Annotated in this window: 110 protein-coding genes and 1 pseudogene (2 of these 111 cut by a window edge); 60 read left to right on the top strand and 51 right to left on the bottom strand. The window is 67.8% G+C overall.

Going from position 1 to position 109,158, the window contains the following annotated elements; genetic code table 11:
* Positions 1-727, bottom strand: the beginning of a protein-coding gene (locus tag ACSQ9A_RS26675) for a WS/DGAT/MGAT family O-acyltransferase (protein WP_436305896.1). 854 nt of this gene lie to the left of the window's left edge; only the first 727 of its 1,581 coding nucleotides appear in the window; it begins with the start codon at positions 725-727; its stop codon lies off the left edge, out of view.
* Positions 728-741: 14 nt separating this feature from the next.
* Positions 742-1,755, bottom strand: coding sequence for a Bug family tripartite tricarboxylate transporter substrate binding protein (locus tag ACSQ9A_RS26670; protein ID WP_436305895.1), 1,014 nt, complete (start codon positions 1,753-1,755; stop codon positions 742-744).
* Positions 1,756-1,875: 120 nt separating this feature from the next.
* Between ACSQ9A_RS26670 and mnmA the strand changes: the two genes are divergently transcribed.
* Positions 1,876-2,985, top strand: coding sequence for a tRNA 2-thiouridine(34) synthase MnmA (gene mnmA, locus ACSQ9A_RS26665; RefSeq protein WP_436305894.1), 1,110 nt, complete (start codon positions 1,876-1,878; stop codon positions 2,983-2,985).
* On the opposite strand, the gene ACSQ9A_RS26660 is transcribed toward mnmA, so the two are convergent.
* The 3 genes and pseudogenes from ACSQ9A_RS26660 to ACSQ9A_RS26650 all read right to left on the bottom strand — a co-directional run bounded on the left by ACSQ9A_RS26660 (position 2,982) and on the right by ACSQ9A_RS26650 (position 4,669).
* Positions 2,982-3,470 carry an NUDIX hydrolase gene (locus tag ACSQ9A_RS26660; protein ID WP_436305893.1) on the bottom strand — a complete coding sequence of 163 codons (489 nt, stop codon included), beginning with the start codon at positions 3,468-3,470 and terminating at the stop codon, positions 2,982-2,984. The genes mnmA and ACSQ9A_RS26660 overlap by 4 nt on opposite strands.
* Positions 3,471-3,896, bottom strand: coding sequence for a DUF4019 domain-containing protein (locus tag ACSQ9A_RS26655; protein WP_436305892.1), 426 nt, complete (start codon positions 3,894-3,896; stop codon positions 3,471-3,473).
* 43 nt (positions 3,897-3,939) lie between these two features.
* Positions 3,940-4,669 (bottom strand): annotated as a pseudogene (locus tag ACSQ9A_RS26650) (response regulator transcription factor).
* 156 nt (positions 4,670-4,825) lie between these two features.
* Here ACSQ9A_RS26650 and ACSQ9A_RS26645 point away from each other — a divergent pair.
* The 5 genes from ACSQ9A_RS26645 (at position 4,826) to ACSQ9A_RS26625 (ending at position 10,264) form a co-directional block, all read left to right on the top strand.
* A complete protein-coding gene (locus ACSQ9A_RS26645) occupies positions 4,826-5,941 on the top strand; it encodes a Re/Si-specific NAD(P)(+) transhydrogenase subunit alpha (protein ID WP_436305891.1) in 1,116 nt (371 codons plus the stop codon).
* A gap of 19 nt (positions 5,942-5,960) precedes the next feature.
* Positions 5,961-6,290 (top strand): NAD(P) transhydrogenase subunit alpha, encoded by a 330-nt coding sequence (locus ACSQ9A_RS26640; protein ID WP_093109934.1) that lies wholly within the window; start codon positions 5,961-5,963, stop codon positions 6,288-6,290.
* Positions 6,287-7,711 (top strand): NAD(P)(+) transhydrogenase (Re/Si-specific) subunit beta, encoded by a 1,425-nt coding sequence (locus tag ACSQ9A_RS26635; RefSeq protein WP_436305890.1) that lies wholly within the window; start codon positions 6,287-6,289, stop codon positions 7,709-7,711. Before ACSQ9A_RS26640 ends, ACSQ9A_RS26635 begins: the two co-directional genes overlap by 4 nt.
* 91 nt (positions 7,712-7,802) lie before the next feature.
* On the top strand, positions 7,803-9,479 hold the full coding sequence (locus tag ACSQ9A_RS26630; RefSeq protein ID WP_436305889.1) for a long-chain-fatty-acid--CoA ligase: 1,677 nt from the start codon (positions 7,803-7,805) through the stop codon (positions 9,477-9,479).
* Positions 9,480-9,490: 11 nt separating this feature from the next.
* Entirely contained in the window at positions 9,491-10,264 is a 774-nt protein-coding gene (locus tag ACSQ9A_RS26625; protein WP_093109937.1) for a 5'-methylthioadenosine/adenosylhomocysteine nucleosidase, read from the top strand.
* Here the strand turns inward: ACSQ9A_RS26625 and corA are convergent.
* Positions 10,257-11,243 (bottom strand): magnesium/cobalt transporter CorA, encoded by a 987-nt coding sequence (corA, locus tag ACSQ9A_RS26620; protein WP_093109938.1) that lies wholly within the window; start codon positions 11,241-11,243, stop codon positions 10,257-10,259. The genes ACSQ9A_RS26625 and corA overlap by 8 nt on opposite strands.
* Before the next feature lie 210 nt (positions 11,244-11,453).
* On the opposite strand from corA, the gene ACSQ9A_RS26615 reads away from it, so the two are divergent.
* The 4 genes from ACSQ9A_RS26615 (at position 11,454) to hprK (ending at position 15,691) form a co-directional block, all read left to right on the top strand.
* Positions 11,454-13,565, top strand: coding sequence for an ATP-dependent helicase (locus ACSQ9A_RS26615; RefSeq protein ID WP_436305888.1), 2,112 nt, complete (start codon positions 11,454-11,456; stop codon positions 13,563-13,565).
* A 247-nt stretch (positions 13,566-13,812) separates the two neighbouring features.
* Positions 13,813-14,142 (top strand): ribosome hibernation-promoting factor, HPF/YfiA family, encoded by a 330-nt coding sequence (gene hpf / locus ACSQ9A_RS26610; RefSeq protein WP_093109940.1) that lies wholly within the window; start codon positions 13,813-13,815, stop codon positions 14,140-14,142.
* Positions 14,143-14,235: 93 nt separating this feature from the next.
* Positions 14,236-14,703 (top strand): PTS sugar transporter subunit IIA, encoded by a 468-nt coding sequence (locus ACSQ9A_RS26605; RefSeq protein WP_093109941.1) that lies wholly within the window; start codon positions 14,236-14,238, stop codon positions 14,701-14,703.
* 28 nt (positions 14,704-14,731) lie between these two features.
* Complete coding sequence (gene hprK / locus ACSQ9A_RS26600; protein ID WP_093109942.1) at positions 14,732-15,691, top strand: HPr(Ser) kinase/phosphatase; 960 nt, start codon at positions 14,732-14,734, stop codon at positions 15,689-15,691.
* 102 nt (positions 15,692-15,793) lie between these two features.
* On the opposite strand, the gene fur is transcribed toward hprK, so the two are convergent.
* On the bottom strand, positions 15,794-16,213 hold the full coding sequence (fur, locus tag ACSQ9A_RS26595; protein ID WP_093109943.1) for a ferric iron uptake transcriptional regulator: 420 nt from the start codon (positions 16,211-16,213) through the stop codon (positions 15,794-15,796).
* 95 nt (positions 16,214-16,308) lie between these two features.
* On the opposite strand from fur, the gene ACSQ9A_RS26590 reads away from it, so the two are divergent.
* The 12 genes from ACSQ9A_RS26590 to gshB all read left to right on the top strand — a co-directional run bounded on the left by ACSQ9A_RS26590 (position 16,309) and on the right by gshB (position 29,179).
* On the top strand, positions 16,309-16,863 hold the full coding sequence (locus ACSQ9A_RS26590; RefSeq protein WP_436305887.1) for an outer membrane protein assembly factor BamE: 555 nt from the start codon (positions 16,309-16,311) through the stop codon (positions 16,861-16,863).
* An 85-nt stretch (positions 16,864-16,948) separates the two neighbouring features.
* Positions 16,949-17,758, top strand: coding sequence for a 4-hydroxy-tetrahydrodipicolinate reductase (gene dapB, locus ACSQ9A_RS26585; RefSeq protein ID WP_093110037.1), 810 nt, complete (start codon positions 16,949-16,951; stop codon positions 17,756-17,758).
* Positions 17,755-18,453, top strand: coding sequence for a MotA/TolQ/ExbB proton channel family protein (locus tag ACSQ9A_RS26580; protein WP_093109945.1), 699 nt, complete (start codon positions 17,755-17,757; stop codon positions 18,451-18,453). The genes dapB and ACSQ9A_RS26580 overlap by 4 nt, the downstream gene beginning before the upstream one ends.
* A 16-nt stretch (positions 18,454-18,469) precedes the next feature.
* Positions 18,470-18,931: an ExbD/TolR family protein gene (locus ACSQ9A_RS26575; protein ID WP_093109946.1), complete on the top strand. Its 462-nt coding sequence runs from the start codon at positions 18,470-18,472 to the stop codon at positions 18,929-18,931.
* 65 nt (positions 18,932-18,996) lie between these two features.
* Positions 18,997-21,660 carry a leucine--tRNA ligase gene (gene leuS / locus ACSQ9A_RS26570; protein WP_436305886.1) on the top strand — a complete coding sequence of 888 codons (2,664 nt, stop codon included), beginning with the start codon at positions 18,997-18,999 and terminating at the stop codon, positions 21,658-21,660.
* A gap of 8 nt (positions 21,661-21,668) precedes the next feature.
* Complete coding sequence (locus ACSQ9A_RS26565) at positions 21,669-22,193, top strand: LPS assembly lipoprotein LptE (protein ID WP_436305885.1); 525 nt, start codon at positions 21,669-21,671, stop codon at positions 22,191-22,193.
* The gene (holA, locus tag ACSQ9A_RS26560) at positions 22,193-23,254 is read left to right on the top strand and encodes a DNA polymerase III subunit delta (RefSeq protein ID WP_436305884.1); all 1,062 of its coding nucleotides are present in this window, start codon (positions 22,193-22,195) and stop codon (positions 23,252-23,254) included. The genes ACSQ9A_RS26565 and holA overlap by 1 nt, the downstream gene beginning before the upstream one ends.
* A gap of 82 nt (positions 23,255-23,336) precedes the next feature.
* Positions 23,337-24,629 carry a glutamate-5-semialdehyde dehydrogenase gene (locus tag ACSQ9A_RS26555; protein WP_093109950.1) on the top strand — a complete coding sequence of 431 codons (1,293 nt, stop codon included), beginning with the start codon at positions 23,337-23,339 and terminating at the stop codon, positions 24,627-24,629.
* Positions 24,630-24,733: 104 nt separating this feature from the next.
* Positions 24,734-26,032: a glutamate--cysteine ligase gene (gshA, locus tag ACSQ9A_RS26550; protein ID WP_436305883.1), complete on the top strand. Its 1,299-nt coding sequence runs from the start codon at positions 24,734-24,736 to the stop codon at positions 26,030-26,032.
* Between the two features lie 156 nt (positions 26,033-26,188).
* Complete coding sequence (locus ACSQ9A_RS26545; RefSeq protein ID WP_436305882.1) at positions 26,189-28,057, top strand: potassium transporter Kup; 1,869 nt, start codon at positions 26,189-26,191, stop codon at positions 28,055-28,057.
* Between the two features lie 16 nt (positions 28,058-28,073).
* Positions 28,074-28,238: a hypothetical protein gene (locus tag ACSQ9A_RS26540; RefSeq protein WP_436305881.1), complete on the top strand. Its 165-nt coding sequence runs from the start codon at positions 28,074-28,076 to the stop codon at positions 28,236-28,238.
* The gene (gene gshB / locus ACSQ9A_RS26535; RefSeq protein ID WP_436305880.1) at positions 28,238-29,179 is read left to right on the top strand and encodes a glutathione synthase; all 942 of its coding nucleotides are present in this window, start codon (positions 28,238-28,240) and stop codon (positions 29,177-29,179) included. Before ACSQ9A_RS26540 ends, gshB begins: the two co-directional genes overlap by 1 nt.
* 54 nt (positions 29,180-29,233) lie before the next feature.
* Here gshB and ACSQ9A_RS26530 read toward each other — a convergent pair whose 3' ends face one another.
* Both ACSQ9A_RS26530 and ACSQ9A_RS26525 read right to left on the bottom strand, forming a co-directional pair.
* Positions 29,234-29,998: a class II glutamine amidotransferase gene (locus tag ACSQ9A_RS26530; protein WP_436305879.1), complete on the bottom strand. Its 765-nt coding sequence runs from the start codon at positions 29,996-29,998 to the stop codon at positions 29,234-29,236.
* A 3-nt stretch (positions 29,999-30,001) separates the two neighbouring features.
* Positions 30,002-31,453 carry an MFS transporter gene (locus ACSQ9A_RS26525; protein WP_436305878.1) on the bottom strand — a complete coding sequence of 484 codons (1,452 nt, stop codon included), beginning with the start codon at positions 31,451-31,453 and terminating at the stop codon, positions 30,002-30,004.
* A gap of 124 nt (positions 31,454-31,577) precedes the next feature.
* Between ACSQ9A_RS26525 and ACSQ9A_RS26520 the strand changes: the two genes are divergently transcribed.
* Complete coding sequence (locus tag ACSQ9A_RS26520; RefSeq protein ID WP_436305877.1) at positions 31,578-32,873, top strand: zinc-binding metallopeptidase family protein; 1,296 nt, start codon at positions 31,578-31,580, stop codon at positions 32,871-32,873.
* Here ACSQ9A_RS26520 and ACSQ9A_RS26515 read toward each other — a convergent pair.
* The 8 genes from ACSQ9A_RS26515 to ACSQ9A_RS26480 form a co-directional block, all read right to left on the bottom strand.
* Positions 32,809-33,072 carry a cysteine-rich CWC family protein gene (locus ACSQ9A_RS26515; RefSeq protein ID WP_093109957.1) on the bottom strand — a complete coding sequence of 88 codons (264 nt, stop codon included), beginning with the start codon at positions 33,070-33,072 and terminating at the stop codon, positions 32,809-32,811. The two genes, ACSQ9A_RS26520 and ACSQ9A_RS26515, sit on opposite strands and share 65 nt — an antisense overlap.
* Complete coding sequence (locus tag ACSQ9A_RS26510) at positions 33,069-34,325, bottom strand: 6-phosphofructokinase (RefSeq protein ID WP_093109958.1); 1,257 nt, start codon at positions 34,323-34,325, stop codon at positions 33,069-33,071. Before ACSQ9A_RS26510 ends, ACSQ9A_RS26515 begins: the two co-directional genes overlap by 4 nt.
* A gap of 11 nt (positions 34,326-34,336) precedes the next feature.
* Complete coding sequence (locus ACSQ9A_RS26505) at positions 34,337-34,726, bottom strand: helix-turn-helix domain-containing protein (protein ID WP_093109959.1); 390 nt, start codon at positions 34,724-34,726, stop codon at positions 34,337-34,339.
* A 3-nt stretch (positions 34,727-34,729) separates the two neighbouring features.
* Positions 34,730-35,032, bottom strand: a complete 303-nt coding sequence (locus tag ACSQ9A_RS26500) for a type II toxin-antitoxin system HigB family toxin (protein WP_436306370.1) — start codon at positions 35,030-35,032, stop codon at positions 34,730-34,732.
* A gap of 47 nt (positions 35,033-35,079) precedes the next feature.
* Positions 35,080-36,243, bottom strand: a complete 1,164-nt coding sequence (locus ACSQ9A_RS26495; RefSeq protein WP_093109961.1) for an acyl-CoA dehydrogenase family protein — start codon at positions 36,241-36,243, stop codon at positions 35,080-35,082.
* A complete protein-coding gene (locus ACSQ9A_RS26490; RefSeq protein ID WP_093109962.1) occupies positions 36,240-37,040 on the bottom strand; it encodes an enoyl-CoA hydratase-related protein in 801 nt (266 codons plus the stop codon). The genes ACSQ9A_RS26495 and ACSQ9A_RS26490 overlap by 4 nt, the downstream gene beginning before the upstream one ends.
* Complete coding sequence (locus ACSQ9A_RS26485) at positions 37,040-38,218, bottom strand: acetyl-CoA C-acetyltransferase (RefSeq protein ID WP_436305876.1); 1,179 nt, start codon at positions 38,216-38,218, stop codon at positions 37,040-37,042. Before ACSQ9A_RS26485 ends, ACSQ9A_RS26490 begins: the two co-directional genes overlap by 1 nt.
* Before the next feature lie 124 nt (positions 38,219-38,342).
* Positions 38,343-38,660 carry a DUF2917 domain-containing protein gene (locus ACSQ9A_RS26480; protein WP_436305875.1) on the bottom strand — a complete coding sequence of 106 codons (318 nt, stop codon included), beginning with the start codon at positions 38,658-38,660 and terminating at the stop codon, positions 38,343-38,345.
* A gap of 82 nt (positions 38,661-38,742) precedes the next feature.
* Between ACSQ9A_RS26480 and ACSQ9A_RS26475 the strand changes: the two genes are divergently transcribed.
* Positions 38,743-39,675 (top strand): LysR substrate-binding domain-containing protein, encoded by a 933-nt coding sequence (locus ACSQ9A_RS26475; protein WP_436305874.1) that lies wholly within the window; start codon positions 38,743-38,745, stop codon positions 39,673-39,675.
* Between the two features lie 3 nt (positions 39,676-39,678).
* Here the strand turns inward: ACSQ9A_RS26475 and ACSQ9A_RS26470 are convergent, their stop codons facing one another.
* Both ACSQ9A_RS26470 and ACSQ9A_RS26465 read right to left on the bottom strand, forming a co-directional pair.
* Complete coding sequence (locus ACSQ9A_RS26470; protein WP_436305873.1) at positions 39,679-40,284, bottom strand: L,D-transpeptidase; 606 nt, start codon at positions 40,282-40,284, stop codon at positions 39,679-39,681.
* 76 nt (positions 40,285-40,360) lie between these two features.
* On the bottom strand, positions 40,361-40,660 hold the full coding sequence (locus tag ACSQ9A_RS26465) for a proteophosphoglycan ppg4 (RefSeq protein ID WP_436305872.1): 300 nt from the start codon (positions 40,658-40,660) through the stop codon (positions 40,361-40,363).
* A 184-nt stretch (positions 40,661-40,844) separates the two neighbouring features.
* On the opposite strand from ACSQ9A_RS26465, the gene ACSQ9A_RS26460 reads away from it, so the two are divergent.
* The 3 genes from ACSQ9A_RS26460 to ACSQ9A_RS26450 all read left to right on the top strand — a co-directional run bounded on the left by ACSQ9A_RS26460 (position 40,845) and on the right by ACSQ9A_RS26450 (position 42,829).
* Entirely contained in the window at positions 40,845-41,549 is a 705-nt protein-coding gene (locus ACSQ9A_RS26460; protein ID WP_436305871.1) for a ProQ/FINO family protein, read from the top strand.
* 286 nt (positions 41,550-41,835) lie between these two features.
* On the top strand, positions 41,836-42,054 hold the full coding sequence (locus ACSQ9A_RS26455) for a hypothetical protein (protein ID WP_436305870.1): 219 nt from the start codon (positions 41,836-41,838) through the stop codon (positions 42,052-42,054).
* A 1-nt stretch (position 42,055) separates the two neighbouring features.
* Positions 42,056-42,829, top strand: a complete 774-nt coding sequence (locus tag ACSQ9A_RS26450) for a hypothetical protein (RefSeq protein ID WP_093109969.1) — start codon at positions 42,056-42,058, stop codon at positions 42,827-42,829.
* 10 nt (positions 42,830-42,839) lie between these two features.
* Here the strand turns inward: ACSQ9A_RS26450 and ACSQ9A_RS26445 are convergent, their stop codons facing one another.
* Complete coding sequence (locus ACSQ9A_RS26445) at positions 42,840-45,017, bottom strand: malate synthase G (RefSeq protein WP_436305869.1); 2,178 nt, start codon at positions 45,015-45,017, stop codon at positions 42,840-42,842.
* 204 nt (positions 45,018-45,221) lie between these two features.
* On the opposite strand from ACSQ9A_RS26445, the gene hisC reads away from it, so the two are divergent.
* Complete coding sequence (gene hisC / locus ACSQ9A_RS26440; protein ID WP_436305868.1) at positions 45,222-46,217, top strand: histidinol-phosphate transaminase; 996 nt, start codon at positions 45,222-45,224, stop codon at positions 46,215-46,217.
* A 24-nt stretch (positions 46,218-46,241) separates the two neighbouring features.
* On the opposite strand, the gene ACSQ9A_RS26435 is transcribed toward hisC, so the two are convergent.
* Positions 46,242-46,982, bottom strand: coding sequence for an IclR family transcriptional regulator (locus ACSQ9A_RS26435; protein ID WP_093109972.1), 741 nt, complete (start codon positions 46,980-46,982; stop codon positions 46,242-46,244).
* A gap of 104 nt (positions 46,983-47,086) precedes the next feature.
* Between ACSQ9A_RS26435 and ACSQ9A_RS26430 the strand changes: the two genes are divergently transcribed.
* Genes ACSQ9A_RS26430 through ACSQ9A_RS26415 form a run of 4 tightly spaced genes read left to right on the top strand, consistent with a single transcriptional unit; the run spans position 47,087 to position 51,112 of the window.
* Positions 47,087-48,019 carry a hydroxymethylglutaryl-CoA lyase gene (locus ACSQ9A_RS26430; RefSeq protein WP_436305867.1) on the top strand — a complete coding sequence of 311 codons (933 nt, stop codon included), beginning with the start codon at positions 47,087-47,089 and terminating at the stop codon, positions 48,017-48,019.
* On the top strand, positions 48,012-49,205 hold the full coding sequence (locus tag ACSQ9A_RS26425; RefSeq protein ID WP_436305866.1) for a CaiB/BaiF CoA transferase family protein: 1,194 nt from the start codon (positions 48,012-48,014) through the stop codon (positions 49,203-49,205). The genes ACSQ9A_RS26430 and ACSQ9A_RS26425 overlap by 8 nt, the downstream gene beginning before the upstream one ends.
* Before the next feature lie 4 nt (positions 49,206-49,209).
* Positions 49,210-50,181 (top strand): Bug family tripartite tricarboxylate transporter substrate binding protein, encoded by a 972-nt coding sequence (locus ACSQ9A_RS26420; RefSeq protein ID WP_436305865.1) that lies wholly within the window; start codon positions 49,210-49,212, stop codon positions 50,179-50,181.
* Positions 50,182-50,188: 7 nt separating this feature from the next.
* The gene (locus ACSQ9A_RS26415) at positions 50,189-51,112 is read left to right on the top strand and encodes an SMP-30/gluconolactonase/LRE family protein (protein ID WP_436305864.1); all 924 of its coding nucleotides are present in this window, start codon (positions 50,189-50,191) and stop codon (positions 51,110-51,112) included.
* A 19-nt stretch (positions 51,113-51,131) separates the two neighbouring features.
* Here ACSQ9A_RS26415 and ACSQ9A_RS26410 read toward each other — a convergent pair whose 3' ends face one another.
* From ACSQ9A_RS26410 to ACSQ9A_RS26395, 4 genes are read right to left on the bottom strand one after another with little or no spacing between them, the layout of a single operon-like run.
* Entirely contained in the window at positions 51,132-51,590 is a 459-nt protein-coding gene (locus ACSQ9A_RS26410; RefSeq protein ID WP_436305863.1) for a chromate resistance protein ChrB domain-containing protein, read from the bottom strand.
* Complete coding sequence (locus ACSQ9A_RS26405) at positions 51,587-52,210, bottom strand: rhodanese-like domain-containing protein (protein ID WP_436305862.1); 624 nt, start codon at positions 52,208-52,210, stop codon at positions 51,587-51,589. The genes ACSQ9A_RS26410 and ACSQ9A_RS26405 overlap by 4 nt, the downstream gene beginning before the upstream one ends.
* 10 nt (positions 52,211-52,220) lie before the next feature.
* Positions 52,221-53,594 (bottom strand): chromate efflux transporter, encoded by a 1,374-nt coding sequence (gene chrA / locus ACSQ9A_RS26400; RefSeq protein WP_436305861.1) that lies wholly within the window; start codon positions 53,592-53,594, stop codon positions 52,221-52,223.
* Positions 53,591-54,535 carry a chromate resistance protein ChrB domain-containing protein gene (locus ACSQ9A_RS26395; RefSeq protein ID WP_436305860.1) on the bottom strand — a complete coding sequence of 315 codons (945 nt, stop codon included), beginning with the start codon at positions 54,533-54,535 and terminating at the stop codon, positions 53,591-53,593. The genes chrA and ACSQ9A_RS26395 overlap by 4 nt, the downstream gene beginning before the upstream one ends.
* 95 nt (positions 54,536-54,630) lie before the next feature.
* On the opposite strand from ACSQ9A_RS26395, the gene ACSQ9A_RS26390 reads away from it, so the two are divergent.
* The 7 genes from ACSQ9A_RS26390 (at position 54,631) to ACSQ9A_RS26360 (ending at position 65,354) form a co-directional block, all read left to right on the top strand.
* On the top strand, positions 54,631-55,590 hold the full coding sequence (locus ACSQ9A_RS26390) for a LysR family transcriptional regulator (protein WP_436305859.1): 960 nt from the start codon (positions 54,631-54,633) through the stop codon (positions 55,588-55,590).
* A complete protein-coding gene (locus ACSQ9A_RS26385) occupies positions 55,587-56,045 on the top strand; it encodes a DUF2214 family protein (protein WP_436305858.1) in 459 nt (152 codons plus the stop codon). Before ACSQ9A_RS26390 ends, ACSQ9A_RS26385 begins: the two co-directional genes overlap by 4 nt.
* A gap of 5 nt (positions 56,046-56,050) precedes the next feature.
* Complete coding sequence (locus tag ACSQ9A_RS26380; protein ID WP_436305857.1) at positions 56,051-58,090, top strand: spermidine synthase; 2,040 nt, start codon at positions 56,051-56,053, stop codon at positions 58,088-58,090.
* 23 nt (positions 58,091-58,113) lie between these two features.
* The gene (locus ACSQ9A_RS26375; RefSeq protein WP_436305856.1) at positions 58,114-60,183 is read left to right on the top strand and encodes a spermidine synthase; all 2,070 of its coding nucleotides are present in this window, start codon (positions 58,114-58,116) and stop codon (positions 60,181-60,183) included.
* A 145-nt stretch (positions 60,184-60,328) separates the two neighbouring features.
* Positions 60,329-61,945: a ShlB/FhaC/HecB family hemolysin secretion/activation protein gene (locus tag ACSQ9A_RS26370; protein ID WP_436305855.1), complete on the top strand. Its 1,617-nt coding sequence runs from the start codon at positions 60,329-60,331 to the stop codon at positions 61,943-61,945.
* Between the two features lie 22 nt (positions 61,946-61,967).
* Positions 61,968-64,520, top strand: a complete 2,553-nt coding sequence (locus ACSQ9A_RS26365) for a two-partner secretion domain-containing protein (protein WP_436305854.1) — start codon at positions 61,968-61,970, stop codon at positions 64,518-64,520.
* 12 nt (positions 64,521-64,532) lie between these two features.
* Positions 64,533-65,354: a hypothetical protein gene (locus ACSQ9A_RS26360; RefSeq protein WP_436305853.1), complete on the top strand. Its 822-nt coding sequence runs from the start codon at positions 64,533-64,535 to the stop codon at positions 65,352-65,354.
* A gap of 67 nt (positions 65,355-65,421) precedes the next feature.
* On the opposite strand, the gene ACSQ9A_RS26355 is transcribed toward ACSQ9A_RS26360, so the two are convergent.
* A complete protein-coding gene (locus tag ACSQ9A_RS26355) occupies positions 65,422-65,718 on the bottom strand; it encodes a PsiF family protein (RefSeq protein ID WP_093109987.1) in 297 nt (98 codons plus the stop codon).
* A 128-nt stretch (positions 65,719-65,846) separates the two neighbouring features.
* Here ACSQ9A_RS26355 and argS point away from each other — a divergent pair, with 128 nt between their 5' ends.
* The 7 genes from argS to ACSQ9A_RS26320 all read left to right on the top strand — a co-directional run bounded on the left by argS (position 65,847) and on the right by ACSQ9A_RS26320 (position 73,769).
* On the top strand, positions 65,847-67,520 hold the full coding sequence (gene argS, locus ACSQ9A_RS26350) for an arginine--tRNA ligase (protein WP_436305852.1): 1,674 nt from the start codon (positions 65,847-65,849) through the stop codon (positions 67,518-67,520).
* A gap of 9 nt (positions 67,521-67,529) precedes the next feature.
* On the top strand, positions 67,530-68,246 hold the full coding sequence (locus ACSQ9A_RS26345) for an SPOR domain-containing protein (RefSeq protein WP_436292170.1): 717 nt from the start codon (positions 67,530-67,532) through the stop codon (positions 68,244-68,246).
* Between the two features lie 84 nt (positions 68,247-68,330).
* Entirely contained in the window at positions 68,331-68,975 is a 645-nt protein-coding gene (locus tag ACSQ9A_RS26340) for a thiol:disulfide interchange protein DsbA/DsbL (RefSeq protein ID WP_436305851.1), read from the top strand.
* Positions 68,976-69,101: 126 nt separating this feature from the next.
* On the top strand, positions 69,102-69,794 hold the full coding sequence (lptA, locus tag ACSQ9A_RS26335) for a lipopolysaccharide transport periplasmic protein LptA (protein ID WP_093109991.1): 693 nt from the start codon (positions 69,102-69,104) through the stop codon (positions 69,792-69,794).
* On the top strand, positions 69,791-70,567 hold the full coding sequence (gene lptB, locus ACSQ9A_RS26330) for an LPS export ABC transporter ATP-binding protein (protein WP_436305850.1): 777 nt from the start codon (positions 69,791-69,793) through the stop codon (positions 70,565-70,567). Before lptA ends, lptB begins: the two co-directional genes overlap by 4 nt.
* A 14-nt stretch (positions 70,568-70,581) precedes the next feature.
* Positions 70,582-72,162 carry an RNA polymerase factor sigma-54 gene (locus tag ACSQ9A_RS26325; RefSeq protein ID WP_436305849.1) on the top strand — a complete coding sequence of 527 codons (1,581 nt, stop codon included), beginning with the start codon at positions 70,582-70,584 and terminating at the stop codon, positions 72,160-72,162.
* A gap of 2 nt (positions 72,163-72,164) precedes the next feature.
* Entirely contained in the window at positions 72,165-73,769 is a 1,605-nt protein-coding gene (locus ACSQ9A_RS26320) for a phospholipase D family protein (protein ID WP_436305848.1), read from the top strand.
* Between the two features lie 6 nt (positions 73,770-73,775).
* Here the strand turns inward: ACSQ9A_RS26320 and ACSQ9A_RS26315 are convergent, their stop codons facing one another.
* Complete coding sequence (locus tag ACSQ9A_RS26315; RefSeq protein ID WP_436305847.1) at positions 73,776-74,120, bottom strand: hypothetical protein; 345 nt, start codon at positions 74,118-74,120, stop codon at positions 73,776-73,778.
* Between the two features lie 148 nt (positions 74,121-74,268).
* Here ACSQ9A_RS26315 and ACSQ9A_RS26310 point away from each other — a divergent pair, with 148 nt between their 5' ends.
* Positions 74,269-75,357, top strand: a complete 1,089-nt coding sequence (locus ACSQ9A_RS26310; protein ID WP_436305846.1) for a GSU2403 family nucleotidyltransferase fold protein — start codon at positions 74,269-74,271, stop codon at positions 75,355-75,357.
* Here ACSQ9A_RS26310 and ACSQ9A_RS26305 read toward each other — a convergent pair.
* The 7 genes from ACSQ9A_RS26305 to ACSQ9A_RS26275 all read right to left on the bottom strand — a co-directional run bounded on the left by ACSQ9A_RS26305 (position 75,338) and on the right by ACSQ9A_RS26275 (position 80,303).
* On the bottom strand, positions 75,338-75,964 hold the full coding sequence (locus tag ACSQ9A_RS26305; RefSeq protein WP_436306369.1) for a YceI family protein: 627 nt from the start codon (positions 75,962-75,964) through the stop codon (positions 75,338-75,340). The two genes, ACSQ9A_RS26310 and ACSQ9A_RS26305, sit on opposite strands and share 20 nt — an antisense overlap.
* A gap of 48 nt (positions 75,965-76,012) precedes the next feature.
* Positions 76,013-76,600, bottom strand: coding sequence for a YceI family protein (locus ACSQ9A_RS26300; RefSeq protein WP_436305845.1), 588 nt, complete (start codon positions 76,598-76,600; stop codon positions 76,013-76,015).
* Positions 76,597-77,205, bottom strand: a complete 609-nt coding sequence (locus ACSQ9A_RS26295) for a cytochrome b (RefSeq protein WP_436292177.1) — start codon at positions 77,203-77,205, stop codon at positions 76,597-76,599. The genes ACSQ9A_RS26300 and ACSQ9A_RS26295 overlap by 4 nt, the downstream gene beginning before the upstream one ends.
* Positions 77,206-77,233: 28 nt before the next feature.
* Positions 77,234-77,356: a hypothetical protein gene (locus ACSQ9A_RS26290; protein ID WP_280142663.1), complete on the bottom strand. Its 123-nt coding sequence runs from the start codon at positions 77,354-77,356 to the stop codon at positions 77,234-77,236.
* A gap of 2 nt (positions 77,357-77,358) precedes the next feature.
* Positions 77,359-77,652, bottom strand: a complete 294-nt coding sequence (locus tag ACSQ9A_RS26285) for a hypothetical protein (RefSeq protein ID WP_436305844.1) — start codon at positions 77,650-77,652, stop codon at positions 77,359-77,361.
* Between the two features lie 132 nt (positions 77,653-77,784).
* Entirely contained in the window at positions 77,785-79,644 is a 1,860-nt protein-coding gene (locus ACSQ9A_RS26280) for an ATP-binding protein (protein ID WP_436305843.1), read from the bottom strand.
* Positions 79,644-80,303 carry a response regulator gene (locus ACSQ9A_RS26275; RefSeq protein WP_436305842.1) on the bottom strand — a complete coding sequence of 220 codons (660 nt, stop codon included), beginning with the start codon at positions 80,301-80,303 and terminating at the stop codon, positions 79,644-79,646. Before ACSQ9A_RS26275 ends, ACSQ9A_RS26280 begins: the two co-directional genes overlap by 1 nt.
* Before the next feature lie 105 nt (positions 80,304-80,408).
* Between ACSQ9A_RS26275 and ACSQ9A_RS26270 the strand changes: the two genes are divergently transcribed.
* Entirely contained in the window at positions 80,409-81,641 is a 1,233-nt protein-coding gene (locus ACSQ9A_RS26270) for a THUMP domain-containing class I SAM-dependent RNA methyltransferase (RefSeq protein ID WP_436305841.1), read from the top strand.
* Between the two features lie 13 nt (positions 81,642-81,654).
* Here ACSQ9A_RS26270 and ACSQ9A_RS26265 read toward each other — a convergent pair whose 3' ends face one another.
* The gene (locus ACSQ9A_RS26265; RefSeq protein WP_436305840.1) at positions 81,655-82,605 is read right to left on the bottom strand and encodes an alpha/beta fold hydrolase; all 951 of its coding nucleotides are present in this window, start codon (positions 82,603-82,605) and stop codon (positions 81,655-81,657) included.
* Positions 82,606-82,616: 11 nt separating this feature from the next.
* Positions 82,617-82,814, bottom strand: a complete 198-nt coding sequence (locus ACSQ9A_RS26260) for a hypothetical protein (RefSeq protein WP_093110004.1) — start codon at positions 82,812-82,814, stop codon at positions 82,617-82,619.
* Positions 82,815-83,106: 292 nt separating this feature from the next.
* Here ACSQ9A_RS26260 and ACSQ9A_RS26255 point away from each other — a divergent pair, with 292 nt between their 5' ends.
* Complete coding sequence (locus ACSQ9A_RS26255; RefSeq protein ID WP_436305839.1) at positions 83,107-83,394, top strand: hypothetical protein; 288 nt, start codon at positions 83,107-83,109, stop codon at positions 83,392-83,394.
* Here the strand turns inward: ACSQ9A_RS26255 and ACSQ9A_RS26250 are convergent.
* Positions 83,391-83,717 (bottom strand): hypothetical protein, encoded by a 327-nt coding sequence (locus ACSQ9A_RS26250; RefSeq protein ID WP_436305838.1) that lies wholly within the window; start codon positions 83,715-83,717, stop codon positions 83,391-83,393. The two genes, ACSQ9A_RS26255 and ACSQ9A_RS26250, sit on opposite strands and share 4 nt — an antisense overlap.
* A gap of 90 nt (positions 83,718-83,807) precedes the next feature.
* The gene (locus ACSQ9A_RS26245; protein WP_093110007.1) at positions 83,808-84,236 is read right to left on the bottom strand and encodes a CBS domain-containing protein; all 429 of its coding nucleotides are present in this window, start codon (positions 84,234-84,236) and stop codon (positions 83,808-83,810) included.
* A gap of 186 nt (positions 84,237-84,422) precedes the next feature.
* Between ACSQ9A_RS26245 and ACSQ9A_RS26240 the strand changes: the two genes are divergently transcribed.
* The 6 genes from ACSQ9A_RS26240 (at position 84,423) to ACSQ9A_RS26215 (ending at position 94,855) form a co-directional block, all read left to right on the top strand.
* Positions 84,423-84,833: a hypothetical protein gene (locus ACSQ9A_RS26240; protein ID WP_436305837.1), complete on the top strand. Its 411-nt coding sequence runs from the start codon at positions 84,423-84,425 to the stop codon at positions 84,831-84,833.
* An 11-nt stretch (positions 84,834-84,844) separates the two neighbouring features.
* Positions 84,845-85,738 (top strand): C1 family peptidase, encoded by an 894-nt coding sequence (locus tag ACSQ9A_RS26235; RefSeq protein ID WP_436305836.1) that lies wholly within the window; start codon positions 84,845-84,847, stop codon positions 85,736-85,738.
* A gap of 40 nt (positions 85,739-85,778) precedes the next feature.
* On the top strand, positions 85,779-86,180 hold the full coding sequence (locus ACSQ9A_RS26230) for a PIN domain-containing protein (protein ID WP_093110009.1): 402 nt from the start codon (positions 85,779-85,781) through the stop codon (positions 86,178-86,180).
* A gap of 218 nt (positions 86,181-86,398) precedes the next feature.
* Positions 86,399-91,750 (top strand): beta strand repeat-containing protein, encoded by a 5,352-nt coding sequence (locus ACSQ9A_RS26225; protein WP_436305835.1) that lies wholly within the window; start codon positions 86,399-86,401, stop codon positions 91,748-91,750.
* 58 nt (positions 91,751-91,808) lie between these two features.
* Positions 91,809-93,521 carry a type I secretion system permease/ATPase gene (locus ACSQ9A_RS26220; RefSeq protein ID WP_436305834.1) on the top strand — a complete coding sequence of 571 codons (1,713 nt, stop codon included), beginning with the start codon at positions 91,809-91,811 and terminating at the stop codon, positions 93,519-93,521.
* Entirely contained in the window at positions 93,518-94,855 is a 1,338-nt protein-coding gene (locus ACSQ9A_RS26215) for an HlyD family type I secretion periplasmic adaptor subunit (protein ID WP_436305833.1), read from the top strand. Before ACSQ9A_RS26220 ends, ACSQ9A_RS26215 begins: the two co-directional genes overlap by 4 nt.
* A 25-nt stretch (positions 94,856-94,880) precedes the next feature.
* Here ACSQ9A_RS26215 and ACSQ9A_RS26210 read toward each other — a convergent pair whose 3' ends face one another.
* Positions 94,881-95,798 carry a hypothetical protein gene (locus ACSQ9A_RS26210; protein ID WP_436305832.1) on the bottom strand — a complete coding sequence of 306 codons (918 nt, stop codon included), beginning with the start codon at positions 95,796-95,798 and terminating at the stop codon, positions 94,881-94,883.
* A complete protein-coding gene (locus ACSQ9A_RS26205; protein ID WP_280142664.1) occupies positions 95,795-95,917 on the bottom strand; it encodes a hypothetical protein in 123 nt (40 codons plus the stop codon). The genes ACSQ9A_RS26210 and ACSQ9A_RS26205 overlap by 4 nt, the downstream gene beginning before the upstream one ends.
* Before the next feature lie 22 nt (positions 95,918-95,939).
* Between ACSQ9A_RS26205 and ACSQ9A_RS26200 the strand changes: the two genes are divergently transcribed.
* Together ACSQ9A_RS26200 and ACSQ9A_RS26195 are read left to right on the top strand one after the other, a co-directional pair.
* Complete coding sequence (locus ACSQ9A_RS26200; RefSeq protein ID WP_436305831.1) at positions 95,940-96,725, top strand: UPF0149 family protein; 786 nt, start codon at positions 95,940-95,942, stop codon at positions 96,723-96,725.
* Positions 96,726-96,750: 25 nt separating this feature from the next.
* Positions 96,751-97,935 carry an MFS transporter gene (locus ACSQ9A_RS26195; protein WP_436306368.1) on the top strand — a complete coding sequence of 395 codons (1,185 nt, stop codon included), beginning with the start codon at positions 96,751-96,753 and terminating at the stop codon, positions 97,933-97,935.
* Here the strand turns inward: ACSQ9A_RS26195 and ACSQ9A_RS26190 are convergent.
* The 5 genes from ACSQ9A_RS26190 to ACSQ9A_RS26170 all read right to left on the bottom strand — a co-directional run bounded on the left by ACSQ9A_RS26190 (position 97,925) and on the right by ACSQ9A_RS26170 (position 100,150).
* Entirely contained in the window at positions 97,925-98,233 is a 309-nt protein-coding gene (locus tag ACSQ9A_RS26190; RefSeq protein ID WP_093110016.1) for a GNAT family N-acetyltransferase, read from the bottom strand. The two genes, ACSQ9A_RS26195 and ACSQ9A_RS26190, sit on opposite strands and share 11 nt — an antisense overlap.
* Positions 98,230-98,715, bottom strand: coding sequence for a nuclear transport factor 2 family protein (locus ACSQ9A_RS26185; protein WP_093110017.1), 486 nt, complete (start codon positions 98,713-98,715; stop codon positions 98,230-98,232). The genes ACSQ9A_RS26190 and ACSQ9A_RS26185 overlap by 4 nt, the downstream gene beginning before the upstream one ends.
* 16 nt (positions 98,716-98,731) lie before the next feature.
* Positions 98,732-99,229 carry a CinA family protein gene (locus ACSQ9A_RS26180; protein WP_436305830.1) on the bottom strand — a complete coding sequence of 166 codons (498 nt, stop codon included), beginning with the start codon at positions 99,227-99,229 and terminating at the stop codon, positions 98,732-98,734.
* 7 nt (positions 99,230-99,236) lie between these two features.
* The gene (locus ACSQ9A_RS26175) at positions 99,237-99,770 is read right to left on the bottom strand and encodes a phosphatidylglycerophosphatase A family protein (RefSeq protein ID WP_436305829.1); all 534 of its coding nucleotides are present in this window, start codon (positions 99,768-99,770) and stop codon (positions 99,237-99,239) included.
* Between the two features lie 104 nt (positions 99,771-99,874).
* Positions 99,875-100,150: a hypothetical protein gene (locus ACSQ9A_RS26170; protein WP_436305828.1), complete on the bottom strand. Its 276-nt coding sequence runs from the start codon at positions 100,148-100,150 to the stop codon at positions 99,875-99,877.
* A 147-nt stretch (positions 100,151-100,297) separates the two neighbouring features.
* On the opposite strand from ACSQ9A_RS26170, the gene ACSQ9A_RS26165 reads away from it, so the two are divergent.
* Positions 100,298-100,921, top strand: a complete 624-nt coding sequence (locus ACSQ9A_RS26165) for a response regulator (protein ID WP_436305827.1) — start codon at positions 100,298-100,300, stop codon at positions 100,919-100,921.
* On the top strand, positions 100,921-102,735 hold the full coding sequence (locus ACSQ9A_RS26160) for an ATP-binding response regulator (protein WP_436305826.1): 1,815 nt from the start codon (positions 100,921-100,923) through the stop codon (positions 102,733-102,735). The genes ACSQ9A_RS26165 and ACSQ9A_RS26160 overlap by 1 nt, the downstream gene beginning before the upstream one ends.
* A gap of 19 nt (positions 102,736-102,754) precedes the next feature.
* Here ACSQ9A_RS26160 and ACSQ9A_RS26155 read toward each other — a convergent pair whose 3' ends face one another.
* The 6 genes from ACSQ9A_RS26155 to apaG form a co-directional block, all read right to left on the bottom strand.
* Positions 102,755-103,591 carry an HDOD domain-containing protein gene (locus ACSQ9A_RS26155; RefSeq protein WP_436305825.1) on the bottom strand — a complete coding sequence of 279 codons (837 nt, stop codon included), beginning with the start codon at positions 103,589-103,591 and terminating at the stop codon, positions 102,755-102,757.
* A gap of 110 nt (positions 103,592-103,701) precedes the next feature.
* Positions 103,702-104,619 carry an aspartyl/asparaginyl beta-hydroxylase domain-containing protein gene (locus ACSQ9A_RS26150; protein ID WP_436305824.1) on the bottom strand — a complete coding sequence of 306 codons (918 nt, stop codon included), beginning with the start codon at positions 104,617-104,619 and terminating at the stop codon, positions 103,702-103,704.
* A 119-nt stretch (positions 104,620-104,738) separates the two neighbouring features.
* Entirely contained in the window at positions 104,739-105,719 is a 981-nt protein-coding gene (gene thiL, locus ACSQ9A_RS26145; RefSeq protein WP_436305823.1) for a thiamine-phosphate kinase, read from the bottom strand.
* A 7-nt stretch (positions 105,720-105,726) separates the two neighbouring features.
* Positions 105,727-106,851 (bottom strand): YbdK family carboxylate-amine ligase, encoded by a 1,125-nt coding sequence (locus ACSQ9A_RS26140; protein WP_436306367.1) that lies wholly within the window; start codon positions 106,849-106,851, stop codon positions 105,727-105,729.
* A 74-nt stretch (positions 106,852-106,925) separates the two neighbouring features.
* Positions 106,926-108,194 carry a cation:proton antiporter gene (locus ACSQ9A_RS26135; RefSeq protein WP_093110025.1) on the bottom strand — a complete coding sequence of 423 codons (1,269 nt, stop codon included), beginning with the start codon at positions 108,192-108,194 and terminating at the stop codon, positions 106,926-106,928.
* 64 nt (positions 108,195-108,258) lie between these two features.
* On the bottom strand, positions 108,259-108,654 hold the full coding sequence (apaG, locus tag ACSQ9A_RS26130; protein WP_436305822.1) for a Co2+/Mg2+ efflux protein ApaG: 396 nt from the start codon (positions 108,652-108,654) through the stop codon (positions 108,259-108,261).
* A 156-nt stretch (positions 108,655-108,810) separates the two neighbouring features.
* On the opposite strand from apaG, the gene rpe reads away from it, so the two are divergent.
* Positions 108,811-109,158, top strand: the 5' portion of a protein-coding gene (rpe, locus tag ACSQ9A_RS26125) for a ribulose-phosphate 3-epimerase (RefSeq protein WP_436305821.1). The gene runs 348 nt beyond the window's last position; only the first 348 of its 696 coding nucleotides appear in the window; the start codon lies at positions 108,811-108,813; its stop codon lies beyond the right edge, outside the window.

Raw genomic sequence — 109,158 nt, 5'->3', positions numbered from 1 at the left:
TCGAGACGTTGAGCGGCGTCCTGGGCGCGGTCTTCAATCCCTTGGGCAGCTCGAAGCTGCGCTTGCCGGTGGTTTCCGAGACCGGCAGCAGCACGCTCGTGATCGCCTTGGCCGTGGCCGGGATCGACTGGATCAGCTTCACGTACTGCTGCACGGTGTTGCTGAGCGCCGCGCTCGCGAGCTCGGCCATGCCCAGCTGCGATGAATCGGGGCGTCGGTTGGCGCGCGGCGCCTTCACCGGTGCTGGCGTGGCGGAGATGTCGAACAGCGCCTTGGCCACCGCGACACCGGCCTGCCCGTCGATGGCCGCATGGTGCATCTTGCTGTAGAGCGCGACCTGGCCGGTCTGCAACCCTTCGATGATGTAGATCTCCCAAAGCGGCCGGCTGCGGTCCAGCAGCGTGGAGTGGAGCCGGCCGACCAGGCGCTCGAGCTGTGCCATGGTGCCGGGCCTCGGCATGATCACGTGACGGATGTGGTGGTCGAGATCCAGGTCGTCGTCCTCCACCCACACTGGGTTGGCCAGGTCGAAGGGCATCATCGCGAGCTTGCGCACGAACACCGAAGCCAGGTGCAGCCGGCCGCTCAGGTACTTCTTGGCGTCCTCGGCGAAGTCGCCTTCGTAGCCTGCCGGCAGGTCGATGAGCTGCAGGCTGCCCACGTGCATCGGCGATTCGGGTGTTTCGAGGTGCAGGAACGATGCGTCCATGCCGCTGAGGTGAATCATGACGGGCTCCTTGATCAATCGGGCTTGATGCCGGCCTTGGCGACGATCTCTTTCCAGGTCTTCTGCTGGGCCGAGATGAAGGCGCCGAACTGCTCCGGCGTATCGCCCACGCCCAGGGCCGAATCGTGCGCGAAGCGCTCGGTCACGGGGCCGGTCTTCAGGGCCTTCAGGCTTTCTTCCTGCAGCCGCTTCACGATCGGCGCAGGCGTCGAGGCCGGTGCAAGCAGGCCATACCACTGCGAGGTCTCAAAGCCCTTGTAGCCGCTCTCCGCGATGGTGGGCACGTCGGGCAGAGCGGCGATGCGCTGCGCCGAGCCCACGGCCAGCGCGCGCAGCTTGCCCGACTTGATGAAGGCCGAGACGCTGGGCATGCCGTTCATCGCCACCTGCGTGCGGCCGGCCAGCAGGTCGGTCATCTGCGGGCCACTGCCGCGGTAAGGGATGTGCGTCATGAAGAAGCCGGCCGTGAGCTTCAGGTACTCCATGCTCAGGTGGCCGGCGCTGCCGTTGCCGGCCGACGAGTAGTTGAGCTTGGCCGGGTTGGCCTTGGCGTAGGCGATGAACTCCTTGAAAGTCTTCACCGGCACGTCCGGATGCACCACCAGCACGTTCGGCACCTTGGCCAGCAAGGTCACGGGCACGAAATCCCGGTTCACGTCGTAGGGCTGGTTGGGCAGCATGTAGGGGTTGACGGCCAGCGTGCCCACATGGCCGAGGATCAGGCTGTAGCCGTCGCCCGGGGCCTTGGCGATCTCCTGCATGGCGATGGTGCCCGCGCCGCCGGGCTTGTTCTCGACGTAGACGCTCTGGCCCAACTGCTTGGTGAGCTCGGCCGCGACCGAGCGCGCCACCACCTCGCTGGAGCCGCCGGGCGCGAAGGGCACCACGAGCCGGATGCTCTTCTGCGGCCAGGCGCCCTGGGCCTGCACGGCGTGGGCGCCGCCCGCGGCGAACAGCGCGAGCGACTGGCAAACCAGCCGGCGCGAGACCGGGGCCGGCCGTGCGGGGCCGGGGGGAAGACTGTTCATGCGTGTCTCCAGTTGAGGCAGCCCATTGTGGGAGCCTGCCGCCTCCCTGCGGGCATGGGCCGCTCGGTGATTTCCCGGATGCGGGCACCGGCTTGCCGAGGCTGGGACAATCGCCTCCTCATGGAAAAACAGCGCATCGTGGTGGGCCTGAGCGGCGGAGTGGACTCCGCGGTCACGGCGCACCTGCTCAAGCAGCAGGGCCACGAGGTGGTCGGCATCTTCATGAAGAACTGGGAAGACGATGACGACAGCGAGTACTGCTCGTCGAACATCGACTTCGTCGACGCCGCGAGCGTGGCCGACGTGCTGGGCATCGAGATCGAGCACGTCAACTTCGCGGCCGACTACAAGGACCGCGTGTTCGCCGAATTCCTGCGCGAGTACCAGGCCGGCCGCACGCCCAACCCGGACGTGCTGTGCAATGCCGAGATCAAGTTCAAGGCCTTTCTCGATCATGCGATGCGGCTCGGCGCTTCAATGATCGCCACCGGGCACTACGCGCGGGTGCGCCGCAACGCGGCCAGCGGGCGCTACGAGCTGCTCAAGGGGCTCGATCCGGCCAAGGACCAGAGCTATTTCCTGCATCGCCTGGACCAGCCGCAGCTCGCTAAGACGCTGTTCCCCATCGGCGAACTGCGCAAGACCGAGGTGCGCCGCATCGCCGACGAGATCGGCCTGCCGAACGCGAAGAAGAAGGACTCGACCGGCATCTGCTTCATCGGCGAGCGGCCTTTCCGTGAGTTCCTCAACCGCTACATCTCCAAGGAGCCGGGCCCGATCCGCGACGAGCGCGGCCGCCAAATCGGCGAGCACCAGGGCCTGAGCTTCTACACGCTGGGCCAGCGGCAGGGACTCGGCATCGGCGGTATCAAGCCCAAGGGAGCGCAGCGCGGGGCGGGGGATCACTCGCCCTGGTTCGTGGCGCGCAAGGACGTAGCGAACAACACGCTGTGGGTGGTGCAGGGCCACGACCATCCCTGGCTGCTGTCGCCGGCGCTCGAAGCCGACGATGCGAGCTGGGTCGCAGGCAGCGCGCCGCCCTCGGGCGCCTATGCCGCGAAGTCGCGCTACCGCCAGGCCGATGCGGGTTGCGAGCTGGGTGAAGGCGCCAACGGCGCTTTCCGGCTCGCCTTCGCCGAACCGCAGTGGGCGGTGACACCGGGGCAGTCGGCGGTGCTCTACGACGGGGATGTGTGCCTGGGTGGCGGGGTGATCGCGCGGGCCGGCTAGATTTGCGACGGTGCGGCGACCGACACGTGGGTGTGGATCAGGTCCAGCGAATAGCGTTGCCCTGCCAGGTAGTCCTCCACGCATTGCAGCAGCAGCGGGCTGCGATGGCGCGCCACGCTCGAGCGGATCTCGTCGGCCGTCATCCACAGGGTGCGCACGATGCCTTCGTCCAGCGGCCGGCCCGGCTCGAAGGCGCCGAGCGTGCCCGCGAAGGCGAAGCGCATGTAGGTCACGTCTTCCTCGTCGCCGAGAAAGCGCGCCATGTAGATGCCGACGAGGGCGGTCGGCGTGAAGTGGTGGGCCGTTTCTTCCAGGGTCTCGCGCGTGCAGCCCTCGGCCGGCGACTCGCCCGGGTCGAGATGGCCGGCCGGCGTGTTGAGCTTGAGGCCGGCCTTCGTACGCTCTTCGACCAGCAGGAAGCGTCCGTCCTGCTCGATCACCGCGGCGACGGTGACGTTGGGTTTCCAGCGAGCGACCGAGGCCATTCAGCGCAGCACGTAGCCCGAGAAGCGCCAGACGCGGTCGCTGCCCAGTTGAAAGGTCACCAGCTCGCGCACGGTGGTCGTGCTGCTGTTGGCGAAGCGGGTCTCGTACTCGATGCTCACATACTGGCCGGCCAGCTCGGGATCGCCATCGCCGACGACCTGCCGGTTGATCGCGACCCAGGTGCGTTGCTGCGCGGCGCCGAGCGGCGTGCGGGCCTTGGCGACCTGGCTCATGAAGTCGCTGCGGCTGACGCGCTTGCGGGCGGCCGGCGAGGCGCCGTCCCAGAGCTCGCCGATCTTGTTCTGGTCGATCATCTGGACCGCCTGCAGGCCGCCGCGCACCAGCTCGCTCGGGTCCACCTCCTGCGCGGCCGCGAGGTGCAGCCAGCCGCCGAGCAGCAGGGCCGCGGACAAAAGTCGGGTCATTCGACTCATCATCGTGGTGATGCTCCTTCGATCGGGGACCGGCTCATTCGGACGCGCCCGCCATGGGGTACGGCGACTCGATCCCATTCTGGTCGATGAACTCGAGCCGGTAACCGAGGCCATAGACGGCCGACAGCACGAGGCCGTTGGCGGGGCGCAGGTCCAGCTTCGAGCGCAACCGTGACATGTGCGTGTCGAGCGAGCGCGAAGTGACCGTTGCATCTGCGCCCCACACGGCCTCGAGCAGGTGCTCGCGCGACAGCAGGCGGCCGATGTTGCGGAACAGGAAGATCGCCAGCGTGTACTCGCGGTGCTTGAGCTTGGCCGCCTGGCCGTGGATCAGCAGGGCCTGCTTGAGAGGGATGAAGCGATAGGGGCCGCAGACCAGTTCCGTTTGGAACAGCGCCGGATAGGTGCGGCGCAAAAGCGCCTGCACCCGCGCCTGGAGTTCGGCCACGCGGATCGGCTTGGCCATGAAGTCGTCGGCGCCGAGCGTCAGCGCCTTCGACCATGTCCTCTTCCTTGCGCCGTTTGGCCACGAAGAGGATGGGGAGGCTGCTGCCGAGCTTTTCGCGTATCCATCTGACGACGTTCGACCCGTCGACGTCGGGAAGCCGCCAGTCGAGGATCAGCATGTCGAAGCTTTGCTGGTAGAGGGCACGCTGCAGGGAGCGCCCGTCTTCGAAATCATGACATTCATGCCCGATCACTGCCATGGCATGCCGAACCAGTTCGAGCTGGCGCGGCTCGTCGTCGAGCGCTCCAATTCGCATCTTTCATCCCCCTGATTTCTTTCCGTAAAGCCGGCGATCTGTGCGCCGGTCATTCGCGAGGCGCTACTGTACAGAGGGATGAGGTCCTCGGCCAGTTCTTTGTCATCTTCATGTAAGCTCGGCCCGAATTCCAACGCTGCCCCGAGGAGATCCCCCATGCTGATAGGCGTGCCGGCCGAAACTGCGCCAGGCGAAACCCGTGTGGCCGTCACTGCGGAGACGGCCAAGAAGCTCGTTGCACAGGGTCACACCGTGCGCATCCAGTCCGGCGCCGGCGTGGTGGCCAGCGTCACCGATGCGGCCTACCAGGCCGCCGGCGCCGAGATCACCGACGGCAACGGCGCCTTCGGCGCCGACATCGTGCTCAAGGTGCGCGCGCCGAGCGATGCCGAGGCGGCGCTCATGAAACCCGGCACCGTCGTCATCGGCATGCTCAACCCCTTCGATGCCGCGGGCCTGCAAAGGCTCGCGACGGCCGGCCTCACCGGCTTCGCGCTCGAAGCCGCGCCGCGCACCACCCGCGCGCAGAGCATGGACGTGCTGTCGAGCCAGGCCAACATCGCCGGCTACAAGGCCGTCATGATCGCGGCCGACAAGTACCAGCGCTTCTTTCCGATGCTGATGACGGCCGCCGGCACCGTGAAGGCGGCGCGCATCGTGATCCTCGGCGTCGGCGTCGCCGGCCTGCAGGCCATCGCCACCGCCAAGCGGCTCGGGGCCGTCATCGAAGCGAGCGACGTGCGCCCGAGCGTCAAGGAGCAGGTCGAGTCCTTGGGCGCCAAGTTCATCGACGTCTCGTACGACACCGACGAAGAGAAGGAAGCGGCGCAGGGCGTCGGCGGCTACGCCAAGCCGATGCCTCAGAGCTGGCTCGATCGGCAGAAGGTCGAAGTGGCCAAGCGCGTGGCCGCGGCCGACATCGTCATCACCACCGCGCTGATCCCGGGCCGGCCCGCGCCGGTGCTGGTGACCGAAGAGATGGTCAAGGCCATGAAGCCCGGTTCGGTCATCGTCGACCTGGCCGCGCCGCAAGGCGGCAACTGCCCGCTCACCGAAGCAGACCGCACCGTCATCAAGCACGGCGTCACGCTGGTGGGCGAAACCAATCTGCCCGCGCTGGTCGCGGCCGACGCGTCTTCGCTCTACGCGCGCAACGTGCTCGACTTCCTCAAGCTCATCGTGAACAAGGAAGGCGCGCTCAACATCGACCTCGAAGACGACATCGTGGCCGCCTGCCTGATGAGCAAAGACGGTCAAGTGACCCGGAAGTGAGAGAGAAGGAATTAAGACCATGGATCCCGTTTCCCATACCGTCATCAACCTGATCATCTTCGTGCTGGCCATCTACGTCGGCTACCACGTGGTCTGGACCGTCACGCCGGCGTTGCACACGCCGCTGATGGCCGTGACCAATGCGATCTCGGCGATCGTGATCGTCGGCGCCATGCTGGCGGCGGCGCTCACCGAGAGCGGCCTCGGCAAGACCATGGGCGTGCTGGCCGTGGCGCTGGCCGCGGTCAACGTCTTCGGCGGCTTCCTCGTCACGCGGCGAATGCTGGAGATGTTCAAGAAGAAGGACAAAAAGGCAGCGCCCGCGGCCGACAAGGGGAATGCAGCATGAGCATGAATGTCGCCACGCTGCTGTACCTGATCGCATCGGTCTGCTTCATTCAATCGCTCAAGGGCCTGAGCCACCCCACCACCTCCATTCGCGGCAACCTGTTCGGCATGGTTGGCATGGCGATCGCCATCCTGACCACCGCGGCCTTGATCGTGCAGATCTCGGACGGCAAGGCCATGGGCATGGCCTGGGTGCTGCTGGGCCTGGTGGCCGGCGGCGGCTACGGCGCCTACCGCGCCAAGACCGTCGAGATGACGCAGATGCCCGAGCTGGTGGCCTTCTTCCACAGCATGATCGGTATGGCCGCGGTCTTCATCGCCGTGGCGGCGGTGGTCGAGCCCTGGGCCTTCGGCATCGTTCCCAAGGGCGAGCTCATCCCCGCGGGCAACCGGCTCGAGCTCTTCCTCGGCGCGGCCATCGGCGCCATCACCTTCAGCGGCTCGGTCATCGCCTTCGGCAAGCTCTCGGGCAAGTACAAGTTCAGGCTGTTCCAGGGCGCGCCGGTCCAGTTCAAGGGCCAGCACATGCTGAACCTGGCGCTGGGCTTGCTGACCATCGCGCTCGGCCTGGTGTTCGTCTTCACCGAGAGCTGGACTGCCTTCTTCCTGATGGTGCTGCTGTCCTTCGTGATGGGCGTGCTGATCATCATCCCGATCGGCGGCGCCGACATGCCGGTGGTGGTCTCGATGCTCAACAGCTACTCGGGTTGGGCCGCGGCAGGCATCGGCTTCAGCCTCAACAACGCGATGCTGATCGTCGCCGGCTCGCTGGTGGGTTCCTCGGGTGCGATCCTGAGCTACATCATGTGCAAGGCGATGAACCGCTCGTTCTTCAACGTGATCCTGGGCGGCTTCGGCGGCGAGGCGGCGGCGGCTTCCGGCGGCGCCAAGGAGCAGCGCCCGGTCAAGAGCGGCAGCGCCGACGACGCGGCCTACATGCTCTCCAATGCCGAGACCGTGATTATCGTGCCGGGCTACGGCCTGGCGGTGGCCCGGGCCCAGCATGCGGTCAACGAGCTGGCCGAGAAGCTCACCCACAAGGGCGTGACGGTGAAGTACGCGATCCATCCGGTGGCCGGACGCATGCCGGGCCACATGAACGTGCTCTTGGCCGAGGCCGAGGTGCCCTACGACCAGGTGTTCGAGATGGAGGACATCAACGGCGAGTTCGCGCAGGCCGACGTCGCGATCATCCTGGGCGCCAACGACGTGGTGAACCCGGCGGCGCTCACCAAGGGCACCCCGATCTACGGCATGCCGATCCTGGAGGCCTACAAGGCCAAGACGGTGATCGTGAACAAGCGGTCGATGGCTGCGGGTTATGCCGGTCTGGACAACGAGCTGTTCTACATGGATAAGACCATGATGGTCTTCGGCGACGCCAAGAAGGTGGTCGAGGACATGGGCAAGGCGATCGAATAAGGGCGCCTTGCGCCCGCGCCTCCGCCTTGCCGGCATCGCCGGCGGCGGCCCCGTTGACCAGAACTCAGAATTTCGTTGAGGAGACCCATCCATGACAGACCGCCCCTGGCTCACCAGTTACCCGCAAGGCGTGCCCGCCGATATCGATGGCTCGCGCTATCCCTCCCTGGTGGCGCTCATGGAGGAGAGCTTCTCGAAGTACGCGGAGCGCACCGCCTACAGCTTCATGGGCAAGGATCTGAGCTACGGCGAGGTCGACAAGCTGAGCCGGGCCTTCGCGGCCTACCTGCAGGGACTTGGGCTCGCGAAGGGCGATCGCGTCGCGGTCATGATGCCGAACTGCCTGCAGTACCCGATCGCGGTGTGCGGCATCCTGCGCGCCGGGCTGATCCTCGTGAACGTCAACCCGCTCTACACGCCGCGCGAGCTCGAGCACCAGTTGAAGGATTCCGGCTCCAAGGCGATCGTGATCATGGAGAACTTCGGCGCCACGCTGCAGCAATGCATCGCGTCCACGCCGGTCAAGCACGTCGTGCTGAGCGGCATGGGCGATCGGCTCGGTCTGCTCAAGGGCGCGCTGGTCAATTACGTGGTGCGCAACGTCAAGAAGATGGTGCCCGACTTCAGCCTGCCCGGCGCCGTGCGCTTCAACGACGCGCTCGACAAGGGGGCAGGGCGCGGGCCGACGCCGGCGCCGATCGGGCCTGACGATGTCGCGGTGCTGCAGTACACGGGCGGCACCACCGGCGTGTCCAAGGGCGCCGTGCTGCTGCATCGCAACGTGATCTCCAACGTGCTGCAGTCCGAGGCCTGGAACGAGCCGGTCATGCAGAAGGTGCCGGCCGGCGAGCAGCCCACCAGCGTCTGCGCCCTGCCGCTCTATCACATCTTCGCGTTCACCGTGAACATGATGCTCAGCATGCGCACCGGCGGCAAGCTGATCCTGATTCCGAATCCGCGCGACATCCCGGCCGTGCTGAAGGAACTGTCGAAGCACACCTTCCACAGCTTCCCGGCCGTCAACACGCTGTTCAACGGGCTGGCCAACCATCCGGACTTCGGCACCGTCGACTGGAAGAACCTCAAGGTCTCGGTCGGTGGCGGCATGGCGGTGCAGGGCGCGGTGGCCAAGCTCTGGCTCGAGAAGACCGGCTGCCCGATCTGCGAAGGCTACGGCCTCTCCGAAACCTCGCCGTCGGCCACTTGCAACCCGACCACCAGCACTGCCTACACCGGCACCATCGGCGTGCCGCTGCCCAGCACCTACCTGAAGCTGCTCGACGACGACGGCCATGAGGTGCCGATGGGCCAGCCGGGCGAGATCGCCATCAAGGGCCCGCAGGTGATGGCCGGCTACTGGCAGCGTCCCGACGAGACGGCCAAGGTCATGACGGCCGACGGCTACTTCAAGTCCGGCGACATCGGCGTGGTCGACGAGCGCGGCTTCTTCAAGATCGTCGACCGCAAGAAGGACATGATCCTGGTCTCGGGCTTCAACGTGTATCCGAACGAGGTCGAAGAAGTGGTCGCGCAGATTCCGGGCGTGCTCGAATGCGCGGCCGTGGGCATCGGCGATGAGAAGACCGGCGAGGCCGTCAAGCTCGTGATCGTCAAGAAGAACCCGGATCTCACCGAGGCCCAGGTGCGCGACTTCTGCCGCGCCAATCTCACCGGCTACAAGCAGCCCAGGGTGGTGGAGTTCCGCACCGAGCTGCCGAAGACGCCGGTCGGCAAGATCCTGCGGCGCGAGCTGCGCGACAAGAAGTAGCGGGCACTTCCATGGCGGGGCCGGTCGCGATCGTTGCCGCCATGCAGGAAGAGCTGGGCGCGCTGCTCGCCGCGATGCCCGACGAGCAGCGCGTGCGCGTCGCCGGGCGGGATTTCTGGGTCGGCCATCTGCATGGGCAAGCCGTCGTGGCGGTGCTGTCGCGAATCGGCAAGGTCGCGGCGGCCACCACGGCCACTGTGCTGCTCGAGCGTTTCGGCGTGCGCGCCATCGTCTTCACCGGCGTTGCAGGTGGGCTCGGGCCCGGCGTGCGGGTGGGCGACGTGGTGGTGGCGACCAAGCTGCTGCAGCACGATCTGGACGCCTCGCCGATCTTTCCCAAATACGAGGTGCCGTTGACCGGGCATGCGCGCTTCGCGGCCGACACCGCGATCAGCGATGCGCTGGCCGCCGTGGCCGCCGGCCTGCTGCGCGATCCGGTCGCGCTGCTCGGGCAGACGGTGGTCGACGACTTCGGCCTGCAGGCGCCCCGGCTGCATCGCGGCCTGCTGGTGAGCGGCGACCGCTTCGTCTCGACCGCCGCCGAAAGCGATGCGCTCCGGCGCGAGTTGCCCGACGCGCTGGCGGTCGAGATGGAAGGCGCCGCGGTGGCGCAGGTGTGCCACGATTACCGCGTGCCATTCGCCGCGGTGCGCACGATCTCGGACCGCGCCGACGACGCGGCGCATGCCGACTTCCTGCGCTTCGTCGCCGCCGTCGCGAGCCGCTACAGCCTCGCGGTGATCGACGCCTGGCTCGCCACGCTGTCCGGCCGATCGGCTACTTGAGCCAGCCGCGGCGGCGGAAGTACCACATCGGCACCAGGGCGCTGGCGACCATCAGCACGATCGCGTACGCGTAGCCGTAGCCCCATTCCAGCTCCGGCATGAGCTTGAAGTTCATGCCATACACGCTCGCGATCAAGGTCGGCGGCAGCAGCGCGACGCTCGCCACCGAGAAGATCTTGATGGTCTTGTTCTGGTTGATGTTGATGAAACCGACGGTCGCATCCATCAGGAAGTTGATCTTGTCGAACAGGAAGGCGGTGTGGTTGTCGAGCGACTCGATGTCGCGCAGGATCTGGCGCGCCTCCTCGAACTGCTCGGCGTTCAGCATGCGGCTGCGCATCATGAAGCTCACCGCGCGGCGCGTGTCCATCACGTTGCGGCGGATGCGGCCGTTCAGGTCTTCCTGCCGCGCGATCGCGGCCAGCACCTCGCCGGCCAGTTCGTCGCTGACGTTGCCTTCCAGCACTTTCTTGCCCGCGACTTCCAGCTCGTCGTAGATGTTCTCGAGCGAGTCGGCCGAGTACTCGGCGTCGGCATCGAAGAGCTTCAAGAGCACTTCCTTGGCATCCTCGATCAGGCCGGGTGCGCGGCGCGCGCGCATGCGCAGCAGGCGGAACACCGGCACGTCTTCATCGTGAATCGAGAACAGCACGCCGCGGCTGCGCAGTTCGGTGTTGTGCTGGTTGAGGATGAAGGCGACGCGCACGGAGCGCGGGTTCTCGGCGTCATCGATCAGGAAGTCGCTGCGCACGTGCAGCTCGCCGTTGTCTTCTTCGTAGAAGCGCGCCGACTCCTCGATGTCCTCGTCCATCGCATCCTCGGGGATGGACAGGCCGTAGTACTGCTTGATCCAGCGCTTTTCTTCGAGTGTGGGCGATTCGAGATCGACCCAGATCGGCTGGAACTGAGAGAGCTCTTCGAGGGCCTCGATTTCTTCCTGGACAAGGCGGCCGTTGGCGAGCGTGAAGATATTGAGCATGGCTCACTCCCGGTGAATTTTTGTGGCGGTTGGCGAGGGTTCGGGGCGCTTTCAAGTCCCTGGCCAACAACGCATCACAGGGGAGTTGAAAGCTGCCGAGGCGGAACGGTTTCCATGCGAAGTCTCCGGTTGCAGCGAGGCGCGATTATGTCATCGGCCTCCGGCGCTTTTCTGTCGGCATCTGGATGGACATCCAGTAAAGTCGCGGCGATGCAAAGCCTCGCGACACCCGCACCCACGAGCCAGGCCGAGCGCCTCGCGGCCGCGCTCTCCAAGCTCAACGACGAGCAGCGTGCGGCGGTGGAGCACGGTGTCGGCACGGCCCTCGGCGAGGCTCCGGAAGACCAGCGGCCGCTGCTCGTGATTGCCGGCGCGGGCTCGGGCAAGACCAGCACGCTCGCGCATCGCGTGGCCCATCTGATCGCGCGCGGCGCCGATCCGCAGCGCATCCTCTTGCTGACCTTTTCGCGCCGCGCGGCGCAGGAGATGGAGCGCCGTGCCGGGCAGGTGCTGGCGCGCGTGCTCGGCCTGAAATCCGATGCGCCGCCGGCCTTGCCCTGGGCCGGCACCTTCCATGGCATCGGCGCGCGCCTGTTGCGCGAACACGCGGCGCAGATCGGCCTGCACGAGAACTTCACCATTCACGACCGCGGCGATGCCGAAGACCTGATGGGCCTGGTGCGCAACGACATCGGCCTCGCGTCCATGGAGCGGCGCTTTCCGCGCAAGGGAACCTGCCTCTCGATTTACTCGCGCGCCGTCAACAGTTGCGCGCCGCTGGCCGAGGTGCTCGCGCATGCGTTTCCGTGGTGCGCCGAATGGGAGGCCGAGCTCAAGCGCCTCTTCGGCGCTTACGTCGAAGCCAAGCAGGCGCAGCAGGTGCTCGACTACGACGACCTGCTGCTGTACTGGGCCGAGATGGTGGCGGAGCCCGCGCTGGCGGCGCAGATCGGCGCGCGCTTCGACCACGTGCTGGTCGACGAGTACCAGGACACCAATCTGCTGCAAGCCGCCATCCTGCGCGCGCTCAAGCCCGACGGCCGCGGCCTCACCGTGGTCGGCGACGACGCGCAGTCGATCTACTCGTTCCGCGGCGCGACGGTGCGCAACATCCTCGACTTTCCGCAGCAGTTCACGCAGCCCGCGCGGGTGGTCACGCTGGAGCGCAACTACCGCTCGACCCAGCCCATCCTCGACGTTTCCAACGCGGTGATTGCCGCCGCTCCGGAGCGCCACGCCAAGACCCTCTGGACCGACAAGCCCTCGGCCGGACGGCCGCAGCTGGTGCTGGTGCCCGACGAAGCACAACAGGCCCGCTTCGTGGCCGAGCGCGTGCTCGCGCACCGCGAAGGCGGTCTGGCGCTGAAATCGCAGGCCGTGCTGTTCCGCAGCTCGAGCCACAGCGCCGCGCTCGAGCTCGAGCTGGCGCGGCGCAACATCCCCTTCGTCAAGTACGGCGGCCTCAAGTTTCTCGAAGCCGCGCATGTGAAGGACCTGCTGGCGGTGCTGCGCTTCGCCCAGAATCCGCGCGGGCGCATGGCGGGCTTTCGCGTCACGCAGCTGATTCCGGGCATCGGGCCGGTCAGCTCCACGCGGCTGCTCGACGCGATGGCCGAGGCTTCAGACCCCGGTGCCGTCGTGCAGGCCTTCGTGCCGCCTGCCGCCGCGAAGGAAGAGTGGGCGCGCTTCGCGGCCATCTATGCCGAATTGCGCGCGCCCACGCTCGCCTGGCCGGCCGACATGGAGCTCGCGTTGCAGTGGTATCTGCCCCACCTCGAGCGGCTTCACGACGATGCCGGCCTCAGGCGCGGCGACGTCGAGCAGCTCGCGCGCCTGGCCTCGGGCTATGCCTCGCGGGAGCGCTTCCTGACCGAACTCACGCTCGATCCGCCCGAAGCGACGAGCGACCGCCCGGGTCCGCCGCTGCTCGACGAGGACTACCTGATCCTCTCGACCATCCACTCCGCCAAGGGGCAGGAGTGGCGCTCGGTGCACGTGCTCAACGTGGTCGACGGCTGCATCCCGGCCGACGTGGCGCAGGGCGCGCAGGAACTGGAGGAGGAGCGGCGCCTGCTCTACGTGGCGATGACCCGCGCGCGCGACCACCTGCACCTGCTGGTGCCTCAGCGCTTCTACGTCACGCAGCAGGCTGCGCGCGGCGACCGGCATCTGTACGCCGGCCGCACGCGCTTCATTTCGGCCGCCGATGCCGAGCGCTTTGAACAGCAGACCTGGCCGCCGCCGCCCGAACGCGCACCCCATGTACCGCCGCCGGCGGCCACGATCGATCTGCTGAGCCGCATGCGCGCCGCGTGGCGCTGAGCGCCGCGCGAGGTCTTTAGCACTATCAAATCGATAGCGCGCCGTGAGCGTGGGCGGGCGATGCCGGGGTTTGCCATGGAAGGGATTGCAATTCGATGACAGCATGGGCATAGTGAACCGACCTTCCCCCGTTCCTCTCCCTCCCCCTTCCTTCTTCTCTCCTTCCCCCACCTTTCCCCATTTCGCCGGCCACGCTTCACCCTGAAGCGGGGTCTTTTTCCCCAACCGTCAATCCAGGAGGTCATTCATGAATTTGACGATCAGCGGTCATCACCTCGACGTCACCCCCGCCTTGCGCAGCTACGTTACGAGCAAGCTGGACCGAATCACCCGCCATTTCGACCAGGTGGTCGATGTGAAGGTGATCCTCACGGTGGAAAAGCAAAAGGAAAAGGAACGTCGGCAACGCGCCGAATGCAATATTCACGTCAAGGGCAATGACATGTTCGCGGAATCGAGCCACGCTGATCTCTACGCCGCGGTCGACGAACTGGTGGACAAGCTCGATCGGCAGGTGGTCCGTCACAAAGACCGCCTGCAGGACCACCATCACGAGGCGCCGAAGCGCGTGATGTAGTACCTCTCCGGGCAAATACTCTTGCGGGCCGCCTCAGGGCGGCCCTGTGCTTTTTGCGGAGCAGGTGCATAATCGCCCCCGCCCCGCCCCAACATGAACCGACTCGCGTCCATCCTGCCGCCCGCTCAAGTCCTCGTGAGCGTTGACGCCACCAGCAAGAAACGTGCTTTTGAAGAAGCGGGCTTGCTGTTTGAAAACCTGCACGGCCTGGGCCGTGCCCTCATCACCGACAGCCTGTTCGCCCGCGAGCGCCTGGGTTCCACCGGCCTCGGCCACGGCGTGGCCATCCCTCACGGGCGCATCAAGGGCCTCAAGTCGCCGATGGCCGCGGTGTTCCAGCTCGCGAATCCGATCGGTTTCGACGCGCCGGACGAGCAGCCGGTGGTGCTGCTGATCTTCCTGTTGGTGCCCGAAGCGGCCACCCAGAAACACCTTGAAATACTTTCGGAGATCGCGGAGCTGCTCAGCGATGCCGGCCTGCGCGAGCAGATCAAGTCGAGCTCCGACGCCGCCGCGCTCCACGCCCTGATCGCAGGATGGCAGTCCGCCCAGGTGGCCTGAAGCGCATCCGCATGAGACAGTCTGGCGCATGAAGCCGACCGTCATCAGTGCCGACGCGATGTTCGAGGAGTTCCGCGGCTCGCTCCGGTGGGAGTGGCTGGCGGGGCTGGGCGCCTCGGAGCGCCAGTTCGATCCCGGCGTCATCAGCCGCGCCCAGTCGGCCGCCGACCTGGTGGGCTACCTCAACTACATCCATCCTTACCGCGTGCAGATTCTCGGTGCGCGCGAAGTCGCCTACCTGACGCGCGGCACGCCCGACGATTGCGTGCGGCGGATCGCCCGCATCGTCACGCTGGAGCCGCCCATGCTGGTGCTGGCCGACGGCCAGCCGGCGCCCGACGAACTGCTGTCGATCTGCGAGCGGGCGCAACTGCCCCTGTTCGCAACGCGGGAATCCTCGGCCTTCGTGATCGACCTGCTGCGCGCCTACCTCTCCAAGCACTTCGCCGAGCGCACCTCGATGCACGGCGTGTTCATGGACATCCTGGGCCTGGGGGTGATGATCACCGGCGAGTCGGGACTCGGAAAGAGCGAGCTCGGCCTGGAGCTGATCTCGCGCGGCAACGGCCTGGTGGCCGACGACGCGGTCGACCTCTACCGCATCAACCAGACCACGCTGGAAGGGCGCTGCCCCGAGCTGCTGCAGAACCTGCTCGAGGTGCGCGGCATCGGCCTGCTGGACATCCGCGCGATCTTCGGCGAGACGGCGGTGCGCCGGAAGATGCGCCTCAAGCTGATCGTGCACCTGGTACGGCGCGACAGCTTCGAGCGCGACTACGAACGCATGCCTTCGGCGCCGCTGACCCAGGACGTGCTGGGCATTCCGGTGCGCAAGGTGATCATCCAGGTGGTGGCCGGGCGCAACATCGCGGTGCTGGTGGAAGCGGCGGTGCGCAATTCGATCCTGCAGCTGCGCGGCATCGATACCTACGCCGATTTCGTCGCCCGCCACCACAAGGCCATGGAAGGCGCGCGCGAGGACGATTAGCCCCCCGGCTTTTCACTTCGCTTCGCTGCGTGTAACTCCACCCCCCGAGGGGGAGGCGCGGCCCGCCTTGGGGCGGCCCGGCGGCGGCCGCCGTCTTTCAGTTCAGCGCTTGCTGGCGCAGTCGCCGCACAGGCCGTAGAGCGACATCGCGTGGTCCTGCAGAATCCACTTCTTGTCGGTCGCGATCATCTGCTGGCGGCGCTCGATCTCGGGGTCGTAGAACTCCTCGACCTTGCCGCAGGAGGTGCACACCAGGTGGTCGTGGTGCTTGCCTTCGTTGAGTTCGTAGACCGCCTTGCCGCTCTCGAAATGGCTGCGCTCGAGAATGCCGGCCTGCTCGAACTGCGTCAGCACGCGGTAGACCGTGGCCAGGCCGATGTCGGAGTGCTCGTTGAGCAGCACCCGAAACACGTCTTCCGCCGTCATGTGGCGCTGGCCGCCGTTCTGGAAGATTTCGAGAATCTTGAGACGCGGCAGGGTGGCCTTGAGGCCGGTGTTCTTCAGTTCGTCGATGTTGCCCATGATGGTTCCTGCGCCGGCTGCGCGAGAGGGGCACGCCGAGGGGCAGCCGCTACAATGGCCCGATCATATCGCTACCCCTCTTTGCCCTTTTGCCCATGCCTGACATTCCACAACGCCGCCTCTGGCTGCTCGTCGGCGCAGTCGCTGGGAGCCTCTGCCTCGGCGCCTGCAGCAGCGTCACCGAACGCTCGCGCGATGCGCTGCATGCCATCACGCCCTACAAGGTCGACGTGGTCCAGGGCAATTTCGTGTCGAAGGAGCAGGTCGAGCTGCTCAAGCCCGGCATGTCGCGCCAGCAGGTGCGCGAAGTCCTCGGCACCTCCCTGCTGAACGACGTCTTCCATTCCAATCGCTGGGATTACGTGTTCACGATCCGGCGCCAGGGCGTCGAGCCCCAGCAGCGCCGCCTGACGGTGTTCTTCAATGGCGAAGTGCTCGAACGCTTCGAAGGCGACCCGATGCCGAGCGAGGAAGAATTCGTCGCCGCGCTCGACACCCGCAAGCGCAGCGGCAAGGTGCCGGCCCTGGAAGCCTCGGAAGACCAGCTCAAGAAATTCGATCCGGCCAAGGACAAGAAGGCGGACGGCGAGTCCTCCGCCTCCCTGCCTCCGCTGCCGCCGAGCTATCCCCCGCTCGAAGCGACGCGCTAGCGCGCGCCGGCCGCGCCGGCCGGCTTTCTTCCAGGCTTCAAGGCTGAAACGCGTGACTGATTCTTCCTCTCCCTCCATTCCCCCGCTGCGGCGCATCGCGATCGCCGGCGCTTCCGGGCGCATGGGGCACATGCTGATCGAGGCCGTGCGCGAGGCGCAGGACTGCCGCCTCGCCGGCGCGCTCGATGTCGCCGGCAGTCCCGCGATCGGCAGCGATGCGGCTGCCTTTCTCGGCTTCACGAGCGGCGTCCCGATCGTGGCCGACCTGCGCACCGGCCTCCAGGACGCCCAGGTGCTGATCGACTTCACGCGGCCCGAAGGCACGCTGGCGCATCTGGCCGTGTGCCGCGAGCTCGGCGTGCAGGCCGTGATCGGCACCACCGGCTTCAGCGACGCGCAGAAGGCCGAGATCGCCGCGGCGGCGAAAGAAATCGCGATCGTGATGGCGCCCAACATGAGCGTCGGCGTCAACGTCACGTTCAAACTGCTCGAAATGGCGGCCAAGGCGCTCGCTACCGGCTACGACATCGAGATCATCGAGGCGCACCATCGCCACAAGGTCGACGCACCTTCGGGCACCGCGCTCAAGATGGGTGAGGTGATCGCCGATGCGCTGGGCCGCGACCTCAAGGAATGCGCTGTCTATGCGCGCGAGGGCGTCACCGGCGAGCGCGACCCGTCCACCATCGGCTTCGCGACCATCCGCGGCGGCGACATCGTGGGCGACCACACGGTGCTGTTCGCCGGCACCGGCGAGCGCATCGAGATCACGCACAAATCGGCCAGCCGCGCGACCTATGCGCAGGGCAGCCTGCGTGCGGTGCGCTTCCTGGCCGGGCAGCAGAGCGGCCTGTTCGACATGTTCGACGTGCTCGGCCTGCGCCAAAGCGCATGAGTGTTCTGGAGCTGCTCACCCACGGCGACGGCGTCAGCCGTTCCGTGGCCGTGCTGCTGCTCCTGATGTCGGTCTCCAGCTGGGTCGTGATCCTCTGGAAGGCCTGGCTGCTGCGCGGCGGCACGCGCGACGTGGTGCGCAGCATCGCGGCCTTCTGGCAGTCGCCGTCGCTCGGCGACGCCGAGCAGAAGCTCAGGGCCTTCGACCGCGCGGCCCTGGTCTGGCCGGCCGTGAGCGCGGTCAGGAGCCTGGCCGCCAAGTCCGATGCCGCCACGCTCGGCGGCGCGGTCGACCGCGCCCAGCGCCTCACGCGCGCCCTGCGCGACGCCTTGCATGCCGCGCTGCGGCGCCTGCAGGCCGGGCAGATCCTGCTCGCCACGGTCGGCGCCACGGCACCCTTCGTCGGGCTGCTCGGCACGGTCTGGGGCATCTACGGCGCGCTCGTGGGCATTGCCGGGGAAACCGGCGGATTCACCATCGACAAGGTGGCCGGCCCGGTTGGCGAGGCGCTGATCATGACCGCCTTCGGCCTCGCGGTCGCGATTCCGGCCGTGCTCGCCTATAACGTGTTCGGCCGCGTGGTCAGCCGAATCGAGGCCGAGCTGGAAGGCTTCGCCCACGACCTGCTCGGCGCGCTCGGCGACGAGCCGCAGCGCGAAGCGCCGCTGCCGCCCGCGCGGCCGATGCCGGTCTGAGAAGGGCACAGAACCCATGGCCTTCGGTCGCACCTCGCTCGGCAGCACCGCCACCGGCGGGCGGGCGATCGGCGCCGGCGGGCAGCGGCCGCTGTCGGACATCAACGTCACGCCGCTGGTGGACGTGATGCTGGTGCTGCTGGTGATCTTCATCATCACCGCCCCGTTGATGGCCAGCTCGATCAAGCTCGACCTGCCGCGCACCGACGCCGGCCAGCCCGCCGACACGCCCAAGTTCGTGAGTCTCGCGGTGGATGCGGAGGGCAAGGTCTTCCTCAACGACCAGGCCGTGAGTGTCGAGGAGCTCGCGGCCGGCCTCGAGAAGGCCGCCGCCGCCAACCGCGACACCGAGGTCCAGCTGCGCGCCGACCAGACCGTGCCCTACGGCAAGGTGGTCGAGTTGATGGGCATCGCGAACAAGGCGGGGCTGAGCCGCATCGGCTTCGTGACCGAAGCGCCGGCCACCAGGAAGCCTTGAGCTTCCTCACCCGCGATAATCCGCATTCCCCGGCCGCCTGATGCCGGGCTGTTGCCCCAAGCCCAATGAACCCCAGCTACAAACCCAGCGACGTCGAGTCCGCTGCCCAGGCCGCCTGGACGGCGGCCGATGCCTACCGCGTGACCGAGGACGCGCGCAAGAAGAAGTACTACGCCTGCTCGATGCTGCCGTATCCCAGCGGCAAGCTGCACATGGGCCACGTGCGCAACTACACGATCAACGACATGCTCACGCGCTACCTGCGCATGAGCGGCTACAACGTGCTGATGCCGATGGGCTGGGACGCCTTCGGCCTGCCGGCCGAGAACGCGGCGCTCAAGAACGGCGTGCCGCCGGCCCAATGGACCTACGAGAACATCGGCTACATGAAGAGCCAGCTCCAGGCCATGGGGCTGGCGATCGACTGGAGCCGCGAGATCGCCACCTGCGACCCCAGCTATTACAAGTGGAACCAGTGGCTGTTCCTGAAGATGCTCGAAAAAGGCATCGCTTACCGCAAGACCCAGCTGGTCAACTGGGATCCGGTCGACCAGACCGTGCTGGCCAACGAGCAGGTGATCGACGGCAAGGGCTGGCGCACCGGCGCCACGGTGGAGCGGCGCGAGATCCCGGGCTACTACCTCAAGATCAGCGACTACGCCGAAGAGTTGCTCGAGCACACCCAGCACAAGCTGCCGGGCTGGCCCGAGCGCGTGAAGCTGATGCAGGAGAACTGGATCGGCAAGAGCGAGGGCGTGCGCTTCGCCTTCCTGCACGACATCAAGGACGATCACGGCAAGCTGATCCAGGGCGGCCTCATGTACGTCTTCACGACGCGTGCCGACACCATCATGGGCGTGACCTTCTGCGCCGTGGCGCCCGAACATCCGCTGGCCGTGCATGCCGCGAAGAAAGACCCGAAAGTCGCCGCCTTCATCGAGGAATGCAAGAGCGGGGGCACCACCGAGGCCGAGCTCGCGACGCAGGAAAAGAAGGGCGTGCCCACCGGCCTCCACGTGCGGCACCCGATCACCGACGAGCCGATTCCGGTCTGGGTCGGCAACTATGTGCTGATCGGCTACGGCGACGGCGCCGTGATGGGCGTGCCCGCGCACGACGAGCGCGACTTCGCCTTCGCCAACAAGTACGGCATCGAGATCATCCAGGTCGTATTGGTCGACGACGAACCGCACTTCGACTACCACCGCTGGCAGGACTGGTATGCCGACAAGCAGCGCGGCGTGACCATCAACTCCGACAACTTCAGCGGCATGTCCTACGCCGAGGCGGTCAAGGCGGTGGCGCACGCGCTGGTCCAGAAGGGCCTGGGCGAGATGCAGACCACCTGGCGCCTGCGCGACTGGGGCGTGAGCCGCCAGCGCTACTGGGGCACGCCGATCCCGATCATCCATTGCGAGGAACACGGCGCGGTGCCGGTGCCCGAGAAGGACCTGCCGGTCGTGCTGCCCACCGACTGCGTGCCCGACGGCTCCGGCAACCCGCTGGCCAAGCATGAAGGCTTCCATGCCGGCGTGGCCTGCCCGGTCTGCGGCAAGCCGGCGCGGCGCGAGACCGACACGATGGACACCTTCGTCGACAGCGCCTGGTACTTCATGCGCTACTGCGACCCGAAGAACGACCAGGCCATGGTGGCCGAAGGCGCCGACTACTGGATGCCGATGGACCAGTACATCGGCGGCATCGAGCACGCGATCCTGCACCTGCTCTACGCGCGCTTCTGGACCAAGGTGATGCGCGACCTCGGTCTGGTGAAGATCGACGAGCCCTTCAGCAAGCTGCTCACGCAGGGCATGGTGCTCAACCACATCTTCTACCGGCGCACCGAGAAGGGGGCCAAGGAGTACTTCCCGCCTTCCGAGGTGACGCCCGTGCTCGATGCGCAGGGGCGCATCACCGGCGGCACCCTGGCCGACGGTATGAAGCTCGAATACGGCGGCGTCGGCAAGATGGGCAAGAGCGAGCGCAACGGCGTCGACCCGCAGGACCTGATCGAGAAGTACGGCGCCGACACCGCGCGCCTCTACACCATGTTCACCGCGCCGCCCGAGGCCACGCTGGAGTGGAACGATGCGGCTGTGGAAGGCAGCTACCGTTTCCTGCGCCGGGTCTGGAACTTCGGGGTAGCGCTCGAAGCGGCGACCGTCAGCGCCGCGGAGAGCGCGGAGATCGAGATCGACGCGATCGACCCGCGCTCGGCCTTCGGCAAGGAGGCCAAGGCGCTGCGCCGCGAGGTCCATACCGTGCTGCGCCAGATCGACTACGACTACCAGCGCATGCAATACAACACCGTGGTGTCGGGCGCGATGAAGCTCCTGAATGCGCTGGAGGGCTTCAAGTCCGACGGCAGCACGGGCGACCGCGCGGCCGTGCGCGAAGGCTTCGGCATCCTGATGCGCTGCCTCTACCCGGCCACGCCGCACATCACGCACGCACTGTGGCATCAGCTGGGCTACGACAAACTGCACGGCCCGCTGCTCGACGCGCCCTGGCCGGTGGTCGACGTGGTCGCGCTGGAGCAGGACGAGATCGAGCTCATGCTGCAAGTCAACGGCAAGCTGCGCGGCTCGCTGCGCGTGCCGGCCAATGCCTCGAAGCAGGAGATCGAGAAGATCGCGCTCGCGAGCGAGGTGCTGGCCAAGCATGCCGAGGGCGCCGTGCCCAAGCGCGTGGTCGTGGTGCCCGGGCGGCTGGTCAACGTGGTGGTATGAAGGAAAGCATGAATACACGCACCCGGTCTCAGCGCCTCCTGCCGCGTCGCGGCTTTCTCGCCCTTGCCGCGGCGGCCTCGCTTGGGGTCGGGGGCTGCGGCTTCGAGCTGCGCCGTGCGCCGATCTTCGCGTTCAAGACGCTGGCGGTGCCGGGCAGCTCGGCTTTCGTGAACGATCTTCGGCGCCAGATCCGCGCCGCCGGCACCGTCGAGCTGATTCCGGCCGACAAGCTCGACACGGCCGAAGCGGTGCTCGACATCCTTGCCGAAAACCGCGAGCGCATCGTGCTCTCCACCAATTCGGCCGGCCAGGTGCGCGAGCTCCAGCTGCGCCTGACGATGCGCTTCAGGCTGCGCACGCCGGGCGGCAAGGAACTGCTGCCACCGACCGAGATCCAGCAGCAGCGCGACATCACCTACAACGAAACCGCGGCGCTGGCGAAGGAAAGCGAAGCGGAGCTGCTGTTCCGCGACATGCAGAGCGACATCGCCCAGCAGACGATGCGGCGGCTGGGCGCGGTGAAGAGCCTCTGATGCAGCTCGGCCCCGCGCAGCTGGAAGCCCATCTGCAGAAGGGCATCAAGCCGCTCTACACCATCCACGGCGACGAGCCGCTGCTCGCGCAGGAGGCGGCTGACGCGATCCGCGCAGCGGCACGAACGCAGGGCTACACCGAGCGCAGCTCGTACACCGTGGCCGGCGCGCATTTCGACTGGAGCGCGGTGCTCGCCGCGGGCGGGTCGCTGAGCCTGTTCGCCGACCGGCAGATCGTCGAAATCCGCATCCCCTCGGGCAAGCCGGGCAAGGACGGCAGCGTCGCGCTGCAGCAGATCGCCGAGGCCGCGCAGGGCAACGACAGCACCCTCACGCTGGTGATGCTGCCGCGCCTGGACAAGGCCACGCGCACCGGCGCCTGGTTCTCGGCGCTGGAGAACAACGGCATCAGCCTGCAGATCGAGAGCATTGAGCGCGCCGCGCTGCCGCAGTGGATCGCGCAGCGGCTCGCGCAGCAGGGCCAGCGCGTGAGAGGCGGCGAGGAAGGCCAGCGCACGCTGCAGTTCTTCGCCGACCGCGTGGAAGGCAACCTGCTCGCCGCGCACCAGGAAATCCAGAAGCTCGCGCTGCTGCATCCCGAGGGCGAGCTGTCGTGGGAGCAGGTCGAAGGCGCGGTCAACAACGTCGCGCGCTACGACGTGTTCAAGCTCTCCGAAGCCGTGCTCGGCGGCAATCCGCAGCGCGTCGCGCGCATGCTCGACGGCCTGCAGGCCGAAGGCGAGGCCGAGGTGCTGGTGCACTACACGCTGGCCGAGGACATCCGGGCGCTGAAGCGCGTCAAGGACGCGATGGCCGCCGGCCGGCCGCTGCCCATGGCGCTGCGCGAGAACCGCATCTGGGGCCCGCGCGAGCGCGCCTTCGAGCGCGTGCTGCCGCGGCTGGACGATCGTGCGCTGGCCCGCATGCTGCACGCCGCGCACATCGTGGACGGCATCGTCAAGGGCCTGAAGCAGCCCGACTGGCCGGCCGGCGGCTGGCAGGCGCTGCAGCGGCTGGCGCTGATGCTGTGCCGTGCCTGCGCGGCGCCGGCCCGGGGCTGAGCGCGCGATCGTTCCTCTTTCGCGAACCCCGCGTTTCCACGCATTGCCGCCCTGCCCGCAGCCCGCGTGGGAAAATGGGCGGATGAACGCGTTCAACGTCAACGAACACATGCAGACCCTGGGGCTGCAGGCCAAGGCGGCCGCCGCCCTGATGGCCAAGGCCTCCGCGGCCACCAAGAACAAGGCGCTCAAGGCGCTGGCACGGCGCCTGCGCGAGAGGGCGGAGGGCCTGGCCCCGGCCAATGCGCGCGACATCGAGCGCGCTGTCGCGGCCGGCCTCTCGGCCCCGATGGTCGACCGGCTCAAGCTCACGCCGAAGGTCATCGAGACCGTGGCGCTGGGCTGCGAACAGCTCGCCGCGATGCCCGACGTGATCGGCGAAGTCATCGGCATGAAGCAGCAGCCCAGCGGCATCCGCGTCGGCCAGATGCGGGTGCCGATCGGCGTCTTCGGCATGATCTACGAGAGCCGGCCCAACGTGACCATCGAGGCCGCGAGCCTCGCGATCAAGAGCGGCAACGCGGCGATCCTGCGCGGCGGCTCGGAGGCGATCGAGTCGAACAAGGCGCTCGCGCTGCTGGTGTCGGAGGCGCTGGCCGAGGCGGGCCTGCCGGTCGAGGCGGTGCAGCTGGTGCAGACCACCGACCGCGAGGCGGTGGGGCAGCTGATCGCGATGCCCGAGTTCGTCGACGTGGTCATCCCGCGAGGCGGCAAGGGCCTGATCGAGCGCATCAGCCGCGAGGCCAAGGTGCCGGTCATCAAGCACCTGGACGGCAACTGCCACGTCTTCGTGGACGACACGGCCGAGCTCGACATGGCGGTCAAGATCGTCGACAACGCCAAGACGCAGAAGTACAGCCCCTGCAATGCGGCCGAGGGCCTGCTGGTGGCGGCCTCGATGGCCGAGAGCTTCCTGCCGGAGATCGGCGCGATCTTCGCGGCCAAGGGGGTGGAGATGCGCTGCGACCCCGCAGCGGCGCGCATCCTGCGCGCCGACGGTGCGCTCCCGCCGGGCGCCCGAGTGGTGGACGCGGTCGAGTCCGACTGGTCTGAGGAGTACCTGGCCGCCGTCATCAGCATCAAGGTGGTCGCGGGCGTGGACGAAGCCATCGCGCACATCAACCGCTATTCGAGCCACCACACCGACGCCATCGTCACGCGCGACCACATGCACGCCCAGCGCTTCCTGCGCGAGGTCGACTCGGCCAGCGTGATGGTGAACGCGAGCACGCGCTTTGCCGACGGCTTCGAGTTCGGGCTCGGGGCCGAGATCGGCATCAGCACCGACAAGTTCCATGCGCGCGGGCCGGTCGGCATCGAGGGGCTCACCTCGCTCAAGTACGTGGTGCTGGGCCAGGGCGAAGTGCGGAGCTGAAGGTGGCGCGGATCGGGGCAGCGCTTGTCATCCGCCCCAGCGCCCCCAAATCCTACAATTCCACTCCACCTTTCGTCGCAGAACACGCATAACAAGGCCGTCGCATGGTTCCCCATCTCGTCACCGCCCTGACCGGCCCCATCAACGAACTCGAACAACGCGTTCTCGACTCCACGCCGGCCATCGAGCGCTGGTTCCGGCTCGAATGGATGGAGCACACGCCGCCCTTCTACAGCTCGGTCGATATCCGCAATGCCGGCTTCAAGCTGGCGCCAGTGGACACCACCCTCTACCCTGGCGGCTGGAACAACCTGACCGATGACATGCTGCCGCTGGCGGTGCAGGCCGCGCAGGCCGCGATCGAGAAGATCTGCCCCGAAGCGCGCAACCTGCTGGTGATCCCGGAAAACAATGCGCGCAGCACCTTCTACCTGGCCAACGTGGCCCGGCTGGTGCGGATTTTTCATATGGCGGGGCTCAATGTGCGCGTGGGCTCGATCGATCCGGCGATCAAGTCGCCCAAGAAGATCGAGTTGCCGAACGGCGAGACCGTGTGCCTGGAGCCCGTGGTGCGCGGCAAGCGGCGCCTGGGGCTCAAGCATTTCGACCCCTGCACCATCCTGCTCAACAACGACCTCGCGGCCGGCACGCCCGGCATCCTGGAAGACCTGCACGAGCAGTACCTGCTGCCGCCGCTGCATGCCGGCTGGTCGGTACGCCGCAAGAGCAACCACTTCCACAGCTACGAGGAAGTTTCCAAGCGCTTCGGCAAGCTGTTGGGCATCGACCCCTGGCTGATCAACCCGATGTACGCGCGCGCCGGCGGCGTCGATGTCGCCGAGGGCCAGGGGATGGACGTGCTGACCAGCCACGTGGACGCGCTGCTCACCAAGATCCGGCGCAAGTACAAGGAATACGGCATCAACGAGAAGCCCTTCGTGGTCGTCAAGGCCGACAACGGCGCCCATGGCATGGGTGTCATGACGGTGCGCGACGTCAAGGATCTCGAGGCCTTCGGCCGCAGGCCGCGCAACAACAAGACCGGCACCGCCAGCGAAGCCCAGGAGCCGGGCGATGTGATCGTGCAGGAAGGCGTGCTGACCAACGAGCGCGTGCACAACGGCGTCGCCGAGCCGGTGGTCTACATGATGGACCGCTACGTGGTCGGCGGCTTCTACCGGGTGCATGCCGAGCGCAGCCCCGACGAGAACCTCAACCTGCCGGGTGCGAGCTTCGTGCCCTTGGCATTTTCGGAGAGTGCGCACTTACCGCAACCGGGCGCCAAGCCCGGCGCGAGCGCCCCGAATCGCTTCTACATGTACGGCGTGATCGGACGGCTGGCCATGGTGGCGGCCAGCTACGAGCTCGAGGCGACCGATCCGGACGCCGAAATCTACGAATGATTTCGTAGTACGGGTTGCGGGGCCTTCCGGCGGCGGCAAAATAGCGACCCCACAGCAACGCAAACAAGAGGGCGGAAGGCGACGCGGCGGCTGCACCCAGCTGCCCAGGCGCCCGGGCGTGCAGCGTCACGCCGGACACCCTTTTTCATCGACTCCGTGTCCCCCACCAAATCTTCCTCTACCGCGCTGATCCTTGCGGCCATCGGTGTCGTCTATGGCGACATCGGCACCAGCGTTCTGTATGCGGTCAAGGAGGTGTTCGGCCACGGCCACGTTCCCTTCACGGTCGAGAACGTCTACGGCATCCTGTCGATGTTCTTCTGGACCTTGACGGTGATCGTCTCGCTCAAGTACGTGGTGCTGGTCCTGCGGGCCGACAACGAGGGCGAGGGCGGCCTGGTCGCGATGCTGGCACTGGCCTCGCAGGCGGTGGTCGACAAGCCCCGCCTGCGCCACGTGCTGCTGATGGTCGGCATCTTCGGCACCTCGCTCTTCTACGGCGACGGCGTCATCACGCCGGCCATCTCGGTGCTGTCGGCGGTCGAGGGCCTGGAGGTGGTGTCGCCGCACTTCAAGCACTACGTGATCCCGATCACGCTGGTGGTGCTGTTCTGCCTGTTCGCGCTCCAGAAGCACGGCACCACGGGCATCGGCCGCTACTTCGGCCCGATCACGCTGGTCTGGTTCTTCGCGATCGCGCTGCTGGGCGTGTGGCAGATCCTCGCCCATCCTGAAATCCTCAAGGCCATGAGCCCGCACTATGCGCTGCGCTTCATGTGGGACAACCCCGGCACCAGCTTCATCATCCTGGGTGCGACCGTGCTGTGCGTGACCGGTGCCGAGGCGCTCTACGCCGACCTCGGCCACTTCGGCAAGCGGCCGATCCGCGTCGCCTGGTTCTCGGTCGTGATGCCGGCGCTCACGCTCAACTACTTCGGCCAGGGCGCGCTGCTGCTGGAGAACCCGTCGGCGGTGAAGAATCCCTTCTACATGATGGCGCCCGAATGGGCCCTGATACCGCTGGTGCTGCTCGCCACCGCCGCCACGGTGATCGCGTCGCAGGCGCTCATCACCGGCGCCTTCAGCGTCACGCGGCAGGTGATCCAGCTCGGCTACCTGCCGCGTCTGAACATCGAGCACACCAGCGTGCGCACCGCGGGGCAGATCTACATTCCCTTCGTCAACTGGGGGCTGTTCGTCGCGATCGTGCTGGCGGTGGTCATGTTCCGCTCGTCGAGCAACCTGGCCGCGGCCTACGGCATCGCCGTGACCACCGACATGCTGATCACCACGGTGCTGACTTTCTTCGTGATCCGCTATGCCTGGAAGTACCCGTTGTGGCTGTGCATCGCCGCGACCGGCTGGTTCTTCGTGGTCGACTTCCTGTTCTTCGCCTCCAACCTGTTGAAGCTGTTCGAAGGCGGCTGGTTCCCGCTCCTGATCGGCGGGTCCATCTTCATGCTGATGCTGACCTGGAAGGAAGGCCGGCGCCTCATGGGCCAGATGCAGCTGGCCGAAGCCATCGACCTGCGCGGTTTCCTCGATTCGGTGTTCGTCAATCCGCCGGCGCGCGTCGACGGCACCGCGGTGTTCATGACCGCGGAGCCGGGCGTGGTGCCCAATGCGCTGCTGCACAACCTCAAGCACAACAAGGTGATGCACGAGCAGAACCTGTTCGTCACCGTGCGCAGCCACGAAGTGCCGTGGATTCCGATGGACAAGCGCATCGAGATGGAGCCGCTCGGGCATCACTGCTGGCAGGTGGTGGTGCACTACGGCTTCAAGAACGACGTCGACCTGCCGCGCGCGCTGGAGCATGCGCGGCTGCGCGGCTGCCAGCTCGAGCCCATGACGACCAGCTACTTTCTCTCGCGCGACGTGGTGATCCCCACGCTCGGCAGCGGCATGGCGCCCTGGCGCGAGAAGCTCTTCGCGCAGATGCACCACAACGCGAGCGGGGCGGCGGGCTTCCTCGGGCTGCCGAACAACGCGGTGGTCGAGCTCGGCTCGAAGATCGAGATCTAGGGCGTCGAGGCCGTCGATGCGATTCTTCGAGGACCTGAGCCTCTCGGCCATCCAGCAGATCGGCCGCGGCAAACCCTTCGCCGGCAAGGATATCGCAGCTGCCTGCAAGATCAAGCAAGACGCACGGGCCGCTTCTGCCGAAGCCGCCCCTTCCTCATCGATCGCCGGAAAGACATCCTGATGCACATCCTTTTCATCGCTGACCCGCTCGAGCAGTTCAAGATCTACAAGGACACCACCTTCTCGATGATGCGAGAGGCGCAGCGCCGCGGCTACACGCTCTCGGCCTGCGAGCCGCGGCACCTGAACTGGCAGCGCGGCCGGCCGGTCACCGCCAGGGTGCGCGAGATCATGCTGACCGGCGAGCAGGCATGGTTCCGCGAAGAGGCCGTGATCGAACGCCCGCTGCACGCCTTCGATGTGGTGCTGATGCGCAAGGACCCGCCCTTCGACGCCGAGTACATCTACGCCACTCACCTGCTCGAACAGGGTGAGCGCGAAGGCGCGCGCGTCGTCAACCGGCCGCGCGCGCTGCGCGACCATCCCGAGAAGCTCGCGATCATGGAGTTCGCCGAGTACACGACGCCCACGCTGGTCACGCGCGATCCGGCCGCGGTGCGCGCCTTCCATGCCGAGCACCAGGACATCATCCTGAAGCCGCTCGACGGCATGGGCGGCATGGGCATCTTCCGCGTCAAGGCCGACGGGCTGAACCTCGGCTCGATCGTCGAGACGCTCAACAAGAACGGCGCCGAAACCATCATGGTGCAGCGCTTCGTGCCCGAGATCGCGCAGGGCGACAAGCGCATCCTTGTGATCGGCGGCCAGGCCGTGCCGCACAGCCTGGCGCGCATTCCGCAGGGCACCGAGGTGCGCGGTAACCTCGCGGCCGGCGGCAAGGGCGTGGCGCAGCCGCTGACCGACCAGGACCGGCGCATCGCCGAAGCGATCGGACCGGTGCTCAACGAACGCGGGCTGCTCCTGATCGGGCTCGACGTGATCGGCGGCTCGCTGACTGAGATCAACGTGACCAGTCCGACTTGCTTCCAGGAAATCACCGAGCAGACCGGCTTCGACGTGCCGGCGATGTTCATCGATGCGTTGGAGGCGTACCTCCGCTAGCGCCTGGCCCGGCGCGCGCACCGCCTCGGCGAAGCCCGTGCGCGGCGCCCGAATTCAGCCGGCGCGCTGGCCGTCGACGAACACCGCGAGCTCGTTGGGCGCGAAGGCGGTCCAGGTCTCGTTGGTGGTCAGGGGCGCCGTCACCACCACCGCCACCCGGTCGTTCGGTGTGGTGTGCTGCGCGAAGTCGATGCTGAGGTCTTCGTCCGACAGCTCGGCCGTCACGAAAGGATGGCGTCGCTCGATGTACCAAAGGTTCGTCGAGGCGTGCGACCACAGCGCCTGCCCGTTCGAGAGCATGAAGTTGAAGGTGCCGTGGCGCGCGACGCGCGGCGCCAGCTCGCGCAGCGTGAGCGTCAGTTCCTCGACGCTCGGCACGTCGGCATGCGACTTGGCCATCTCCTGCATGATCCAGCAGAAGGCGTGCTCGCTGTCGGTATTGCCCACGGGATGAAAGTTGCCGTGCAGCCGCGGCCTGAAGTCCTTCAAGTCGCCGTTGTGCGCGAACACCCAGTAGCGGCCCCACAGCTCGCGCACGAAGGGGTGGCAGTTCTGCAGGTTCACCGCGCCCTGCGTGGCCTTGCGGATGTGCGCGATGACGTTGCGGCTCTGGATCGGGTAGCGCCGGATCAGCTCGGCCACCGGCGACTCGCAGGCCGGCTGGTGGTCGACGAAATGCCTGAGGCCGCGGTCCTCGAAGAAGGCGATGCCCCAGCCGTCGGCATGGTGGTCGGTGCGCCCGCCGCGCTGCGCGAAGCCCGTGAAGCTGAATGTCACGTCGGTCGGCGTGTTGCAGTTCATTCCGAGCAATTGGCACATGGGTCAATTAGAGCGCTTTTCGCGCAACTGCCAGGCCGCGCAGATCGCCAGCGCGCAGAGGCCGGCCAGCATCGCGAACACCTCGTCGAAGGCCGCCAACCGCGCCGGGCTGGTGGCCGTGTTGACCAGCGAATCGCCATGCACGGCCAGCCGCCATTCGAGCACGATCGCGCACAGGCTCACGCCGGCCGCGCCGCCCAGCATGCGCAGGAAGTTGATTGCGCTCGCGCCCTGAGGAATCAGCGGCTTGGCCAGCGGGCGCATCGAGCCCAGGTTGAGCGAGGGCAGGATGAAGCCCAGCCCGACGCGGCCGATGATCGCGAAGGCCACCAGCAGCCAGAGCGCGCTGTCGAGCCGCAGCAACAGCATCAGCGCGAAGGAGACGGCCAGGAGCGCGAGCCCGGTGCACACCAGCAGCCAGGTCGGGTGCCGGTCCGCGAGCCGGCCGACACCGGCAATGGTGAAGGCGAGCACGATGCCGGCCGGCAGCAGGATGGTGCCGACGTGCGAGGCCGAAAGCTGCAACCCGACCTGCATGTAGACCGGCAGCAGGTAGGTGGAGCCGAACAGCGCCGTGCCGTAGATGAAGGCGACCACGCTGCCCATCGCGAACTGCCGGTACTGGAACAGCGCCAGGTTCATCAGCGGCGTGCCGCCCGCGGCCGCGAGCCGCCGCTGCCAGCCCACGAAGGCGCCGAAGGCCACGACCGCGCCGACGAGCAGCGCCGCGGCCTGCAGCGGCGCGTCGCCGCGCAGCTCGACCAGCCCGTTCAGCAGGCACAAGGTGCCGGCGGTGCCCAGCGCGAGGCCGCCCCAGTCGAGCCCGCCGCTGCGCGCCGCCACCACGCCGCCGGGCGCCGTGGTCGGCACGAACTTGTAGGCCAGCCAGATCGAGGCGATGCAGAAAGGCACCACCATGAAGAAGATCGAGCGCCAGCCGAACAGGTCGACCAGCACGCCGCCGATGCTGGGGCCGATGGCCGGCGCCAGCACCACGCCCATGCCGAAGATGCCGGTTGCGCGGCCCTGCTCGTGGGGCTCGAAGGCGCGCAGGATGATGATGGCCGGGATCGGCTGCACCACGCCGGCCGCCAGGCCCTCGGCGACCCGCGCGATCAGCACCAGCGGGAAGTGGTTGGCCAGCCCGCCCGCGACGCCGCCGAGCAGCAGCAGCACCATGGTGCCGACATAGGTGCGGCGGTAGCCGTAGCGCGCGAGCAGCCAGGGCGTGGTCAACATCGACACCGTCATCGCGACCATGAAGCCCGAGCTGACCCACTGCGCGCGCTCCTGGCCCAGCGCGAAGTGGTGGCTCATGCCCGGGATCGCCACGTTGACGATGGTCGAGGACATGATCGATGCCATCACGCCCACCATCACGGAAAAGAGCAGCAGCCAGCGGTAGCGGGGCCCGTAGCGGCTGCTGAGGGATTGCGGCGGGAGCGTCGAGGTCATCGGGGGAGGCAGCCTGTTCGGGCCGTCCTACAAGGATATCGGGGTTTGCGCGCCGGTCCTGGCGCAGAGGCAGCCTTCACAATGGTCCGGCTGTCCCGCCCGAAATCCAAAAGAACACAGAGCCATGGAATCCCCCACCCCCGACGACAGCGGCCCCGCCGTCGAAGCCGAAGCCGCGCCCTCGCTCGCGGCCGAGCTCCAGGCGCCCACCGTCACCCGTGCCTACCAGTGCCAGTGCGGCCGCCCCGTGTTCCTGCGCAACAGCCAGTGCCTGGCCTGCCATACGCCGCTCGGCTTCGTGATCGAAAGCCTGGGCGTGGTGCCGCTCGCGCCCGCAACGTTTGAAGGCGCCGAGCCCGACACCTTCACCGTCTTCGGCGATGCCGGGGGCAAGACCTATCGCCGCTGCGCCAACCTGATGACCCCGGCCGCCTGCAACTGGATGGTGCCCGCGCCGCGCGAAGGTGACGACCCGGCCTTCCACACCGATGGCCTGGTGCCCGGCCTTTGTCTGTCATGCAGCGTCACGCGCACCATCCCCGACCTGTCGATCGAGAGCAATGGCGAACTGTGGCGCAAGCTCGAGCTGTCCAAGCGCCGGCTGATCTCGCAACTGCTGGCGCTGGGCCTGCCGGTCGTCACGCGCCTGACCGATCCGGTGCACGGCCTGGCCTTCGACTTCCTGAGCAACATGCCGGGCGGCCCGCATGTGATGACCGGCCACGAGATGGGCCTGATCACGCTCAACGCCGAAGAGGCCGAGGACGCAGTGCGCGAGCGCATCCGTGCCGAGATGCGCGAACCCTACCGCACGCTGGTCGGCCATTTCCGCCACGAGATCGGCCACTACTACTGGGACCTGCTGGTCTACCCGACGCCGTGGCTCGACAGTTTTCGCGAGCTCTTCGGCGACGAGCGGGCCGACTACGCGACGGCGCTGCGCAACCACTACGACAACGGCCCGCCGCCCGACTGGGCGAACCGCTACGTCACGAGCTATGCAAGCGCGCATCCGTGGGAAGACTGGGCCGAAACCTGGGCCCATTACCTGCACATGGCCGACACGGCGGACACGGCGAAGAGCTTCGGCGTCGATGCGCAGAACGTCGAAGTCACCAGCGACCTGTTCGAGCTCTCGGATCTCTGGCAGCCCGAACATCCCGGAGCGGCGAATTTCCTCGACTTCCTCAACGGCTGGGTGCGCCTCACCAATGTGCTCAACGAGCTGTCGCGCAGCATGGGCCAGCCCGACTACTACCCCTTCGTGCTGCCGCACGTGGCCGTGGGCAAGCTGCAGTTCATCCACGAGGTGATCGCCGAAGAGCGGGAGCGCGGCCGGCGGCCGCCGGCGCCCGTCAATCCTGAACCGCCGGCGCAGGAGCAGGATCAGCAGCAGTCGCAGCAACAGCGGCTGCAGTAGCGCAGCGCGCGCAGATGCAGGCGAGGCCGCGCATCTCTGCAGGGACGCGCGCGAGCACGGCGCGGTCGAAGTCGGTTTGCATGCACCAGCAAGGCGGCTGCACTTGGCCGGTCTCGCGCTCGATCTCCATCGCGCAGCGGTTCGCCTCGCCGCACAGAGGGCAACGCGAAGGATCGGGCCGTGCAGCTGCGGCGTTCATTTGGCGATCTCGAAGGCCGGCAGCTTCTTCGCGACCACGTGGTTCTGCAGCGTCACGTAGACCGGCAGCCCGTCGCGGTAGGCCGGATAGTCCTCGCCCTGGATCAGCGGCAGCAGGTAGCTGCGGCACTTGTCGGTGATGCCGTAGCCGTCGGCCGAGATGAAGTCGCGCGGCATGAACTTCTCGGTGTTGGCCACCTGGTCGAGCGGCGCGCTGCCGATGCGGTAGGCATAGGGCGAGTCGGAGGTCCGATCGATGGTCGGCATCACCGAGTTCTTGCCTTCGAGTGCCAGCTCGACCGCGCGCTGCCCGAGCTCATAGGCCTGCCGCGCGTCGGTGGCTGAGGCGATGTGGCGCGCCGAGCGCTGCAGATAGTCGGCCACCGCCCAGTGGAATTTGTAGTCCAGCGCCTCCTTGACCATCTGCGCCACCACAGGCGCCGCGCCGCCGAGCTGCGCATGGCCGAAGGCATCCTTGGTGCCCTGCTCGGCGAGGAAGGTGCCGTCGGGATGGTGGCAGCCTTCCGACACCACCACCGTGCAATAGCCATGGTGCTTGACCAGCGCATCGACGCGCGCCAGGAAGGCCGGCTGGTCGAAGGGAATCTCGGGGAACAGGATCACGACAGGAATGCCGTGGTCCGCCGCCAGGCCGCCGGCCGCCGCGATCCAGCCCGCGTGGCGGCCCATCACCTCGAGCACGAACACCTTGGTGGAGGTGGCGGCCATCGAGCGCACGTCCAGCGAGGCTTCGAGCGTGGACACCGCGACGTACTTGGCGACCGAGCCGAAGCCCGGGCAGCAGTCGGTGAGCGGCAGGTCGTTGTCGATGGTCTTCGGCACATGGATCGCCTGCAGCGGGTAGCCGAGCGAAGCGGACAGCTGGCTCACCTTGAAGCAGGTGTCGGCCGAATCGCCGCCGCCGTTGTAGAAGAAGTAGCCGATGCCGTGCGCCTTGAAGACCTCGATCAAGCGCTCGTACTCGCGCCGGTTCTTTTCCAGCGACTTGAGCTTGTAGCGGCAGGAACCGAAAGCGCCCGCGGGCGTGGAGCGCAGCGCCGCGATCGCCTCGGCCGACTCCAGGCTGGTATCGATCAGCTCCTCGGCGAGCGCGCCGAGAATGCCGTTGCGTCCGGCGTAGACGGTGCCGATTCGATCGGCGTGCCGGCGCGCCGTTTCGATCACGCCGCAGGCCGAGGCGTTGATGACCGAAGTGACGCCGCCGGACTGGGCATAGAAGGCATTGGTGGGCATGACGCGGGCTCCTATGCGGCAAGCGAGAACTTGTCGTCGTTTTCGGTTTGGATCAATACCTCAGCTGGAATGCCGAGCCCCTTGTGGATTCGACGAATCATCCTCAAGGTCAAGGGACGTTTGTGATTGAGGACTTCGTACACGCGATTCAACTGCCCGATGAAAGGCTCAAGATCCTTCGCCGAGAGGCCCTGCTGCTCCATTCGGAACTTGATCGCCTCGATCGCGTCCGGCGGGTCGATCGGGTGATTTTTCGATTCATAGCTCTGGATCAATGCCAGCAACACTTCGAAGCGATCGGCGTCCTCCGTGCCCGGCGCCGGCTCCTGATCGAAGTACGGCGACACCGCCTTCAGTGTGGCCTTGTAATCAGCTTCGGTTCGGATGGGTCGGATGTCCATGGACTACTCCACTTCAATAGTTTGGGCATCGATTCGGTCATATTCCGAATGCGTGCCGATGAATTTGACGTAAACGGCCTCGTATCTGTAAGCGATGGCAGCGATAAGGCGGTAGTCATTGCCCTTGATGTTGAAAACGACCCGGTTGCTTCCAACAAAGCGAGCACTGCGATAGCGGTCCTTGATGTCCTGCGGTGTCTTCCAAACTGCCGCCTTGGCCTCTTCATGCCAAGCCTTCAACGGCTGTTCCGAGGCGGGGTGGCGCACCCAAAAGTCCCTCAAGTACTTCAGCGAAATGATCCGCATCGCGGTCAAGGTTAGTCCCAAATTGGGACTAAAACAAGCGCTTCCCCTCAGCGCCCCGGCAACCCCATCGCCCGCGTGATCACCTCTTTCATGATCTCGTTGGTGCCGCCGTAGATGCGCTGCACTCGCGCATCGGCGTAGGCGCGCGTCACCGGGTACTCCCACATGTAGCCATAGCCGCCGTGCAGTTGCACGCACTCGTCCATCACCTTGCACTGCAGGTCGGTGGTCCAGTACTTGGCCATGCTCGCGGTCGCGGTGTCGAGTTTTTCCTGCATCAGGAGCTCGATGCACTTGTCGACGAAGACCTGCGCTACCTGCACCTCGGTCTGCAGCTCGGCCAGCGTGTAGCGCGTGTTCTGATACGCCGCCACGGGTTGGCCGAAGACCTTGCGCTCCTTCACATAGGCCACGGTGTGCTCGATCGCGGCCTGCGCAGCGGCCACCGCGCTGATCGCGATCTGCAGCCGCTCCCACGGCAGCTGCTCCATCAGGCAGACGAAGCCGCGGTTCTCCTGCGCCGCGCCGCCGAGCAGCGCCTCGGCCGGCAGGCGCACGTCGTTGAAGAACAGTTCCGAGGTGTCCTGCGCCTTCAGGCCCAGCTTCTTGAGACGCTGGCCCTTTTCGAAGCCAGCCATGCCGCGCTCCACCAGGAACAGGCTGGTGCCCTTGGCGCCGCCTGCGGGGTCGGTCTTGGCGACCACGATCACGAGGTCCGCATGCCAGCCGTTGGTGATGAAGGTCTTGCTGCCGTTCATCAGGTAGCTGCCGTCGGGCTGCTGGATGGCGGTGGTGCGCACGGCCTGCAGGTCGCTGCCGGCGGCCGGCTCGCTCATCGCAATGGCGCCGATCATCTCGCCGCTCGCGAGCTTCGGCAGGTAGTTCTTCTTCTGTGCCTCGGTGCCGTAGCGCAGGATGTAGGGCGCCACGATCTCGCTGTGCAGCCCGAAGCCGATGCCGGTGAAGCCGCGCGCCCAGAGCTCCTCGAACTGGATCACCGAATAGAGCAGGTCGGCGCCCGCACCGCCGTATTCGTCGGGCAGCGCCATGCAGAGAAAGCCGTTCGCGCCGGCCTTGTTCCAGACCTCGCGCGCGACGTAGCCCTGCTCTTCCCAGGCCTCGTGGAAAGGCGCGATCTCCCTGTCCATGAAGCGGCGGAAGCTGTCGCGGAAGGCTTCGTGGTCGGGGCCGAAGAGGGTGCGTTCGATCATGACTCGCGGCCCGGAAAGGTGGGTGCACGTTTCTGCAGGAAGGCGCTCACGCCCTCGCCGAATTCGGGCCGGTTCAGGAGCTCGCGCTGGCGTTCGCTTTCGTAGCGCAGCTGCTCCGGCAGCGTATGCCGCGCCGAGGCCTCGAAGGCCTTGCGCGCTTCGAGCACCGCATGCGCGGGCAGGCGCGCCAGGCGCTCGGCAATCTGCTGCGCTTCGAGCAGCAGCAGATCGTCCTCGACGCAGGCCCAGATCAGGCCCCACTGCGCCGCGCGTTCCGCCGGCAGCCGCTCGTCGAGCAGGCTCATGCCCATCGCGTGCGCCGGGCCCACGAGGCGCGGGATGAACCAGGTGCAGCCCAGGTCGGGCACGATGCCCAGCTTGGGCAGGAAGGAGAGGTAGAAGTAGGCGCTCTTCGCCGCGAGGGTCACATCGCCCGCGAGCGCGAGACCGACCCCGGCGCCCGCCGCGGCGCCGTTGACCGCGCACACCACCGGCACCGGCAGCGCGCGCATCTCCTCGATCAGCGGGTTGCTGACCGATTGCATCCATTTCGCCGTCTGGTCGCCGAGCGTCTCGCCGGCTTCGGGCGCGCGCATCGCGCTCAGGTCCGCGCCCACGCAGAAGGCCTTGCCGGCGCCGGTGAGCACGACGGCGCGCACGCTGCGGTCCTCGCGCACGCGGGCGAAGGCCCCACGCAGTTCGTGCTGAAGGTCGAGCGCGATCGGATTGAGTTTGTGTGGAAGGTTCAGCGTCAGCGTCGCTACGCTGTTTTCAAGATCCCAGAGGACGGTCGACATCAGAGTCTTTCGATGATCGTCACGTTGGCCATCCCGCCGCCCTCGCACATGGTCTGCAGCCCATAGCGCTTGCCGCGCTGTCCGAGCGCATGGATCAGCGTGGTCATGAGCTTGGTGCCCGAGGCGCCCAGCGGGTGGCCGAGCGCGATCGCGCCCCCGTTCACGTTGAGCTTCGCCGGGTCGGCGCCCAGGGTCTGCAGCCAGGCAAGCGGCACCGGCGCGAAGGCCTCGTTGACTTCGTAGAGATCGATGTCCTCGATCTTCATGCCGGCCTTCTTGAGCGCACGCGCGGTCGCGGGGATCGGCGCCTCCAGCATGATCACCGGGTCGTGGCCCAGCACGCTCATGTGGTGGATGCGTGCCAGGGGCTTCACGCCCAGTGATTTCAGGCCGCGCTCGTTGACCACCAGCAGCCCGCTCGCGCCGTCGCAGATCTGGCTTGCGGTGGCTGCGGTGCAGCGGCCGCCTTCGGCGATCAGCTTCACGCCCGCAATCGCTTCCAGCGTGGCATCGAAGCGGATGCCTTCGTCGATCGTGTGCATCTCGCCCGAGGCCGAGCCGTCGGCCAGCCGGATCTCGACCGCCAGGATCTCGTCCTTGAACAGGCCTTCGCGCGTCGCGGCAATGGCGCGCTTGTGGCTCTCCAGCGCATAGTGGTCGAGCGCATCCTTATCGATCCCGTACTTCTTCGCGATCATCTCCGCGCCGACGAACTGGCTGAACTCCACGCCCGGGTAGCGCCGCTGCATCCCGGGGCTGGCGTAGGTCCCGAGCCCCGCCTTGGCCGGCAGCGCATTGGGCGTGAACATCGGCACGCGCGTCATGCTCTCGACGCCGCCCGCGATCACCGCGTCCATGCTGCCCGCCATCACGGCCTGCGCCGCGAAGTGCAGCGCCTGCTGCGAGGAGCCGCATTGGCGGTCGACCGAGGTGCCCGGCACCGATTCGGGCAGCTTCGAGGCCAGCACCGCATTGCGCGCCACATTGCTCGCCTGCTCGCCGACCTGGCTCACGCAGCCGAGGATCACGTCCTCCACCGCGGCCGGGTCGATGCCGCTTTTCGCCACCAGCGCGTCGAGCACCTGCGCCGCCAGATCCGCCGGATGCCAGCCCGCGAGCTTGCCGCCGCGGCGGCCGCCTGCGGTGCGCGCGGCGGCCACGATGTATGCCTCTGCCATGTGAATTCCTTAGAAGAAAGTCGATGGCCGGCGCCTCCCAAGCAAAACGCCGTCCCGAGGGACGGCGTGCATCGGTGCATCCAGGGCCACGAGCGTCGATAGTTCTACGCTCGGGCCCCCATGGTCAAGCCGGGGACATCCCGTGGGGCCGGAGTCGCCAAGGCGACCGTTCGCGCGGCTTGGCCGAATGTGCCGGCAGCGCCGCCGGCCGCGAGCCGGAGACGGTGATGCACGACGGCTCCAGCGCCGACACCAACATGCGCCGGTGCGAATCGCCTTCGAAGCGCTCGCCGGGCTCCAGCACCACGTCGCGCGGATCGTTGTCGAGCGTGACCCAGACGGTGCCGCTGCGGCACTCGATGCCGACGCCGGCTGCGTCGGGCAGGGTGAAGATGGCGCGCTTCGCCAGGCTCAGGTGGAAGCGGCTGGTGTCGGTTGTCATGGCGGACTCCTTTGCATTCGGTATGAGAATGAATATAGTGAGTGAGTCCCTGTATGTCACACGGTCATCCGGAACTCGTTGCATGCGTGCTGAGAATGCGAAACTCTTTTCCGCCGCGGCCGACCTGCCGCCCCTGGAGCTGCTGCGCAGCTTCGAGGCGGCGGCGCGCACGCTGAGCTTCACCCAGGCGGCCGGCGAGCTTTTTCTCACCCAGTCGGCAGTCAGCCGCCAGATCCAGCAGCTCGAAGCCAGCCTCGGCGTGCTGCTGTTCGAGCGCCGCCATCGAGCGCTGGCGCTGACGGAGGCCGGCGGCGTATTGCAGCGCGCCGTGGTCGAAAGCCTGGAGCGGCTGCGCGACGCCACCGCGCGGCTGCGCGCCGCGCCGGCTCCGCGCCAGGTCGCGATCACCTGTACGCCGGGCTTCGCGTCCTTCTGGCTCATCCCGCGCCTGGCGCGCTTCACGGCCAACCATCCGCTGGTCGACGTGCGGCTCTCGGCCACGCTCGAAGTGCTCGACCTTGAGCGCAGCCGTCTCGACATCGCGGTGCGCTTCGTGCCGATCGAACGCGGCACCGGTCCCGCGCTGTTCGAGGAGTCGGTGATGCCCCTGTGCGCGCCGCAGGTGGCCGCCCTGCTGCGGGTGCCGGACGATCTGGCGGACCAGACCCTGCTGACCATCGAGATGCCGAAGCACAGCGAGGCGCCCACTGTCGATTGGGAACCCTGGTTCGAGGTGATGGGCCTGCCCGAACTGCGCATGAAGAACACCATGCGCTTCACCCAGTACACCGACGCGGTGGCGGCCGCCGTGGCTGGGCAGGGCGTGGTGATCGGCCGCCTGCCGCTGTTGCGCGAGCTGGTGCAGAGCGGGCAGTTGGTGGCGCCCTTCAGCGAAGGCGCTGCATCGCGTCGCGCCTACTTCATCGAGAGTTCGCGCCGCGCGGCCGGCAATGCCGACGCGCAAGATTTCGTGCGCTGGCTGCGCGCCGAGGCCGAGGCGGCGCAGCGCGCTTGAGGTTCAGCGCGCATGGGCCGCGAAGCTGAACAGGTCGGCGGCGGGAGCGGTCTCGGGCAGCACATAGACCAGGCCGCGCGAGGCACCGAGTGCAGGTTTCACATACGCGTCGTAGAAATCGGCCGGCACATTGATGCAGCCGTAGGAAATGCGGTTGTCGTCGACGCCGGGAGAAGCCAGGCGTTCGAGGCGGCGCTCGGACTTCTCGGTGGCGCGCACACGGTGCATCGACACGGCCGCGCCGTAGTCGACCCAGACGATGTCTTCGCCCTGCATGTTGCGCCCCGGCTCGGAGACGAAGCGGCCGGCCGGCGTGGTGCGCTCCTCGGGGCGTATCTCCGACATCTTGCGTTCGCCGATGCCCGGCACCGATCGATCGCCGCGGGCCAGGCCCAGCAGCACCGGCGCGTCGCCGCGCAGGCGGCCGTCGGCATCGAACACGAAAACTCTCGCGTTGCGCTTGTCCACGATCGCGAACGGCCGCTGGGCGCTGTCGCCCGTGGCCACCGCGCGCTGCGCGAACTGCGCGATCTCGGCGGGCGCATCCGCTGCTGCGACGGCAGCCGAGCAAGCCGCCAGACAAAGGACGAAAGAGGTGAAGCGCTTCAATGCGTCGACTCCGAATGGACTGAAAAAGCCGGGCATGCAGCCCGGCTCGTGGCGAAAAATGCTATCTCACAGCACCTCAGTTGCGGTCTGCGCGCGGCGGAGACATCGGTGCCGGCGTCGTGGTGTCGGTGCTGGGCGCGGGCATGGCTGCAGGTGCCTGGCTTTGGCTCGGGCTTGTGGTCGTGCCCGGGCTTGTCGGCGTCTGAGCTTGCGCCACGGAGGTGCCGGTCGAGCCCATCGGGCCGCCCGCGGGACTTTGCTGGCCGACGGCGGTGGCCGGATCGGGTGACGAAGTCGTCGGTGGCGTGGCCTGCGCAAAGGCAAAGCCGCTGGCGCCTAGCGCGAGGACGGCGAGAAGATGCTTGCGTGCGTTCATGCGATTACTCCTTGAGGACAGACTGAGGGTTCGATGGAATGCGCCGGCCCGAATGACCAGCTGCGTTCAACTTAGGCGACCCCTGTGCATGCGCCGGGTCGGCACCCGGCGCGCAGTCCTGTAGGAAGGAGACCACGCGGCATTACAGTCCGGGGCAACCATATCGAGAGAAAAGTTTTTTCTGATGACCGACACCGCTCCCGCACCGACCACCGAAAAGAAGAAGGAAGGCGGCCGCCCCCGCCGCAAGCCCAAGTCCCAGGACGCCAAGGCGCCCAAGGCCCCGCCGCGTCCGCGCAAGGTGAACCCCGTGCTCGAACGCCTGTTCGAGCTCTACCCGAAGATGTTCGGCGCGCGTTTCCTGCCGCTCAAGCTCGGCGTGTTCCAGGACCTGCTGGCGCTGCACCCCGACGAATTCAAGAAGGAGGACCTGAAGATCGCGCTGGGCCTTCATGCGCGCTCCACCCGCTACCTCGAGGCGGTGGCCGCGGGGGAGAAGCGCCATGACCTGAATGGCGTACCAGTGGAAGACGTCGCGCCCGAGCATGTTCACCACGCGATCCTCGAAGTGTTCCGCCGGCGTCAGGCGCGCACGGCCGACGACTTGCGGCCCCAACTGCGCGCGCGGCTGGTCGAAGCCATCGAAGCCTCGGGCCTCTCGCGCGAGGAATACATGCTCGTCGTTCGCACGAACGACGAGGCATCGAACGCCGTGCTCGACGAGGCCTTCGCCGAATGGGGTGCGCGCACCGCCAAGCGCGAGGCGCTGCTGCGTGCCTTCGAGGCCAGCGGGCGCAGCGTGGCGGAGTTCGCGGAGATGTATGGGATGGATCCGGCCGAGGTAGGACGGACGCTGGAGCGCGCGCGCGCGCGCGCGCAGTCCGAGTAGCCACACGAACGCAACCGCCGTCGTCTTCGCGCCACAACCACCGGCTCTGCGCTTGCAGGCGGTGGCCGGTCTCGCCACAATCCGCGCTTCGTTTCAGCAAGCGTTTGCTGTGCGTCCGGTGACGATCAACCTCCCTGACGAGCTTTACTTTCCATGAACCGTTTTCTGAACTTCTGACTCGCACTCCGACCGCCCCGGCCGGACGTGCATACGTCCCGCCGCGGCCCGTCGACACAACGGCCCCGGCGCAGCCATCTGCCGGGGCTTTGTTTTTTGGAGTGCGGATATGAGTTCGCGACGCAGGGCGCGTGACGACGACAAACGTCTCGCCCGTTTTTACTTTCCGCTGCCGGCCGCGCCGGCGCCGCGCAACCCCGTGGTTGCCGCGATGGCGCATCGCGCGTCGAGCCAGGGTGCAGGCCGGCATTTGCGCAGCCGCCGCGCCGAACGGCGCGCGCAACGCGTGGCCTTGCAAAAAGCCGTGCGATGGGTCGAGGAGCCTTGAGATGCGCGAGGACATGGACAAGGTCATCGTCGAGCGCCCCCGTCGCGGCGGCGGCGTGCAGGGCGACGGGCGCATCTGGCGCAACAGCAGGGATCGCGGCGCGCACTTGGGCATGCAGCGCGGATACGCGCACCCCAAGGGTTTCAACGAGAACCTCGCGCCGCTCAAGCGCTGGTTGCACAAGCAGGCGCACCGGCCGTGGGACGCGGTGTATTCCGAGCTGTGCAGGGGTATCGACCGTCGCAACACGGTGCAGGCCCACATCCATCAGCACGTCGACCAGTTCGTCGAACGCGAGACGCGATGGATCGATGGCATGGTGATGGTCTGGCGCCGTTGGCCTGGACCTCCGGCGTGGGTGCCGGTGCGCGAGCATTCATACACCGAACTGTTCGTTCACCCCGTCACCGGCGTGTTGTTGCCGAATCGAGGCCAGCACAAGGCGCGGCAGCAGGAGCGGGCGCGACGGGCGCAGCGGCACACGGACCAACCCTATGCCGAGTACCACGTGATCGACAGCGTCACGCAGTGGCATCGGGTCGATGGCTGCTGGTTCGAAGTGAGGCTCGCGCCGCTGCCGCTCGGCACGGGAGCGACGGCAGAGCGCTATGACGTGCTGCGCCGCTGCAAGGTGACCCGCGCGCACGCGCGCCAGCCGCCGGCGCCCGGTGTGCCGGCGACGCGCGCCATGTATGGACAGGACTGCGTGTACGCGGTCGCCAAGCGGCAGCTCAGCCGCCGGGAGGTGCAGTCGCGCCTGGCCGGCGGCGCCTGAAGACTCGGCGTCAGGCCTCGCCCGCCTTCACCTTCAACCGCCAAGCATGCAACAGCGGCTCCGTGTAGCCGCTCGGCTGCGCGATGCCCTTGAACACCAGTTCCTGCGCCGCCTTGTACGCGGCCGAGGTCGCGAAGTTGCCGGCCATGTTCTGGTAGAGCGGATCGCCGGCGTTCTGCCCGTCGACCACCGCGGCCATGCGCTGGAAGGTGGCGTCGACCTGCTCTTTGGTCACCACGCCGTGCAGCAGCCAGTTGGCGATGTGCTGGCTCGAGATGCGCAGCGTGGCGCGGTCTTCCATCAGGCCCACGTTGTGGATGTCGGGCACCTTGGAGCAGCCCACGCCCTGGTCGATCCAGCGCACCACGTAGCCGAGGATGCCCTGCACGTTGTTGTCGAGCTCCTGCTGGCGCTCCTCGGCCGACCACTTCGCTTCGGGCACGACCGGCACCTTGAGCAGGTCGCCCAGGATGTTGTCGCGCTCGGCGTTGGCGTCGATCTTCTCCAGCTCCTTCTGGACATTCGCCACGCTCACCTGGTGGTAGTGCAGCGCGTGCAGCGTGGCGGCAGTGGGCGAGGGCACCCAGGCGGTGTTGGCGCCGGCCTTGGGATGGCCGATCTTCTGTTCCAGCATCGCGGCCATCAAGTCGGGCATGGCCCACATGCCCTTGCCGATCTGCGCCTTGCCGCGCAGGCCGCACGACAGGCCCACCAGCACGTTGTTCTTCTCGTAGGCCTGGATCCACGGCGTGGTCTTCATGTCGCCCTTGCGCAGCATCGGGCCGGCGTGCATGGCGGTGTGCATCTCGTCGCCGGTGCGGTCGAGGAAGCCGGTGTTGATGAAGGCCACGCGCGCGGCCGCCTCGGCGATGCAGGCCTTGAGGTTGACGCTGGTGCGGCGCTCCTCGTCCATGATGCCGAGCTTCACGGTGTTGGCCGGCAGGCCCAGCATCTCTTCGACGCGGCCGAAGAGCTCGCTCGCGAAGGCCACTTCGGCCGGGCCGTGCATCTTCGGCTTCACGATATAGACGGAGCCGGTGCGCGAGTTGCCCTTGCGCTTCAGGTCGACGGTGGCGATGGTGGTGGTGATCACCGCGTCCATGATCCCTTCCGGAATCTCCTTGCCGCCGCCATAGAGGATGGCCGGGTTGGTCATCAGGTGGCCCACGTTGCGCACGAACATCAGCGAGCGGCCGTGCAGGCTGACCGGCCGGCCGTCGGCGCCTGTGTATTCGCGGTCGGGGTTCAGGCCGCGCGTGAAGGTCTTGCCGCCCTTGGCGACTTCCTCGGTCAGCGTGCCCTGCAGGATGCCGAGCCAGTTCGAGTAGGCGAGCACCTTGTCGGCGGCATCGACCACGGCCACCGAGTCCTCGAGGTCGAGGATGGTGGAGAGCGCGGCTTCGAGCACCACGTCGCTGATGCCGGCGGGGTCGGTCTTGCCGATCGCGGTCGTGCGGTCGATCTGGATGTCGATATGGATGCCGTTGTGCTTGATGAGCACCGACTTCGGCGCCGCCGCGTCGCCCTGGTAGCCGGCGAACTGCGCCGGGTCGGCGAGGTGGGTGCTGCTGCTTTGCAGCGCCACCACGAGCTGGCCGTCCTTGACCGAGTAGCCGGTCGCGTTCTTGTGCGAGCCGTTCTCGAGCGGGGCCGCCTGGTCGAGCACGCCGCGCGCGAAGGCGATCACCTTGGCGCCGCGCGCCGGGTTGTAGCCCTTGCCCTTCTCGGCGCCGCCGGTCTCGGGGATCGCGTCGGTGCCGTAGAGCGCGTCGTACAGCGAGCCCCAGCGTGCGTTGGCGGCGTTGAGCGCGTAGCGCGCATTGAGGATAGGCACCACCAACTGCGGGCCGGCCTGCAGCGCGAGTTCGGCGTCGACGTTGGCGGTGCTGGCCTTCACGTCCTTGGGTTGCGGCAGCAGGTAGCCGATCTTCTCGAGGAAGGTGCGATACGCCCGCATGTCGGCGATCGGACCGGGGTGGGCCTTGTGCCAGGCGTCCATTTCGGACTGCAGCCGGTCGCGTTCGGCCAGGAGCGCGATGTTCTTCGGCGCGAGCTCGCCGACGATCGCGTCGAAGCCCTTCCAGAAGGTCGCGCTGGCCACGCCGGTGGCGGGCAGCACCTTGTCTTCGATGAAGCGATGGAGCTCGTCGGCGACCTGGAGGCCGTGGACGGTGGTGCGGGCGGTCATGTTCTCTACTCCTTGAAATCGAATGCAGCCGAAGACTTTATTCGATACCTGGCTGATCAGTAAGAGCCGTGCGTGGGTTTTATCAATGACCAAATTGAAGGTAATCGCGGCCCGCCCAGGCTTCGGCTCAAAGGGTAGGCCCTGATAGGAGCGATGTACATGCCCCGGATAATTTAACTTCTTAAATAATTACGATTCGAAGCGATGATCCTGCTGGCATCCAACGAAAACCCGCTCGGCATGCCCGAATCGGCGCGCCGCGCCGCAGCAGCAGCGATGGAAGGCGCGGGCAACTATCCCGACAGCAACGGCACCGCGCTCAAGCATGCGCTGGCCTCGCGGCTGGACGTGCCGATGGACTGGCTGACGTTGGGCAGCGGCTCGAGCGAGCTCCTCGAGCTGGCGGCGCAGGTGAGCGTCAAGCCCGGCGAAGGCGTGGTCTATTCGCAATACGGCTTCATCGTCTATGCGCAGGCGGCGGCCCATGCCCATGCGAGAAGCACCGTGGTGCCGGCGCGCGATTTCGGCCACGACCTCGACGCCATGCGGGCGGCCATCGGCGAAGACACGCGCCTGGTCTTCGTGGCCAATCCCAACAACCCGACCGGCACCTTCATCGAAGCGGGCCCGCTGCTCGAATTCCTGCAGGCGGTGCCGGCGCACGTCACGGTGCTGCTCGACGAGGCCTACACCGAGTACCTCGCGCCGGCACAACGCTACGACAGCATCGCCTGGGTGCGGCGCTTCCCGAATCTGATCGTGGCGCGCACCTTTTCCAAGGCCTACGGGCTGGCCGGGCTGCGCATCGGCTACGGCGTCGCGCAGCCGGCGCTGGCAGCGCGCCTGAATGCACAGCGGCCGCGCTTCAACGTGAGCACGCCGGCCCAGGCCGCAGCGGTGGCGGCGCTGGCTGACGCGGCCTTTCTCGCGCGCAGCTACCAGCTCAACACCATCGGGCGGGCGCAACTCGCGAACGGGCTGCACGAGCTCAGGCTGGCTTCCATTCCGTCGTCGGGCAACTTCGTGATGGTGCAGGTCGGGGAGGGGCGCACCGTGCATGCGCGCCTGCTGGCCGCCGGCATCGAGGTCTCGCTGCTCGACAACTACGGCCTGCCGCACTGGCTGCGCATCACGGTCGGCCTGGCCGAGCAGAACGAGGCCGTGCTTGACGCGCTCCGCGACAACGCGCCAGCACGCTGATCCCGCTCGGCAAAGTCCGGTCCTTCAAACCTGCCCGCTGAGTCGGCTCGCGGCGGCGCGCACGGGTTCGATGTGCCGCTCGTCATAGCGATGCGCCGGCATCGTCAGCGTGAGCGCCGCGGCCAGGCGGCCGTCGGCGTGGAACACCGGCGCCGAAATGCCGCCCAGTTCGGCCGAGCGGTCGCCGACCATCGCGCAGTAGCCCTGGGCGCGGATGGCGTCGTAGAGCTTGCGCTCCTTGCTGCCGCGCGGGCGTTCGGCCTCGGGGCCGAAGGCGATCAGGATGCGGGCGCCGGCGCCGCGGTCGTTGGGCAGCAGGTCGCCGGCGCGCACGTGGTCGCGTACCACGTGCGGTGAATCGACGCGGTAGAGGCACAGGCGCGCCCAGCTGTCGCCCTGGTCCTGACGCACGTGGTAGGACGCGCTCTCGCCGGTGGCTGCGACCAGCTCGCGCAGCACCGGAGGCACGATGCGGTCGAGCGAGAGCGAGGCCGCGTAAAGGCCGTGCAGCCGCGCGATCTCCATGCCGAGCGCATAGCGGCCGTCCTCCTGCCGGCGGATCAGGCGCGCATGCTCGAGCGAGGCGAGCAGGCGCAGCACCGTGCTCTTGTAGAGCTGCGTGCGTTCGGCGAACTGCGCCAGCGTCAGCGCCTCGTCGCCGGGCTGGAAGCATGAAAGTAGGCTCAGCGCCCGATCGACCGCAGCGGCGCCGCCCGGCGCGGCGTTGAGGTCGGAGACCGATTCGGTGTGGGCTTTGCGGGGCATGGCTTCGGGTTGACAGTGGAGGGCGTGCTGCGGTCTAATTCTGTAAAACAGAATTTAGTTCTGTTAGATAGAACTGTCAAGCGCCCTTCAAGGAGACAAGCCCGATGACAAGTCCCGATGTCCTCATCAGCGAGGTCGGCCCGCGCGACGGCTTGCAGTCCGTCAAGGCGACGATGCCCACGGCGGACAAGCTGCGCTGGATCGATGCCCTGTACGCCGCCGGCGTGCGCGAGATCGAAGTCGCTTCCTTCGTGCCGGCCCGCCTGCTGCCGCAGATGGCCGACGCTGCCGAGGTGGTGCGCCACGCCGTCACGCTGCCCGGCCTCACGGTGATGGCCTTGGTGCCCAATCGCAAGGGCGCCGAAGCCGCGCTCGCGGCGGGCGTGCACAAGCTCACGATGCCGGTGTCGGCCAGCGCCGCGCATTCGCTGGCCAACGTGCGCAAGACGCGCGAAGAGATGGTCGAAGAGGTGCGCGCCATCGCCGAACTGCGCCGCGAGATCGCGCCGCAGGTGAAACTCGAGGCCGGCATCTCGACCGCCTTCGGCTGCACGCTGCAGGGCGAGGTGCCGGAAGACGAAGTCATTTGGCTGGCCGCGCAATGCGTGGCCGCCGGCGCCGACGAATCGGGGCTCTCCGATACGGTCGGCTATGCCAACCCGGCGCAGGTGCGCCGTCTCTTCAGGCGCCTGCGCGCCGAGCTCGGCGACAAGGCCGGCGCCGCCCACATGCACAACACGCGCGGCCTGGGCCTGGCCAACTGCCTCGCGGCCTACGAAGAAGGCGTGCGCACTTTCGATGCCTCGCTCGGCGGCCTCGGCGGCTGTCCCTATGCGCCCGGCGCATCCGGCAACGTCGTCACCGAAGACCTGGTCTTCATGTTCGAGGCCATGGGCGTTGCCACCGGCATCGACATCGAAAAACTCATCGCAGCGCGCGCGCCGCTCATGGCCGGCCTGCCGGGCGAGCCGGTCTACGGCATGACGCCCGAGGCCGGCCTGCCCAAGGGATTCATTCAAGGAAAAGCACATGTCTGAAAGCACCGCTCCCCTGCCGTACGAAGGCGTCCGTGTCGTCGAATTCACCCACATGGTGATGGGCCCTACCTGCGGCATGCTGCTGGCCGATCTCGGCGCCGAGGTCATCAAGGTCGAGCCGATCGAAGGCGATGCCACGCGGCGCCTGCTGGGCTCCGGCGCCGGCTTCTTCCCGACCTTCAACCGCAACAAGAAGAGCATCGCGCTCGACCTCAAGAAGCCCGAGGGCGTCGAGGCTGCGCTGCGCCTCGTCGCCACCGCCGACATCGTGAGCGAGAACTTCAAGCCCGGCACGATGAAGAAGCTGGGGCTGGACTACGAGAGCCTGAAGCAGCTCAACCCGCGCCTGATCTACGTGAGCCACAAGGGCTTCCTGCCCGGCCCCTACGACCATCGCACCGCGCTCGACGAGGTGGTGCAGATGATGGGCGGCCTGGCCTACATGACCGGCCGCATCGGCGACCCGCTGCGCGCCGGCACCAGCGTCAACGACATCATGGGCGGCATGTTCGGCGCCATCGGCGCGATGGCGGCGCTGCGCCAGCGCGAGCAGACCGGCTGCGGCTGCGAGGTGCAGTCGGCGCTGTTCGAGAACAACATCTTCCTGGTCGCGCAGCACATGATGCAGTTCGCCGCTACCGGCAAAGCGGCCGATCCGATGCCCAGCCGCATCTCGGCATGGGCCGTGTACGACGTCTTCACCGTCAAGGACGGCGAGCAGATATTCCTGGCCGCCGTCAGCGACAAACAGTGGACCATCTTCTGCAAGGCCTTCGGCCTCGAGGAGATGCTGGCCGATCCGCGTTTGAAGACCAACAACGACCGCGTGCTCGCGCGCGACTGGATGATGCCGATGCTGCGCTCGCACCTGGCGGGCCATAGCGCGGCCGAACTGAGCGCCGTGTTCGAGAAGAACGAGCTGCCCTTCGCGCCCATCACCAAGCCGCAGGAGCTGTTCGATGATCCGCACCTCAACGCCACCGGCGGCCTGGCGCCGATCCGCATGAACGACGGCAGCACCTCGAAGGTGCCGCTGATGCCCTTCACGCTCGGCGGTGAACGCCCGGGCATCCGCATCCAGCCACCGCTGCTCGGCGAGCACACGAACGCGCTGCTGAAGGAGGTCGGCTACAGCGACGCGCAGATCGCCGAACTGAAGACGCAGAACATCACCACCGGAGACTGAACCCATGGCTTCCATCCCACGCCGCGCGCTGCTCGCCTGCGCCGCGACCCTCGCCGTCCTGCCCGCGATGGCCCAGTCCGCCTGGCCCGACAAGCCGGTGCGTCTGGTCGTGCCCTACGCACCCGGCGGCACCACCGACTACGCCGCGCGCCAGATCGCGCAGAAGCTCACGGAGCAGACCGGCAAGTCCTTCTATGTCGAGAACAAGGCCGGTGCCAGCGGCACCATCGGCTCCGACATGGTGGCCAAGGCGCCGGCGGACGGCAGCAGCTTCCTGCTCAACGACACCACCTACGCGATGCTGCCGCACCTGTTCAAGAAGCTGCCGTGGGACCACGCGAGCGGCCTGGTGCCGGTCACCACCATCGTCGATGCGCCGCTGGTGCTGGTGGTCGGCGCCGCCTCGCCCTACAAGACGGTGCAGGACCTGGTCGATGCCGCGCGCAAGAGTCCCGACAAGCTCACCTTCGGCTCCGGCGGCGTCGGCAGCTCCACCCATCTGGGCGGCGAGCTCTTCAAGCAGCACGGCAAGCTGGCTCTCACGCACGTGCCTTACAAGGGCGCGGGCGAGGCGATGCTGGGCGTGGTGTCGGGCCAGGTCGACGTGCTGGTCACCGCCGCGCCCACGGCCATCCCGCAGGTCAAGGGCGGCAAGGTGCGCGCGCTGCTGGTCACCTCGCCGACACGGCTCGACGCACTGGCCGATGTGCCGACCAGTGCCGAGGCCGGCATGAAGGCCTTCAACGCCACCAACTGGTTCGGCATCGCCGCGCCCAAGGGCACGCCGCAGCCAATCATCGACAAGCTGCAGGCCGAGGTGAAGAAGGCGTTGGCCTCGCCCGAGCTGGTCAAGCGCTTCGCCGAGCAGGGCGCGGCGCCCGGCGGCATGGCGGTGGCCGAGTTCCAGAACTACGTGAAGAGCCAGACGCAGGACTGGGGTGCGGTCATCAAGGCCGCCGGCGTGCAGCCGGAGTGAGCGGGCCATGTGGAGCCTGAGCTTCAAGCCGCCGGAAATCATCCAGGCCCGCGTGCTGACGCGGCTGCCCGATGCATTGCGACAGCCGCGCCGCACCGACTGGGTCGATGCCAACAAGCCCGGCCATGTGATGGACAGCTTCCTCGAAGGGCCGGTGTTCGACCGGGCCGGCAACCTGTACGTCACCGACATTCCCTACGGCCGCATCTTCCGCATCACGCCGGTGCTCGACTGGCAACCGGTCGTGCAGTACGAAGGCTGGCCCAACGGCATGGCGATCCATGCCGACGGCAGCCTCTGGATCGCCGACTACCGGCGCGGCATCCTGAAGCTCGATGCGGCAAGCGGAGCGATCGAGCCCGTGCTTGCGCACCGCAACAGCGAGTCCTTCAAGGGGGTGAACGACCTGACGTTCGATAGCGATGGCCGTCTCTTCTTCACCGACCAGGGTCAGACCGGCCTGCACGATCCCACGGGCCGCGTCTATCGCCTCGGCACCGATGGCAAGCTGGATCTGCTGCTCTCCAACGCGCCCAGCCCCAACGGCATCGCCGTGAGCGAAGACGGCAAGCTGCTCTTCGTCGCCGTCACGCGCTGTAACCAGGTGTGGCGCGCGCCGCTCCTGCCCGACGGCAGCATCTCGAAGATGGGCGCCTTCCAGAGCTTCTTCGGCACCAGCGGACCCGACGGCCTGGCGCTCGCGGACGACGGCAGCCTGGTGGTGGCGCATGCGAGCCTGGGCGGTGCCTTCGTACTCAATGCGCGCGGCGAGATCACGCATTTCGTGCGCAGTCCGGGCGGCCAGACCGTTACCAATGTGGCGTTCAGGCCGGGAACACGGGAGCTGGTGATGACCGAATCGGCGACCGGGACCGTGCTGTCGGCCGAGCTGCCCGTGGCGGGCGTGCCGCTGTTCTCCCACCGGTCCTAGCCCATGCGGGCCCTGCCCCTCAGGCCGTCATCAGCGGCGGCCAGTTGTGGGTTTCGCCGCGCCCCTCGCGGCACCACGCATACAGCGCGTCATACATCACCAAACCGTGGCGCAGCATCTCGTGGTCGTCGGCAAACATGCGGGACAGACCGAGCGAGATGGCGTACAGCCCCGCCGACTGCGGCGTGAGGTCCGGCCGCGAGGTGTCGGCGCCGCGAACGATGGCGGCCAGCTGCAGCAGCGACGGCTCGTCCAGGCGGTACTTCGTCAGGAAGGCGTCGAAGCTGCACAGCTCGCCGACATGGCTCATCTCCACCCCTGGGATGTCGTAGGGCGTGGCGCCGGTGTCCGCCGCGATGCGCAGCACCTCCGGCGCCGGCACGTAGAGGAACTCGGCCTCGCGGTCGATGAAGCGCAGGATCAACCAGGGGCAGGCAATGCGGTCGATCTTCGGGCGTTCGCGGGTCACCCACTTCATGATGCCCCTCCTTGCTTGCCGGGCTTGGCGGCGAGTGGTCGCCCGGCGCTCTGCCAGCCGTCGATACCGCCGCGCAGGTAGCGCGCCTGCAGGCCCGCGACGCGCAGGCGCATCGCCGTCGAGCGCCCCACCTCGTGGCCGTAGACGCAGTAGACGACCACCTCGCGGTCGGTGGGCAGTTCGCCGGCCCAATCGCCGACATCGGCCGGGTCGCGCCAGCGGGCGCCGGGAATCATCGATGCCGCCTGTTCGAACACGCCGGCGCGACGCACGTCGAGCAGCAAGGCGTCCGCGACCTCGTCCTGGCTCGCACCGAAGGGCTCGCTCGCCGCATGCACGGCCTCCTGGTAGCGCTCGTACACCGGATTCCAGTCGATGGCGGCGATGAACGCTTCGATGTCTTCCTGCTTGTCGACGGCCAGGATCGGCATGCCGTCGCCGCCGGGCGCCTGCTGATTGACGAGCGTGCCCTCGCGCGGCTGGAACATCAGCAGCACGGAGTTCGAAGCGCCACCGGGCGTCCTGGCCATCGCGATGAACTCCTCGCGCCAACGCTCGACGCTGCCGAAATTGGCGGCCAGGGCCAGCGCCATCGGTGGGGGCAGGACGGATGCATCCATGGAACTCTCCTCAGGGGAAAAGCAGCGGCCTGCCCAACGTGACGGCGAGCCCCGCCAGTGCGCAGGCGCCGAGCAGCGGCATCACGCCGAGCTTGAAGCGGAACAGGGCGATGGCCGCGGCCACGACGATGACGGCGGAGACGAGATCGAAGCGGCCGCCGAAACCCTGCGGCCACAGCACGTGGTACGCGAAGAACAGTGCGAGATTCAGGATCACGCCCACCACCGCCGCGGTGATCGCGGACAGCGGCGCGGTGAAGCCCAGCTTGCCGTGGGTCGACTCGACCAGTGGCCCGCCCGCCAGGATGAAGATAAAGGAGGGCAGGAAGGTGAAGAAGGTGACGACCGTGGCAGCCAGTGCCCCGCCGAGGAACAGCGCATCGGGTCCCAGCACCTGCTTCGCCCATCCGCCGACGAAGCCCACGAAGGCCACCACCATGATCAGCGGGCCCGGGGTCGTCTCGCCCAGGGCCAGGCCGTCGATCATCTGCGCGCCGCTGAGCCAATGGTGCTGTTCGACCGCGCCCTGGTAGACATAGGGCAGCACCGCGTAGGCGCCGCCGAAAGTCAGCAGCGCCGCCTTGGTGAAGAACCAGCCCATCTGCGTCAACGTGCCCTGCAGGCCTTGGATGGCGACGAGCGCGCCCATCGCGAGCGCCCACGCGCCCAGCCCGACGGCCAGCAGCTTCGCCAGGTGGCTGCGCGAGAAGCGCGCGTGTGCCGGCGTCGGCGTGTCGTCGTCGATCAGCGCCGGTCCGTAGCTCTGCTGTTGGCTGCCGTGGCCGCCGCCGAGCGCGAACACCGCGGGCGCCCGGCGCGCGCCGAAGTGCCCGATCAGCCCGGCCGCGAGGACGATGGCCGGGAAGGGCGTGTCGAAAGCGAAGATGGCCACGAAGGCCGCCGCCGCGATGCCCCACATCCAGGGGTTCTTGAGCGCGCGCGTGCCGATGCGGTGCGCCGCGTGCAGCACCAGCGCCGTCACGGCCGGCTTGATGCCGTAGAAGATGCCGGCCACCACCGGCACGTCGCCGAAGCGCAGGTAGATCCACGACAGCGCGATCAGGATGAAGAGCGAGGGCAGCACGAACAAGGCGCCGGCGACGATGCCGCCCCAGGTGCGGTGCATGAGCCAGCCGATGTAGGTGGCCAACTGCTGGGCCTCCGGACCGGGCAGCAGCATGCAGTAGTTGAGCGCGTGCAGAAATCGCTTCTCGCTGATCCAGCGCCGGCGCTCGACCAGCTCGGTGTGCATGATCGCGATCTGCCCCGCCGGCCCGCCGAAGCTGATGAAGCCGAGCTTGAGCCAGAAGCGGAAGGCCTCGCCGAAGCTGACGGGGTCGGGCGCGGCGATCGCCTCGCCCGTTTTCTCCAAAGTGGCGCTCACGAAGATGCTCCCGGCGCCGCATACAGCGCATCGAATACGGCCGCCGCGGCGGCGATCAGCTTGTCGTCCTTGGCGTGCACTTCGCGCAGGCCGCCCAGTACCGCTTCCAGCCCGGCCGCTTCGGGCACGGGGATGCCGCCGACGTCGAGATAGTGCACCGCACCGGCGACGCGCTGCAGCCTCGGATCGGATTCCAGGCCGAAGCTCGCGGCCATCACTTCGAAGGTGACGCGCGTCCCGATGTGGGTGAAGCGCGCGCCGTCGTAGTCGAAGCCGATGGCGCCGCGCGGCGTGCGAACCGGGGCGCGGGCCCCGTCCAGCCAGACGAACTCGGCCGCCGGGTCGATGAAACGCCGCACCAGCCAGGCGCAGGCCAGCCGGTCCGCCCACGGGCGCGCGCGGGTGGCCCAGCGCTTGCCCTGGAACCGGGCCCGATCCAGTCGCTCGATGCCGTCGTTCGGGCGCGGCTGCGGTTCGCCCTTGGAGAACCTGGCGTCGAGCGTGCGCCGCAGCGCCAGCAGTTCGGACTCGGCCTGTTCGGCGGCCGGGCCGGGGTAGTAATCGATGCCGCGCAAGGCCTGCAGCGCGTCGGCCACGCCGCGCAGCCGGCGCCTGGCCTCGGTTTCGGCCAGGCCTTCGAGTTCGAGCTGCAGCGCCGTCGCGGTTTCGCGCCACTGCGCATAGGCATCGGTGCGATCGAACTGCGCCAGCACCTCGACGCGCTGGGCTTCGTCGCGCGGCGCGAGCGTCATCACCGACGCCGTGCCGCCGTGCTCGCGCACCTCGGCGGCCAGGGACTCCAGGATCGATGCGTGCGCGTCGGGCAGCAGGTAGGCGCCGTCGCGCAGCGCCGCGCACCCCAGCGCCTTGAGCGCCCGCCAGATGCGCAGGCGCACCGCGTTCGGCTGGGTCGGAAGGGTGACGATCAGGATGGCCCACATGGTGAGTAGCATACGCTACAAACAATGTAGTATCAATATCAAAATTCGGAGCTGGGTGGTGGCGCCGGCAGCGCATGCATCATTGACGCCCCGCCATGGACAGACTCAAGCAACTCGAATCCTTCGTCGCTATCGCCACCCGCGGCAGCCTGACGGCCGCGGCCAAGGCCGAGGGCGTGGCGCCGGCGATCATGGGCCGGCGCCTGGATGCGCTGGAGGAGCGCCTGGGCGTCAAGCTCCTGCTGCGCACCACGCGCCGCATCACGCTCACGCACGAGGGCAGCGCCTTCCTCGAGGACTGCCAGCGCCTGCTGGTCGAGCTCGCGAACGCCGAGGCCAGCGTGAGCGCCGGCGGCGTCAAGGCCGCCGGCCATCTGCGCGTGACGGCACCGGCGGGCTTCGGCCGGCGCCATGTCGCGCCGCTGGTGCCTCGCTTCCACGAGCTGCATCCGGAGGTCACGATCTCGCTCAACCTCAGCGACCGCGTGATCGACGTGGCAGGCGAGAGCTACGACTGCGCGGTGCGCGTGGGCGATCTGCCGGACTCCTCGCTGGTGAGCCTGCGCCTGGCCGACAACCGGCGCCGCTGCGTCGCCACGCCCGAGTTCGTGCGTCGGCACGGCGCGCCGCGGCATCCGGGCGAGCTGGCGCGCTTCGCCTGCCTCAGCCTGTCGAGCGATGCCTCGCAGACCCGCGGCTGGGCCTTCCGCGTGCCGACCGTGGGCGGCGAGCACGAAGTGATCTACCTCAAGCCGACCGGCCCGCTCGATTGCTCCGACGGCCAGGTGCTGCACGACTGGTGCCTGGCCGGCCACGGCATCGCCTGGCGCAGCACCTGGGAGGTGGAGGCCGAGATCGACGCCGGCCTGCTGGTGCCGCTGCTCGACGAGTTCGCGGCGCCGCCCAACGGCATCTACGCGGTATTCCCGCAACGCAAGCATCTGCCGCTGCGCGTGCGGCTGTGGCTCGATTTTCTGAAGGCGCAGTATGCGCGGCCGGAGTTCTGGGGCGGCACAATCGCTGCGCAGTCGAAACAACAGGAAAAACCACGATGACCCTCGAAGCGATCCTTGCCTCCCTGCACATCCTGGCCATCCTCACGATGGTGGTCTTCATCTCGAGCGAAGCCGCGCTGTGCCGCGTGCAGTGGCTCAACGCCGCGGTGGTCGAGCGCCTCGCCAAGGTCGACATGGTCTACGGCTTCTCCGCCATCGCCGTGCTCGCGACCGGCGTCGCGCGCACCTGGTGGGGCATGAAGGGCACCACCTGGTACTGGACCAATCCGCTGCTGCACGTGAAGCTCACGCTCTTCATCATCATCGGCGTGATCTCGATCTTCCCGACGCTGACCTACTTCCGCTGGCGCAAGGCGGTGCGTTCCACCGGCACCCTGCCGAGCGAGGCCGAGATCAAGAAGACCCGGCGGCTGGTGATGATCCAGGCGCACCTGCTCGTGCTGATCCCGCTGGTCGCCGTGTTCCTGGCACGCGGCTTCGGCGCGCGGAGCTAGCCCGCATGAAGCCGGCCTACGTCAAGGCGCTGTTCGCCGGCACCATCTTCACCAGCGCCTTCCTGCTGTTCCTGGTGCAGCCGCTGATCGCCAAGCAGATCCTGCCGTGGTTCGGCGGCTCGGCCGCGGTGTGGTCGGTGTGCATGGTGTTCTTCCAGGTGGTGCTGCTGGCGGGCTACGCCTACTCGGACTGGATCACGCGCCGGCTGAGCGTGCGCGCGCAGACCCGGCTGCACGTCGCGCTGCTGCTCGCGAGCCTGGCTTTCCTGCCGATCGTGACCAGCGCGCGCTGGAAACCGACCGGTGCCGAAGATCCGACCTGGTGGATCCTCGGCCTGTTGATGGGCACCATCGGCCTGCCGTACTTCCTGCTCTCCACCACCGGGCCACTGGTGCAGTCCTGGGTCGCGCGCACGCCCTGGGGTGCGCAGGTCTACCGCTACTTCTCGCTGTCGAACCTGGCCTCGCTGGTCTCGCTCTTGAGCTACCCGGTGCTGATCGAACCGCGCAGTACGGTGCTTCAGCAGAGCTATGGATGGTCATGGGGATACGGTCTCTTCGCCGTGCTGTGCAGCGCCACCACGCTCTATGTCTCGCGCCGCTGGGCCGCGAGCACGGTCGTGCCCGCCTCGAAGGTCGATCGCGCCACCGTCGTGCCCGCCGCGCCGCCGCGCACCGCCGACTACCTGCTGTGGCTGGCGCTGCCGGCGCTCGCGTCCTGGCTGCTGCTGGCGGTCACCAACCACATCACGCAGAACGTGGCGTCCATCCCCTTCCTGTGGGTGCTGCCGCTGTCGGTGTACCTGCTGACCTTCGTGCTGACCTTCGAGAGCGACCGCTGGTACCGCCGCGGCGTGGTGCTGCCGGCGGCGGCGGTCATGCTGGTGCTCTGCGCCTTCGGGCTGCAGGACAACATCGGTTCGAACGTCAAGACCGGGCTGCCGATCTATGTCGCCGGCCTGTTCGTCTTGTGCATGTTCCTGCACGGCGAGATGGCGCGGCTGCGCCCGGGCGCGCGTTACCTCACGCGCTTCTATCTCATGCTGTCGCTCGGCGGTGCCGCAGGCGGCGTGACGGTGGGGCTGGTGGCGCCGCACGTGCTGCCGGCCTACTACGAGCTGGGCATCGGCCTGGTGCTCGTCGCGCTCGCCGGCGTGGCGCTGCTGCGCACCAGGCGCATCCTGGTGTTTTCGACGCTGGCGCTCGCCGCCTGCTGCGCGTGGTTCCTTGTGCTGCAGGTGCGCCACGACGTGACCGGCGCGCGGCGCATGGTCCGCAATTTCTACGGCACGGTGATCACGTTCGACTCGCACCGCGCCGATCCGGCCGATGACGTGCGCCAGATGTACCACGGCTCGGTCAAGCACGGCGAGCAATACCTGGCGCCCGCGCGCAGGCGCGAGCCGACGGCCTACTACGGCCCCGACTCCGGCATCGGGCGGGCGATCGCCGCGGCGCCGCTGCGGCCGCGGCGCGTCGGTGTGATCGGGCTCGGTGCCGGCACGCTCGCGGCCTACGGCCGGGCCGGCGACGTCTACCGCTTCTATGAGATCGATCCGCAGGTGTACAAGCTAGCGGACACCGAGTTCAGCTTCCTCGCCGACAGCGCCGCGCGCATCGAACGCGTGACTGGCGACGGGCGGCTGGCGCTCGAGCGCGACAGCCCGCAGGCCTTCGACGTGCTGGCGGTCGATGCGTTTTCGGGCGGCGCGGTGCCCGTCCACCTGCTCACTGCCGAGGCCATCGATGTCTATCTGCGGCACATGCAGCCGGGCGGCGTGATCGTCTTCAACGTCACCAACCGCTACATCGCGCTGGCCCCGGTGATCCAGAAGATCGCAGACTCCAAGGGCCTGCACGGGGCGCTGGTTCACGACGAGGCGGAGAGCACCCCGTTTCGCGCCACCGACTACGTGCTGGTCGCGCGCGATCCGCAGGCGCTGATGCGCCATCCGATTCGCGGCGCGACCTCTGCGCCCGAGCCGATTGCGAGCCTCGAGCCCTGGACCGACGATTTCAACAATCTCTTCAGCGTGCTGAAGTAGGGTCCGGGTCCGAGAACGCCTGCATGACGATCAAGGGGTTCTCGCGAGGCGCGGCCGGCATGCGGCCGGCCTACGTCAAGGCACTGTTCGCCGGCACCATCTTCGCCAGTGCCTTCCTGCTGTTCCTGGTCCAGCCACTGATCGCCAAGCAGATCCTGCCCTGGTTCGGCGGCTCGGCCGCGGTGTGGTCGGTGTGCATGGTGTTCTTCCAGGTGGTGCTGCTGGCGGGCTACGCCTACTCGGACTGGATCACGCGCCGGCTGAGCGTGCGCGCGCAGACCCGGCTGCACGTCGCGCTGCTGCTCGCGAGCCTGGCTTTCCTGCCGATCGTGACCAGCGCGCGCTGGAAACCGACCGGTGCCGAAGATCCGACCTGGTGGATCCTCGGCCTGTTGATGGGCACCATCGGCCTGCCGTACTTCCTGCTCTCCACCACCGGGCCGCTGGTGCAGTCCTGGGTGGCGCGCACGCCCTGGGGCGCGCAGGTCTACCGCTACTTCTCGCTCTCGAACCTGGCCTCGCTGGTCTCGCTCCTGTGCTATCCGCTTTTGATCGAACCGCGCAGCACACTGCTGCACCAGGCCTGGGGCTGGTCGGTGGCTTACGCCGTCTTCGTGCTGCTGTGTGCGAGCACCACCTTGTACATGGCGCGGACCTGGACCACGGCCACGCAGGCCGCGCCCGCGTCCGCGCCGGCCGCTGCGCCGGCCGCGAAGCCGCGCGGCACTGACTACCTGCTCTGGCTCGCGCTGCCGGCGCTCGGTTCGTGGCTGCTGCTCGCCATCACCAACCACATCACGCAGAACGTGGCGTCCATCCCCTTCCTGTGGGTGCTGCCGCTGTCGGTCTACCTGCTGACCTTCGTGCTCACCTTCGAGAGTGACCGCTGGTACCGCCGCCGCGTGTTCCTGCCGCTGGCCGCAGCGATGCTCCTGCTGTGCGCCTTCGGGTTGCAGCACCGCATCGGCACCAACATCAAGACCGCGCTGCCGATCTACGTCGTCGGCCTGTTCGCCCTGTGCATGTTCCTGCATGGAGAGATGGCCCGCATGCGTCCCGCGGCGGCCTGGCTCACGCGCTTCTACCTGATGCTCTCGCTCGGCGGCGCCATCGGCGGCGTGAGCGTGGGGCTCGTCGCACCGCATGTCTTGCCGGCCTACTACGAGCTGGGGCTCGGCCTGGTCCTGTGCGCGCTGGTTGCTGCCGCGCTGTGGCGCCGCAAGCGCATCGGCCTCGCGGCCTCGCTGGCGCTGGCCGGTTGCTGCGCCTGGTTCTTCGTGCAGCAGGTGAAGAGCGATGCGGTCGGCATTTTTCGCATGGAGCGCAATTTCTACGGCGCGCTGCTCACCACGGAAACGCGCAGCGGTGCGAAGGGCGCGATGCGCAAGCTCTATCACGGCTCGATCAAGCACGGCGAGCAGTACCTCGCGCCCGCATTGCGCCGCGAGCCAACGACTTACTACGGGCCCACCTCAGGTATCGGACGCGCGATCGCCGCCGCGCCGGCGGGCCCGCGCCGCGTCGGGCTGATCGGCCTCGGCGCCGGCACCCTGGCGGTCTACGGCCGGCCGGGCGATGTCTACCGCTTCTATGAGATCAACCCGCTGGTCTTCGAGCTGGCCGATCGCGAGTTCAGCTTCCTGGCCGACAGTGCGGCGCGCATCGAGCGGGTGCTGGGCGATGCTCGGCTCGCGCTGGAGCGCGAGAGCCCGCAACGATTCGACGTGCTCGCGGTCGATGCCTTCTCGGGCGACTCGATACCCGTTCACCTGATCACGGCAGAGGCGATGGATGTCTATCTGCGCCACATGCAGCCCGGCGGCGTGATCGCCTTCCATGTGAGCAATCGCTACCTGGCCCTGGCGCCGGTGGTCGACAAGATCGCGCGCGCCAAGGGCCTGCACGCGGCGCTGGTGGTGGACCAGCCAGACAAATCGACGAGCCTGCACGAGACCGACTGGGTGCTGGTGTCGCGCGACCCGCAGGCCTTGGTGCGCGACCCGATCCGCGGCGCCACTTCCGTCCTCAAGCCGATCCCGGGCCAGAAGCCCTGGACCGACGACTTCAACGACCTCTTCAGTGTGCTGAAGTAAGAAAAGTGCTGCGGTCTTCCCTCGATTGGCGGCACTAGGTCACACGAGGAGAAGTTATCGACGGTCCTTTGGCCGGCGTTGCGCCTTGCCGCCGGTATAACCCGCCGGCGGCAATCCACTCCCGCTACTTCGACCTGGCCTCCCAATGAAAACAACCAAAAGCGGGATGCGGCTGCGTCGTACCCAGATGTTCCTGATCTTCGCGGCCTTCGCCGCTGCCGCGCCTGCCGTTCAGGCCGACGACGAGGCTGGCAGCAGCGGACCCCGATTTGCCATTTCCCGCTTCGCCGTGGAGGGCAACAGCCTGCTGTCCGGCGCAGAGGTCGATGGCCTGCTGGCTCCTTTTGCCGGCCCGGCGCGCAACTTCGGCGACGTGCGGCGCGCGGTGGAAGCGCTGCAGCAAGCGTACCGCCGGCGCGGCTACAGCGTGGTCCTCGTGCAATTGCCCGAGCAGGAGCTCGCCCAGGGCGTGGTGCGCGTCAAGGTGATCGAGCCGCGCGTCGGCCGCGTCGCGGTGGAAGGCAACAAGACCTTCTCGACCGCCAACATCCGCGCCAGCCTGCCGGCACTGAAGGAAGGCGCCACGCCCAACATCCGCGACGTTTCGGCGAGCCTGAAAGTGGCCAACACCAATCCCGCCAAGCAGATCACGCTGGCGCTGCAGGCTGCCGAGCAGCCCGACGAGGTCGACGCCGTGGTCCGCGTGGTCGAAGACAAGCCGTGGCGCATCGGGATCGCCGCCGACAACACCGGCAACGCCGAGATCGGCCGCACGCGCCTGAGCACGCTCTACCAGCATGCCAACCTCTGGGACCTGGACCACGTGGCGAGCCTGCAGTACATCACGTCGGCCGAAAAGCCGTCGAAGCTGAGCGTGTTCGGTGCGGGCTACCACGTGCCGCTGTATGCGCTGGGCGATTCGCTGGATTTCTTCGCCAGCCATTCGGACGTGAACTCCGGCATGCTGACGGCCGGCGTGCTGAACCTGCAGGTCAGCGGCAAGGGAACGGTCCTGGGCACGCGCTACAACCACAACCTGCCGCAGTGGGGCGACCTGAGCTCCACGCTGATCTACGGCGTCGACTGGCGGACCTACAAGAACGACATCGACCTCGAGGGCGCCCAGCTGGGCGGCGAGGTCACGGTCCATCCGCTGTCGCTCGGCTATTCCGGCCAATGGGCCCTGCCCGCCGCCATGCTCGGGGTCCAGCTCATCGGCCTGCAGAACATCCCCGGCGGGTCGAACGGCCGCAGCGAGGATTTCGCCCGCCAGCGCGCCGGTGCCTCGGCCAGCTACCGCATCCTGCGCTACGGCGCGGCCTACAGCCGGCGGCTGGCGGACGATTGGCAGCTGCGCCTGCAGTTCAACGGCCAGGCCACCCGTTCGGCACTCGTCTCCGGCGAGCAGTTCGGCGCCGGCGGCGCCGGTTCGGTGCGGGGCTTCCAGGAGCGCGAGGTCGCCGGCGACAAGGGCCAGTTCGCCAACGTGGAAATCCAGACACCCAATTGGTGCCCGGCCACGGCTGCCATCGTCGTGCAATGCCGCGCGCTGGCCTTCGTCGACGCTGCCAGCGTGTCGCGCAACAAGGCGCTGCCCGGCGAAGAGCAGCGCACGTCCATCTCCAGCGCGGGCCTGGGGCTGCGCTTCGCCATGGACCGGCGCGCCAGCCTGCAGGTGGATTACGCCCGCGTGATCGACGGCGGCGGCTTGCGCGCGTCCGGCGACAGCCGGGTGCACGTCGCCCTGTCGCTTTCCTACTGACCTGACCCGAGGGATGAAAAAAATGAAAACAACCCACGCACGAACTGCACAGGGCTTGCTGGCAGCCGCGCTCATGCTCGCCGGCACGGGCGGGGCTGTAGCCCAGACCGTCGTCCACGGCCAGGCCAGCTTCCAGCAGCTGGGCAATGTCCGCGCGATCACCAACACCCCGGGAACCATCATCCAGTGGCCCGGGTTTTCGATCGCGGCCGGCGAGGTCACGCGCTTCATGCAGCAGAGCCCCACCAGCACGGTGCTCAACCGCATCACGGGCCAGGAGCCTTCGCTGATCCTGGGCGCGCTGCAGTCGAACGGCCGCGTCTTCCTGGTCAACCCCAACGGCGTTGTGTTCGGCGCCGGTTCGCGGGTGGACGTGAACGGGCTGGTGGCCTCCAGCCTGGCGATCTCCAACAGCGATTTCCTGGCCGGCAGGATGAACTTCAATGCCGGCCCCGTGGCGGGCCGCGTCGCCAACCAGGGCCGGATCTCGACGCCGGAAGGCGGCCACGTGATCCTGATCGCGCCGGACGTCCAGAACAGCGGCCTCATCCATTCGCCCGGCGGGGACGTGGTGCTGGCTGCGGGGCGCAGCGTGAAGCTGGCCGACAGCGCCAACCCGGCCCTGCACGTCGTGGTCAGCGCGCCGCAGGACCAGGCCGTCAACCTGGGCGAGATCGTGGCGCAAAGCGGGCGCATCGGCATCTACGGCAACCTGGTCAACCAGCGCGGCCTGGTCAGCGCCGACAGCGCGACGGTGGGCGCCGGCGGGCAGATCGTGTTCAAGGCCAGCGGCGACTTGCTGCTGGAGGGCGGCAGCCTGACCAGCGCCACCGGCGCCGGCACCGGCGGCACCATCCATCTCCTGGGTGAGCGCGTGGGGCTGACGGGCAACGCGCGCGTCGATGCCAGCGGCGAGGCCGGCGGCGGCACCGTGCTGGCCGGCGGCGACTATCGCGGCCAGAACCCCGCCATCGCCAATGCCCAGCAGCTCTACGTTTCCGGCGACGCCAGCATCCGCGCCGACGCCATCGAATCCGGCAACGGCGGCAAGGTGATCGCCTGGTCCGACGGCACCACGCGCGTCTACGGCAGCATCAGCGCCCGCGGCGGCGCTCGCTCGGGCGACGGCGGTTTCATCGAGACCTCGGGCCACACGCTGGACATGCGGGGCCGCGTCGATACGCGCGCGCCGAACGGCCGCACCGGCACCCTGCTGCTGGACCCGACCAACATCTACATCGCGAACGACCAGGCCAGCGCCACCGTCGCGGGCATGGTGGGCACCGATAGCTCGGCCGCCACCTTCGTCGCCACCGGCGCCGTGAGCGACTCGCTGCTGACCGTCGGCGCGCTGCAGGCCGCGCTCGCCAGCAGCATGGTGGTGGTCACCACCGACAACGCGGCGGGCACGGGCGCCGGCATCATCCAGGTGGTCGACGCCGTGACGTGGACCAGCGACACGAGCCTGGCGCTGCATGCCGCCGCGGGCATCAACATCAATGGGGCCATCACCGGCGGGCCCGGCAGCCGGCTCGAACTGCGCACCGCTGCGGGCGACATCAACCAGACGGCGCCCATCACCGTGGTGACGCTGTCGGCCCGCGCGGACACCGGATCGGTCAACCTCACCCACGCGGGCAACCAGGTGCAGCAGCTGGCCGGCTTTGCCGGCGGGGCCGGCGGATTCAATTTCCGCGGCAACAACACGCCCTTGATCATCGGCATTGCCGGCCCCGAAACCGGCATCACTTCGCTGGGCAGCGGCCCCATCAACATCGACGTCGCCGGCAACCTCACGCTGCAAAGCCCCGTCAGTTCGCAGGCGGGCAACATCGTGCTGACCTCCGCGGCCACCTTCGACAACCAGTCCACCGTAGATTCGATCAGCGGCCGCGTGACGGCGCAGGGCATCGTGCTGCGCCCCTCGCTGGCCGATTGCATGGCCGACACGGCGCTGACAGGCTGCGCCGCGGTGCTGCCGACCCTCGCGGCCTGCCAGGAAAATCCGGCCACCGCCGGCTGCTCGGTCGTGTTGCCGCCGCCTGCGCCGCCCCTGTCACCTGCGCCTGCGCCAGCGCTCCCCACGCTGAGCGCATGTATCGCCGACCCGGCCATGGACGGCTGTACCGCCGTGCTGCCCAGCCTGGCCGCCTGTACCAGCACGCCCAGCATGCCCGGATGCAGCGTGATCCTGCCGAGCCTCGGCACCTGCACGGCCGTGCCCACGCGGTCGGGGTGTTCTGCCGTGCTGCCAACGTTGTCGCAATGCATCAGTGCACCCAGCACGACGGGTTGCTCCGCCGTGCTGCCGAACCTCGCCGCTTGCACCGCGACCCCTGCACTGATGGGCTGCTCGGTCGTGCTGCCACCTGTGCAGACCACCCTCTCGTCAACGCCCCTCACCCAGGCCGTGAACACGACCGTCGACATCATCAACACCGTCAGCACCACGGTGTCTCAGCCGGTCGTCAAGTCGGAATCCAAGAAAGAAGCGACCAAGGAAGAAACAAAGGAAGCGGCGAGCGACACGGTCGGCGCCAAGAACGAGCCGACCAAGAAGATGTACTGCAACTAACCGGGGCCGACCATGAACCTCCAATTCCCTGTCCTCGCATCCTTCCTGGCCGCGCTGTCGCTCTGCGCAGCGCAAGCCCACGCCGGCACGCCGGTCGCGCAGGTGACGCAGCTGAGCGGCTTCGTCATGGCCGTCAAGGCCGATGGCGTGCTGAAAGTGCTGTCGCCGCAATCCGTAATCGACGTGGGCGACACCCTGACGAGCGAGCAGGACACCTACGTTCGCATCGGCCTGGCCGACGGCCGCCAGGCCGTGCTGGGCCCCAAGACCCGGCTGAAGATCGCCAGTGCCGCCACGCTCGAGCTGGCCGCCGGTCAGCTGCAGGTGGTCGCAAGCGCAACCCCCGGCGCCGGCCGCCTGGCCATCGAGGCCGGCGAAACCACCGTCGATGCCGGCGCAGGCAGTTTCAATCTCTTCTACCGGCCGGATCCGGCCGTCGCCCTGGCGCGGCGCGCTTATGCGCAAGCCAGCCTGGCCTCGGCCGCCAGCCCGGTGCGAAGCGATGCGGGGACAGCCTTGCCCGTCTGGGAGAGGGTCGCGCAGGTCCAGATCCCCTCCGTGCCGCGCGCACCTTCCGTGCCGGGCGCGCTCGCGCCAGGCCTGTATGTGCAGGTGATCGACGGCTTGATCAACGTGTCGAACAAGGGAGGGTCGCAACAATTCTCGGCCGGGCAGTTTGGCTTCACACCCTCCGTCGTACAGCCGCCGGTGGTATTGCCCACCAACCCCGGGCTCAAATTCACCCCGCCGCCGGTGTTTTCATCCTCGGCCTCCAGCAACACCAGAGGCACCAGCGGCACGAAGAGCAACACCGTCGATTGCGAAGTGCGCTGACCGCAAAGAAAAAGCCCCGTCAGGCCGAAGCCTGCGGGGCCTTTTCTTTGCTGGGTTGCGGCTTCGCTCAGGCAGCCGGCTTGGCGGAGAGGCATTCCTTCATGAAGGCCTTGCGCTCGTCGCCCTTCAGGGCCTTGGCCTTGGGGTCGGCATTGCAGCTCTTCATCTTGTCCTGCTGCGTCACCGGCTTGGCCGAGAGGCAGGTCTTCATGAAGGCCTTGCGCTCGTCGCCCTTCTTGTCGCCGGCGTCCTTGTTGCAAGTCGCCATCTTGCTTTGCTGGGCCGTGGGGGCCTTGTCCTGCGCGTGCGCGACGCCGATGGAGAGACAGGCGGCCACGGCAAACAGGGAGAGAAGCTTCTTCATGGTGTAGGTGTCCTCAAGGGTGGTTGTGACAGGAGCCCCGGCCGGGGCCGCCCATGCTAACGGCCCGAGGCAACGCCTGGATGACCATGGCCGGCCGGGGCCGGGTTTGCCCCCGGTAAAATCCCGCGATGCTATTGGTCAAACAGGAGCTGCTCGCGGCGCTCGCGAACACGCTCGAATCCTTCTCGCCCGGCGCCGGCGCCAAAGCCGCGTTCGAATCGCCCAAGGTCGCGGCGCATGGCGATTTCGCAAGCACCGCGGCGATGCAGCTCGCCAAGCCCCTGGCGCGCAAGCCGCGCGAACTGGCCGAGGACATCAGCGCCGCGCTCCAGGCCACCCCGGCCTTCGCGCAGTGGGTCGATGCCATCGAGATCGCCGGCCCCGGCTTCTTGAACATCCGCCTCAAGACCGCTGCCAAGCAGCAGGTGGTGCGCGAGGTGTTGGCCGCGGGCGAGGCCTTCGGCCGCCAGCCCGCGCGCAGCGATCGCGTGCTGGTCGAGTTCGTCTCCGCCAACCCGACCGGCCCGCTGCATGTGGGCCACGGCCGCCAGGCCGCGCTCGGCGACGCGATCTGCAACCTGCTCGCCTCGCAGGGCGCGCAGGTCTGGCGCGAGTTCTATTACAACGACGCGGGCGTGCAGATCCAGACGCTCGCCACCAGCACCCAGCTGCGCGCCAAGGGCTTCAAGCCCGGCGATGCCGAATGGCCCGAGCAGGCCTACAACGGCGAATACATCGCCGACATCGCCGAAGACTTCAAGGCGAAGAAGACCGTGCGCTCGGACGACCGCGAATACACCGCGAGCGGCGACGTCGACGACATCGACTCGATCCGCCAGTTCGCCGTGGCCTACCTGCGCCACGAGCAGGACCTGGACCTGAAGGCCTTCCAGGTCCGCTTCGACAACTACTACCTCGAATCGAGCCTCTACACCAGCGGCCGGGTCGAGGCGACGGTGAAGCGGCTCATCGAGGCCGGCAAGACCTACGAGCAGGACGGCGCCCTGTGGCTGAAGTCGACCGACTACGGCGACGACAAGGACCGCGTGATGCGCAAGAGCGACGGCAGCTACACCTACTTCGTGCCCGACGTCGCCTATCACATCGCCAAGTGGGAGCGCGGCTTCGGCGAGGTGGTCAACATCCAGGGCACCGACCACCACGGCACGATCGCGCGCGTGCGCGCCGGCCTGCAGGCCGCGAACGTCGGCATCCCGGCCGGCTATCCCGAGTACGTGCTGCACACCATGGTGCGCGTGATGCGCGGCGGCGAAGAGGTCAAGATCAGCAAGCGCGCCGGCAGCTACGTGACGCTGCGCGACCTGATCGAGTGGACCAGCACCGACGCCGTGCGCTTCTTCCTCCTGAGCCGCAAGCCCGACACCGAATACACCTTCGACATCGACCTCGCGCTGGCGCAGAACAACGACAACCCGGTCTACTACGTGCAGTACGCGCATGCGCGCATCTGCTCGGTGCTGGCGGCCTGGGGCGGCGATGCGGCCGCGCTGGCGGATGTCGAGCTCGCGCCGCTGCAAAGCCCGGCCGCGCAGGCGCTGCTGCTGCTGCTGGCCAGGTACCCCGACATGCTCGCGGCCGCGGCCAAGGATTTTGCGCCACACGACGTCACCTTCTACCTGCGCGAACTGGCTGCCTGCTACCACAGCTACTACGACGCCGAGCGCATCCTGGTGGACGAGGAGCCGGTCAAGCGGGCCCGCCTGTCGCTGGTCGCGGCCACCGCGCAGGTGCTGCACAATGGGCTGGCAATTCTCGGCGTGAGCGCGCCGCGCAAGATGTGATTTCGAACCATGACTAAAAGACAGAGCGGCAACATCGTCATTGGGCTGATCGTCGGCCTGGTGCTGGGGCTGGGCGTGGCGCTGGGCATCGCGGTCTATGTGACCAAGGTGCCGATCCCCTTCATGACCAAGACCCAGCGCGGCGGCCCCGAGCAAGACGAAGCCGAGGCGCGCAAGAACCGCGACTGGGACCCCAACGGCCCGCTCGCCGGCAAGGCAGGCGCCGCCCGCCCGCAGGCACCCGCGACGCCCGCACCGCCCCAGCCTGCCACGGCGGGGGCGCCCACGCCGCCGACCGCGCCGGCGCCCGTGGTGGTGCCACCCGGCGCGCAGCAGCAACAGCCACAGCGCGCCGGACGGCCGCCCCTGCCGGCCGAAGCCAACGCGGTGCCGCCATCGAACGACCCGATCGGCGATCTCGCGCGGGCACGTTCGGGTGCCAGCCCCGGCGCCACCACCGCCGCCGCGGCGCCCAGCGCCAGCACCGATCCTTTCATGTATTTCGTCCAGGCCGGCGCCTTCCGCACCCCCGAGGACGCCGAGGCGCAGCGCGCCAAGCTTTCGCTGATGGGCGTGGAAGCGCGCATCACCGAGCGCGAGCAGGCCGGCCGCACCGTCTACCGCGTGCGCGCGGGGCCTTTCAACAAGAAGGAAGATGCGGACCGGCTCAAGGAGCGGCTCGACGGCGGTGGCCTCGAATCTGCCTTGGTGCGCGTCCAGCGCTGAGCCTTCATCCATACTCAAGCTCGCCGGTCCGGGAACTCCGGGCCAGCCGCGGGCTCTGTCAGCCGCACAGGAGAACTTCTTAATATGAAACGTCGTGACTTTTCGCTGGCCGCCACTTCGCTGGGGCTTCTTCCCTTCGCCTCACCTTCGCACGCCCAGGCGCTCGCGCCCAAGGCGGGCACCGACTACGCCGTGCTCGACAAGCGCGTGCCGGTCGACGCGCCGGCCGGCAAGGTCGAGGTGATCGAGTTCTTCTGGTACAGCTGCCCGCATTGCAACGCCTTCGAGCCGACGCTCGAGACCTGGATCAAGAAGCTGCCCGCCCACGTGTCTTTCAAGCGCGTGCCGGTCGCCTTCCAGCCCAGCTTCCAGCCGCAGCAGCGGCTCTACTACGCGCTGGAAGCGATGGGCAAGGTCGACGAATACCAGCGCAAGGTGTTCGCCGCGATCCACCAGCAGCGCCAGAACCTCTCAGGCGAGCAGCAGATCATCGACTGGGCCGCGGCCAACGGCCTCGACAAGGCCAAGTTCACCGAGAACTTCAAGTCCTTCAGCGTGGCGAGCAAGATCCAGCGCGCCAAGCAGCTGCAGGAGGCTTACCAAGTGGCCGGCGTGCCCGCGATGGGCATCGCGGGCAGGTGGTATACGGACGGCGAACTCGCGCGCAGCATGGACCGCGCGCTGCAGGTCACTGACTTCCTGGTCGGCGAAGCGCGCAAGAGCGCGTAAAAAAGCGCCTCCCGCCGCTCGTCGCGGCAACCAGCAGGAAGCCCGCTTCGGCGGGCTTTTTCATCCGCCGGCGGAAACCGGATCCATGAGGCCGCATACAATCGCCCAGCAAGTTTCGTGCCTTTTATGACATCGTTACATTCCTCCTCCGTTTCTCGCCACCTTTGTCGCGCTTTCGTATTCGCCTTGGGCGTGGCCGGCCTCGTGTCGGCGGCGCAGGCCGAGAAGGCGGACCGCACCAAGCCGATGAACATCGAGGCCGACGCCATGCGCTACGACGACCTCAAGCAGACCAGCGTCTTCACCGGCAACGTGGTGGTGACCAAGGGCACCATCATCATCCGCGGCATCCGCATCGACGTGCGGCAGGATCCCGAGGGCTACCAGTACGGCATCGTCACGGCCGCGCCCGGCAAGCTGGCCTATTTCAAGCAGAAGCGCGACGCCGGCCCCGACGAGTGGATCGAGGGCGAGTCGGAAGTCATCGAGTACGACAGCCGCGCCGACAACGTGAAGTTCATCCGCCGTGCGGTGATGCGTCGCCTGGTCGGCGCGACACCCAACGACGAAAGCAGCGGACCCTTGATCGTCTACGACCAGAGCAACGACACCTTCACCGTCAACGGCTCGCCGCTGCCGCCCAATGCGGGCGTGGCGACCCAGCCCGGCGGCCGCGTCAAGGCCATCCTCACGCCCAAGGCGGCCGCCTCGGCGCCCGCTGCCGGGTCCGCCAGGCCGGCGGCGCCGGCCGCCTCCGCGCCGGCGTCCGGAACGGGCCTGCGCTCGACCACCACGCTCGGCGGAGAGCAGCGCAAGTGAGCGGCGGCAACGAAGTCCTGGGCAGCCGCCTCGAGGCGCGCGGCCTGCAGAAGAGCTACGGCAGCCGCAAGGTCGTCAAGGACGTCTCGCTCGGCGTGCAAAAGGGCGAGGTGGTCGGCCTGCTGGGGCCCAACGGCGCGGGCAAGACCACCTCCTTCTACATGATCGTCGGGCTGGTTCGGGCGGATGCGGGCGAGATCAGCATCGACGGCGAACCGATCGCGCACATGCCGATCCACCGCCGCGCCCGCATGGGCTTGAGCTACCTGCCGCAGGAAGCGTCGATCTTCCGCAAGCTCACGGTCGAGGAGAACGTGCGCGCCGTGCTCGAGCTGCAGCGCGAACCCGACGACGCGGGCCGGCCGGTGCCGCTGTCGAAGCAGCGCATTGAGGAGCGCCTCGGCGAACTGCTGCACGACCTGCGCGTCGACCATCTGCGCGATTCGCCGGCGCTGGCGCTGTCGGGTGGCGAGCGCCGCCGCGTCGAGATCGCGCGGGCGCTGGCCACGCAGCCGCGCTTCATCCTGCTGGACGAGCCCTTCGCCGGCATCGACCCGATCGCGGTGATCGAGATCCAGCGGATCATCAGTTTCCTGAAGGAACGCGGCATCGGCGTGCTCATCACCGACCACAACGTGCGCGAGACGCTGGGCATCTGCGATCACGCCTTCATCATCAGCGACGGGCATGTGCTGGCACAAGGCACGCCTTCGGAGATCGTCGACAACGCCGAGGTACGACGCGTGTACCTGGGCGAGCATTTCCGGATGTAGGGGACCGTACTTCGATGAAGCAAGGGCTCTCGCTGCGCGTTTCCCAGCACCTGGCGCTCACGCCGCAGCTGCAGCAGTCGATCCGGCTGCTGCAGCTCTCCACGCTCGAATTGAGCCAGGAAGTGGAGCAGATGCTCGACGAGAACCCGTTCCTCGAACGCACGGCCGAAGAGGCGCCGCGCGAGGAGTTCGGTCTCGAGGCGGCCGATGCGCCGGTGCGCGACGAAGACCGCCAGGCCGAGGGCGAGGCTGACTTCGTCCCCGGCTCGGCCGCGGCGCCGGCCGAGGTGGCGGTCGCCGCCAACGGCGATGCCGAAGCGGCTGCGCCCGCCGACAGCGAACCCGACTGGGAGGGCGACGGTACGGTCGACCTCGCGCCCGACGACAGCGAGTGGGGCGGCGATGCGCCCGCGCGCGCCAACAACCTCGGCGACGACGAGCGCACCGATGCGACCGAGCTCGCGCGCAGCCAGGAATCGCTGCAGTCCTTCTTGCACCGGCAGGCGCTGTCGCTGCGCCTGAACGAGAACGACTGCGCCGCGCTGCGCTTCCTGATCGAATCGCTCAACGACGACGGCTACCTCGAGGATTCGCTGCCGGCGCTGGCCTCGGGCCTCGCGGGCGACGACAACGACCAGTTCGACGAACTGGTGCATCACTTCCAGGTCGCGCTGGGCCTGCTGCAGAGTTTGGAGCCGGCCGGCGTCGGCGCCCGCAGCCTCGGCGAATGCCTGACCATCCAGCTGCGCCAGCTGGCGAGCGCCAAGGAGAGCGAGGAGGAGGCCCAGGTGCGCAAGACCGCCATCGCGATCTGCAAGCAGCCGATGGAGCTGCTCGCGCGGCGCGACTTCAAGCGCCTGGCCACGCTCACGCGCAGCAACGAAGACGAGGTGCGCGCCGCACTGCAGCTGATCGCCAGGCTCGAGCCCAAGCCGGGGCGCCGCTTCGTCGACGTCGAGCGCAACATCGTCGTGCCCGACGTGATCGTCACGCGCATCGGCCACGGCACCAACGCGAAGTTCCGCGTCATGCTCAATCCCGAGGTCATGCCGCGGCTGCGCGTGCACGACATCTATGCCGGCGCGCTCAAGCAGCACAAGGGCGAGGGCAGCCAGGCGCTGTCGCAGCGGCTGCAGGAAGCGCGCTGGTTCATCAAGAACATCCAGCAACGCTTCGACACCATCCTCAGGGTCTCCAACGCGATCGTCGAGCGGCAGAAGAGCTACTTCGTGCACGGCGAGCTCGCGATGCGGCCGCTGGTGCTGCGCGAGATCGCCGACGAGCTGGGCCTGCACGAATCCACCATCAGCCGCGTGACCACCGCCAAGTACATGGCCACGCCCTACGGCACCGTCGAGCTCAAGTACTTCTTCGGCTCGGCGCTCGGCACCGAAACCGGCGGCAACGCCTCCAGCACCGCGGTGCGCGCGCTGATCAAGCAGTTCGTGAGCGCCGAGGACGTGAGGAAGCCGCTGTCCGACAGCCAGGTGTCCGAGATGCTCAAGGAGCAGGGCATCGAGTGCGCGCGCCGCACGGTGGCCAAGTACCGCGAGGCGCTGCGCATCGCGCCTGCGAACCTGCGCAAGGCACTCTAGCGATGAGTCGCCGTCCGAGTCCGCTACCAAGCTGGATTCGCCTCGGCCTGGCCTTGATGGCGGTGCTTCTTCTCGCCAGCGGCTGCGCGATGCTGCCGGCCGAATTCGAGCGCACGCCGTCCAAGGCGATGCCCTTGTCCACCGGCACCGTGCTGGGCCGCATCGCCAAGGCCTCGCAGCCGGATGCGGACCTCAGCGGCTTCCGGCTCATGCCCAGCGGCGACTTCGCGCTCAACACGCGGCTCGAGCTCGCGCGCCGCGCCGAGCGCACGCTCGACGTCCAGTACTACCAGATCGACAACGACGAGACCGGCCGCTACCTGCTGCGCACGCTGCGCGACGCGGCCCAGCGCGGCGTGCGCGTGCGGCTCCTGATGGACGATCTCTACACTGCGGGCGAGGACGAGCTGCTGCTCGCGCTGGCCGCCACGCCCAACCTCGAGCTGCGGCTCTTCAACCCGTTTCCGGCCGGGCGCGGCAGCATGCTCAGGCGCTTCTCGGCCTCGCTTTTCGACTTCAGCCGCGTCAACCGGCGCATGCACAACAAGCTCTTCATCGCCGACGGCGCGATGGCGGTAGCCGGCGGGCGCAACATCGGCAACCCGTACTTCACGCAGACGGCCGGCGCGAACTTCATCGACCTCGACACCTTCGTCGCCGGCGCCCTGATCCCGCGCCTTTCCAGCCTGTTCGACCTGTACTGGAACAGCGAGCACGTACGGCCGATCGAAACCGTGGTCGCGCCCACGCTCGCGCGGGAGGAACGACAGCGGCGCTTCGAGGAGCTGACTGCCCCGGCCACCACCCCGGCACCACGTCCGCCGGCGCCCAACGACCTGCTGGGCTACAGCCCGATCGTCGAGAACCTCAACGCCGGCAAGCTCGACCTCATCTGGACCACCGCCGAGGCGTATGCCGATTCGCCCGAGCGCGTGATCGGCAAACAGGTCACTTACGGCGGCGTGCCGCTGCTCGACGTCGACAGCGTGCGCTACAACGTGGTCGAGCAGATGCGGCGCGGGCGTTCCGACGTGACGCTGGTGTCGCCCTACCTGATCCCCGGCAAGGAGGGGCTGGAGGTGCTGCGCGAGATCCGCCGGCGCGGCATGAAGATCAGCGTGGTCACCAACTCGCTGGCCGCCACCGACGAGCCCGTGGTCCACACCGGCTACCGCCGCTACCGGGCCGACATGCTGCGGCTCGGCGCCGAGATCCACGAGCTGAGCTCGGTGCGCACGCGGCGCAGCGTGCGCCTGGGCCTGTTCGGCACGCAGATCGGACGCCTGCACGCCAAGTCGGCCGTGATCGACGGGCGCACGCTCTTCGTCGGCTCGATGAATTTCGACCCGCGCTCGGAAGTGCACAACACCGAGATCGGCCTCTTCATCTTCAGCCGCGAGATGGCGCAGCAGGTGCTGAAGCTGGTCGAGGTGCTCAAGCAGCAGGGCGCCTACAAGGTGCGCTTCGCGCCCGGCACCGAGAAAATGGAATGGGTGAGCGAGGAGGCCGGCGTCGAACAGGTGCTCACCAGCGAGCCCGATGCGGGCTTCTGGGACCACCTGATGCTTGAGCTGCTGGCGCCGCTGGCGCCGGAGAGCCTGCTCTAGACCTCATCAGTAGCGATAACGGTCATAACGGTCATAACGGTCATGGCGGTAGTGATGGCGATCACCGTGCCGGTACTCGTCGCGGTATTCATGGCGGTAGAAGTGCCGCGGCGGCGGGCGGTGGTAGTCATACACGGGAGCCGGACGGTAGTGCCGCGGCGGCGTGTCGTAGTAGACCGGCGCCGGGGCATAGTGGACCGGGCTGGCAATGCCGACGGCGACCCCTGGCACATGGATGCCCACCGACACGGCCAGGTCCCTGGCGCTGGCGGACGTGGCGCCCAGCACGGCTGCGGCGGAGAAGGCGCCGGCGGCGATCCACTTGAAGAAACGGGTGTGCGCGATGTTCATGAAGAAACTCCTGAAGGCATGAAGTGCCGTTGGGGTCATTGCACCCGGCCCGCGTAAAGCAGGACCCGCCTTCTCCGTGAAGCTTGTTGCTGAATGTTGCAGCGCGGACGTACAACGCAGGAGCGGACTTACCACATAAAATGCAGTTTTGTGGGGTAAGAAATCCATGCCTGTCCAGCACGCCCTGTACCGCATGCATGAGCTGGCTTTCCGCACGCAGTACGCCGAGCTCAAGGAACGCACTGCGTCTGCGGGCCGCCTTCTTCAAGGAACGCCCGGGAGCCTTCAGTTGCGCCGGGGGACAGGCTATGCCTACTGGTATCGGGTCTTCTATCCGGCGCCTGGCAAGAAGGCCGAGCAGATCGTCTGCAAAGACGGGGACACCGCGGCACTCGACGAAGTGTCCCGCGAGATCGAGTTCGCCCAATGGACAAGCGCCCAGGTGAGAAATCTCAGGAAGCTCGATTTCCAGGTGGCGGACAAAGGCGTGGCGAGCGTGCTGGTCGAGCTTCACAACGCGGGCATCCTGGGCGCGTGCCTCGCACTGGTCGGAACCTTGGGCTTCATGGCCTGGTTGAACGAACTCGGAGCGATGGCGGTATCGGCCCGCACGCAGGACGTCGACATTGCCGCCCGGCAAAAGCTGAGGCTTGCAGCGCCGGCGTCGTTTCTTGAAGCGATGGAAGCCACCAGGCTTGGTTTTCATCCTGTTCCCGGGACGCCAAGCCAGGCGCCCTCGACCTCCGTGAAGCTCAAGGGCAGGGATGGATTGCGAGTCGACGTTCTGACGCATGGCGAGGAGCTTGGAAAGACCGTTCCCCTGCCGCAGCTGAAATGGCATGCCGAGACCGTGCCCCACTATGACTATCTGCTCGCGGAGCCAAGTCGCGCCGCATCGCTCGCCGGCGGCCATTGCATCCCTTTGACGTTGCCGCAGCCGGAGCGCTTCGTCTGGCACAAGCTCTACGCGAGCGCCGAGCGCAAGGCCAAGCCCGAGAAAGCCGAAAAAGACCTGCTGCAGGCAGCGACCCTGGGAGCCGTCCTGGCCGAGCAGCAAGACGAGCTTCTGTCCGATTCGTTTCGGGATGCGCCAGCCGCACTCAAGGAAGTGGCGAGAACCCGCCTGCCTGCTTTGCGCAGGGCCTTGAGTGGGCATCCTCAAGCGCTCGAACAGTTCGAGCTCGCCCTCGGACCGGCAGCGAAGAAGCGATCGCGCCCTAGCTCGGCCGGTCCGTGATGTTGACCGCCTCGACCTGCACCAGGAGCCGCACCTTGTTCTCGAAGCCGAAGTTGATGCCCCAGGTGATGCCCCATTCGCTGCGCTCCACGATGGTCTCGAAGTCGCCGCCGCAGACCTGGCGCTTGATCAGCGGGCTGAGGTAGCAGCCGAAGCGGCTGGCCTTGAGCTTGATGGGCCGCGTCTGGCCCATCAGCGTGAGCGTGCCGTCGACTTCGGCGACCTTGTCGCCGTTGAAATCGATCTTGTCGGCCACGAAGCGGCCGGTCGGAAATTCCGCGACGTTGAAGAAGTCCTTGCTCAGCACGTGGCGGTTGAGCAGGTCGACGCCGGTGTTGATGGAGCCGATGTCCATCGTGATGTCGATCTTGCCGTTCTTGCCCGTGGTATCGATCTTGACCGTGCCGTCCTTGGTGCTGAAGCGGCCGCGGTTGGTGGTGGTGCCGTAGTGGCCCATCTCGTACATCACGAAAGTGTGGGTCGGGTCGACCACGTAGCTGGCGCCCTTGACCGGACCTCCTGCCGGCAAGGCGGCCATTTCCGGTGCCTGCTGTGCGGCGGCGAGGGTCGCTGCGGCCGCGAGCGCAGCGACGGCAATGGACTTCATCATGACGAGCTTTCGAATGGGGCGATGAAAGGATGAACGAAAGGCCGATCAAATCGGACGCAGGCCGGCGAGCACGAGCTTGAAGCGCACCTGCACGTCGTCGCCGACCATCGAGGTGTCGGTCCATTCGCCCTCGCCGATCTTGAAGGCGAGGCGCTGGATCGTAAAGCTTCCAGTCGCCACCGACTGCCCCGAGGCTTGCGTGATGGTCACCGGCACCATGACGTACTGCGTGGTGCCCTTGATCGTCAGCTTGCCCGCGACCTCGAAGTGCCCGCTGCCGAGGCTCTTGATGGCGCTCGACTGGAAGCTGGCCTTCGGAAATCGCGCGGTGTCGAACCACGGCGCCTTGGGCAGTTCGGCGTCGCTTTGTGGCACGCCGAGGGTGGCGCTGCCCATGTCGATCTGCATGGAGATCGTGCCGCCCTCGGGCTTCTGCGGGTCGAAGGCGATCTGGGCGTCGAACTTCTTGAATGCGCCTTCGACCGGCACGCCCATCTGCTTGGTGACGAAGACGATCTGGCCGTAGCCGGGGACCAGCTTCGCCATCGGTTCTGCGGCGCTCGCCGGCCCCGCGATCGCGAGCGCCGCAGCGGCGGCCCAGAGTGCCCGCCAGGCGATGGGAAGTCTTGTCATCTTGGGTGTCCCTGGTGCGAAAAAGGCCACATGCGATCGAGCAGGCCGTCGCGGTCGGCGAAGTGATGCTTGAGCGCCGCCGCCGCGTGCAGCAGCACCACGGCGGCCAGCGTGAAGGCGCTGCCTTTGTGCATCGGCTTCAGCACCGCCTCGGCGAAGTCCTTGTCCACCGGCACGAAGTCCGGCAGCGGCACGAGGCCGAACCAGACGATCGGAATGCCCAGTCCCGAGCTGTAGGCCCAGCCGAACAGGGGGACGGCGAAGAACAGCAAATACAGCAGCAGATGCGTGCCGCGGTGCGCGACGAGCTGCCAGCCCGGCATCGCCTCCACGATGCAGGCTGGCAGCGGCGGCGGCGGGTGTGACAGGCGCCACAGCAGGCGCAAGGCCGAAAGCGTCAGGATCGTGATGCCGGCCCACTTGTGCCAGTTGATGAGCTTGAGCCGCATCGGCGAGAAGGGCAGGCCGGCCATGTAGAGGCCGACGCTGAAGGAGGCGACGATCAGCAGCGCGAGCAGCCAGTGCAGCCCCATGGCGACCGCGCCGTAGCGTGGGGCGTCGGCACGGTCGTGGGCAAGCGCGGGATGGAGCGGCTCGGCGGGCATGCACAGAGCATATCGCCCCGCAAGCCGCCTATCCGATGCTCCAGCGCGCGATCAGCAGCAGGCCGAGGCCCAGCACCAGCATCAGCACGAAGGGCACCACGAGCCAGGGCGCGTCGTGCTCTTCTTTGTCGGAGGCGAGCTGGTTGTTCATGGTCAGAAGGTCGGAACGTGATCGGCCTGTTCAGGCGTGCGGTCGGTCAGCACCTCGCTCGCGGCGGGAACCGAGGGATCGCTGCTGCGATAGGCGGCCGCAGGCGGGGCCTGGCGCTGCGCCGCGGCGCCGCTGGCCTCGGCTTGCCAGTGGCCGAGCAGGGCCAGGCCGACGAGCAGGATGGCGGCCATGGCCACCGAACCGAGCAGCAGCCGGGGCATGCGGCTTTCTTTCCGGCTTTTTCCGGCGAGCGCCGAGAGCCGGTATCTGGACGCTGCGTGGGATTGGAACTGCATGCGGGGCCTTCCTTCCTTCGGATGACACGCGATGAAGGCGTGTGCATGCAATCTAGGCAGGAAGCCGTGCGCGGAAAATGCCGCCTTCGCGTTCGGGATCCCGCGTTCGCGGGAGGGGCCGCGCGACAGCGCTCAGGCGACCGGCGCCGTCATCGGCAGGCGCAGCACGACGCAGGTGCCGGTCGGGCCCGAGCGCACTTCGAGCGCACCGCCGAGCCGCTGGGCCCGCGAGCGCATGTTGCCGAGGCCGTGGCCCTGGCGCCGGGGTTCGCCGACCAGGCCATGGCCGTCGTCTTCGACTTCCATTTCGAGCATGTCGCCGAGCTGGCGCAGTCGCACCTCGACCCGCGTGGCCCGCGCATGCTTGAGCACATTGGTCAGCGCCTCCTGCGCCACGCGCAGCAGCTGCAGCGCGGCGTGCGGCGCCAGGGGCATCGCATCGTCGGGCAGGTCGATGTCCCAGCGCGGGCGTACGCCGGCCGCGATCAGCTGCGCCTCCCAGCGGAACATGAAGTTGCCGAGCGCGGCGCCGAGGTTGTGCTCGTCGGAGGCCAGCGCATCGAGCGCGAGCCGCATGTCGGCGATGCAGCTGCGCAGCGCGGTGGCGATCTGGCCGTCGTCCATGTCGCCGCGCTCCACACGCGACAGCGAGGTGAAGAGCTGCGAGCCCAGGCCGTCGTGCAGGTCGCGCATGATCAGCTGGCGCTCCTCCGATGCGGCATGCTCGCGCTCCAGTGCGGCCAGCCGCTCGTAGTTGGCCGCCAGCGCTCGCTCGCGGTCGGCGACGCGCGTTTCCAGCGTGCGGTTCAGGTCCTCCAGCGAGCTCAGCGTGCGCAGGAAGCGCGCCGTCAGAAGGGCGGCCATCGCCAGCAGCAGCATGTTCGAGCCGAAGTGCAGCACGTGGATGCGATGCCCGACCCATTCCGGCAGGAAGCGCCCGAGCAGGCGCGGGTCCCAGGTGATCAGGTAGTCGTGCACGCCCACCAGCACCGCAAAGGCCATCACGGCGGAGAGCGCGGCCGAGGTCAGGGTGCCGCGGCGGCGCGCATAACCGATCGAGGTCGCGATGATCAGCAGGCCGACCCCCATCATGCCGCCCAGCCAGTAGCGCGCCACGAACGGCTCCGCCGCGATGCCGCCGAGCGCGAAGCTGAGCGGGCCCAGCAGCCAGTAAGCCACCAGGCCGCGCTCCAGTCCGGGCCGATGGACGCCGGCATAGCGCAGCGTGAACACCGCCATCACGATCACGAAGCCGCCCGTGGCGCTGTTGTAGATCACGCGCCACCACTGCCATTGGGCCATGGGCATCGCATCGATCAGGAAGGTCATGGTGCGGGTGGCCCACAGCGCGGCCGCCAGGCCGAAGAGCCCATAGAGCACCTCGCTGCGGCGGCGCCACCAGATGAACACCACGAAGCCGGCGACCAGCACGGAGACGAGCACCGTGAGCTCGGGCACGGTGCGGGTCCAGAACAGGCGCCGGTCGTGCAGCGGCTGGAGCTCGGCCTGCGGCCCGACGGCGACGCGCGGGAAGCGCAGCGGGTAGCCTTTGGGGGCCGCGACGCGGATCGCCAGCTCGTTGCGGCCGGGGCGCAGCAGCGGTGCCGGAAACACCGTCATCTGCGGCCGGTAGGTGCGCGCGTAGACCTGCTCGGTGTTCTCGGGCACGCTCGCGACCAGGGTGCCGTTGAGCCAAAGGTCGCCGCCGTCGTAGAAGTAGGGCACGTAGGCGGCCCACTGCGCCTGCCGGGCCGGATCGTCGGGATAGTCGAAGCCGACGCGGTACCAGGCGGGCGCCTTTGCGCGGTCCGGGCGCGAATACCCGGCGTCGTCGGGCAGCGTCACCGTTTCCCACGCCGCGTCGGCCGGCGGCGGGGTTCTAGTGACGAGCGGCGCCGCGAACACCGAGGCCTGGCGCGGCTCCTGCAATGCCGCATGGGCGATGCCCGCGATGCAGGCCGCCATCAGCACGGCGACCGCGAGCCGGTGCATCACAGCAATCCCATCTGGCTCGCTTCGTAGACCGCTTCGCCGCGCGAGTGGACGGCGAGCTTGCGGTAGATCTTCTTCACGTGCGCGACCACGGTGTGCGGCGAGATGTCGATCAGCTCCCCGATGGTGTCGAAGCTCAGGCCCTTGGCCGTGAGGCGCAGGATCTCGGTCTCGCGTTCGGTCAGGGGCGAGGGCGCCTCGGACGTGGGCGGCTGCGTCGCGGGCGCCGGCTGGGCGCTGACGCGGAAGCGCGCCAGCACGCGACGCGCGATGCTCGGGCTGATGGGCGAGCCGCCGGCGCGCACTTCGTGGATGCTGGCGGCGATCCGGTCCGCCCCGGCGTCCTTGAGCAGGTAGCCGGTGGCGCCGGCCTCGATCGAGGACAGCACGTGCTGGTCGTCGCCGAACATCGTGACCACCAGCACGTCGCACTGCGGACGATGGCGGGCCGCGTGGCGGATCACCTCGACGCCGTCGATGTCGGGCAGCCCGAGATCGACCAGCATGACGTCGGGCGCTTGCGCGTCCAGCATCGCCAGCGCCGCGCGCCCGGTGGCCACCGCAGCGATGAGCTGCAGGCCGGGGTCCGCCAGCACCGCGTCCGAAAAACGGCGCATGAACTCCGGTTCGTCTTCGACAATCAGCACGCTGGTGGTCATGTGAGCCCTTCGCGACGCGGTCCGGCGATTTTCGCACCGGGGACTTGCATGGCGATAGCGCAAACGCGGTAGGGCCACATGGGATACTGGCCTTCGAATCCCGCCATGAACGACCTCTCCCTTTTCCTGCCCTGCGCCGCCGGCGTCGAAGACTTTCTCGCGCAAGAGGTGCATGCGCTGACCGGCCGCGTCGGCCAGGACCTGCTGACCCTGCGCGGCGGTGTGCGCGTACGTGCCGACTGGCGCGAAGCCATGAAGCTCAACCTGCACAGCCGCCTCGCGCAGCGCGTGCTGATCGAACTGGCCCACGCGCCGTACCGCAACGAGAACGACCTCTACGCCATCGCGAGCGGCGTGGCCTGGGAGATCTGGTTCACGCCCAAACAGACCTTCAAGATCGAGACCACGGCGCAGCACAGCCCGCTCACCAGCCTCAACTTCGCCACGCTGCGTATCAAGGACGCGATCGCCGACCGCTTCCGCGCCAAGGCGAACGGCGTGCGCCCCAGCATCGAGACCCAGTGGCCCGACGCGCGCGTGTTCGCGCACCTGGCCACCGACCAGTGCACGCTCTACATCGACACCTCGGGCGAGCCGCTCTTCAAGCGCGGCTGGCGGCAGGACAAGGGCGATGCGCCGCTGAAGGAAACCCTGGCCGCCGCCATGCTGGCCGCCAGCGGCTGGTGGAACCCGGAAACCGGCGAAGTCGCCGGGGAGCCGCTCTACGACCCCTGCTGCGGCAGCGGCACGATCGCGATCGAGGCGGCGCAGATCGCGCGCGGCATCGCCGCCGGGTCGCTCAGGCGCTTCGGCTTCGAGAAGCTGTTGCCCTTCCAGGTCCACGTGTGGTCGGGGCTCAAGGCCGAGGCGCAGCGTGCCGCGGCACCTGGGGTCGCGATCTTCGGCTCGGACGTGTCGCACCGCATGGTCGACTTCGCCGAGCGCAATGCCGAGCGCGCCGGCGTGGCCGAAGCGGTGCAGTTCAGGGGCGGCGACGCGCTGCAGCGCATGCCACCGGCCGAGTCGGGCGTGATCGTGCTGAATCCGCCCTACGGCGAGCGCATCGAGGTCGGCGGCGTCGCGGCGGCAGGCGGCGGCAAGGGCGGCGGCCGCGAAGAGGCGCAGACCGAAGACGGCGGCGAGTTCTTCGTGCAGCTCGCCAGCCACTGGAAGAAGAACTACGCCGGCTGGACCGCCTGGGTGCTGACGCCCGACCTCCAGCTGCCCAAGCGCATGCGCCTGAAGGAATCGCGCCGCGTGCCGATGTGGAACGGGCCGATCGAGTGCCGGCTGTTCCGCTTCGACATGGTGGCGGGTTCGGCGCGCAACCGGGTCTGAGGGCGCCCTTCGATCAGGGAGGGTCGGGGTGCAGCAGCGGCCCGGCCGGATGGTTCGAAACCGGCACCGAGAAGAAGCGGGTCAAGGCTTCGGCTGTGGGCCCTGGCGCTTCCTCCGGGAAGAAATGGCCGGCATCGATGGCGTGGCCCTGCACGTCCCCGGCCCATGCACGCCAGAGCGCGAGCGGCCCGCCCGCTTCGGGATACCAGGTGTCGAGCGCTCCCTGCGCGCCCCAGAGCGCGAGCACGGGGCAGTCCATGCGCCGCCTGCCGGCGACGTCGGCCTGGTCGTGCGTGCGATCGAGGCCCGCGGCCGCGCGGTATTCCTCGCAGATGGCATGGACGCGCTCGGGATCCTGCAGCATCTCCAGATAGGCCGAGCGCACCGCCGGCGGGAACACCTCCGCGGGAGAGCCCCACCCGCCGAGCGCGGCGTCGAGGATGGCCTCGGGTGCCGCGGCCAGCAGACGCTCCGGCAGCGGCTCGGGCTGGGCCAACAGCGACCAGGGCCAGTAGCCGAGCGCGAAGCGGGCATCGGCGCGGGCCCACACCGTCTCCGTCGGCAGGATGTCGAGGACGGCAAGCCGGTCGATGCGGGTCGGATGGTCGAGTGCCATGCGATAGGCGACACGGCCGCCGCGGTCATGTCCGGCGACCGAGAAGTGCGGGTACCCCAGCCGCTCCATGACGATCGCCATGTCGCGCGCCATGGCGCGCTTCGAGTACGGCGCGTGGTCGGGCGCGGAGGCCGGGCAGCCGCTTCGCCCATAGCCGCGAAGATCGGCGCAGACGACGGTGAAGTTGCGGGCCAGCAACGGCGCCACGCTGCGCCACATCAGGTGTGTCTGCGGAAAACCGTGCAACAGCAGGATCGGCGGGCCGGAGCCGGACCAGCGCGCAAAGATATGGGTTTCGCCCGTCTGGATCTCGGCGGTCTCGAAGTCGTCAATCGCGGCGGGGCCCATGGGGACAGGCCCTAGCGCCCCTGGCTCAACCGGCTGAGGCCCTGGTCGGTCAGGAAAATGGTGCCCCGCTGGTCCGAGGCGACGAAGCCGTTGGACCGCAGGCGGCTGGAAACCTTGATCGAATCGGTGGGGGATCGCTTGGCAGCGGCCTCGCGGAGCGCCTGAAGCGTTCTCCACTGTTCGTCATTGAGCTGGATTTTCTTTGTCACGGCAACTTCCTTCCATCCCGGCAGTGTGGCAAGGCAGACGTTCTCGCACCTCCTCCAAAGGTGCTCTTGTCAGAAGACCCGTTTCGGACTAGGAGCCGCCGCCGATTGAACTGCGAATGCGGCCTCGTGCCAAGAGGGCTTGCCGCATCAGGCCTGGGCCAAGCCGGTTTTCTTGGCCGGCGCCGGACCCATGCTCCGGTTCGACATGACGGTTGTGTGACATCCGCGCGCCCGGCGACCCTGAGCCCGGCAGCGTTATGGCAGCGTCACACGGCTTTTTGAGAATCCGCGGATGGCGCGTCAACTTCTTTCCATCGCCCTTACCGTCGACCAGCACGACGATGGCGATTTCTATTGGATGCTCCTCGAGTCCTTCGACAACTCGATGGAGTTCGAGTCCTTCGACAACTCGATGGAGTTCGAGTCCCTCATGGAATCCGCGAGCGGGTTCGAAACCTATATCGAAGCGCTCGACGCGGGCTACCTCATGCTCAAGCGGCTCTCGGACGATCTGGCCATCGGGCCCCAGGACGAGTTCGACGATCCCGGCGACCCCGCAAATAGCGTTAACAGGCCCTAGCGCAAGAGCGCCGGCGTCGCTGCAGGGTCAGCGTCCTCCCGCGCCCGCTCGGCGCCTGCCTGGCGCGCCACATGCCACCAGAGCAGCATCCGCTCGAAACTGCCTTCGAAGCCTCGGTCGCGCAGCGCGTCGGCCACCAGCGAGCAATGCGCCGCGGTGCCGCGGTCCAGCACTTCGTTCGACGATGTCTCGGCGCACCGGAGGTAGACGTACTTGAGCTGCTGGATCGATGCGGCTGCAATGAAGCTCGGCGCATCGGCGTGGACGACATGCGCGTTGAATGCCAGCGCGAACGCCAGCACCTGGATCGGCAGAATCTTCATGAAGGGCCCCTTCTTCGCGGACCTTCCGCGCAGAAGAATCGTCCCGCGCACGGGGGCGTCCTTCAATCCCGCGAATGCGTAACGGGGCGCTCAGCTCTGGATGTAGGTGCGCAGCTGCTCGATGGTCTGTTCATGGTCGGCGATGATGTCGTCCATCAGGTCGCGGATCGAGATCATGCCGACCACCCTGTCGCCATCGACCACCGGCAAGTGGCGGATACGCTTCTGGCTCATCAGCGTCATGCACTCGCGCGTGCGGGTGGCGGGCGTCACGGTCAGCACGTCGGGCGTCATGAGCTCGGCGACCAGCACCTCTTTGGAGTTCCGGCCCTGCAGCGCCACCTTGCGCGTGTAGTCGCGTTCGGAGATCACGCCGACCAGCTTGTCGTGCGACATCACCATGAGCGCGCCGACCTCGTGACGGGCCAGCGCCTCCAGCGCGTCGAACATCGTGGCGCCCGGTTCGATGCGCCAGACAGCCGAGTCGCGACGCTTGAGCAGTTCGGAGACAGGTTTCATGGAAGGCCCTCCAGGAGAAACGTTTGCGTGCAACCCACGCAAGGGCCGCGCCAGCGCAAATCATAGGCGGCGCGCGCAACAGTCCCAAGGCTAAGCCGAAGGTCTACCCATTTCGTGAGATGGACACCCGCATCCGCGCGCATCACCATGCGACGCGCGGCTGCCACTGCCGCCCGAGGAGCTGCGATGCACATCCTGATGAGCAAGGGAAGCGTTGGCGACGATGTGGAGCGGCTGCGCCGCACACTCGCGAATGCGCTGGGCGGCGACGCGGAGCTCTTCCCTTCGCTGAAGAAGGCGAACACGCCGATCCTGGGCTTGGACCGCATCCACGACGAGGCCTACTCCGGCTGGGACGGCTCCTCCGACACGGGCGAAGCGCTCGCGCTCTGGCTCCAGGCCGCCAGGCTCGACAGCCGCACCAGGCGGGTCAAGGACGAGCGCGTCCAGGTCGCGAAGGATGCGGCGGGCCGGCCCGTGCTGCAAGCTGCGGCACATGGCGGCTTCGACAACGACATCGACGTCGTCACGCGCACCCTCAAGCGCATCACGGGCGCCGAGCTCGCGCTGCCGGTGGACGATCTGCGGGGCTTCTGAGCGCTCGACGCATGGCCACCTCCAAGCCGACACCCCCGGAAGCCAAGGACGCGCCTGCATACTCGAGTGCGGCACTGGAATGGGCCAGGCTTCTGCTGCCAGTGCTCGTTTCCTGGCCGCTGGTCGTGCTGGTCGTTGCCTATCTTTTCCATGACACGCTGGGCGGGCTCATCACCCGCTTCGCGCAGTCCACCGAGGGCAAGGCCGAACTGGGGCCGTTCAAGATGGAACTCGGCAAGCCGGTACTGCCGCCGCAATACCGGCCGCAAACCGCCGATCCGCGGCAGGACGAGATCGATCTTTCGTCCGTCATCGGCAAGATCGGCGACACGGGCCCCGAAGGCACGACCGTCGGCTTCTCGGTGGCCTATGCCATCCAGGCGGCGGCCAGCGAGGCCGGCAAGGAGGTGGTCGTCTCGCCGCGCGGCATCTATGTGCTGTCGAAGAAATACGACGAGTGGCCCGGCGAGAACTATGAAGGCTCGTCCTTGCTCGGTGCCGTGAAGGCCGCCAAGGAGGAGGGGGTCTACCTCGAGAAGGACTGGCCTTACGATCAGAAAACAGTGCCCGTCGGCAAGAAGCCTGCCTTCAAGCTCAAGAGCTATGCGCAGGCAAAGTCCATCACGGCCATCCTGAACGCGCTGCGCGAGAAGAAGGTCGTCGCGCTGACCGTGCAGGTGACGGAGGACTTCGATCACGTGTCCAAAGAAGGTCGGGTAACCATCAAGCTGCCGCTGCGCGACCTTGGGAGAAAGACGATCACCATCGTCGGCTATGACGCGAAGACCGCGGAGTTCAAGTTCGCCAACGACTGGGGAACGGGATGGGGATCGGGCGGCTTCGGCTGGATCAAGGACACCGACCTGGCCCGCATACTGGACGACGGCTATACGGTCGAACTCTAGTGACTGACGACAGAATGGAAGAAGAAACAGCAGCGAGCACATGAGTATCGTGATCGACACCAACATCGCCCTCGACCTGCTGGTCTTCGACGACCCCGCCTGCCTGCCGCTCGCCGCGGCCCTCGATGCCGGCGAGCTGCGCTGGCTCGCCACCGCGGCGATGCGCGACGAGTTCGCGCGCGTGCTCGGCTATCGCCTGATCGCCGCGCGCCTGGCGCAGAACGGCCGCGATGCCGAAAGCGTGCTGGCGGCCTTCGACCGCCGGGTGGGGCCGGTGAGCGAGGCGCCGGCGCGCGCGCCCTGCACCTGCAGCGACCCCGACGACCAGATCTTCATCGACCTTGCGGTGGCGCATCGCGCGCGGCTCCTGAGCAAGGACCGGGCGGTGCTCGCGATGCGCAGGCGGCTGGCGGCGCTGGGTGTTGCAGTCTCCGGGATCTAGGGCAGGCCCACTACCCGCTCGACGCGCGCAGCGCGGCGGCCGGCGACGAAGCGGCTCCGACATGACGGCGTTGCCAGGGCAAAAGTACTACTTTCATCTAAACCGTTCCGGTACTTGTCGACGAGGAAGAGAGGACATCCGTCCCATGCGCTTGAGAGCGATGACCTTGATGATGGTCTTCATATCGCCGGCATTCCCGGTGCTCTTCAAGGAAAAACATGGCGACCATGACCGGCTCCAACGGAGACGACAGCCTCACAGGCACCGTCGGCAACGACACCATCAACAGCGGCAACGGCGATGACAGCGTCGATGGCGGTAGCGGGAATGATTCGCTGAATGGCGGAGCGGGAAGCGACACACTCGACGGCGGCAGCGGCAGCGACCAGCTCAACGGGGGCTCGGGGAGCGACACACTGATCTACAACGTGAGCGAAAACCTCGCGACGGGCACGAAGGACGTGTACACGGGCGGGTCGGGTGTCGATACGCTTGAACTCCAACTCACCAGCGCGCAGTGGCTGGAGTCTTCCATCCAGACACAAATTGCCGCCTACCTGGCGCATCTCTCCGCTGTCACCAACGCCAGGACGGGTGAGGTTTCCAATGGCTCGGCCAGCGATTTCGTCTTTAGCTTCGGGTCGTCCACGCTGACGGTCCAGATGACGGAAGTCTTGAGAATCCTCGTGGACGGCATCGAACAGAATCCGGCCAACGAAGCGGTGACGGCGCTGAGCGAGGTCAAGACGACGACCGAAGATGGCCCGGGGGTGCAGATCCATGTCCTGCAGAACGATCTGGTTCCCGACCTGGTCAAGACCTTGGCGCTCGCCTCGGCTCCGACTCACGGAACGGCGACCCTTGTTCAGCCGGCCATGGACAGTCCATCGACGTGGTATTTCCAGTACCAGCCCAACCTGGCTGATTTCCAGTACCTGGCCGCGGGCGAGAGCGCGACCGACACCTTCACGTACGAGGTGAAGGACGCCGACGGAAGCAGCGGTCTGGCGACGGTGACCATCACCATCGCCGGCACCAACGACGTGCCGGTGATTGGCGGGGTAGTCAGCGGCGCCGTAAGCGAGGACGACTCGACGCCGAATCTGAGCACCAGCGGCGTGTTGGCGATTGCCGATGTCGATCAAGGACAGTCCAACTTCACGCCTCAGGCAAGCACGGCTGGCAGCAACGGCTACGGCAGCTTCAGCTTGCTGGCTGATGGCAGCTGGAGCTACACCGCCGACAACAGCCAAGCAGCGATCCAACAGTTGGGCGCGGGCCAGTCGATCAGCGACAGCTTCACGGCGACGTCGTCCGACGGCACGGCCAGCCAAGTCGTGACGGTGACCATCAACGGAACCAACGACGTGCCGGTGATCGGTGGGGTAGTCAGCGGCGCCGTAAGCGAGGACGACTCGACACCGAACCTGAGCACCAGCGGCGTGCTGACCATTGGCGATGTCGATCAGGGACAGTCCAGCTTTGCGGTCCAAGCGAGCGTGGTCGGCAGCAACGGCTACGGCAGCTTCACGCTGGCGGCCGATGGCAACTGGAGCTACATGGCCAGCAACGGCCAAAGCGCAATTCAGCAACTGGGTGCTGATCAATCGATCAGCGACAGTTTCATCGCAGTCTCGTCCGATGGCACGGCGAGCCAGGTGGTGACCGTGACCATCACCGGCACCAACGACGTGCCGGTGATCGGTGGCGGCGCAAGCGGCGCGGTGAGCGAGGACGACTCGACGCCCCATCTGAGTACCAGCGGTGCGCTGACGATTGCCGATGTCGATCAAGGACAGTCCAGCTTCACGCCTCAGGCAAGCACCGTCGGCAGCAACGGCCACGGCAGCTTCAGCTTGCTGGCCGACGGCAGCTGGAGCTACACGGCTGACAACAGCCAAGCAGCGATCCAGCAGCTGGGCGCGGGCCAGTCGATCAGCGACAGCTTCACGGCCATGTCGTCCGACGGCACGGCCAGCCAAGTGGTGACTGTGACCATCGTCGGCACCAACGACGTGCCGGTGATCGGCGGCGTGGCCAGCGCTGCGGTGAGTGAGGACAACTCAACGCCCAACCTGGGCACCAGCGGCGTGCTGACCATTGCCGATGTCGACCAGAGCCAGTCCAGCTTCGAGGCCCAGGCCGGCACCGCCGGCAGCAACGGCTATGGCAGCTTCAGCTTGCTGGCTGATGGCAGCTGGAGCTACACGGCTGACAACAGCCAAGCAGCGATCCAGCAGCTGGGCGCGGGGCAGTCGATCAGCGACAGCTTCATCGCCGTGTCGTCCGACGGCACCGCCAGCCAGGTAGTGACGGTGACCATTAATGGCACCAACGACGTGCCGGTCATCGGTGGCGTCGCAAGCGGCGCGGTGAGCGAGGATGGCTCGACGCCGAACCTGAGCACCAGCGGCGTGCTGAGCATTGCCGATGTCGACCAAGGCCAGTCCAGCTTCACGGCTCAGGCCGGCACCGCCGGCAGCAACGGCTATGGCAGCTTCAGCTTGCTGGCCGACGGGAGCTGGAGCTATACGGCCAACAACAACCAAAGCGCCATTCAACAGTTGGGCGCCGGCGAGTCGATCAGCGACAGCTTCACGGCGACGTCGTCCGACGGCACGGCCAGCCGGCTGGTCACAGTGACCATCAACGGAACCAACGACGTGCCGGTGATCGGTGGGGTAGTCAGCGGCGCGGTGCAAGAAGATGTGGGCGTCATCGGCAGCAACCTTGCGGCCAGTGGTGCGCTGACGATTGCCGATGTCGACCAAGGTCAGTCCAACTTCACGCCTCAGGCAAGCACCGTTGGCAGCAACGGCTACGGCAGCTTCACGCTGGCGGCTGATGGCAGCTGGGGCTACACGGCCAGCAACAGCCAAAGCGCAATTCAGCAGTTGGGTGCTGGTCAATCGATCAGCGACAGCTTCACCGCAGTCTCCTCAGACGGTACAGCCAGCCAGCTCGTGACCGTGACCATCACCGGTACCAACGACGTGCCGGTCATCGGTGGCGGCGCAAGCGGCGCGGTGAGCGAGGACGACTCGACGCCCAATCTGAGCACCGGCGGCACGCTCACCATCGCTGATGTCGATGCAGGCCAATCCAACTTCGCGCCCCAAGCCGGCACCGCCGGCAGCAACGGCTACGGCAGCTTCAGCTTGCTGGCCGACGGGAGCTGGAGCTACACAGCCAACAATAGCCAAAGCGCGATCCAGCAGCTGGGCGCCGGCCAGTCGATCAGCGACAGCTTCACTGCCGTGTCGTTCGACGGCACGGCCAGCCAGGTGGTGACTGTGACCATCGCCGGCACCAACGACGTGCCGGTGATCGGCGGCGTGGCCAGCGCTGCGGTGAGCGAGGACAACTCAACGCCCAACCTGAGCACCAGCGGCGTGCTGACCATTGCCGATGTCGACCAAGGCCAGTCCAGCTTCACGGCTCAGGCCGGTACCGCCGGCAGCAACGGCTACGGCACCTTCACGCTGGCGGCCGACGGCGACTGGAGCTACACGGCCAGCAACAACCAAAGCGCCATTCAACAGTTGGGCGCCGGCCAGTCGATCAGCGACAGCTTCACGGCGACGTCGTCCGACGGCACGGCCAGCCGGCTGGTCACAGTGACCATCAACGGCACCAACGATGCGCCGGTCCTGAGTGCTGCCGCGACACCGGTCCTGGCATCGGTCACCGAGGATGCGGGCACGCCGGCTGGAGCCGTCGGCACGCTCGTGTCCAGCCTGGTGAATCTCAACCCGCCGGCTGGCGGCCTCGACAACGTGACCGATGCGGACAACGGCGCCATCACCGGCATTGCGCTGACAGGCGTGAATAGCGCCAATGGGACTTGGTGGTACTCCACCAATGGCGGGACCGACTGGACGGCGGTCGGTGCAGTTTCGGACACCTCCGCGCTGCTGCTGGCTGCCGACACGAACACACGCGTCTACTTTCAGGGCGATTCCAACTTCAACGGCACCGTCAGCGACGGCATCACCTTCCGCGCCTGGGATCAAACCAGCGGTACGGCGGGCACTATGGTCACCACTGCGACCAATGGAGGCAGCTCCGCATTCTCGAGCACCACCGACACGGCCAGCATCAGTGTGGCGGCCGTCAACGACAACCCGATTCCGGCCAGCGATGTTCTCTACGTGTCGAACAGCACCACCGTGACGCTGCCGACCAGCATGCTGCTGGCCAACGACACGGACATCGACGGCGCCGCGCTCAGCGTGATCGCGATCAGCGTCGTCACGGGAACATTGGCCACCCCGGTCACCATCCATCCCAACGGGACCTTCTCGTTCACGACGGGGGCGACCGGTGGCACCGTCGCCAGTCCGACCGTCGTCACGCTCAGCTACACGCTCGGCGATGGCGCCAGTGGAACTGCGACCGGCTCCATCACGCTGAACGTGCTGGACACGACCTCGGGTGGGAATATTGTCAACCTCACAGGTGTCGCGAGCTACCAAGGCTCCTATATCGACGGCAAGGCGGGCGGTGATACCTTGAGCGACGGTGCGTTCCAGTCAGTTCTCGTCGGCAGCAGTGGCAACGATCAGTTGAACGGCAACGCGGGCTCGGACCTGCTGATCGGCGGCGACAACAACGACAACCTCAGCGGCGGCGCCGGGAATGACGTGCTGCGCGGGGGAGGGAACAATGACGATATCGACGGCGGGGCCGGTACGGAGGATCTGATCGACTTCTCCGACGCGACCGGTGGCACCGGCATCACCTTCACGCTGACGCAGTCCAGCGGGAACACGATCTTCAACACACCCGCATCGACGAACCTCGGAACCGATACCTACCGCAATATCGAAGGGGTGATCGGCACGGCCAACGCAGACACCCTGACCGGCAGCGCCTCGAACGACATCGTGCGCGGCGGCGCCGGCAGCGACACGCTCGACGGCGCCGGCGGCGCAGGAGACCTGCTCGACTTCTCGGACGGCACGGCCGGCCTCACGTTCACGCTGACGCAAGGCGGCAGCGCGACGAGCTTCGATGCCAGCGCCGCCGGGCTCGGTTCCGACACCTACAAGAATTTCGAGGGCGTCATCGGCACGGCCTTCGCCGACACGATCACCGGCTCGGCGTCGGCCGACCAGTTGCGCGGCGGCGGCGGCAACGATGCGATCGACGGCCTCGGCGGCGACGACCGGATCGTCGGCGGGACGGGTGCGGACACGCTCACCGGCGGCGCCGACAACGACACCTTCGTCTTCGACTCGGCGCCGAACGCCGTGGACGACATCACCGATTTCGACGCCTCGGGGTCGGCGGCGAGCGGTGACCTGATCGAGCTGTCGCTCGGAACCTTCACGGCCCTCTCGACCGCGAGCGGCAGCACGCTATCGGCGACCGAGTTCGCATCCTTGGACGGCGGCGGTGCCGGAGACGCAGTGGGCTCGGGCGTGCACGTGATCTACGACAGCGCGACCGGCAACCTGTACTACGACGCGGACGGCCTCAGCGCCGCCAATCGCACGCTGGTGGCGACGCTGACGCAGAGCGATCCGGCGGACACGTTCGACCACAACGACATCAAGGTCGGCGCGTGACTTCCTGCCGCCCGCCCGCCAACGCGGGTGGGCGAATCCTGAGGAACCCGTCAAACCCATGAAGCCTCTTTTCCAGCTTCTCAGGCGACCGCTCCTTTTCGTCGCGGGCTTCTCCTTCTTCGTCAATCTGCTGCTGCTCGCCCCCGCGCTGTTCATGCTGCAGGTATTCGACCGCGTGCTGACGAGCCAAAGCCAGGAAACGCTGCTGGTCCTGTTGCTCGGCGTGGCCGTGGCTCTCGGCCTGATGCTGATGCTGGACTACCTGCGCAGCCGCCTGCAGGGCGTCGCCGGCCATCTGGTCGCCGAGCAGTTGTCCCCGACCGTGGCCAAGGTCATGCTGGCCCGCTCGGCGCGGCGCGCGGAGCGGGCGCCGTCAGAAGGGCTGCGCGACGTCGCGGCACTGCGCAACCTGTTTTCCGCCCAGGGCTTGCTGGCGCTGTTCGACACGCCCTGGGCATTCGTCTACGTCGCCGTCATCTGGCTGGCGCATCCGGTGCTGGGCATGGCGGCCGCCGGTGCGTCGCTGCTGATGCTCGTCCTTGCCGTGGTGAACGACCGTGCGACGCGCCGCGACATCGAAGCGCTGCAAAAGGAAGCTGCGAGGGCCACGCGCTACCTCGAAGCCTCGATGCAGAACGCCGAGCTGGCGCAGTCGCTCGGGATGGGCGACGCGCTGATCGGGCGCTGGCGACAACTCAACGCTGGCGTCACCGCGCTGCAGGGCCCGACCGCGCGCAAGTCGGTGGCGATGGCGGCACTCACGCGGACCACGCGCCAGGCGGTCCAGGTGCTGCTGCAGGCACTCGGCGCCTACCTCGTCATCACGGGCGAAGGCACGCCCGGCATCCTCGTGGCCTGCACCATCCTGCTGGGCCGGGCGCTGGCGCCGGTCGAACAGGTGGTGGGGAGCTGGCGGGTGCTGGCCGAGGGACGTCTCGCCTTCGCGCGCCTGTCGGAGCTGCTGGGCGCCGCCGAGCGCCAGCCGGAACGCATGACGCTGCCGGCCCCGACCGGCCGCCTGGATGCGCGGGGCCTGGTGTTCCGGCCGCCACAGAGCGAGCGGATGATTCTTGCCGGCGTGTCGCTGAGCCTGGAGCCCGGCGAGTCGCTGGCCATCACGGGCGCAAGCGGCGCCGGCAAGTCGACCCTGGTGCGCCTGTTGACGGGCCTGTGGAAGCCCAACGCCGGCGTCGTGCGGCTGGACCACGTCGACCTCGCGCAATGGCCGCGCGAGGAACTCGGCCCCTGGCTCGGCTACGTGCCTCAGGACGTCGAGCTGTTCGCCGGCACCGTTGCCGACAACATCGCGCGGCTGGGCGAAGTCGACCCGGACAAGGTCGTGCACGCAGCCGAGCGTGCCGGCGTGCATGAGCTGATCCTGACACTGCCCGAGGGCTACGACACCGTGATCGACGCCATGGGCGTGATGCTGTCGCCGGGCCAGCGCCAGCGCATTGCACTGGCACGCGCCCTGTATGGAAACCCGAAACTGCTGGTGCTGGACGAACCCAATTCCAACCTGGACGGGGCCGGCGAACTCGCGCTCGGTGAGGCGCTGAAGGCGCTGCGCGGGCAGGTCACGGTGATCGTCGTCACGCACCGCAGCACGCTGGTGCAGCACATGGACAAGCTGCTGGTGCTGGAAGCCGGTCGTGTGCAGCAGTATGGACCCGTGGCGGAGGTCATGCAGACGATCAAGCGAGCGGGCCAGAACATTGGCGGTGGCCAGGTGGTGGCGATGCCGCCGCGCCCTGCGGAGAAGGTGTCATGAACAACGCGGCGCATGCCATCGCGGCCAATGATCCCCTGGCGCTTCATGTGCGCGACGCGCGTCGCCTGACGCACTGGGGCATGGCCGTGCTTGTCTGCGGACTGCTGCCGGCAGCCGCCTGGATGAGCTTCGCGCCGCTGTCGTCCGCCGTGGTGGCGCAGGCGTACGTGAAGGTGGACCTGAACCGGCGCCCGGTGCAGCATGCCGAAGGGGGCATCGTGCGCGAAGTACTGGTGCGCGATGGCCAGCGCGTGCGGCAGGGAGAGCCGTTGCTGGTGCTGGGCGACGTGTCGGTGGATGCCGACAGGAACCGGCTGGACCATCGCGTCAAGACCGAGCGCGCGAGCCTGGCGCGACTCGACGCCGAGCAGACCATGGCGCGCGCGATCACCTTCCCGCCGGACGTGATCGAGACCGCGGCAAACGATCCGCGCCTGGCCGAGCAGCTGGCGAAAGAACGCTCGCTGTTCGATGCGCGGCGCGATGCGCTCGTGGGACAGGTGCGCTTGCTGCGTTCGCAGCGCGAAAAGGTCGCTGAAGAAATCGTCGCGCTGCGCGCGCAGATCGCGCAGGCGAGCGAGTCGATGAAATTCCAGAAGAACGATCTCGAGACCAACCGGAAGCTGCTCAAGGACGGCTTCATCTCGGCCACCCGCATCGCCCAGCTGGAAGGCACCGTGGCCGACTACGGCGTGAAGATCGAGGAACGGCGCGCGGAGCTGGCGCGCGCCGAGCAGCGCACGGTCGATGCCGATCTGCGCATCCGCTCGCTCGAGAGCGACTACCGCCAGCATGCGAGCGACCAGCTGAAGGTCACGGCGGCGCGGCTGTCCGAGATCGAGCAGGAGCGGCGCAAGTCGCTCGATGCGTCGGCGCGCCAGGTGATCACGGCCCCGGCCAGCGGCGAAATCATCGACCTGAAGTATTCGACGCCCGGTTCGGTGATCCCGCCGCGCGAGACGATTGCTGACGTTGTACCGGACGACACCCGGCTGGTGACCGATGCGCGCGTTCGCACCGAGGACATTGGCCGGATCCATCGTGGCCAGGCAGCCGACATCCGTTTCACCGCATTCACGTACCGCACCACGCAGCTGGTGCGTGGCAAGGTGGTCTACGTTTCGGCCGACCGCCTGATCGATCGCGCGACCAATGCCCCTTACTACTCGGTGCTGGTCGAGGCCGACCCGGCTTCATTGGCGACGGCAGGGGACCTGAAACTGCTGGCCGGCATGCCGGCCGAGATCTACGTCAAGGGAGACGAGCGCACGCCACTTCAATACCTGGTGGAGCCGGTCACGCAGGTGCTGCGCCGCGCCGTGCGGGAGCGTTGATGAAGAATAGCCGGCTGCCGGCGGCTTAGTTCGCCGTCGGCGGTGCGGGCCGCTCGTGGCCGTACCAGCGCGCCAGCAGCCGCGCCACCGCGCGCGAACGCTGCGTGTCCCGGCCCCAGCGCCGGCCGGCCGGCAGATGCCGCAGCCAGCGCATGCGGCGTGCCGCCAGGGCCAGCCGCTCGCGCACCTCGTCGCTTTCATCTGCCATCGCCGCGTGCCAGCGCGCACCGGCCGCCTGCGGCGAAGCCGCGCGCACCAGCATGGCGGTGGAATGCAGGTAGCTGAGCCAGTCGCGTACCTGGCATTCGGCCAGCGGCAAGGTCTCGCCCGGATCGTCCTCGAAATCGATGTAGCCGATGACGCCGTCCGGGCATTGCACGAGGTTGCGATCGAAGGCCTGGCTCAGGTAGGCGCCGTGCGCATGGACGGTGGCGATGGCGGCCAGGCCTTCGCGCCAGACCGAGAGCAGTGCGACCGGGCCCGCAGCCGCGGCCTGGTCGAGCCGTTCCTGCAGCACCACCGGCGGCCGGCCGCTCTCGCCGAGGTCGGAGATCAGCAGGCCGTCGGGCTGCTGGGCCAGCACCGCCGGCACGCGCAGGCCCGCCGCGCCCAGCACGCGCAGGCGCCGCGCCTCGGTGGCGATGGCCGCCTCGCCGCCCGGATTGGGCACCGGCGTCAGCACGTCCAGCCGCAGCAGGCCGGCGACCGCCGCCATCAGGTGGTAGCCCAGCTTGCCGTGGGGCGGGCCGGCCTTCTTGAGCCAGACGCGCTCGCTGCCGAGACGATGGCTGGCCACCGCCTTCTGCTGCTGCGGCAGCATGGTGCGCAGGAATTCCGCGTAATCGCCGGGTTCCAGCGGCGGCGTGCTCGCCTCCAGCGGCGCCGGCGCCGAAGCCTGGCCCTTGCGCGTCTGCACGCGCGTACCTCGTTTGACAGGGTTCATGAGGCTGGCAGGCTGGCGATCAGGCCGAGCGCGCACAGCGCAAAGGCGCTGTAACGCGTCGGAAACGACGGAATCGTCGGTGTTGAAATGGTGAGTCCCCCAAAGCCTTGCTGCATCATAGAGGGCTGCAGCCGCAACGCCATGACGACCATCGACTCCCCGACGCCCGCCTCCTCGCCCGACAACGCACCCCTTCGCCCCGACGATTTCGACGCCCTCGACCAGGCGCTCGACGCCATGCGCGAGCACGACGACGAGATTCCGCAATGGGAGTTCTGCGAGGGCTTCATGGCCGCGCTGGTGTGCACGCGCCGGCCCATCGAGCCGGCCGAATACTGGCCGGTTCTGCTGGGCGAGGGCTTCGTGCCGGCGCAGCACATGGAATTCGTCTGGCGCTGGAAGCGGCGCTGGCGCGAGATCGAAACCGGGCTCGACGCCGACGTGCAGTCGCTCGACGACGAACGCACCTGGCAGCCTGAAGTGCTGGACACGCGCGGCGCGATCGCGTCGCTGCCCGAGGAGGAGCGCGCCGGGATGGAGGGCGAGGCCATCCCGTCCTTTGCGCAGGTCTGGGCGCTCGGCTTCATGTTCGCGGTCGAGAACTGGCCCGAGGACTGGGCGCCGCCGCGCGACAAGGAGGCGGCGCAGATGCTCGACGAGGCGCTCGACACCATCGTCACCCTGACCGAGGACGACCGCGCGAAACCCGAGGTTTCGATGTACAGCGAAGACGGCCCGCCGAGCGTGAGCCAGCAGCGCGTGGACGATTTCGGTGCCGCGATCTGGGCCGTGTACGACCTGCGCCAGCTCTGGCGCAGCATGGGCCCGCGCGTGGAGACGATCCGCAAGGAAGCGACTCCTGGTCGGAACGACCCCTGCCCCTGCGGCAGCGGAAAAAAATACAAGAAATGTCACGGTGCCAGTTGAGCTGACCTCGCGCCGCGCCTGGGGCATGGTGCTGGCGCTGTGCACCGCCTTCGCCTTGAGCCAGGCCTACCGCACGGTGGGCGCGATCATGGCCGGGCAGCTGCAGGCGGATTTCAAGCTCTCGGCGCAGGCGCTGGGCGTTTTCTCGGGCTCTTTCCACTTTGCCTTCGGCGCGATGCAGCTCTTGATGGGCATCGGCATCGATCTGTACGGCGTGCGCCGCACGGTCTTGACGGCCTTTCCGCTCGCCATCGTCGGCGCGGTGGTGTCGGCGCTGTCCTCCGACTACCTCGTGCTGGTGGCCGGCCAGGTGCTGATCGGCGTCGGCTGCGCGCCGGCCTTCCTGGTGTGCACGGTGTTCATCGCGCGGCACTTTCCGGCCGCGCGCTTCGCCTCGGTTTCGGGGCTGGTGCTTGGCATCGGCGGCGTGGGCATGCTCGCGACCGGCACGCCGCTCGCGTGGCTGGTGCAGGCGCATTCGTGGCGCGCGGGCTTCGTCGTGCTCGGCGCGGCTTCGGTGCTGGCCTGGCTGGCGATCCTGCTGTGGGTGCGCGAGCCGGCACGCGAAGGCTCGCAGCCGAAGGAATCGGTGCCGGCGGCGCTGCGCCAGTTCGGCACGCTGTTCGCGATGCCGCACACGCTGGGCATCCTGCTGCTCGGCGCCGTGACCTATGCCGCCTTCATCTCGCTTCGCGGGCTGTGGCTCGGGCCGCTGCTGGTCGAGCGCCATGGCTACTCGCTGGTGCAGAGCGGCAACGTGGCGTTGATCGTTTCCGTCATTTCGCTCGTCGGTCCGCCGCTGTTCGGCCGGTTGGACCGCGACGGCCCGGCACGGCGCCGCCGGATCGTGGCGTGCAGCCTCGCGTATGCGGGCTTGTTCGCCGTCATCGCCTTCCTGAACGCGGCCTGGATCGACATCGCGGCCACCATGCTGATCGGCCTCATTTCCGGCTTCATCGTCTGGCAATACGCCGACGTGCGGGGCGCCTACCCAACGGCGCTCACCGGCCGCGCGATGGCGGTGTTCACGATGGCGATGTTCCTCGGCGTGGCGCTGATGCAGTGGCTCACCGGCGTGGCGGCCTCGGTGGCCGCGGCCTATGGCATCGAGACCTTCAAGGCGGTGCTGGCCACCATCGCGGTCCTGCTGGTGGCCGGGGCGGCGGCCTTCGCCTGGCTGCCGAAACCTGGCGCGGCGCTCAGATCTTGAAGGCGCGCTGAACGTCGGGCCGCACCAGCTCGGCGTACTCGCGGTGCTTTCGGATCCAGCCCGCGATGAACTGGCACACCGGGATCACCTGCTTGCCCTGGGCCCGCGCCTCGTCGAGCACGTGCCTGGCGATGGCCGAGCCCACGCCCTTGCCTTCGTGCTCGGGCATGACCTCGGTGTGGGTGAACATCACCGCTTCGCTGAGCAGGTTGTATTCGCAATAGCCGGCGAGCTGGCCGTCGATGTGGGCCTCGTAGCGGTGCCGCTCGGGTTGGTTGGTGATCGTGATGTCGGTCATGGATTGCGGGCCATGTAGGCGGCCAGGTTCTTCGCGGCGCCGGCGCGCACCTTGTTCTTGAGCATCGGCGTCCAGCCGAGCAGCAGGCCCGGCGTGCCGAGCGCCTGGCGCGACCAGGTCCAGAAATCGAAGCGGTCGCGCTGGGTGGCGATCAGGCCTTCGGGCGTGAAGGTGAAGCTGGAGTCGATCGAGTTGTCGACGATGCGGCCGGTGGTGCTGAAGCGGTAGTGCGCATCCCAGTGCGCGCTGCCGGTGGAGGCGTCGGCCTTCACGTCGCGCCAGCTGAGCTTCCAGACATCGGCGCCCTTGGCGCGCGTGGCCTCGCAGAGCATCTTCCACATGCCGCCGACCTCGCGCGCGCCCTTGAGCGAGAAGGCCTCGTCGTCGAAGCGCGCATCCGGCGCGTAGCAGGCGGCCATCGTCTCGGCATCGAGCTTCGCGAAGGCCTGGTAGAGGCGCTGGATGGTTTCTTCGTTGTGCATGGGCGGGCATCGTAGCCTAGGCTGCGCGAACCAGGTTCACCAGCGTCTGCAGCGCATGCCGCACGGTGGCGGCGCGCACCGCGGCGCGGTCGCCATCGAAGCGGCGGTGTTCGGTGTGCACGCGGCCTGCGACCGACCAGCCGAACCAGACCGTGCCGACCGGCTTCTCGGCCGTGCCGCCGGTAGGGCCGGCCACGCCGGTCACCGACACCGCGGCCTGCGCCTGCGAGCGCGTCAGCGCACCCTCGGCCATCGCGCGCGCGACCGGCTCGCTGACCGCGCCGTGCGCCGCGATCAGCGCCGCGTCGACGCCCAGCAGCTCGGTCTTCGCCGCATTGGAATATGTGACGAAGCCGCGCTCGAACCAGAGGCTGGAGCCCGACAGTTCGGTGCAGGCGCCGGCGATCAGCCCGCCGGTGCAGCTTTCGGCAGTGGCGAGCATCCAGCCCTTCTGCTGCAGCAGCTCGGCCAGGAGGCCCGCCAGCGCAGGCGTGCCGTGTTCGGATTCATTCATCGTGTAGCTACCATGCGCGCCAGGCCGCGATCACCAGCAGGGTGCAGAAGGCGGCCACCAGGTCGTCGAAGAGGATGCCGAAGCCCGCCGCGGCCCAGCGCACCGCGCCCGGTGCGCTGTCGCGCTGCTTGAACAGCTTGTCGGCCCAGCCCACCGGCCCGGGCTTGGCGGCATCGAAGAAGCGGAACAGCGCGAACGCGATGGCCTGCGCCAGCAGGCCGGCCGGCATCACCAGCCACAAGATCAGCCAGAAGGCGACCACCTCGTCCCACACGATGCTGCCCGGGTCGGCGATGTTCATGTGGCGCGCGGTCACCGTGCAGGCCCACCAGCCGATCGGCAGCGAAACGAGGATCACCCAGCCGATCGCCGGCGTCGACAGCCAGCGCTGCATGACCAGGAAGGCGACCCAGGCCCACAGCGTGCCCACCGTGCCCGGCGCGCGCCGCGGCAGGCCGGCACCGAAGCCCAGCGCGATCAGGTGCGCGGGGTGTGCGAACAGGAAGCGCAGCGTCGGGCGCTGCAGCGAAGGAACGGGCATGGCACCGGAAGTGGAAGCGGACTGCATCGACCGACAGTGTCGCGCATCTGCGGCTGCAGGAGCGCCCACTGAAGCCGCCGGACTCGGCGCTGAAAGAGAGTTGATCAGGCCGGCTGGAAGTGCTGCCGGATGCGCTGGGCCACGCCCCTGGGATTGCGACGCAGCGTGTCGGTGGAACAGGAGCCCAGGAACATGCCCTCGAGATTGAGTTCCACGCGTGAGAAATAGGTGCCCAGCGAGGCGCCGGCATCGAACAGGCAGTGCTCCAGCGAATCGAAGGCACCGCTGCCGCTCTTGTCCTGCCCATCGGTGCCTAGAGCACTGATGCGGTAGCCATAGGCGTCCGTTCCGATGCGGTGGATTTCGATGAGGGGCTTCATTCGACAGGGGAAAAGGGCGGTGGTCGTGAACTTTTGGCTACTCGATGGTCGCCGCAACATCCCGGCGCGTAAATAGTCCATTTGGACCGGGCGAAGGCCCGGCGGACTGACGCAGAATGATTGCGCTTTCGAGATCGCACCGCCTTCATGCTGCCACCCAGAATTCTTCTCATCGACGACCACGCGCTGTTCCGCTGCGGGCTGCGCATGGTGCTTGCCGCGGGCATTGCCGATCTGGAGGTGGCGGAGGCGGCTTCGCTCGAGGAGGCCATGCGCTCGCCGATGGAGGGCCCGGCGCTGGTCCTGCTGGACATCCAGCTGCATGGGCTCAGCGGCCTGGAAGGCATCGCGCTGGTCAAGCGCAAGTGGCCGGAGGCGGCGGTGGTCATCCTCTCCTCCGACGTCGCGCACCAGAACGTCAGGCTGGCCCTGGAGCGCGGCGCGCTCGCCTTCGTGTCCAAGGCCGAGCCGGCCGACAAGATCCTCGCCGTGATCGATCAACTGCGGCGCGGCCTGCCGGTCGTGCCCGCATCGTCCTCGATGCTCGTGCCGGCAGGCGAAGCCGATGCCTCACGGCAGCTTCTGACGCCGCGCCAGAGCGAGGTGCTCGACCTGATGTGCCAGGGGCTTTCGAACAAGGTGATCGGGCGCCGGCTCAATCTCTCGGAGAACACGGTGCGCGGCCACGTGCAGGCGGTGCTCGCGGCGCTGCAGGTGTCGAGCCGCTCGGAAGCCGGCTTCGCCGCGCGGCGCAGGGGCCTGGTTTCCTAATGGGAGAACCGTCGCGGCTGCCTGAAGAGCGCATGCTGGTCGAGCAGCTGCGGCTGCAGCTGGGCAATATCGGCAGCTCGGTCATTCCGACCATCCTGGTCGCGCTGCTGCTGGTGTGGGTGCTCTCCAACGAGCGCAACGCATTGGCGCTGCGCGCCTGGTGCGCTGCCATCGTGGTGCTGAAGCTGTACCTGGCGTGGGAGGCGCGGCGCTGGCTGGCTTCCGAGATCAGTCCCGAGCGTGCACGCCGGCTGCTGCGGCACAAGATGGTGCTCAATGCGATCGACGGCGTGGTCTGGGGCGCGCTGGCCTGGGCCGCGCTGGGCACCACCACCGTCGCCGGCAGCATCCTGGTGGTGGCCGTGCTCGCGGGCGTCGCGGGCAGCTCGATGTCCTCCCTGGCGCCGATACTGCCGGTCTTCATCGTCTTCGGCGCCGCCGAGCTGATCGTGCTGGGGGCGAAGCTGTGGACCATGGACGACCCGGCGTACGACGCGCTGGGCGTGGCCGCGATCCTCTACACCGCAGCACTGCTGGGACAGGCACGCAACGGCTCGCGGGCCGCGCGCGCGGCGATCGGGCTGCGCTTCGAGAACCTCGAGCTGATCGAGCGCCTGCGCGTCGAGACCGAGCATGCGCAGGCGGCGCACCGCGCGGCCGAAGAAGCCAATCTCGCCAAGTCCAGATTTCTCGCCGCGGCCAGCCACGACCTGCGCCAGCCGATCCATGCGCAGGGCCTGTTCCTCGAAGTGCTGGCGCGCAGCAAGCTCTCGGCCGGCCAGTACGACGCGCTGGCCAACGCTCGCGCCACATGGCAGGCCTCGGCCGAGATGCTCGACACCCTGCTCGACTTCTCGCGCATCGAGGCTGGCGTGGTCGAGCCGCAGATGCAGTCCTTCCACCTGCAGCCCCTGCTCAACAAGATCGAGAACGAACTCGCGCCCCAGGCCGACGCCAAGGGCATCGTCTACCGTTCGCGCGAAACCGATGCGGCCGTGCACTCGGACCCGGCGCTGGTGGGCCTGATCCTGCGCAACCTGGTGTCGAACGCGATCCGCTACACCGAGCGCGGCGGCGTGCTGGTGGGCTGCCGCGCGCGCGGCGACCAGCTGCTCGTCGAGGTGTGGGACACCGGCATCGGCATCGAGCCCACGCAGCACCAGGCGATCTTTCGCGAGTTCCATCAGCTCGGCAATGCGGAGCGCGACCGCCGCAAGGGCCTGGGACTGGGCCTGGCCATCGCCCAGGGACTGGCACGCGCACTCGAGCAGCAGCTCTCGCTGGTCTCGAAGCCGGGGCGCGGCACCGTCTTCAGGCTCAGCCTGCCCGTGGCGCTGATCGGCGTGGTGGCCGGCAGTGCCGACACCGCGCCCAGCGCCGCGCGCGTGTTCGACGTGCGCGTGCTGGTGATCGACGATGACGAGTCGGTGCGCACCGGCATGAGGCAACTGCTCGGCGCCTGGGGCTGCGCATGCGATGTGGCCGATTCCATCGAGGAGGCGCAGGCGCTTGCGCGCGCCCATCCGCCGGGCCTGGTCATCAGCGACTACCGCCTGCGCGAGCTGCGCACCGGTGCGGAGGCGATCGCGGCGCTGCGCGCGGAGTTCGGCGCCGAACTGCCGGCGCTCCTGATCACCGGCGACACCGCGCCGCAGCGCCTGCGCGAAGCGCGCGCCACCGGCGTGCCGCTCTTGCACAAGCCGGTGCTGCCGAGCGAGCTCTACCGCGCGATGACCTTCGTGCTGAACGGGCGCGAGCTCGATTCTTCGTTCGCGGGGCTCGACACGTCGCCGCTGGCGCTTTCGACGCGCTGAGCGTCCTCGGGCGCCGAGATCAGGCGATCATGACCTCGAGGTCGGCGGCGAGTTCGGCCGGCGCCGGCATCTCCTGGAACATCTCGCGCGACGCCTCCGCGGCCTCCGCGACCTCCGACGGCCAGCCCTCGAGCGCCTCGATCGCCGCCGGGCCTTCGCGATCCAGCGCCACCCGCCAGACGGCCAGGTGCACGATGCCGGCGAGCGGATCGAAGGGCTGCACGTCCATGGGCCGCGCGAAGCCGGCGAGGGCCGTGATGAACTCGTCGGAGAAATTCCAGCGCGAAGCCAGCTTGGCGCTGACGTCGCCGAAGTGGTAGCCGAAAGCCTGCTCCTCGGCCTGGAGCCGGTTCATGGCATCGATCGGACAGGAGGCGTTGAGCGGGGCCATCTCCTCGGGCATGACGATGGACATGATCAGATGGCCGATCGCGTGCATGCTGCCCACGGTGAAAGCGAGGTTCGGGTCGACGGCGCGCGTTGTTCCGGCCAGGTGGCGCGCGACGGAAGCGACGCGCAGGCTGTGGCGCCAGAACGTCGGCAGGTCGACGTTGGGGATCCGCTTGAAAGCGCCTGCGAGGTTCGAGCTGACCACCAGCGTCCGGATCGAGGACAGGCCGAGCATGCGGATGGCTTCCTCGATCGTCGAGATCTTCTTGCGCACGCCGTAGTAAGGCGAGTTGGCCAGGCGCAGCATCTTGGCCGTGAGCACCTGGTCGACGTCGATCTTGCGAGCCACCTGCGACAGCGTGGCGTTGTCGTTCTGCAGAACCTCGATCAGATCGCGCACCACCCTCGGCACCGTGGGCAGCGAGTGATTCTCGGCAAACAGCTCGTCAAGGGTTGTCGCGTGCATGCTCGGCGGCACCTGGATGATTTTGTGGGGGCTCCATTTTCCAATGATTTCAGGCCCCGGCCCGCTCGCGCACGCGTAACAACGCACACTTCGGGCGCGCGCGCCGGCGCTCAGAAGAAGAGCAGGTAGAACAGGCCGCCGAAGATCAGCCACTTGACGGCGTAGTAGCTCGGCTTGTTCCAGGCCTTCAGGCGCTTGCCCAGCACGCGGATCTTGTAGATCTGGGCGAAAGCCTTGTTCAGGCCGCCGATCGGCTCGCCGTCCACGTTCTGCGTGGCCGCGGCCTTGATCATGCGCCAGCCGATCTCGCGATTGATCCACCGAGCGACGGGGTTGTTGAGCGGCCGTTCGATGTCGCAGAACAGGATCAGCCGCGTTTCATCAGTGAGGTTCTCTGCGTAGTGGATGTAGGTCTCGTCGAACATCACGGCCTCGCCGTCCTTCCAGTGATAGGACTGGCCGTCGACGAAGATGCGGCAGCTCGGCGCATCCTGCGGCACCTTGAGACCCAGGTGGTAGCGCAGCGAACCCGCGAAGGGGTCGCGATGCCGCACCAGTTTGCTGCCCGGCGGCAGGATGGCGAACATCGCCGCGCGCACCGAGGGAATGCCGGCGAGAAGTTCGGTGGTCTTCGGGCACAGGCCGCGGGCCGAAGGCAGGAAATCGCCGTACCAGTTGAGGTAGAAGCGCTTCCAGCCGGTGCGGAAGAAGGAGTTGAAGCCTATGTCGGTGTAGCCGGCCGCGGCGCGGATATGGCCTTCGTCAAACAGGCTCAGGCCCTCGTCGCGGATGGTCTGCCAGTTGTTCTTCAGGACGTCGAGTTCGGGGAACTGCTTGAGGTCGATGTAGGGCTTCGACGGCACCGAAGAGAACCAGTACATCAGCACGTTGAGAGGGGCCAGGAAGGTTGAGTGGTCGCTCAGCTGGCGGCCGATGCGGTGCCGCACCTGGCCGCGGAAGTGCACGTAAAGGCCCGCGCTCAGGAAGGCCAGGGGAATCAGAAGTTTGTAGGAGAGGAAACTGGGCATGGGAGGGGACGCAAAAAGATGCGTCGAAAGTCGGCGGCCGGCAGGCGGGCCGGGCGCCAGCATACCTGCTGCGGCCGGTTTTCGCACGCGAGCCGCCGCCGCTGTCGCCTGGAGCGCGCTCAGGCGAAGTGGTCGAAGGCGCTGAAGCGCTGCGCGATCGCCGTGCCCTGCGCATCGACGATGCGCAGGCCCGGCGCGGCCTCGATGCGGCCGATGCGCGCGACCGGGGTCGCGCTGCGGCGGGCGGCTTCGAGCACCGCGGCGCTCGCGTCCTGCGGCGCGCTGAAGAGGAGTTCGTAGTCGTCGCCGCCGGCGAGCGCGCAGGCGCGCCGCAGTTCCGGGCTGAGTACCGCCGCATTCGCCGGATCGGCGCAGACGGCGATCAACGCGGCCGCGGCGTCGGCGTCGAGCGTCGCGCCCACGCCGCTGGCCGCCAGGATGTGGCCGAGGTCGCCGACCAGCCCGTCGCTCAGATCGACCGCCGTCGTCGCGATGCCGCGCAGCGCCTGCCCCAACGCCACGCGCGGCTCGGGTTGCTCCATGCGCGCGCGCGCCAGTTCGAAGAGCGCGGCCGGCAAGGCGAGCGTGCCGCGGAAGACCTCGAGCGCGAGCCGCGCATCGCCGAGCGTGCCGCTGACCCAGAGTTCGTCGCCGGGTTTTGCACCCGAGCGCAGCAGCGCCGCCCCGGCCGGCACCTCGCCGAAGGCGGTGATGCAGAGATTGAGCGGGCCGCGCGTGGTGTCGCCGCCGACCAGTTCGCAGTCGTGCGCATCGGCCAGCGCGTACATGCCGCGCGAGAAGGCTTCGAGCCAGGCCTCGTCGACCGCAGGCAGCGAGAGCGCCAGCGTGAAGGCCAGCGGCTTCGCGCCGCAGGCCGCGAGGTCGCTCAGGTTGACCGCCAGTGCCTTGTGGCCGAGCCGCGCCGGGTCGACGGTGGAAAGGAAGTGGCGGCCTTCCACCAGCATGTCGGACGACACCGCGAGCTGCATGCCCGCAGCCGGCGCGAGCAGCGCGCAGTCGTCGCCCACGCCAAGCGGGGAGCGCTTCGCGGGGCGCTTGAAGTAGCGTGCGATGAGATCGAATTCGCCGAGGCCGCTCATGCCGATCTCACTCGGCTCCGCCGCGAAAACGCAGGGCCGCTTGTCGCACGACTTCGGCCAGCAGGCGCTCCTTGGCCTGCCGTTCGCGCAGCCAGCGCGCATCGTTGCGATTGGCCTCGACGCTGGTGCGCAGCTCGCCGAGGGCTTGCGTGGCGTCGAGCGCCTCGCTGTGCCATTCGAGCTGCGTCATGGTCATGAGGATGTGGTCGCGCAGCGGCATGTGCTCGCCGCTCGCGGGGTCGACGTAGAGCGCGTCGAGCCCGAAGCGGCAGGCCTGGAAGCGGTTGTAGGTGTAGACCAGGTAGTCGTCCTCGGTCGGCGTGAAGGGCTGCTCCTGCAGGAACCAGGCGGCCAGCGACTGCACGTAGCCGGCCAGCGCCGCAGCGCGCTCGACCGTGAGCGGCGTGTCGAACACGCGGATCTCGATGGTGCCGAACTCGGGCTTGGGCCGGATGTCCCAGTAGAAGTCCTTCATGCTGCGCACGACGCCGGTGCGGGTCATGCGCTCGAAGTAGTTGCCGAACTCCTTCCACGACAAGGTGAAGGGCGCGCGGCCAGACAAAGGAAAGGCGAACACCGAATTGAGCCGCGCCGAGTCGAACTGCGTGTCCTGCCCCTGCACGAAGGGCGAGGAGGCCGACAGCGCGATGAAGTGCGGGATGTAGCGCGACATGCGGTGCAGCATCAGCAGCGCGCCGTCGGCATCGGGGCAGCCGATGTGCACGTGCTGACCGAAGATGGTGAACTGCTTCGACAGGTAGCCGTAGAGCTCGGACAGCTCGCGAAAGCGCGGCTTGTCGTAGATGCGCCGCTCGTGCCACTGCTGGAAGGCATGGGTGCCGCCGCCGACCACCGCGATGTTGAGCTTGTCGGCGTTCTTCACCAGCGCGTCGCGGATCGGCGTGAGCTGGGCGATCACGTCCTTCGCCGAATGGCAGATGTCGGTCGAGATCTCGATCATGCTCGAGGTCATCTCGGGCACCACGCTGCCGGGCAGCGGGGTCTGCGCCATCAGGCGCAGCATGTCCTCGGCATAGGGCGCGAGGTCGTAGTCGTGGGTGTTGACCAGCTGCAGCTCGAGCTCGACGCCGAGCGAGAGCGCGACCGACTTGTTGAAGGGCTCGAGCGGCACCACGCGGCTCGACGGCGAGGCGGGCAGGGCGGGGGGGCCGTCGGCGCGCAGGTCGGTGGTGGTGGTCACGTCGCTCATCGTTGCGTGTCCTCCGTCGTGCTGAACGCCTCGGGCGTCCAGGGTTGGGAACTCTCGCCGGCGCCGTGGATGGCGATGGTGGCGAGCACGGCGCCCAGCACTTCCATCAAGAGGATCGCCGGCAATGCGATCTGCGTGATCATCGCACCCAGCAGCGGCGATGCCGAGACGAAGGCGGAGGTGATCAGGAGCGCGATCGAGGACAGCGGCGACATCGCGCAGCCGACCCAGAAGGCCTGCTTCCAGCTCGCGCCGCTGCCCGGATTGGCGATCGCGACGCCCGCGATCTTGGCGAAGGTGCGCACGCCGATCACCGCCAGCACCACGCTGGCGACCGGCAGGCTCCAGTCGGCCTGCGCGGCGACGATCGACACCAGCACGAACATCAGCATGGTGAGCAGCGAGGCCGCGGTGCCGAGCTGGCGCGGCCAGGCCCAGGGCTTGGGATGCAGCGCCTTCAGCAGCACGCCGCCGATCAGCGCCGCCAGCGGCGCCGAGCCGCCGAAGTGCGCGGCCAGCGCGGCGCCGGCGGCAATGATCGCGAGCAGCAGGATGGAGGTGTTCTCGCTGGCCGGGCTCATCACGCGCAGCGCCGAGCGCAGCGAGAGCGCCATCAGCGCGCCGACCACGAACGAAAGGCCCAGCACCACCGCCACCGGGTAGAGCTTCTGCAGCAGGCCCAGCGGCGCGTGCTCGATCAGTCCGGCTTGCGCGTAGCCGAGGGCGAGCGCGTAGAAGGTGTTAAGCGTGGCCAGCGTCATGGCGCGCTCGGTCACCGGGCCCGAGGCGCGGGTGTCCATCACCACCCGGCTCAGCACGGCCGGCGAGGCGACGATCGCCATCAGCGCGATCGGATTGGCCACCGGGTCGGGCACGTCGAGCCAGTGCAGCACCCAGAACACGCAGAAGTAGGTCAGCGTCGCCTCCAGCAGGCTCTGCACCAGCACCATCGGGTTGTGGCGGAACCAGCGCAGCGGCAGGCGGCCGCCGGCCTCGAACAGCACGATCGCCACGCCGAGCTCGAGCAGGAACAGGCTGATGCCCTGCAGCGGCCAGATCGCGCCTTCGAAGCCGGCAAAGCCAACCACGGTGCCGACCACCGAATAGCCGACCACCTTGGGCATGCCCATGTAGCGCTGCACCAGGTGGCCGGCCGCGGCCGCGGCCGCCAGCAGCAGCGACCACAGGACCGTGGGCAGGCCGGCCGAGGGCCGCACCCATTCGGCCCAGAAGCCCAGCAGATCGTTGGAAAAGAAGGACGTCATCAGGCGGGCAGATTCAAGACACCAGAGCGCGCACGGCGTTCATGGTTCGAAGAGAGGAGTTGCGTCAGTGCAGCACGCGCGAGACGGGCACACCGCCCGTGTCGGCTTCCAGCACGAACATGGGAATCGGGACGTCGAAGCGTTCGCCGCGCTCGGTCACGAAGAAATAGCTCCCGTGCATGGTACCGCTCGGCCCCTGCAGCCGGCATCCGCTCGTGTAGCGGAAGGACTGCCCCGGCGCCAGGAGCGGTTGCTGGCCGATCACGCCGAGGCCCTTGACCTCCTGCGTGTGTCCGGATGCATCGTTGATGAGCCAGTGGCGTGAGATCAGCTGCGCGGCCTCCTTGCCTGTGTTGGTGACGGTCACCGTGTAGGCAAAGGTGTAGACCCGGTCTTCGGGGGAAGACTGGTCTGGCAGGTAGCGGGGCTCCACCTGAACGTTCATCGGATTGCTGGACATCGCCGGAATGGTACCTTGCCCCCACGCTCCGTCACTGCGTGTACTCGCTGCCCCCCGAGGGTGCAGCTGCAGGCCGCCCGTCTGCGCGAAGCGCGGACTTCGCCGCGCTGGCGGCCTGGCGTCGGCCTGGACAAGCTCCCTGCGACAATCCAGGCCATGAGCAGCCCGTTCCGCATCGCCCCCTCCATCCTCTCGGCCGATTTCGCGCGCCTCGGCGCCGAAGTGAGCGACGTGATCGCCGCCGGCGCCGACTGGATCCATTTCGACGTGATGGACAACCATTACGTGCCGAACCTCACCTTCGGCCCCATGGTCTGCCAGGCGCTCCGCCCGCACGCAAAGACCGCCGAGGGCACGCCGGTGCCGATCGACGTGCACCTGATGATCGAGCCGGTCGATGCGCTGGCCGCCGCTTTCGCCCAGGCCGGGGCCGACTACATCAGCTTCCATCCCGACGCCTCGCCGCACGTGCATCGCAGCATCCAGGCCATCAAGGCGGCCGGC

The sequence above is a fragment of the Variovorax sp. LjRoot290 genome, from assembly GCF_964253985.1.
Classification (GTDB): domain Bacteria; phylum Pseudomonadota; class Gammaproteobacteria; order Burkholderiales; family Burkholderiaceae_C; genus Variovorax.
Note: the sequence above shows the minus strand (reverse complement) of the source record. Positions and strands in the feature narration are given on the sequence as shown.

Excerpts from the sequence above, each read along its gene's own strand:
- apaG (WP_436305822.1), bottom strand. The coding sequence starts at position 108,654 with ATGTCCAGCAATCCGATGAACGTTCAGGTGGAGCCCCGCTACCTGCCA.
- ACSQ9A_RS26465 (WP_436305872.1), bottom strand. The coding sequence starts at position 40,660 with ATGAACGCACGCAAGCATCTTCTCGCCGTCCTCGCGCTAGGCGCCAGC.
- ACSQ9A_RS26150 (WP_436305824.1), bottom strand. The coding sequence starts at position 104,619 with ATGCCCAGTTTCCTCTCCTACAAACTTCTGATTCCCCTGGCCTTCCTG.
- ACSQ9A_RS26230 (WP_093110009.1), top strand. The coding sequence starts at position 85,779 with ATGAGTATCGTGATCGACACCAACATCGCCCTCGACCTGCTGGTCTTC.
- ACSQ9A_RS26280 (WP_436305843.1), bottom strand. The coding sequence starts at position 79,644 with ATGCACCGGCTCGCGGTCGCCGTGCTGATGGCGGCCTGCATCGCGGGC.
- ACSQ9A_RS26325 (WP_436305849.1), top strand. The coding sequence starts at position 70,582 with ATGAAGCAAGGGCTCTCGCTGCGCGTTTCCCAGCACCTGGCGCTCACG.
- ACSQ9A_RS26435 (WP_093109972.1), bottom strand. The coding sequence starts at position 46,982 with ATGCCCCGCAAAGCCCACACCGAATCGGTCTCCGACCTCAACGCCGCG.
- ACSQ9A_RS26655 (WP_436305892.1), bottom strand. The coding sequence starts at position 3,896 with ATGACCCGACTTTTGTCCGCGGCCCTGCTGCTCGGCGGCTGGCTGCAC.
- ACSQ9A_RS26315 (WP_436305847.1), bottom strand. The coding sequence starts at position 74,120 with ATGAACATCGCGCACACCCGTTTCTTCAAGTGGATCGCCGCCGGCGCC.
- thiL (WP_436305823.1), bottom strand. The coding sequence starts at position 105,719 with ATGAGCGGCCTCGGCGAATTCGATCTCATCGCACGCTACTTCAAGCGC.
- ACSQ9A_RS26195 (WP_436306368.1), top strand. The coding sequence starts at position 96,751 with ATGGTGCTGGCGCTGTGCACCGCCTTCGCCTTGAGCCAGGCCTACCGC.
- ACSQ9A_RS26415 (WP_436305864.1), top strand. The coding sequence starts at position 50,189 with ATGTGGAGCCTGAGCTTCAAGCCGCCGGAAATCATCCAGGCCCGCGTG.
- ACSQ9A_RS26155 (WP_436305825.1), bottom strand. The coding sequence starts at position 103,591 with ATGCACGCGACAACCCTTGACGAGCTGTTTGCCGAGAATCACTCGCTG.
- ACSQ9A_RS26625 (WP_093109937.1), top strand. The coding sequence starts at position 9,491 with ATGGCGGGGCCGGTCGCGATCGTTGCCGCCATGCAGGAAGAGCTGGGC.
- ACSQ9A_RS26495 (WP_093109961.1), bottom strand. The coding sequence starts at position 36,243 with ATGATCGAACGCACCCTCTTCGGCCCCGACCACGAAGCCTTCCGCGAC.
- ACSQ9A_RS26210 (WP_436305832.1), bottom strand. The coding sequence starts at position 95,798 with ATGAACCCTGTCAAACGAGGTACGCGCGTGCAGACGCGCAAGGGCCAG.
- ACSQ9A_RS26200 (WP_436305831.1), top strand. The coding sequence starts at position 95,940 with ATGACGACCATCGACTCCCCGACGCCCGCCTCCTCGCCCGACAACGCA.
- ACSQ9A_RS26395 (WP_436305860.1), bottom strand. The coding sequence starts at position 54,535 with ATGTGGGCCATCCTGATCGTCACCCTTCCGACCCAGCCGAACGCGGTG.
- fur (WP_093109943.1), bottom strand. The coding sequence starts at position 16,213 with ATGGGCAACATCGACGAACTGAAGAACACCGGCCTCAAGGCCACCCTG.
- ACSQ9A_RS26530 (WP_436305879.1), bottom strand. The coding sequence starts at position 29,998 with ATGTGCCAATTGCTCGGAATGAACTGCAACACGCCGACCGACGTGACA.
- hisC (WP_436305868.1), top strand. The coding sequence starts at position 45,222 with ATGATCCTGCTGGCATCCAACGAAAACCCGCTCGGCATGCCCGAATCG.
- ACSQ9A_RS26460 (WP_436305871.1), top strand. The coding sequence starts at position 40,845 with ATGACCGACACCGCTCCCGCACCGACCACCGAAAAGAAGAAGGAAGGC.
- ACSQ9A_RS26175 (WP_436305829.1), bottom strand. The coding sequence starts at position 99,770 with ATGCCCGTTCCTTCGCTGCAGCGCCCGACGCTGCGCTTCCTGTTCGCA.
- ACSQ9A_RS26515 (WP_093109957.1), bottom strand. The coding sequence starts at position 33,072 with ATGAACGCCGCAGCTGCACGGCCCGATCCTTCGCGTTGCCCTCTGTGC.
- ACSQ9A_RS26205 (WP_280142664.1), bottom strand. The coding sequence starts at position 95,917 with ATGATGCAGCAAGGCTTTGGGGGACTCACCATTTCAACACCGACGATT.
- ACSQ9A_RS26410 (WP_436305863.1), bottom strand. The coding sequence starts at position 51,590 with ATGAAGTGGGTGACCCGCGAACGCCCGAAGATCGACCGCATTGCCTGC.
- ACSQ9A_RS26645 (WP_436305891.1), top strand. The coding sequence starts at position 4,826 with ATGCTGATAGGCGTGCCGGCCGAAACTGCGCCAGGCGAAACCCGTGTG.
- ACSQ9A_RS26500 (WP_436306370.1), bottom strand. The coding sequence starts at position 35,032 with ATGCGGATCATTTCGCTGAAGTACTTGAGGGACTTTTGGGTGCGCCAC.
- ACSQ9A_RS26555 (WP_093109950.1), top strand. The coding sequence starts at position 23,337 with ATGAACGCGTTCAACGTCAACGAACACATGCAGACCCTGGGGCTGCAG.
- ACSQ9A_RS26475 (WP_436305874.1), top strand. The coding sequence starts at position 38,743 with ATGCGTGCTGAGAATGCGAAACTCTTTTCCGCCGCGGCCGACCTGCCG.
- ACSQ9A_RS26660 (WP_436305893.1), bottom strand. The coding sequence starts at position 3,470 with ATGGCCTCGGTCGCTCGCTGGAAACCCAACGTCACCGTCGCCGCGGTG.
- ACSQ9A_RS26215 (WP_436305833.1), top strand. The coding sequence starts at position 93,518 with ATGAACAACGCGGCGCATGCCATCGCGGCCAATGATCCCCTGGCGCTT.
- ACSQ9A_RS26365 (WP_436305854.1), top strand. The coding sequence starts at position 61,968 with ATGAAAACAACCCACGCACGAACTGCACAGGGCTTGCTGGCAGCCGCG.
- ACSQ9A_RS26190 (WP_093110016.1), bottom strand. The coding sequence starts at position 98,233 with ATGACCGACATCACGATCACCAACCAACCCGAGCGGCACCGCTACGAG.
- ACSQ9A_RS26165 (WP_436305827.1), top strand. The coding sequence starts at position 100,298 with ATGCTGCCACCCAGAATTCTTCTCATCGACGACCACGCGCTGTTCCGC.
- hpf (WP_093109940.1), top strand. The coding sequence starts at position 13,813 with ATGAATTTGACGATCAGCGGTCATCACCTCGACGTCACCCCCGCCTTG.
- ACSQ9A_RS26450 (WP_093109969.1), top strand. The coding sequence starts at position 42,056 with ATGCGCGAGGACATGGACAAGGTCATCGTCGAGCGCCCCCGTCGCGGC.
- ACSQ9A_RS26615 (WP_436305888.1), top strand. The coding sequence starts at position 11,454 with ATGCAAAGCCTCGCGACACCCGCACCCACGAGCCAGGCCGAGCGCCTC.
- ACSQ9A_RS26265 (WP_436305840.1), bottom strand. The coding sequence starts at position 82,605 with ATGGGCCCCGCCGCGATTGACGACTTCGAGACCGCCGAGATCCAGACG.
- ACSQ9A_RS26405 (WP_436305862.1), bottom strand. The coding sequence starts at position 52,210 with ATGGATGCATCCGTCCTGCCCCCACCGATGGCGCTGGCCCTGGCCGCC.
- gshB (WP_436305880.1), top strand. The coding sequence starts at position 28,238 with ATGCACATCCTTTTCATCGCTGACCCGCTCGAGCAGTTCAAGATCTAC.
- ACSQ9A_RS26505 (WP_093109959.1), bottom strand. The coding sequence starts at position 34,726 with ATGGACATCCGACCCATCCGAACCGAAGCTGATTACAAGGCCACACTG.
- holA (WP_436305884.1), top strand. The coding sequence starts at position 22,193 with ATGCAGCTCGGCCCCGCGCAGCTGGAAGCCCATCTGCAGAAGGGCATC.
- ACSQ9A_RS26385 (WP_436305858.1), top strand. The coding sequence starts at position 55,587 with ATGACCCTCGAAGCGATCCTTGCCTCCCTGCACATCCTGGCCATCCTC.
- ACSQ9A_RS26380 (WP_436305857.1), top strand. The coding sequence starts at position 56,051 with ATGAAGCCGGCCTACGTCAAGGCGCTGTTCGCCGGCACCATCTTCACC.
- ACSQ9A_RS26135 (WP_093110025.1), bottom strand. The coding sequence starts at position 108,194 with ATGACGTCCTTCTTTTCCAACGATCTGCTGGGCTTCTGGGCCGAATGG.
- ACSQ9A_RS26285 (WP_436305844.1), bottom strand. The coding sequence starts at position 77,652 with ATGCAGTTCCAATCCCACGCAGCGTCCAGATACCGGCTCTCGGCGCTC.
- ACSQ9A_RS26250 (WP_436305838.1), bottom strand. The coding sequence starts at position 83,717 with ATGAAGATTCTGCCGATCCAGGTGCTGGCGTTCGCGCTGGCATTCAAC.
- ACSQ9A_RS26630 (WP_436305889.1), top strand. The coding sequence starts at position 7,803 with ATGACAGACCGCCCCTGGCTCACCAGTTACCCGCAAGGCGTGCCCGCC.
- gshA (WP_436305883.1), top strand. The coding sequence starts at position 24,734 with ATGGTTCCCCATCTCGTCACCGCCCTGACCGGCCCCATCAACGAACTC.
- ACSQ9A_RS26580 (WP_093109945.1), top strand. The coding sequence starts at position 17,755 with ATGAGTGTTCTGGAGCTGCTCACCCACGGCGACGGCGTCAGCCGTTCC.
- ACSQ9A_RS26185 (WP_093110017.1), bottom strand. The coding sequence starts at position 98,715 with ATGCACAACGAAGAAACCATCCAGCGCCTCTACCAGGCCTTCGCGAAG.
- ACSQ9A_RS26590 (WP_436305887.1), top strand. The coding sequence starts at position 16,309 with ATGCCTGACATTCCACAACGCCGCCTCTGGCTGCTCGTCGGCGCAGTC.
- ACSQ9A_RS26455 (WP_436305870.1), top strand. The coding sequence starts at position 41,836 with ATGAGTTCGCGACGCAGGGCGCGTGACGACGACAAACGTCTCGCCCGT.
- ACSQ9A_RS26355 (WP_093109987.1), bottom strand. The coding sequence starts at position 65,718 with ATGAAGAAGCTTCTCTCCCTGTTTGCCGTGGCCGCCTGTCTCTCCATC.
- ACSQ9A_RS26345 (WP_436292170.1), top strand. The coding sequence starts at position 67,530 with ATGACTAAAAGACAGAGCGGCAACATCGTCATTGGGCTGATCGTCGGC.
- ACSQ9A_RS26525 (WP_436305878.1), bottom strand. The coding sequence starts at position 31,453 with ATGACCTCGACGCTCCCGCCGCAATCCCTCAGCAGCCGCTACGGGCCC.
- ACSQ9A_RS26640 (WP_093109934.1), top strand. The coding sequence starts at position 5,961 with ATGGATCCCGTTTCCCATACCGTCATCAACCTGATCATCTTCGTGCTG.
- ACSQ9A_RS26420 (WP_436305865.1), top strand. The coding sequence starts at position 49,210 with ATGGCTTCCATCCCACGCCGCGCGCTGCTCGCCTGCGCCGCGACCCTC.
- ACSQ9A_RS26320 (WP_436305848.1), top strand. The coding sequence starts at position 72,165 with ATGAGTCGCCGTCCGAGTCCGCTACCAAGCTGGATTCGCCTCGGCCTG.
- mnmA (WP_436305894.1), top strand. The coding sequence starts at position 1,876 with ATGGAAAAACAGCGCATCGTGGTGGGCCTGAGCGGCGGAGTGGACTCC.
- ACSQ9A_RS26485 (WP_436305876.1), bottom strand. The coding sequence starts at position 38,218 with ATGGCAGAGGCATACATCGTGGCCGCCGCGCGCACCGCAGGCGGCCGC.
- ACSQ9A_RS26340 (WP_436305851.1), top strand. The coding sequence starts at position 68,331 with ATGAAACGTCGTGACTTTTCGCTGGCCGCCACTTCGCTGGGGCTTCTT.
- ACSQ9A_RS26490 (WP_093109962.1), bottom strand. The coding sequence starts at position 37,040 with ATGTCGACCGTCCTCTGGGATCTTGAAAACAGCGTAGCGACGCTGACG.
- ACSQ9A_RS26605 (WP_093109941.1), top strand. The coding sequence starts at position 14,236 with ATGAACCGACTCGCGTCCATCCTGCCGCCCGCTCAAGTCCTCGTGAGC.
- ACSQ9A_RS26520 (WP_436305877.1), top strand. The coding sequence starts at position 31,578 with ATGGAATCCCCCACCCCCGACGACAGCGGCCCCGCCGTCGAAGCCGAA.
- ACSQ9A_RS26635 (WP_436305890.1), top strand. The coding sequence starts at position 6,287 with ATGAGCATGAATGTCGCCACGCTGCTGTACCTGATCGCATCGGTCTGC.
- hprK (WP_093109942.1), top strand. The coding sequence starts at position 14,732 with ATGAAGCCGACCGTCATCAGTGCCGACGCGATGTTCGAGGAGTTCCGC.
- ACSQ9A_RS26255 (WP_436305839.1), top strand. The coding sequence starts at position 83,107 with ATGGCGCGTCAACTTCTTTCCATCGCCCTTACCGTCGACCAGCACGAC.
- ACSQ9A_RS26510 (WP_093109958.1), bottom strand. The coding sequence starts at position 34,325 with ATGCCCACCAATGCCTTCTATGCCCAGTCCGGCGGCGTCACTTCGGTC.
- ACSQ9A_RS26295 (WP_436292177.1), bottom strand. The coding sequence starts at position 77,205 with ATGCCCGCCGAGCCGCTCCATCCCGCGCTTGCCCACGACCGTGCCGAC.
- ACSQ9A_RS26670 (WP_436305895.1), bottom strand. The coding sequence starts at position 1,755 with ATGAACAGTCTTCCCCCCGGCCCCGCACGGCCGGCCCCGGTCTCGCGC.
- ACSQ9A_RS26245 (WP_093110007.1), bottom strand. The coding sequence starts at position 84,236 with ATGAAACCTGTCTCCGAACTGCTCAAGCGTCGCGACTCGGCTGTCTGG.
- argS (WP_436305852.1), top strand. The coding sequence starts at position 65,847 with ATGCTATTGGTCAAACAGGAGCTGCTCGCGGCGCTCGCGAACACGCTC.
- ACSQ9A_RS26160 (WP_436305826.1), top strand. The coding sequence starts at position 100,921 with ATGGGAGAACCGTCGCGGCTGCCTGAAGAGCGCATGCTGGTCGAGCAG.
- ACSQ9A_RS26290 (WP_280142663.1), bottom strand. The coding sequence starts at position 77,356 with ATGAACAACCAGCTCGCCTCCGACAAAGAAGAGCACGACGCGCCCTGG.
- ACSQ9A_RS26445 (WP_436305869.1), bottom strand. The coding sequence starts at position 45,017 with ATGACCGCCCGCACCACCGTCCACGGCCTCCAGGTCGCCGACGAGCTC.
- ACSQ9A_RS26430 (WP_436305867.1), top strand. The coding sequence starts at position 47,087 with ATGACAAGTCCCGATGTCCTCATCAGCGAGGTCGGCCCGCGCGACGGC.
- corA (WP_093109938.1), bottom strand. The coding sequence starts at position 11,243 with ATGCTCAATATCTTCACGCTCGCCAACGGCCGCCTTGTCCAGGAAGAA.
- ACSQ9A_RS26180 (WP_436305830.1), bottom strand. The coding sequence starts at position 99,229 with ATGAATGAATCCGAACACGGCACGCCTGCGCTGGCGGGCCTCCTGGCC.
- ACSQ9A_RS26305 (WP_436306369.1), bottom strand. The coding sequence starts at position 75,964 with ATGAAGTCCATTGCCGTCGCTGCGCTCGCGGCCGCAGCGACCCTCGCC.
- ACSQ9A_RS26575 (WP_093109946.1), top strand. The coding sequence starts at position 18,470 with ATGGCCTTCGGTCGCACCTCGCTCGGCAGCACCGCCACCGGCGGGCGG.
- ACSQ9A_RS26170 (WP_436305828.1), bottom strand. The coding sequence starts at position 100,150 with ATGAAGCCCCTCATCGAAATCCACCGCATCGGAACGGACGCCTATGGC.
- ACSQ9A_RS26270 (WP_436305841.1), top strand. The coding sequence starts at position 80,409 with ATGAACGACCTCTCCCTTTTCCTGCCCTGCGCCGCCGGCGTCGAAGAC.
- leuS (WP_436305886.1), top strand. The coding sequence starts at position 18,997 with ATGAACCCCAGCTACAAACCCAGCGACGTCGAGTCCGCTGCCCAGGCC.
- ACSQ9A_RS26370 (WP_436305855.1), top strand. The coding sequence starts at position 60,329 with ATGAAAACAACCAAAAGCGGGATGCGGCTGCGTCGTACCCAGATGTTC.
- ACSQ9A_RS26390 (WP_436305859.1), top strand. The coding sequence starts at position 54,631 with ATGGACAGACTCAAGCAACTCGAATCCTTCGTCGCTATCGCCACCCGC.
- ACSQ9A_RS26240 (WP_436305837.1), top strand. The coding sequence starts at position 84,423 with ATGCACATCCTGATGAGCAAGGGAAGCGTTGGCGACGATGTGGAGCGG.
- lptA (WP_093109991.1), top strand. The coding sequence starts at position 69,102 with ATGACATCGTTACATTCCTCCTCCGTTTCTCGCCACCTTTGTCGCGCT.
- ACSQ9A_RS26425 (WP_436305866.1), top strand. The coding sequence starts at position 48,012 with ATGTCTGAAAGCACCGCTCCCCTGCCGTACGAAGGCGTCCGTGTCGTC.
- ACSQ9A_RS26275 (WP_436305842.1), bottom strand. The coding sequence starts at position 80,303 with ATGACCACCAGCGTGCTGATTGTCGAAGACGAACCGGAGTTCATGCGC.
- ACSQ9A_RS26225 (WP_436305835.1), top strand. The coding sequence starts at position 86,399 with ATGGCGACCATGACCGGCTCCAACGGAGACGACAGCCTCACAGGCACC.
- ACSQ9A_RS26300 (WP_436305845.1), bottom strand. The coding sequence starts at position 76,600 with ATGACAAGACTTCCCATCGCCTGGCGGGCACTCTGGGCCGCCGCTGCG.
- ACSQ9A_RS26235 (WP_436305836.1), top strand. The coding sequence starts at position 84,845 with ATGGCCACCTCCAAGCCGACACCCCCGGAAGCCAAGGACGCGCCTGCA.
- ACSQ9A_RS26375 (WP_436305856.1), top strand. The coding sequence starts at position 58,114 with ATGACGATCAAGGGGTTCTCGCGAGGCGCGGCCGGCATGCGGCCGGCC.
- ACSQ9A_RS26480 (WP_436305875.1), bottom strand. The coding sequence starts at position 38,660 with ATGACAACCGACACCAGCCGCTTCCACCTGAGCCTGGCGAAGCGCGCC.
- ACSQ9A_RS26220 (WP_436305834.1), top strand. The coding sequence starts at position 91,809 with ATGAAGCCTCTTTTCCAGCTTCTCAGGCGACCGCTCCTTTTCGTCGCG.
- ACSQ9A_RS26540 (WP_436305881.1), top strand. The coding sequence starts at position 28,074 with ATGCGATTCTTCGAGGACCTGAGCCTCTCGGCCATCCAGCAGATCGGC.
- ACSQ9A_RS26360 (WP_436305853.1), top strand. The coding sequence starts at position 64,533 with ATGAACCTCCAATTCCCTGTCCTCGCATCCTTCCTGGCCGCGCTGTCG.
- ACSQ9A_RS26565 (WP_436305885.1), top strand. The coding sequence starts at position 21,669 with ATGAATACACGCACCCGGTCTCAGCGCCTCCTGCCGCGTCGCGGCTTT.